Origin of the sequence: Streptomyces sp. NBC_00690, from assembly GCF_036226685.1 — a bacterium.
GTDB lineage: Bacteria > Actinomycetota > Actinomycetes > Streptomycetales > Streptomycetaceae > Streptomyces.
This window is the reverse complement of sequence record NZ_CP109009.1, coordinates 2,877,063-2,992,405: the sequence shown is the minus strand read 5'-3', so window position 1 is coordinate 2,992,405 and position 115,343 is coordinate 2,877,063. Positions and strand designations below refer to the sequence as shown.

At 69.0% G+C, this 115,343-nt stretch carries 88 protein-coding genes, 5 tRNA genes and 1 pseudogene (2 of these 94 cut by a window edge); 61 read left to right on the top strand and 33 right to left on the bottom strand.

What is annotated here, in order from left to right; all coding sequences use genetic code 11:
- Nucleotides 1-937, bottom strand: the 5' portion of a protein-coding gene (locus OID54_RS13215) for a M48 family metallopeptidase (protein WP_329018676.1). It extends 128 nt beyond the left edge of the window; the window shows 937 of its 1,065 coding nt (coding positions 1-937); the start codon lies at nt 935-937; the stop codon falls past the left edge of the window.
- A 275-nt stretch (nt 938-1,212) separates the two neighbouring features.
- On the opposite strand from OID54_RS13215, the gene OID54_RS13210 reads away from it, so the two are divergent.
- The 8 genes from OID54_RS13210 (at nt 1,213) to OID54_RS13175 (ending at nt 6,487) form a co-directional block, all read left to right on the top strand.
- A complete protein-coding gene (locus OID54_RS13210) occupies nt 1,213-1,374 on the top strand; it encodes a hypothetical protein (RefSeq protein WP_329018673.1) in 162 nt (53 codons plus the stop codon).
- Between the two features lie 46 nt (nt 1,375-1,420).
- A complete protein-coding gene (gene nadD / locus OID54_RS13205; RefSeq protein WP_329018669.1) occupies nt 1,421-2,044 on the top strand; it encodes a nicotinate-nucleotide adenylyltransferase in 624 nt (207 codons plus the stop codon).
- A gap of 19 nt (nt 2,045-2,063) precedes the next feature.
- A complete protein-coding gene (locus tag OID54_RS13200) occupies nt 2,064-3,845 on the top strand; it encodes a LytR C-terminal domain-containing protein (protein WP_329018666.1) in 1,782 nt (593 codons plus the stop codon).
- 232 nt (nt 3,846-4,077) lie between these two features.
- On the top strand, nt 4,078-4,533 hold the full coding sequence (gene rsfS / locus OID54_RS13195; RefSeq protein WP_329018663.1) for a ribosome silencing factor: 456 nt from the start codon (nt 4,078-4,080) through the stop codon (nt 4,531-4,533).
- Entirely contained in the window at nt 4,530-5,186 is a 657-nt protein-coding gene (locus OID54_RS13190; RefSeq protein WP_329027476.1) for a histidine phosphatase family protein, read from the top strand. The genes rsfS and OID54_RS13190 overlap by 4 nt, the downstream gene beginning before the upstream one ends.
- Before the next feature lie 404 nt (nt 5,187-5,590).
- Nucleotides 5,591-5,663: transfer RNA gene (locus OID54_RS13185), tRNA-Ala, on the top strand.
- Nucleotides 5,664-5,988: 325 nt separating this feature from the next.
- Entirely contained in the window at nt 5,989-6,222 is a 234-nt protein-coding gene (locus OID54_RS13180; RefSeq protein WP_329018660.1) for a hypothetical protein, read from the top strand.
- 192 nt (nt 6,223-6,414) lie between these two features.
- Nucleotides 6,415-6,487 (top strand) — tRNA-Ala (locus OID54_RS13175).
- Nucleotides 6,488-6,675: 188 nt separating this feature from the next.
- Here the strand turns inward: OID54_RS13175 and OID54_RS13170 are convergent.
- Nucleotides 6,676-8,262 (bottom strand): NADH-ubiquinone oxidoreductase-F iron-sulfur binding region domain-containing protein, encoded by a 1,587-nt coding sequence (locus tag OID54_RS13170; protein ID WP_329018657.1) that lies wholly within the window; start codon nt 8,260-8,262, stop codon nt 6,676-6,678.
- Nucleotides 8,259-9,863 carry a hypothetical protein gene (locus OID54_RS13165; RefSeq protein WP_443055575.1) on the bottom strand — a complete coding sequence of 535 codons (1,605 nt, stop codon included), beginning with the start codon at nt 9,861-9,863 and terminating at the stop codon, nt 8,259-8,261. The genes OID54_RS13170 and OID54_RS13165 overlap by 4 nt, the downstream gene beginning before the upstream one ends.
- 718 nt (nt 9,864-10,581) lie before the next feature.
- Here OID54_RS13165 and leuS point away from each other — a divergent pair.
- The 5 genes and pseudogenes from leuS to OID54_RS13140 form a co-directional block, all read left to right on the top strand.
- Nucleotides 10,582-13,446 carry a leucine--tRNA ligase gene (leuS, locus tag OID54_RS13160; RefSeq protein WP_329018654.1) on the top strand — a complete coding sequence of 955 codons (2,865 nt, stop codon included), beginning with the start codon at nt 10,582-10,584 and terminating at the stop codon, nt 13,444-13,446.
- A gap of 284 nt (nt 13,447-13,730) precedes the next feature.
- Nucleotides 13,731-14,522 carry a hypothetical protein gene (locus OID54_RS13155; protein WP_329018651.1) on the top strand — a complete coding sequence of 264 codons (792 nt, stop codon included), beginning with the start codon at nt 13,731-13,733 and terminating at the stop codon, nt 14,520-14,522.
- Nucleotides 14,523-14,817: 295 nt separating this feature from the next.
- Nucleotides 14,818-15,663 carry a DegV family protein gene (locus OID54_RS13150; protein ID WP_329018648.1) on the top strand — a complete coding sequence of 282 codons (846 nt, stop codon included), beginning with the start codon at nt 14,818-14,820 and terminating at the stop codon, nt 15,661-15,663.
- A gap of 852 nt (nt 15,664-16,515) precedes the next feature.
- Nucleotides 16,516-17,322 carry a ComEA family DNA-binding protein gene (locus OID54_RS13145; RefSeq protein ID WP_329018645.1) on the top strand — a complete coding sequence of 269 codons (807 nt, stop codon included), beginning with the start codon at nt 16,516-16,518 and terminating at the stop codon, nt 17,320-17,322.
- Nucleotides 17,319-19,910, top strand: a pseudogene (locus OID54_RS13140) (ComEC/Rec2 family competence protein); the annotation flags it as partial. The gene OID54_RS13145 and the pseudogene OID54_RS13140, both read left to right, overlap by 4 nt.
- A gap of 457 nt (nt 19,911-20,367) precedes the next feature.
- Here OID54_RS13140 and OID54_RS13135 read toward each other — a convergent pair.
- A complete protein-coding gene (locus OID54_RS13135; RefSeq protein WP_443055574.1) occupies nt 20,368-20,838 on the bottom strand; it encodes a pyridoxamine 5'-phosphate oxidase family protein in 471 nt (156 codons plus the stop codon).
- Nucleotides 20,839-20,903: 65 nt separating this feature from the next.
- On the opposite strand from OID54_RS13135, the gene OID54_RS13130 reads away from it, so the two are divergent.
- Nucleotides 20,904-21,785, top strand: coding sequence for an arylamine N-acetyltransferase family protein (locus OID54_RS13130; protein ID WP_329018642.1), 882 nt, complete (start codon nt 20,904-20,906; stop codon nt 21,783-21,785).
- A gap of 7 nt (nt 21,786-21,792) precedes the next feature.
- Here the strand turns inward: OID54_RS13130 and OID54_RS13125 are convergent, their stop codons facing one another.
- Complete coding sequence (locus OID54_RS13125) at nt 21,793-22,038, bottom strand: hypothetical protein (protein ID WP_329018637.1); 246 nt, start codon at nt 22,036-22,038, stop codon at nt 21,793-21,795.
- A 56-nt stretch (nt 22,039-22,094) separates the two neighbouring features.
- Between OID54_RS13125 and holA the strand changes: the two genes are divergently transcribed.
- Nucleotides 22,095-23,081 (top strand): DNA polymerase III subunit delta, encoded by a 987-nt coding sequence (gene holA / locus OID54_RS13120; protein WP_329027469.1) that lies wholly within the window; start codon nt 22,095-22,097, stop codon nt 23,079-23,081.
- Between the two features lie 347 nt (nt 23,082-23,428).
- Here the strand turns inward: holA and rpsT are convergent, their stop codons facing one another.
- Entirely contained in the window at nt 23,429-23,695 is a 267-nt protein-coding gene (rpsT, locus tag OID54_RS13115) for a 30S ribosomal protein S20 (RefSeq protein WP_329018634.1), read from the bottom strand.
- Between the two features lie 236 nt (nt 23,696-23,931).
- Between rpsT and lepA the strand changes: the two genes are divergently transcribed.
- From lepA to hemW, 3 genes are all read left to right on the top strand, one after another.
- Nucleotides 23,932-25,800, top strand: a complete 1,869-nt coding sequence (gene lepA, locus OID54_RS13110) for a translation elongation factor 4 (RefSeq protein WP_329018631.1) — start codon at nt 23,932-23,934, stop codon at nt 25,798-25,800.
- 411 nt (nt 25,801-26,211) lie between these two features.
- Nucleotides 26,212-28,101, top strand: coding sequence for an AMP-dependent synthetase/ligase (locus tag OID54_RS13105; RefSeq protein WP_329018628.1), 1,890 nt, complete (start codon nt 26,212-26,214; stop codon nt 28,099-28,101).
- Nucleotides 28,102-28,248: 147 nt separating this feature from the next.
- The gene (gene hemW / locus OID54_RS13100) at nt 28,249-29,481 is read left to right on the top strand and encodes a radical SAM family heme chaperone HemW (RefSeq protein ID WP_329018625.1); all 1,233 of its coding nucleotides are present in this window, start codon (nt 28,249-28,251) and stop codon (nt 29,479-29,481) included.
- Between the two features lie 184 nt (nt 29,482-29,665).
- Here the strand turns inward: hemW and OID54_RS13095 are convergent, their stop codons facing one another.
- Together OID54_RS13095 and OID54_RS13090 are read right to left on the bottom strand one after the other, a co-directional pair.
- On the bottom strand, nt 29,666-30,490 hold the full coding sequence (locus OID54_RS13095) for a DUF3097 domain-containing protein (protein ID WP_329018622.1): 825 nt from the start codon (nt 30,488-30,490) through the stop codon (nt 29,666-29,668).
- Nucleotides 30,491-30,500: 10 nt separating this feature from the next.
- Nucleotides 30,501-31,226 (bottom strand): MBL fold metallo-hydrolase, encoded by a 726-nt coding sequence (locus OID54_RS13090; RefSeq protein WP_329018619.1) that lies wholly within the window; start codon nt 31,224-31,226, stop codon nt 30,501-30,503.
- A 176-nt stretch (nt 31,227-31,402) separates the two neighbouring features.
- Between OID54_RS13090 and hrcA the strand changes: the two genes are divergently transcribed.
- From hrcA to era, 17 genes are all read left to right on the top strand, one after another.
- The gene (hrcA, locus tag OID54_RS13085) at nt 31,403-32,428 is read left to right on the top strand and encodes a heat-inducible transcriptional repressor HrcA (RefSeq protein WP_329027467.1); all 1,026 of its coding nucleotides are present in this window, start codon (nt 31,403-31,405) and stop codon (nt 32,426-32,428) included.
- A complete protein-coding gene (dnaJ, locus tag OID54_RS13080) occupies nt 32,429-33,565 on the top strand; it encodes a molecular chaperone DnaJ (protein ID WP_329018616.1) in 1,137 nt (378 codons plus the stop codon).
- A gap of 308 nt (nt 33,566-33,873) precedes the next feature.
- A complete protein-coding gene (locus tag OID54_RS13075) occupies nt 33,874-34,947 on the top strand; it encodes a nitronate monooxygenase (protein WP_329018613.1) in 1,074 nt (357 codons plus the stop codon).
- A complete protein-coding gene (locus tag OID54_RS13070) occupies nt 34,944-35,687 on the top strand; it encodes a 16S rRNA (uracil(1498)-N(3))-methyltransferase (RefSeq protein WP_329018610.1) in 744 nt (247 codons plus the stop codon). The genes OID54_RS13075 and OID54_RS13070 overlap by 4 nt, the downstream gene beginning before the upstream one ends.
- 147 nt (nt 35,688-35,834) lie before the next feature.
- Nucleotides 35,835-36,371: a hypothetical protein gene (locus tag OID54_RS13065; RefSeq protein WP_329018608.1), complete on the top strand. Its 537-nt coding sequence runs from the start codon at nt 35,835-35,837 to the stop codon at nt 36,369-36,371.
- Between the two features lie 298 nt (nt 36,372-36,669).
- A complete protein-coding gene (locus OID54_RS13060; RefSeq protein ID WP_329018605.1) occupies nt 36,670-39,912 on the top strand; it encodes a S41 family peptidase in 3,243 nt (1,080 codons plus the stop codon).
- A 194-nt stretch (nt 39,913-40,106) separates the two neighbouring features.
- Nucleotides 40,107-40,466 (top strand): histidine triad nucleotide-binding protein, encoded by a 360-nt coding sequence (locus OID54_RS13055; protein WP_329018602.1) that lies wholly within the window; start codon nt 40,107-40,109, stop codon nt 40,464-40,466.
- 12 nt (nt 40,467-40,478) lie between these two features.
- Entirely contained in the window at nt 40,479-41,387 is a 909-nt protein-coding gene (locus tag OID54_RS13050; protein WP_329018599.1) for a ribonuclease Z, read from the top strand.
- A 14-nt stretch (nt 41,388-41,401) separates the two neighbouring features.
- The gene (locus OID54_RS13045) at nt 41,402-42,409 is read left to right on the top strand and encodes an adenosine deaminase (protein WP_329018597.1); all 1,008 of its coding nucleotides are present in this window, start codon (nt 41,402-41,404) and stop codon (nt 42,407-42,409) included.
- A gap of 491 nt (nt 42,410-42,900) precedes the next feature.
- Nucleotides 42,901-43,950: a carbohydrate kinase family protein gene (locus tag OID54_RS13040; RefSeq protein ID WP_329027466.1), complete on the top strand. Its 1,050-nt coding sequence runs from the start codon at nt 42,901-42,903 to the stop codon at nt 43,948-43,950.
- Nucleotides 43,951-44,237: 287 nt separating this feature from the next.
- On the top strand, nt 44,238-45,320 hold the full coding sequence (locus OID54_RS13035; RefSeq protein ID WP_329018594.1) for a PhoH family protein: 1,083 nt from the start codon (nt 44,238-44,240) through the stop codon (nt 45,318-45,320).
- Between the two features lie 13 nt (nt 45,321-45,333).
- Nucleotides 45,334-45,831 carry an rRNA maturation RNase YbeY gene (gene ybeY, locus OID54_RS13030; protein ID WP_329018589.1) on the top strand — a complete coding sequence of 166 codons (498 nt, stop codon included), beginning with the start codon at nt 45,334-45,336 and terminating at the stop codon, nt 45,829-45,831.
- Nucleotides 45,828-47,126, top strand: coding sequence for a hemolysin family protein (locus OID54_RS13025; RefSeq protein WP_329018587.1), 1,299 nt, complete (start codon nt 45,828-45,830; stop codon nt 47,124-47,126). The genes ybeY and OID54_RS13025 overlap by 4 nt, the downstream gene beginning before the upstream one ends.
- A 77-nt stretch (nt 47,127-47,203) precedes the next feature.
- Nucleotides 47,204-47,557 (top strand): MmcQ/YjbR family DNA-binding protein, encoded by a 354-nt coding sequence (locus OID54_RS13020; RefSeq protein WP_329018584.1) that lies wholly within the window; start codon nt 47,204-47,206, stop codon nt 47,555-47,557.
- A gap of 104 nt (nt 47,558-47,661) precedes the next feature.
- Nucleotides 47,662-48,348: a hypothetical protein gene (locus OID54_RS13015; RefSeq protein WP_329018581.1), complete on the top strand. Its 687-nt coding sequence runs from the start codon at nt 47,662-47,664 to the stop codon at nt 48,346-48,348.
- A 92-nt stretch (nt 48,349-48,440) separates the two neighbouring features.
- Entirely contained in the window at nt 48,441-48,794 is a 354-nt protein-coding gene (locus OID54_RS13010; protein WP_329018577.1) for a cytidine deaminase, read from the top strand.
- A 221-nt stretch (nt 48,795-49,015) separates the two neighbouring features.
- Nucleotides 49,016-49,969, top strand: coding sequence for a GTPase Era (gene era, locus OID54_RS13005; RefSeq protein ID WP_329018573.1), 954 nt, complete (start codon nt 49,016-49,018; stop codon nt 49,967-49,969).
- Nucleotides 49,970-50,103: 134 nt separating this feature from the next.
- Here the strand turns inward: era and OID54_RS13000 are convergent, their stop codons facing one another.
- The gene (locus OID54_RS13000; RefSeq protein WP_329018570.1) at nt 50,104-50,370 is read right to left on the bottom strand and encodes a protealysin inhibitor emfourin; all 267 of its coding nucleotides are present in this window, start codon (nt 50,368-50,370) and stop codon (nt 50,104-50,106) included.
- Between the two features lie 108 nt (nt 50,371-50,478).
- Nucleotides 50,479-51,555 carry a M4 family metallopeptidase gene (locus tag OID54_RS12995; protein WP_329018567.1) on the bottom strand — a complete coding sequence of 359 codons (1,077 nt, stop codon included), beginning with the start codon at nt 51,553-51,555 and terminating at the stop codon, nt 50,479-50,481.
- A 314-nt stretch (nt 51,556-51,869) separates the two neighbouring features.
- Here OID54_RS12995 and leuA point away from each other — a divergent pair, with 314 nt between their 5' ends.
- From leuA to OID54_RS12955, 8 genes are all read left to right on the top strand, one after another.
- Complete coding sequence (gene leuA, locus OID54_RS12990; RefSeq protein ID WP_329018562.1) at nt 51,870-53,630, top strand: 2-isopropylmalate synthase; 1,761 nt, start codon at nt 51,870-51,872, stop codon at nt 53,628-53,630.
- Nucleotides 53,631-53,834: 204 nt separating this feature from the next.
- Nucleotides 53,835-54,530 carry a tellurite resistance TerB family protein gene (locus OID54_RS12985; protein ID WP_329018559.1) on the top strand — a complete coding sequence of 232 codons (696 nt, stop codon included), beginning with the start codon at nt 53,835-53,837 and terminating at the stop codon, nt 54,528-54,530.
- A 754-nt stretch (nt 54,531-55,284) separates the two neighbouring features.
- Nucleotides 55,285-56,481, top strand: coding sequence for a sensor histidine kinase (locus OID54_RS12980; RefSeq protein ID WP_329018556.1), 1,197 nt, complete (start codon nt 55,285-55,287; stop codon nt 56,479-56,481).
- Nucleotides 56,478-57,182, top strand: a complete 705-nt coding sequence (locus OID54_RS12975; RefSeq protein WP_329018553.1) for a response regulator transcription factor — start codon at nt 56,478-56,480, stop codon at nt 57,180-57,182. The genes OID54_RS12980 and OID54_RS12975 overlap by 4 nt, the downstream gene beginning before the upstream one ends.
- 149 nt (nt 57,183-57,331) lie before the next feature.
- A complete protein-coding gene (locus OID54_RS12970; RefSeq protein ID WP_329018550.1) occupies nt 57,332-57,601 on the top strand; it encodes a DUF1905 domain-containing protein in 270 nt (89 codons plus the stop codon).
- A gap of 206 nt (nt 57,602-57,807) precedes the next feature.
- Complete coding sequence (recO, locus tag OID54_RS12965; protein WP_329018547.1) at nt 57,808-58,572, top strand: DNA repair protein RecO; 765 nt, start codon at nt 57,808-57,810, stop codon at nt 58,570-58,572.
- A gap of 61 nt (nt 58,573-58,633) precedes the next feature.
- Nucleotides 58,634-59,458: an isoprenyl transferase gene (locus OID54_RS12960; protein ID WP_329018544.1), complete on the top strand. Its 825-nt coding sequence runs from the start codon at nt 58,634-58,636 to the stop codon at nt 59,456-59,458.
- On the top strand, nt 59,451-60,041 hold the full coding sequence (locus OID54_RS12955; protein WP_329018541.1) for a YcxB family protein: 591 nt from the start codon (nt 59,451-59,453) through the stop codon (nt 60,039-60,041). Before OID54_RS12960 ends, OID54_RS12955 begins: the two co-directional genes overlap by 8 nt.
- A gap of 27 nt (nt 60,042-60,068) precedes the next feature.
- Here OID54_RS12955 and OID54_RS12950 read toward each other — a convergent pair whose 3' ends face one another.
- Genes OID54_RS12950 through OID54_RS12935 form a run of 4 tightly spaced genes read right to left on the bottom strand, consistent with a single transcriptional unit; the run spans nt 60,069 to nt 63,240 of the window.
- Nucleotides 60,069-60,494, bottom strand: a complete 426-nt coding sequence (locus OID54_RS12950; RefSeq protein ID WP_329018538.1) for a Fur family transcriptional regulator — start codon at nt 60,492-60,494, stop codon at nt 60,069-60,071.
- Between the two features lie 57 nt (nt 60,495-60,551).
- Complete coding sequence (locus OID54_RS12945; RefSeq protein ID WP_329018535.1) at nt 60,552-61,457, bottom strand: metal ABC transporter permease; 906 nt, start codon at nt 61,455-61,457, stop codon at nt 60,552-60,554.
- A 2-nt stretch (nt 61,458-61,459) separates the two neighbouring features.
- Nucleotides 61,460-62,254: a metal ABC transporter ATP-binding protein gene (locus OID54_RS12940; protein WP_329018532.1), complete on the bottom strand. Its 795-nt coding sequence runs from the start codon at nt 62,252-62,254 to the stop codon at nt 61,460-61,462.
- Entirely contained in the window at nt 62,251-63,240 is a 990-nt protein-coding gene (locus OID54_RS12935; protein ID WP_329018528.1) for a metal ABC transporter substrate-binding protein, read from the bottom strand. The genes OID54_RS12940 and OID54_RS12935 overlap by 4 nt, the downstream gene beginning before the upstream one ends.
- Before the next feature lie 143 nt (nt 63,241-63,383).
- Here OID54_RS12935 and OID54_RS12930 point away from each other — a divergent pair, with 143 nt between their 5' ends.
- Nucleotides 63,384-64,766 (top strand): glycine--tRNA ligase, encoded by a 1,383-nt coding sequence (locus OID54_RS12930; RefSeq protein ID WP_329018526.1) that lies wholly within the window; start codon nt 63,384-63,386, stop codon nt 64,764-64,766.
- 293 nt (nt 64,767-65,059) lie between these two features.
- Nucleotides 65,060-65,293, top strand: a complete 234-nt coding sequence (locus OID54_RS12925; protein ID WP_329018523.1) for a DUF6243 family protein — start codon at nt 65,060-65,062, stop codon at nt 65,291-65,293.
- A gap of 111 nt (nt 65,294-65,404) precedes the next feature.
- On the opposite strand, the gene OID54_RS12920 is transcribed toward OID54_RS12925, so the two are convergent.
- Nucleotides 65,405-66,856 carry an MFS transporter gene (locus OID54_RS12920; RefSeq protein WP_329018520.1) on the bottom strand — a complete coding sequence of 484 codons (1,452 nt, stop codon included), beginning with the start codon at nt 66,854-66,856 and terminating at the stop codon, nt 65,405-65,407.
- Between the two features lie 64 nt (nt 66,857-66,920).
- Between OID54_RS12920 and dusB the strand changes: the two genes are divergently transcribed.
- From dusB to OID54_RS12900, 4 genes are all read left to right on the top strand, one after another.
- Entirely contained in the window at nt 66,921-68,120 is a 1,200-nt protein-coding gene (gene dusB / locus OID54_RS12915; RefSeq protein ID WP_329018518.1) for a tRNA dihydrouridine synthase DusB, read from the top strand.
- Between the two features lie 237 nt (nt 68,121-68,357).
- A complete protein-coding gene (locus tag OID54_RS12910) occupies nt 68,358-69,668 on the top strand; it encodes an MFS transporter (protein ID WP_329018516.1) in 1,311 nt (436 codons plus the stop codon).
- Nucleotides 69,669-69,927: 259 nt separating this feature from the next.
- A complete protein-coding gene (gene ppdK, locus OID54_RS12905) occupies nt 69,928-72,747 on the top strand; it encodes a pyruvate, phosphate dikinase (RefSeq protein ID WP_329018513.1) in 2,820 nt (939 codons plus the stop codon).
- Between the two features lie 720 nt (nt 72,748-73,467).
- The gene (locus tag OID54_RS12900; RefSeq protein ID WP_329018509.1) at nt 73,468-74,508 is read left to right on the top strand and encodes an ArsR/SmtB family transcription factor; all 1,041 of its coding nucleotides are present in this window, start codon (nt 73,468-73,470) and stop codon (nt 74,506-74,508) included.
- A 62-nt stretch (nt 74,509-74,570) separates the two neighbouring features.
- Here OID54_RS12900 and OID54_RS12895 read toward each other — a convergent pair whose 3' ends face one another.
- A complete protein-coding gene (locus OID54_RS12895) occupies nt 74,571-76,451 on the bottom strand; it encodes an APC family permease (RefSeq protein WP_329018506.1) in 1,881 nt (626 codons plus the stop codon).
- Between the two features lie 283 nt (nt 76,452-76,734).
- Nucleotides 76,735-77,664, bottom strand: a complete 930-nt coding sequence (locus OID54_RS12890; RefSeq protein ID WP_329018503.1) for an oxidoreductase — start codon at nt 77,662-77,664, stop codon at nt 76,735-76,737.
- 268 nt (nt 77,665-77,932) lie between these two features.
- Between OID54_RS12890 and OID54_RS12885 the strand changes: the two genes are divergently transcribed.
- Together OID54_RS12885 and OID54_RS12880 are read left to right on the top strand one after the other, a co-directional pair.
- Complete coding sequence (locus OID54_RS12885; protein WP_329018501.1) at nt 77,933-78,721, top strand: putative protein N(5)-glutamine methyltransferase; 789 nt, start codon at nt 77,933-77,935, stop codon at nt 78,719-78,721.
- Between the two features lie 71 nt (nt 78,722-78,792).
- Nucleotides 78,793-79,578, top strand: coding sequence for a sulfite exporter TauE/SafE family protein (locus tag OID54_RS12880; RefSeq protein ID WP_329018498.1), 786 nt, complete (start codon nt 78,793-78,795; stop codon nt 79,576-79,578).
- A 9-nt stretch (nt 79,579-79,587) separates the two neighbouring features.
- Here OID54_RS12880 and OID54_RS12875 read toward each other — a convergent pair whose 3' ends face one another.
- Nucleotides 79,588-80,211: a class F sortase gene (locus tag OID54_RS12875; RefSeq protein ID WP_329018495.1), complete on the bottom strand. Its 624-nt coding sequence runs from the start codon at nt 80,209-80,211 to the stop codon at nt 79,588-79,590.
- A 104-nt stretch (nt 80,212-80,315) separates the two neighbouring features.
- Entirely contained in the window at nt 80,316-80,852 is a 537-nt protein-coding gene (locus tag OID54_RS12870; protein WP_329018492.1) for a hypothetical protein, read from the bottom strand.
- A 584-nt stretch (nt 80,853-81,436) separates the two neighbouring features.
- Between OID54_RS12870 and OID54_RS12865 the strand changes: the two genes are divergently transcribed.
- Nucleotides 81,437-82,060, top strand: a complete 624-nt coding sequence (locus tag OID54_RS12865) for an NADPH-dependent FMN reductase (protein WP_329018489.1) — start codon at nt 81,437-81,439, stop codon at nt 82,058-82,060.
- A 419-nt stretch (nt 82,061-82,479) separates the two neighbouring features.
- Here OID54_RS12865 and OID54_RS12860 read toward each other — a convergent pair whose 3' ends face one another.
- The 7 genes from OID54_RS12860 to OID54_RS12830 form a co-directional block, all read right to left on the bottom strand.
- On the bottom strand, nt 82,480-83,061 hold the full coding sequence (locus tag OID54_RS12860; RefSeq protein ID WP_329027464.1) for a TIGR03086 family metal-binding protein: 582 nt from the start codon (nt 83,059-83,061) through the stop codon (nt 82,480-82,482).
- Nucleotides 83,062-83,291: 230 nt separating this feature from the next.
- Nucleotides 83,292-84,038, bottom strand: a complete 747-nt coding sequence (locus tag OID54_RS12855; protein ID WP_329018486.1) for a SanA/YdcF family protein — start codon at nt 84,036-84,038, stop codon at nt 83,292-83,294.
- Nucleotides 84,039-84,070: 32 nt separating this feature from the next.
- A complete protein-coding gene (locus OID54_RS12850; RefSeq protein ID WP_329018483.1) occupies nt 84,071-86,170 on the bottom strand; it encodes a hypothetical protein in 2,100 nt (699 codons plus the stop codon).
- A complete protein-coding gene (locus OID54_RS12845) occupies nt 86,167-89,892 on the bottom strand; it encodes a vWA domain-containing protein (protein WP_443055573.1) in 3,726 nt (1,241 codons plus the stop codon). The genes OID54_RS12850 and OID54_RS12845 overlap by 4 nt, the downstream gene beginning before the upstream one ends.
- Nucleotides 89,879-91,048 carry an ATP-binding protein gene (locus OID54_RS12840; protein ID WP_329018480.1) on the bottom strand — a complete coding sequence of 390 codons (1,170 nt, stop codon included), beginning with the start codon at nt 91,046-91,048 and terminating at the stop codon, nt 89,879-89,881. Before OID54_RS12840 ends, OID54_RS12845 begins: the two co-directional genes overlap by 14 nt.
- Entirely contained in the window at nt 91,045-96,033 is a 4,989-nt protein-coding gene (locus OID54_RS12835; RefSeq protein ID WP_329018477.1) for a hypothetical protein, read from the bottom strand. The genes OID54_RS12840 and OID54_RS12835 overlap by 4 nt, the downstream gene beginning before the upstream one ends.
- 17 nt (nt 96,034-96,050) lie before the next feature.
- A complete protein-coding gene (locus OID54_RS12830) occupies nt 96,051-96,932 on the bottom strand; it encodes a DUF4132 domain-containing protein (RefSeq protein WP_329018474.1) in 882 nt (293 codons plus the stop codon).
- 218 nt (nt 96,933-97,150) lie between these two features.
- Between OID54_RS12830 and OID54_RS12825 the strand changes: the two genes are divergently transcribed.
- The 4 genes from OID54_RS12825 to OID54_RS12810 all read left to right on the top strand — a co-directional run bounded on the left by OID54_RS12825 (nt 97,151) and on the right by OID54_RS12810 (nt 103,867).
- The gene (locus tag OID54_RS12825) at nt 97,151-98,629 is read left to right on the top strand and encodes a deoxyguanosinetriphosphate triphosphohydrolase (RefSeq protein ID WP_329018471.1); all 1,479 of its coding nucleotides are present in this window, start codon (nt 97,151-97,153) and stop codon (nt 98,627-98,629) included.
- Between the two features lie 186 nt (nt 98,630-98,815).
- Nucleotides 98,816-100,078, top strand: a complete 1,263-nt coding sequence (locus tag OID54_RS12820) for an NAD(P)/FAD-dependent oxidoreductase (protein WP_329018468.1) — start codon at nt 98,816-98,818, stop codon at nt 100,076-100,078.
- 189 nt (nt 100,079-100,267) lie between these two features.
- Nucleotides 100,268-102,169, top strand: coding sequence for a DNA primase (gene dnaG / locus OID54_RS12815; protein ID WP_329018466.1), 1,902 nt, complete (start codon nt 100,268-100,270; stop codon nt 102,167-102,169).
- Between the two features lie 258 nt (nt 102,170-102,427).
- Nucleotides 102,428-103,867: an RNA polymerase sigma factor gene (locus tag OID54_RS12810; RefSeq protein ID WP_329018463.1), complete on the top strand. Its 1,440-nt coding sequence runs from the start codon at nt 102,428-102,430 to the stop codon at nt 103,865-103,867.
- A gap of 66 nt (nt 103,868-103,933) precedes the next feature.
- On the opposite strand, the gene OID54_RS12805 is transcribed toward OID54_RS12810, so the two are convergent.
- The 4 genes from OID54_RS12805 to OID54_RS12790 all read right to left on the bottom strand — a co-directional run bounded on the left by OID54_RS12805 (nt 103,934) and on the right by OID54_RS12790 (nt 110,004).
- Nucleotides 103,934-105,862: an ABC transporter ATP-binding protein gene (locus OID54_RS12805; protein WP_329027460.1), complete on the bottom strand. Its 1,929-nt coding sequence runs from the start codon at nt 105,860-105,862 to the stop codon at nt 103,934-103,936.
- Nucleotides 105,863-105,909: 47 nt separating this feature from the next.
- The gene (locus tag OID54_RS12800; protein ID WP_329018460.1) at nt 105,910-107,643 is read right to left on the bottom strand and encodes an ABC transporter ATP-binding protein; all 1,734 of its coding nucleotides are present in this window, start codon (nt 107,641-107,643) and stop codon (nt 105,910-105,912) included.
- Nucleotides 107,644-108,220: 577 nt separating this feature from the next.
- Nucleotides 108,221-109,669, bottom strand: coding sequence for an FGGY family carbohydrate kinase (locus OID54_RS12795; protein WP_329018457.1), 1,449 nt, complete (start codon nt 109,667-109,669; stop codon nt 108,221-108,223).
- A gap of 35 nt (nt 109,670-109,704) precedes the next feature.
- The gene (locus OID54_RS12790) at nt 109,705-110,004 is read right to left on the bottom strand and encodes a YtxH domain-containing protein (protein WP_329018455.1); all 300 of its coding nucleotides are present in this window, start codon (nt 110,002-110,004) and stop codon (nt 109,705-109,707) included.
- Nucleotides 110,005-110,185: 181 nt separating this feature from the next.
- Between OID54_RS12790 and OID54_RS12785 the strand changes: the two genes are divergently transcribed.
- The 4 genes from OID54_RS12785 to OID54_RS12770 all read left to right on the top strand — a co-directional run bounded on the left by OID54_RS12785 (nt 110,186) and on the right by OID54_RS12770 (nt 111,613).
- Nucleotides 110,186-110,258: transfer RNA gene (locus tag OID54_RS12785), tRNA-Asn, on the top strand.
- A 5-nt stretch (nt 110,259-110,263) separates the two neighbouring features.
- A tRNA-Asn gene (locus OID54_RS12780) sits at nt 110,264-110,336 on the top strand.
- A gap of 202 nt (nt 110,337-110,538) precedes the next feature.
- Nucleotides 110,539-110,612, top strand: a tRNA-Ile gene (locus OID54_RS12775).
- Nucleotides 110,613-110,947: 335 nt separating this feature from the next.
- Nucleotides 110,948-111,613 (top strand): poly-gamma-glutamate hydrolase family protein, encoded by a 666-nt coding sequence (locus tag OID54_RS12770; RefSeq protein ID WP_329018452.1) that lies wholly within the window; start codon nt 110,948-110,950, stop codon nt 111,611-111,613.
- Nucleotides 111,614-111,846: 233 nt separating this feature from the next.
- On the opposite strand, the gene OID54_RS12765 is transcribed toward OID54_RS12770, so the two are convergent.
- A complete protein-coding gene (locus OID54_RS12765; RefSeq protein ID WP_329018449.1) occupies nt 111,847-112,368 on the bottom strand; it encodes a hypothetical protein in 522 nt (173 codons plus the stop codon).
- Between the two features lie 407 nt (nt 112,369-112,775).
- Here OID54_RS12765 and OID54_RS12760 point away from each other — a divergent pair, with 407 nt between their 5' ends.
- A complete protein-coding gene (locus OID54_RS12760; protein WP_329018446.1) occupies nt 112,776-113,690 on the top strand; it encodes a peptidoglycan-binding protein in 915 nt (304 codons plus the stop codon).
- A gap of 184 nt (nt 113,691-113,874) precedes the next feature.
- On the opposite strand, the gene OID54_RS12755 is transcribed toward OID54_RS12760, so the two are convergent.
- The gene (locus tag OID54_RS12755) at nt 113,875-114,567 is read right to left on the bottom strand and encodes an RraA family protein (RefSeq protein ID WP_329018443.1); all 693 of its coding nucleotides are present in this window, start codon (nt 114,565-114,567) and stop codon (nt 113,875-113,877) included.
- A protein-coding gene (locus OID54_RS12750) for a class I adenylate-forming enzyme family protein (protein WP_329018440.1) crosses the window boundary here: on the bottom strand, nt 114,564-115,343 show its 3' portion. It continues 753 nt past the right edge of the window; 780 of the gene's 1,533 nt are visible here — the last part of the coding sequence; its start codon lies off the right edge, out of view; the stop codon is at nt 114,564-114,566. Before OID54_RS12750 ends, OID54_RS12755 begins: the two co-directional genes overlap by 4 nt.

Sequence of the window (115,343 nt, the reverse complement as noted above, 5' to 3'; positions counted from 1 at the left end):
CCTTGCTGGTCCGCACGGTGTCCGCATAGTGCGAGGCGGACTCACGTATGGAGTCCGTGACGGAGGTGTCGTTGTCCTCGGTGCGCCGCGGGTAGTGGCCGTCGATGATCCGCTGGTAGTCGCGGCTCTCCGCCCACTTCTTGAGCTCCGCTGCACGCACTGTGGTGAAGGGATGCGAACGCGGCAGCACATTGAGGATCTTCAGTACCGAGTCGCGCAGGTCCCCGCCCGCCTCGTACTCCTCCGCCTGCTTCAAGAACGCGTCGACGTTCATCTCGTGAAGGTGATTGCCGCCGGCTATCTTCATCAGCCCGCGCATCGATGCCTGTAGATCCTGACCCACCAGGAGCCCGGCGCGGTCCGCGGACAGCTCCGACTTGCGGAACCACTCCCGCAGGGCGGTGACGATCGCCATGATCGCAATATTGCCCAGCGGGATCCATGCGATCTTGAGCGCCAAATTGGTGAGGAACAGCAGGATCGTGCGGTAGACCGAGTGCCCCGACAGGGCGTGGCCCACCTCGTGGCCCACGACCGCCCGCATCTCCTCCTCGTCCAGCAACTCCACGAGCCCCGTCGTCACGACGATGATCGGCTCGTCGAGCCCGATGCACATGGCGTTGGGGCGAGGGTCCTGTGCCACGTACATGGCGGGGACCTTCTCCAGGTCCAGGACATAGCAGGCGTCCCGCAGCATGGTGTTCAGATGGGTGAACTGGGCATCGCTCACCCGCACCGAGTCGGAGAGGAAGAGCAGCCGCAGACTCCGCTCGGGCAGGAGCCCGCTCAGCGCCTTGAAGACCGTGTCGAATCCGCTGAGCTTGCGCAGGGCGACCAGCGCGGAGCGATCAGCCGGATGTTCATACGCCCGTGACGAGATGCCGGGGAAACGCTTGCGCTGCCTGCTCGGCACATTCCCGTGACTGCTGTCGGTCATTCAAACCCCCTGGTCGAACCGGTGATCCGTCGTACGAGTGATTGATTCGTCCCCCTGGCGATCCCCAGCGTAGGTGCTGGGGGCACAGTGCGCCCGAGGCTGTGGATAACTCTGGAACACAGGCCCGGTACGCCTGTTTTCCGTCATACGGCACCCTGTCAGCGGGGCCGTGACAACGACAACGACTGAGTCGGCGTGAGCGTGCCCGGGCGGCCCGCATACGATATGGGCGAAGTCCCTCCGCTCCGTTTCCGATCGATAAGGGCCCGCCGAAGATGAGCCTCCCCAGCAACGCCCCCAACCTGGTCACTCTCGCCGAGGGAGGCGAGGGCGCTCTGAACCACCCGAGCCTTCAGCCGATCCTCACCGGCGGCGGTGCGCTCCTCGCCCTGCTCCTGCTGCTGTGGATCACCATGAGCTTCAACCGCGACCGCTGAGCCAGGCGGAGCGAGTCAGGTTCGCGGGCCAGTAGGCTCTGCACGCATGGGAGAGCAGGAAGTGCCTACGGGCCCGGGTTCCGGCCGGCGGCGGCTCGGTGTGATGGGCGGGACGTTCGACCCGATCCACCATGGACACCTCGTTGCCGCCAGTGAGGTGGCCGCCCTGTTCCACCTCGACGAGGTGGTGTTCGTACCGACGGGGGAGCCGTGGCAGAAGAGCCACAAGGCCGTGTCTCCTGCCGAGGACCGCTATCTGATGACGGTCATCGCCACGGCGTCCAACCCGCAGTTCTCGGTCAGTCGCATCGACATCGACCGACCCGGGCCGACGTACACGATCGACACCCTGAGGGATCTGCACGCCCAGAACGAGGATGCGGACCTGTTCTTCATCACCGGTGCCGACGCCCTCTCCCAGATCATCGGTTGGCGGGACGCTTCGGAGCTGTTCTCGCTCAGCCACTTCATCGGGGTGACCCGACCGGGGCATGATCTGACGGACGACGGCCTGCCCGAAGGCAAGGTCTCCCTGGTGGAGGTTCCGGCGCTCGCCATCTCCTCCACCGACTGCCGGGCGAGGGTCGCCAAGGGCGATCCGGTTTGGTACCTCGTGCCCGACGGTGTGGTGCGCTACATCGACAAGCGCCAGTTGTACCGCGGCGAGTGAGCCACGGAGAGGGGCCCCGGTGAACGACCAGCACAGCCCGTTCGACCCGTACTACCAGCAGCCGCAGATCATCGGCTACGACGAGTACGGGCAGCCGGTGTATCAGCAGCCCCAGGAGCAACAGCAGTACGACGCGCAGCAAGGGGTGCAGTACGACTACCCCGACCAACAGCCCGTCGAGCAGACGTACGAGTACAACGACTACGGCGCCTACAACCAGCTCCCCCAGACGGAGGAATCCCTCCCCCAGGGGTACGAGCAACCGGACCACTCCGCGTCGTACGACGCCTACGGCCAGCTGACTGAGCAAGGGCCCGGGGGCGGTGCGGCCGACGGGGACCAGGGCTACACCTATGCGTACGAGCCGTATGAGGTCGATCAGGGCGGCCAGCACGCTGCCCAGCAGACCGCAGGGGTTGAGACGGCCCAGTGGAACATCCCCCAGCAGTCAGCGCCCATCGAAGCACCCGCATCGCCCATGTCCGATTTCTCCGATCTGGCACCCGCGAACGACGACCACAGTCTTGGGCTGGTGCCCGGGCCGCGTCGTTCCGACGACGAACGGGACTACCGCACCGAGCAGTTCGCCTTCGTCCAGGACCCCGAGGACGACTCGGAAGACGTCATCGACTGGTTGAAGTTCACGGAAAGCCGCTCGGAGAGGCGCGAAGAGGCCAAGAGGCGCGGACGCAACCGTGTCATCGCCCTTGGGGTCGTCCTGGGGCTGGTCCTGGTGACAGGCATCGTCTATCTGGTCTTCTCAGGCGATGACCCGAAGCAGGTCGCGGGTCAGACCACCGGCCCGCAGAAGCGGGACGTGATCGTTCTCCATCTGCACAACACCAAGAAGAAGGGCACTTCCACCGCCCTGCTGGTCGACAACGTCACCACCAAGACGGGCACCACCGTCCTCCTGCCCAACTCCCTCTCGGTCGCCGGCGACGACGGTACGGGCACCACCCTGGGCAAGTCCGTCGAGGACGACGGTTCCCAGGGCACCCGGGAGGCGATCGGAAGCCTTCTCGGCGCGAAGATCACCGGCACCTGGCGGCTCGATACCCCGTTCCTGGAGAATCTGGTCGACCTGGTGGGCACCGTCGATGTGACCACAGACGTGGTGGTCCCCGGTGCGAAGAAGGGCGAGCCACCCGTGGTGGCACGCGGTGAGAACCAGACCTTGAACGGTCGGTCGGCGGCTGCCTACGCCACCTATCTGGCACCCGGCGAGGTGGAGGCCAAGCAACTCCAGCGTTTCGGACAGGTCATGCACGCCGTGCTGCGGAAGTTCCCGAGCGAGCAGAAGTCCGCCACCGTGACCGTCGAAACACTGGCCCAGATCCTCGACCCCTCGCTGACGGAGAGTGACCTCGGGGCCTCGCTGGCGAAGCTCGCCGATCATGCCAAGGGCGGCGACTACCAGACGGCTCTGCTGCCGGTCCAGGCGGACGGCACGCTGACCCAGCAGGCAAGTTCGAGTGTCAAGGACGTTCTGGGCGGTTCCATCACCGCGCCGGACAAGAACGCCGCCGTCCGGATCGGCATCCGTAATGGAACGGGCAAGGCACCCGTCTCCGAATCCGCGCGGATCCTGCTGGTCAACGGTGGCTACGCCGTCGTCGACGGCGGAAAGGCCGCAACGACCGGCACCTCCCGGATCACTTACGGTGACGATGCTCAGAAGGCGGAAGCCGTCGAGGTCGCCAAGACGCTGGGGTTGCCCGTGAGCGCCGTCGCCAAGGGTGCGGCTCCGCCCAACGCCGACATCAGCGTTGTCCTCGGACAGGACTTCAAGACGGAGTGACCAATGCTCCTGCTCTCTTCCGCGGCGCGAAGGACAGCTGTGGAGGAGAGCACGGGGTGACAGGTGCGCGCCGCCGGCTCATGGGCGTTCACCGGGTGGGTGACATCAGCGCGCCCACCCGGCTGACCAGCCAGGATGCCCGGGATCTCAGCGCCGGCGCATTCCCCGCGAGTGCTGTCGGTGGTACATGAGATCCTTGGGTTGACACCCGACCGCCGACGAAAGCCAGCTAGTGACCGCTACGGACCGCTCCATCGAGCTCGTCAACGCCGCCGCCCAGGCAGCTGCTGACCGGCTCGCGCACGACATCATCGCGTACGACGTCAGTGATGTGCTGTCGATCACCGACGCCTTCCTGCTCGCCTCCGCTCCCAACGACCGCCAGGTCAAGTCGATCGTCGACGAGATCGAGGAGCGGCTGAACAAGGAGCTGGACGCCAAGCCCGTACGACGTGAGGGCGACCGGGACGCCCGCTGGATCCTCCTCGACTACGTCGACATCGTGGTCCACGTCCAGCACTCCGAGGAGCGGGTTTTCTACGCCCTGGAGCGACTGTGGAAGGACTGCCCCGAGCTGCCCCTGCCCGAGGACGCCCTGAAGACCCGCGGCAAGTCCGCCGAGCGTCAGCAGGGGGAATCTGCGGAGCCAGCTCGAGTCGCCGACACCCCGGACGGTGAGTTGAGCTGAACGAGGACGCCTACAAACGCACGGGGCGCCGTGTCGTCCTGTGGCGGCACGGCCAGACCGCATGGAACGTGGAGCGCCGTTTCCAGGGCACCACGGACATTGAGCTCACCGAGGTGGGTATCGCCCAGGCCCGTAGGGCCGCCAGGCTGCTGGCGTCTCTCAAGCCCGACGCGATCATCTCCTCGGACCTTAAGCGTGCCTCCACCACGGCCGGTGAACTGTCCGGGTTGACCGGTCACACCGTCACCTTCGACCCGCAGCTGCGCGAGACGTACGCCGGTGTGTGGCAGGGCATGACCCACCAGGACATCATCGCCGAGTTCGGCGACCAGTACGCGGCCTGGAAGCGTGGTGAGCCCGTGCGCCGGGGTGGTGGAGAGCTGGAGACGGAGGTCGCTGACCGGGCGGCTCCGGTGGTGCTCCGACACGCCGAGAAGCTTCCGGAGGACGGCACGCTCGTGGTGGTCAGCCACGGCGGCACGATCCGCACCACCATCGGACGGCTGCTCGGCCTTGAGTCCCGACACTGGGAGAGCCTGGGCGGGCTCTCGAACTGTTGCTGGTCGGTCCTCGGCGAGGGTGCGCGCGGCTGGCGGTTGCTTGAGCACAACGCGGGGACCCTTCCTGAGCCGGTCCTCGGCGACGACGACTGATCCAACGTCCCGACTCTCGTGGTCACCGATGACCGTGCCGGCTCGGCGGGCTGCCCCCACTGGCGTCCGGGCTGGTGGGCCAGGGAGGCGCCGGGCGGGTCGGTCGCGGATCCCGGCAGGGGTCCCCGGCCGGCCGCCGTGTTCGTTCGGCGGGGCGGTGGATGCGTTGGTTCGCCGAGGAGGAGCAGTTCGGGGGAGGTGGCGAGGCGCCGTGCCGATTCATGAAGCTGTCGGGTCCGCTGACCAGGAGTTCATGCCACTGATGGACCCCTGATCGGCCGCGGGTGACCAGCCTCGGGGCAGGTCCATGACGAGGCACCCGGCCCGCACCCCCGGATTTCACTTTCCGGTGGGTCGCAGGCTAAAGTTCTACTTGTTCGCAGCGCTGAGCGCGAAGAACACGCGGGGCTATAGCTCAGTTGGTAGAGCGCCTGCATGGCATGCAGGAGGTCAGGAGTTCAATTCTCCTTAGCTCCACAATTCGGATCCCGCCCCTTCTGGGGGGCGGGATCTGGCGTTTCCCGTCACCTTCCCGCCAACGTCACCGCCCCTCTCCCGCGGTCATGGCAGAATCGGACGGCCGGAGTGGGCACCGGTCGGTATGGGGAGGTTGAGCATGACGTCCGCCAGTGGGAGCGAGGAGACCGATGATCTGCTTGCAACAGCGGACACAGCCGCCCTTCTCGGACTTTCAGCCCATGGATCGGTGTGCATCGCCCGGGGTCACGGCCGCCGTGGCGCAGTCTCGTTCGGACGGTTTTCGGCCGGGCGGATGTCCTGTCGTCACCGCTGGAGCTGAGTAATGGGAGCCCATAGGCGTAAGTGCGACTGGTGTGGCAGCGGTACGCCCATCGTTCGGGACATGGACCCGCTCAACCCGGAGTTCCAGTACTGGTGCGAGGAGTGCGCACGGGCGCTGATCATAAAGGGCGACCCCATCGAGACCTATCGAGAACTTGAGGGCGAACCGATCTACGGTCGTCTGCTCGAGGAACACTGCACGCTGAAGCGCTTCTACTCGTTCGCCACCGCCTGACCCTGCCCGGCCGCCCCGCCTCACCCGCTGGCCCCGTCGTCAGAGCCAGCGGACTGCCTCCCTCCGAGCCGTCCGAAGCCCTGTCGGTGGCCTCCCTCGGGCGCTGAGGAATGGATTTGGTGAAGCACCCCGGAGAGCGTTAATGTTGTCGACGTCGCCAGGGGAAACCTTCAACCGGGCGGCATCTCGCAAGGGGCTATAGCTCAGTTGGTAGAGCGCCTGCATGGCATGCAGGAGGTCAGGAGTTCAATTCTCCTTAGCTCCACACAATCACTCTCCAAAGATCCCGTCAGGTCTGATGACCGGGCGGGATCTTTCGCATGGTGGCGAGGATGGGTTCCCCGCTCGACACGGAGGCGCGGTGACTCACCGGTTCCTCGGTGAGTCACCGCGCCTGCTCGTGTTCCCCGTGTGTGCGAGTTCGTCCGACCACTCCCGTGAAGTGGGTGTCGATCAACCGCGTCCGCTGCCCAACTCCCTGCGTCGGGACACGGGCAGTCCGGGACGGGCCAGCGAGGTCGGAACCGCGGTCTGTTCGATCCGCATCGCCAGGGCGGGACATCGGCGCACAGCCCGCTGGGCCCGCCCCTGTAGATGCACCGGCACGACCGCGTCGGCCACGGACGGGTAGCCGTCGGGATTGATCCGTATCAACTCCGGGATGATGTCGGCGCAGAGCCCGTGCCCTTGGCAGAGGGTCCAGTCGATCAGCACCTTCTCGCCGCTCGGGATGGACTCTTCCGATTCCTGGTAGCCGGGCAGCGGCAGCGGCAGTACGCCCGTGGTCTCCCGGCCGCAGCCTCCGTAGAACACATGGGCGGCCAGGTCATCGGTGAACGCGGACAGCGTCGAGGCGAAGAACCGGGCCGAACCGTCAGGATGCTTGCAGGCCCCTCGTCCCTTCACCGCCTGGGTGACCTCCCGCAGGGCCTCAAGTGCCGCCGGACCGCCGCCGTTCATCACATCCGCGAGCCCTCCTGCTGCTGCGGGGAGGCCCAACTTGCAGGGTCCGCACTGCCCTGCGGTCTCGGCGGCGAGCCAGTTCGCCACCCGCAGTGCCTCTCCCAGCGGGCAGGTCTCCGGGCCGATCGGCAAAATGGCGCCGGCGCCCAATGAACCACCGACGGCCGACAGGGACTCTCGGGAGACGACGGCGTCCTGCACAGCGGCCGAATCGATCCAGTTCCCGTGGTAGCCGCCGGTCAGCACCCCCTGTGGCACGGGGGGAGCCCCGGCCATCTGGAGGACGTAGCGCAGCGGAACCCCGGTGGGCACCTCGACCACCATGGGACGCAGCACCGCCCCCGAGATCGTCAGCATCACCGTGCCAGGCTCCTGGCCCGTTCCCGTGTTGCTGTAGCGGCGGGCGCCGATCCGGGCCGCGACGGCGACCTGGGCAAAGGTTTCGGCATTGGACAACAGGGTGGGCGCACCCCCGACACCGCTGTCGGAAGCGCGCACCCGGCGGCCGGGTGGCAGCGCGGGACCCCCGTTGATCGCACGGATGACCGAAGACGCCTCGCCCGAGACCATGCGCTCCGGGGTGCGCACGACGCGTGCCCGCATCCGCTGGCCGCGCCGGTCGGACAGACCCCGCTCCGCCAGCGCCGCGCGCATGGAGATCTCAGTGGAGTTGCGGGTCACCGCAACCACCAGGGTGCGTGCGCCGACCGCCTCAGCCGCCAGGAGCGCACCGTCGAGGATGAGGTGCGGCGCCCGGTTGAGCAGGACGGTGTCCTTGCGGCAAGCCGGTTCGCCCTCGCTGCCGTTGACGACGATCACGGGCCGCACACCGCGGCTGATGGCCGACTTGGCCACGGCGCGCAGCTTCTGTCCAAAGGGAAATCCGGCGCCGCCGCGCCCGCGCAGGGAGATCTCCTCGGTGAGTTGCGCCAGCCGTTCACCGGTCATCGGCTCCAGGGGCCCGTGGACCTTGAGGTGCATCTGCAGGTCGAGTCGCTCGACCAGATCGAAGCCCTGGGTCAGCTGGGGCAGCCCGACCACGCGAACTTCGGGGACGTCGGGGAGAGGGGTGTTCAAGGTCGTTCTCCTGCGGGCGCGTTCCAGGGCTCTCCGGCCGGGGGCGGAAAGAAGGGTCCCGGCATGGCTTCCGCAGTGCCGTACGGATCCGGGTGCTCGGTGCCGAGGTGGCCTGGGTGGGAGCCGTGCACGTCCCAGCCACCGGAACCGGGACGGAAGGTTTCATAGGTGCCGATGACGGGTGCCTCGTAGGGGGGCGGAGGGCCCTGGGGCGGCGTCGGACCCGAGGATGCGGGACGTCGGGAGAAGGCATCGAAGGGGCTGTCGGCGTGGGGTGGCCGAAACCCATCTCCCAAGCCGGGCGACCCGTACCCCGTCACGCCGTATCCGTTGGACCCGTACGTCGTCGCTCCATATCCGTTCGATGCGTAATTCGACGCGTATCCGGTGGTGGGGGCGTACGGCGGTGGGGGTGTGCTGGGCTGGGGAGGCGCGAACGGGGTGGGTGGGAAGGCTGGGGAGGGGGGCGGCGGTGAGGGCGTTGGCCAGCCACCGGCTGCCGGGCCGCTCTCCGTCATGACGGGGAGTTCCTCCGTCATCGGTACCCGCTCTGCGAGCGGAACGGACGGCTCACCGGCACGGGAGACGGCGTGGTAGGCAGCTGCGATGCCCGTTCCCGCGCCCACCGGCCCGCTTCCCGTTGTGAGCCCCGCGCCGGTCGGCTCGGCTTCCGGCCGTGGCGGCACCTCGTACAGCTGGGGGGAGGGCGGGGCTATCCCCGCCTGTCGGCGACGGCGTCCGACGGCGGTTCGATCTGCGGGAATCCCCCCGTAGGGCCGCTGTGTGGGGATGCCGTTCATCCGCTCCAGCCCGATCTCTGTCGCCAGGTCGTCACCGCTGGAGAAGGGCGCTGTGGTCGGGCGGCTCGGTACTGCCGCTTCCTGCGGGGGCGGTTCGTCGCTGCCACGACTGGTCACGGTGAGGATCTTGTCGGAGATCTGACGCAGGACCGGGCGTGGCAGCAGTCGTATCGACAAGGCTCCGGCCACGCTGACCAGCGCCAGGCTGTACATCAGCACCACCCAGGGTGCCGCGGGACGGCCCGAGAAGAGACCGTGGAGCAGTGCGAAGCACCAGGCGGGATAGGCCAACATATGCAGCGTTCGCCAGCCGCCCGCGGCCTTGCTGCTGCCCGCAAGAGCGCTGCGCAGGACGCCGGTCGCCGCGGTGATCACCATGAGCAGCCCGGCCAGCGAGCCGAGGCCGATGAGCCCCGACGTACCGGTGACGCCCAGCCCGAACGGAATCAACGCTCCGACGAGGCTCACATGGCCGAGCGCCACCTTCACGGTGGCGTGCAGCAGGAGGAATCCCAGGGCCCCTGCCGCCGTGGCACGGTGGACGGCCTGAGCTAGCAGTCGATGGCGGGGAGAGAGCAGTAGTCGATCGGTGGCGATCAGCCCCCAGGCGATCGAGGCCGTCAGGGCCACCAGGGCAAGGACCCCGGTGGTGAAGTCGAGCGCTGCGCGAAAACTCTCGCTCCCGCCGATGGCGAGAAGAGGAATGAGCACCAATCCCGCTACGGTCAGGCCGCCTTGCACGGGGCGACCGAGTCCGGAACTCGGGGCGGGCGATGAACGGCTCTTGCGATGAGGCTTCATGGGGCAACTCCGAGGGTGCGGGAAATGCGGTCCCGTTGAGGAATGCTAAGTCGACCCTTGGTGGGCGGAACGACGTTTTGGCGTTTACGGGGGAGACCCGCTTCCGCCGGATGCTGAGGTTGCCCCGGATAAGGTTGATATGCGCGTCCAGCAGGGGGAGTTGGTGCTCCGGGGCTCTGATCGGGGTAGGTGCCCGGTGACCTGCGCGGGACGGACGGCATTCGGCTCCCGGGGCTGTCGGCGATGTCCACGCGTTTCGATACGGGGTTCGTCCCGGATCGTCTCGATGTCGAGAGCGGTCGGTTGAAATTTCCGGTCACTGCCGCTTCTTCGCCGCCCACCATTCCCGTGGGGGTCTTCGCCTCTCGACCGCATCGGTTTTACCGTCAGCCACGACACCATCCGCTTTACCGGCCGTCCGGGAGCCGACATTCCCGGTGCTGACCGCCCCTCGGCCCCCGCTCCCCCGGCGCCCTCTCGCTGCTCACTCCCCGTGCCCGGGGCATACCAGCGCGCGTCCGGATCTGCTGCTGCGGTACTCTGACGCTATGCGTGCCGTACGCCTTCTGCTTAGCGAGCCGCGCTGATCAGTCCCGACGGATGAAAAGGTCCGGTCGGAATCGGCGCGGCTTCCCCTCCTGTGCGAGGGGTCCTTTTGTTTACGGGCTATGCCCATTCCGACCGCTGGGCAGAGACGATCGATGGAGCTTTAAGGATCATGAGCGAGACGAATTCTGCTGCTTCTGCCGCCGAGGTGGCTGCGCCGCACCGCTATACGGCAGCGATGGCCGCCGATATCGAGGCACGCTGGCAGGACTTCTGGGACGCAGAGGGCACGTACGAGGCACCCAACCCGAGCGGCGACCTGGCGGGGGACCCGGCACTGGTCGCTCGACCCAAGAAGTTCATCATGGACATGTTCCCCTATCCGTCCGGTGCCGGACTGCACGTCGGGCATCCGCTGGGGTACATCGCCACCGACGTCTTCGCCCGTCATCAGCGGATGACCGGACACAACGTGCTGCACACCCTGGGCTTCGACGCCTTCGGACTGCCGGCCGAGCAGCACGCGGTCGCCACCGGAACCCACCCGCGGGTGTCGACCGAAGCCGCCATGGACAACATGAAGCGCCAACTGCGCAGGCTGGGGCTCGGTCACGACCAGCGCAGGTCGATCGCGACGATCGATCCGGAGTACTACAGGTGGACCCAGTGGATCTTCCTGCAGATCTTCAACTCCTGGTACGACCAGGAGGCTCAGCAGGCCCGTCCGATCGCGGAACTGGTGGCGCAGTTCGAGTCCGGTGAGCGACAGGTCCCCGACTCCTCGCGCACCTGGGGCGAGTTGAGCGCGGTCGAGCGTTCCGAGGTCCTGGGCGGGTACCGCCTGGCGTACGCCTCGGACGCACCGGTGAACTGGTGCCCCGGCCTGGGCACCGTACTGGCGAACGAAGAGGTCACCGGCGACGGTCGGTCCGAGCGCGGGAACTTCCCCGTCTTCAAGGCCAAGCTGCGCCAGTGGAACATGCGCATCACCGCCTACGCCGACCGTCTGCTGAACGACCTCGACGCACTGGACTGGCCCGAGGCCATCAAGTTGCAGCAGCGCAACTGGATCGGTCGGTCCGAGGGCGCTCGTGTCGACTTCTCGATCGAGGGACGTGACGACGCCCGGATCACGGTCTTCACCACCCGTCCCGACACCCTGTTCGGGGCCACCTACATGGTGCTGGCTCCCGAGCACGCGCTGATCGACTCGATCCTGCCGGCCGAATGGCCGCAGGGCGTGAAGGCCGAGTGGACGGGCGACGCGGCCACACCGGCCGATGCCGTGTCCGCGTACCGCAAGCAGGCCCAGACGAAGAGTGACGTCGAGCGTCAGACCGAGCACAAGGACAAGACCGGCGTCTTCACCGGTGCGTACGCCGTCAATCCGGTCACGGGCACCCGAATTCCGGTCTTCGTCGCCGACTACGTGCTGATGGGCTACGGCACCGGCGCGATCATGGCCGTGCCCGGGCAGGACGAGCGGGACTGGGAGTTCGCCGAGGCTTTCGGCCTGCCGATCATCCGCACCGTCCAGCCGCCCGCAGGATGGGAGGGCGAGGCGTTCACCGGTCAGGGCCCCGCGATCAATTCGTCGAACGAGGAGATCTCGTTGGACGGCCTGGAAGTCGTCGAGGCCAAGGCGCGGATCACCACCTGGCTGACCGAACGCGGGATCGGCGAGGGAACCGTCAACTTCCGGCTGCGCGACTGGCTGTTCAGCCGGCAGCGCTACTGGGGCGAGCCGTTCCCCATCGTCTACGACGAGGACGGTGTGGCCCACTCGCTGCCGGACTCCATGCTGCCGCTGGAGCTGCCGGAGGTCGACGACTACTCACCGCGTACGTTCGACCCCGATGACGCGGACACCAAGCCGGAGACCCCGCTGTCCCGGAACGAGGAATGGGTCAACGTCACCCTGGACCTCGGCGACGGTCCCCGCAGGTACCGCCGAGAAACCAACACCATGCCCAACTGGGCCGGTTCCTGCTGGTATGAGCTGCGCTACCTGGACCCCCACAACAGCGAGCAGTTGGTCGCTCCCGACATCGAGCGCTACTGGATGGGGCCGCGCGACGGGATGCCGCACGGCGGTGTCGACCTCTACGTGGGCGGCGCCGAACACGCCGTGTTGCACCTGCTGTACGCACGGTTCTGGTCCAAGGTCCTGTTCGACCTGGGGCACATCTCCTCGCCCGAGCCGTTCCACAAGCTGTTCAACCAGGGCATGATCCAGGCGTACGTCTACCGTGACAGCCGTGGTTTCCCGGTGCCCGCCGTCGAGATCGAGGAGCGGGACGGCAAGTTCTTCCACGCGGGCGAGCCCGTCAAGCGCGAGCTGGGCAAGATGGGCAAGTCCCTGAAGAACGCGGTCACTCCCGATGAGATCGCTGCGGAGTACGGTGCTGACACGCTGCGGCTGTACGAGATGGCGATGGGGCCACTGGATGTGTCCCGCCCTTGGGACACCCGCGCCGTGGTCGGCCAGTACCGACTGCTGCAGCGGCTGTGGCGCAATGTGGTGGACGAATCCACCGGCGAGGTCACCGTCGAGGACCGTGAGCCGGACGAGGCCACGCTGCGTGCCCTGCACAAGGCGATCGACGGCGCGGGAGCCGATCTGGCGGCGCTGCGGTTCAACACGGCCATCGCCAAGATCACGGAACTGAACAACTACCTGACCAAGTCCGGCGGGCCGCTGTCCAGGAGCGTGGCGGAGCGACTGGTCCTGCTGATCGCCCCGCTCGCCCCGCACATCGCCGAGGAGCTGTGGCGGAAGCTGGGCCACCGCGAATCCGTCGTGCACCAGGACTTCCCGGTCGCCGACCCCGTCTATGTGGTGGACGAGGCCGTGACCTGCGTGGTTCAGATCAAGGGCAAGGTCAAGGCACGCCTGGAGGTCTCGCCGACGATCTCCGACACGGAGTTGGAGGCGTTGGCTCTGGGCGATGCCGCTGTCGTCGACGCCCTGGGAGGCGGCGGCATCCGCAAGGTCATCGTGCGTGCCCCGAAGCTCGTCAACATCGTCCCCGAGTAGTCCTCTTCCCCGAGACGGCCGGTCAGCGGTGGGCCTTCCCCGGACGGCGTGCTGCGCCGCGTCGGCCGTCTCGGAGCCTTCCCGGACGCCCTGAGACCGATTCGCGGCCTGATGTGCGGCGACGCGCCGACTGCGGGTGGCTCAGGGGGCGATCAGGGGCTCCTCAGGGTCTCCACTCAGGGCAGGTTGAGGGTTCCAAGGAACCCTTGGCCTGCCTGCGGCGTTTACGGTGGGAGGAGCACGACTACGGTGGATGTAGGACAACCGAAGCCGAAGGGGCGCCCATGGAAAGCGCGATTCTGATACTGGCGCTGCTCTTTGTCGCTTTTGTGGCGCTCGGGGTCTATGCGACGGTGAAGGCGGTGCGCATTGCCAAGAAGGGCGTGGAGCGTACGGTCAACCAGGCGCGCCGTACGGTCGAGGACACCACCCTGCGGGCCAAGAGCTACGGTCAGATCGGCGTCGCGGGCGAGCTGGCACAACTGCGGTTGAAGCTGCGGACCTCCATGCGGGCGACGCAGGACGCTCTGAACGCCGGCGTGGCCGAGGACGCCTCGCTCTCCGAATCCATCAGCCTGTTCGAGCGCCTCAGTGTTCACGGGCGCGAGTTGGACGACGAGCTGAAGCGCCTTGAGCGCGAGCCTGACCGGGTGACGATCTCCAGCAAACTGCCCGAGCTGCGCGAGCGCATGGAGCGGATCACACGCTCGGCCGAGTCGCTCCGCTGGGCGGCCCGGGATCGGGCGAGTCGCTTCGCCGAAGACGATCTGGACACCTTGGCGGGCCAGATCGACATGGAGGCCGGAGCCCTGCGGCACTGGGCGGACACCGAGTCCCCGGCGGATGCGGGATCCACCACGGGATCCACCACGGGATCGGCCTCCGACTGGCCCGCGGCGGACGATCGCACGGTGGCCCATCAGTCCTGGTCGGACGAGGAGTCCGCGACCGGGGAGGGCGCCAGCAAGTCCGGCACCGGCCCAGCCGACCAGCAGCCGCAGGCCATTACGGCGCGTGATCCCCGGCTGACGAGCTACCCGTGGGAGAAGTCCGCGCGCCCCGAGACCACCAACTGAGGCGGTACGAGTCGGGGCCGGGGGAGTCCCCGAGCCGCCCTGTGGCATGTCCGCTGTCCGCGGCCGGGGGAGTCCCCGAGCCGCCCTGTGGCATGTCCGCTGTCCGCCGGGCCGACTCCCGCCGAGTGCTCCGCATGGTTCTGGGCATCCGAGGGGCCATGAGCCGATGTGACGGGGAGAGCCACCGCAGCAGTCACCACCGCACCGGAGTGGAACGGGCGGGGCGGATGGGACCGAGTGAGGTACCGAGGGGCCGGGCTCCCGTTTGCGAGCGCTGACCGGTAACCTCCCGCTCATGTCCCGCCATGTCGCTATCGTCACCGATTCAACGGCCTACCTGCCGCAGCCGGCGATGGCGCGCCACGGCATGGTGGCGGTGCCCCTGACCGTTGTTCTCGGCGATGAGGCGTTGGAAGAGGGCACCGAGATCTCGGCCCGCTCGCTCGCTCTGGCCCTGCAGAAGAGGCGCTCGGTCACCACCTCGCGCCCCAGCCCCCAAGTCTTCGCCGAGACCTATCGCGCACGCGCCGAGGCGGGGGCGACCGGCATCGTCTCGCTCCATCTGTCCGCTGAGTTCTCGGGCACTTACGACGCCGCGGTGCTGGCCGCGAAGGACGCACCGGTACCGGTGCACGTGGTGGACACCGGCATGGTCGCGATGGCGCTGGGATTCTGTGCGTTGGCTGCCGCCGAAGCGGCTGAAGCCGGTGGCAGCCTCGACGAAGTGGTGGCCGCGGCAGAAAAGCGGGCCGCGAACACGTCCGCCTTCTTCTACGTCGATACCTTGGACTATTTGCGGCGCGGTGGCCGTATCGGAGCGGCGCAGGCCCTGTTCGGCTCGGCACTCGCGGTGAAGCCGTTGCTCCAACTGGTCAACGGACGCATCGAGATGCTGGAGAAGGTGCGGACGGCATCGAAGGCGATCGCCCGGCTGGAGGAGATCGCCGTGGCCGAGGCGGGCAGCGCCACCGTGGATGTCGCAGTCCATCATCTGGCGGCTCCCGAACGTGCCGCGGCCTTGGCGGATCGGCTGCGTGAGCGGGTACCGGGGCTGGTCGACCTCCATGTCAGCGAGGTGGGCGCGGTGATCGGGGCTCATACGGGTCCGGGCCTGCTGGGGGCCGTGATTTCACCGCGCTGACGTCTACGGGTCGGTCGATGCGGCGCCCCGCGCTCCGGCGGGTTCCTCCGTCTCCCCGTCTCCGTACGTGAACGGTGCCCGCGCTGGATTTCTGCGCCCGGCCTCGGCTTCTGTGGAAGGGGCTGGTGGCCTTCGTGGGCCAGGGCCTGATGCGGTGGCTTGGCCGCCTGGGCACGGTTCTGTCCCTGTGAGGGGATGGCTTGCCTTGGTGTGGGATGGCCGGTCTTGGCGAGGGGCGCCACGGCAAGGAACGGTGGCAGGCGGCGTACGCGATGCGGCCATGTGGTCGGGGAGACGTCTGGGACAGTTGGCGCGGTGGTGGGCTCAACAGGGTTCATGTGAGTGGCTGGGTTATCCACAACACGTGAGTTATCCACCGTAATTGAGGCCGCTCAGCGAGATCAGCAGGGGCTGTTTAGCGTCCTGTGCATGGATCTTCGATCACGTTCTGCAACCAGCGGGCCGGGCCGCGCCCCGGCTTCGGACGGTCGTGCCCGTACTGGGCGTGGCGCGGGTCCGACCGCCCGGGCCTCTCGTGTGCGCCCCGCCGTCGGCTTCGGCACCCGACCGGGTGGCCACGGCCGAGGACCAGCATCGGGTGGCCGTGGCTCCCGATCGGGCGTCGGCCGAAGGCGGCTGCACCGCGCATCCCGCCCTTCTCACCCGGGGGTGCAGGTTTCCTCCCATGAGGTGGCCAGGCGGAGAGCGGTCGCCTTGTTCGACCCACCTTCGGGTAGCGGTGCTGGCGCCACAGGGGCAGCTGACGGCCCCGTGCCCCTTGCCGCGGCGTTCCCATCGCACGTTCGAGCGGATGAATCCCAAGGGTCCGCAGAATCAGCACAGTTGGCCTCCGTGTCACCATCCCGCCCACCCGGAGAGGTCGCAGCGGGTGAGGGGAGCGGTCACGGGGCTTGGCGCAGGCTTGCTCTCGCCACCCGGGAGCGGCTGCCCCTCTGGGTGCAGCTGCGATGCGGGCTCGAACCGAAGACGCTGGTGGCGTTGGCAGTCGTCTTCCTGGTGGCGGCGGTCCTCGCGGCCCAGCACTTCTGGACCGGACGACCGGAGACCGTGCGGGCTCCGGAGGTGCTGTCGGAGCCGGTGGCGCAGGCGCGGACACCCCCGCCCGGGCCTGCGGCGATTCCTCGATCGACGCCGTCGACAGTTGGACGCATCGTCGTCGATGTCGCCGGCAAGGTACGGCGTCCTGGTGTGCTGAAGCTGCCGGTGGGCTCCCGCGTCGCCGATGCCCTGGCGGCTGCTGGTGGGGTGAGGGCGGGGGTGGACACATTCGGCCTCAACCGCGCTCGGGTGCTCGTGGACGGTGAGCAGGTGGCAGTGGGTGTGCCGGCAGCCCCTGTTCCGGTCCCGGGAGTGGACGGTGGCGCAGCCGTGGCGGGTTCGGGCGTTCCCGGGGATCCTCGCGCCGGCGGTCAGGGCGGGCACGGGGCGGGCACTGCCCGAACCGCAGGGACGCTGAGTCTGAGCACGGCCACAGCGGAGGAGTTGGACACCCTTCCTGGTGTCGGACCGGTGCTGGTCCAGCACATCATCGACTACCGCACCCAGCACGGCGGATTCCGCTCCGTCGATCAACTGCGTGACGTCGACGGCATCGGGGACCGACGGTTCGCCGAGCTGAAACCAAGGGTGCGGCCGTGACGCGCGGGGAAGCCCACCGCGGGTCCGCCCATTCCTTGGGGAACTCCCACCCACGCCAAGAGGGTCCTGCCGACCTGCGATTGGTGTGCCCTGCCCTCGCGCTCTGGGGTGCGGCTGCCCTGGCCGTCGCCCTGCCGGGGCGGACAACAGCCCTCGGGGTCGTGCTCTGTGTCTGTCTGGCGATCCTCCTACTGGCTTGGACCGTGCTCCAGCGCGGTGGATCTTCATCGCCGGCCCGTACGACTACTCCCGCCTCCGGCGACGGTGCTGCCCGCCGGGACAGTCGCCTGCGGCTGAACGCCACCGCGCTCGCGGCAGTGTTGCTGGCAGCGGCGGCGGGTGCCGTGGCAGGAGGGCTCCACAGCGCTGATCAGCGGCGTGGTCCGCTGCCGGACATGGCAGCAGCGCACTCCCGCGCCACCGTCGAACTGACGATCTCCACCGACCCCCGGTTCGCCCGGCCCCGAGCACCGAGTGAATCCTGGATGGCACGAGCTCTGCTCTTTGACGCCGAGGTCACCCGCGTCACAGCACCTGGGGGAGAGGTGACAGCGACGAGGAACCCCGTGCTGGTGATCGTGCGGCCGGGCCTACCGCAAGCAGCCCTCGCACGCTGGCAACGACTTCTCCCGTCGACCCGACTGCGCCTCCACGGTCAGCTCGCACCACCGCTTGCCGATGATCACCGCTTTGCCGCCGTACTGAAGGTGCCGGGGGGCCGGCCTGAGATCATCCAGGGCCCCTCCTCCCTGCAGAGGAGGGCTGGCGACCTTAGGGCCGGGCTGCGCGAGGCATCGAAGGATCTGAGCCCAGATGCTCGCGCGCTGTTGCCGGGGTTCGTCGTCGGTGACACCACGAGGGTCACCCCCGATCTGCAAAGGGCATTCGAAGCAACCGATCTGACGCACCTCCTGGCAGTGTCAGGAAGCAACCTCAGCATCGTGCTCATTCTGCTGATCGGACCACCCGGCCGCGCCCTACTCGCCGAGAGGGGTGGACTCGCACCCCGCCTCGGCATCACCCTGAGGGGGACGGCTCTCCTCGGAGGCACCCTGACGCTTGCTTTCGTCATCGTGTGCAGACCGGAACCAAGCGTTTTGAGGGCCGCCGCCTGCGGAGCGATCGTCCTGCTCGCGATCGCGACCGGGCGTCGACGATCACTGATTCCAGCCCTTGCCGCCGCCGTCGTGGTGCTCGTCCTCTACGACCCGGGCCTGTCCCGGAGCTACGGCTTTCTGCTGTCGGTCCTGGCCACGGGGTCCCTCCTGACCATCGCGCCGCGCTGGAGCGCCTCGCTCCAGCGTCGGGGCGTACCACCGAGGCCGGCTGAGGCGCTGGCCGCGGCAGCCGCGGCACAGGCCGTCTGTGCCCCTGTGGTCGCGATCTTCGCGGCCCGGGTCAGCCTGGTTGCGGTGCCGTGCAATCTCTTCGCGGAGCTTGCGATTGCTCCGGCGACCGTGCTCGGCTTCCTTGCGCTCGCCACTGCCCCGGTGTTCATGCCCCTGGCGGAATCCTTGGCTCAGATCGCGGGCTGGCCGACGGGCTGGATCGCCTCCGTGGCCCGGGCGGGAGCCTCGCTGCCGGGAGCCCAGCTGGACTGGCAGGACGGTTGGAGGGGAGGGCTCTCACTGGCCGCGATCACCGTGCTGGTCGTTCTCGCTCTCCGCAGACTGCCGCGTCATCCATGGGTGGCACTCGTCTGCGCACTGGTACTCCTGTGTGCCGTGGTGCGTCCCGCACCGCTCACCCGGGTGCTCACGGGATGGCCACCGCCTGGTTGGACGTTCGCCATGTGCGATGTGGGTCAGGGAGATGCCATGGTGCTCTCCGCCGGTGACGGCAGGGCCGTGGTCGTGGACGCGGGGCCGGATCCCGTAGCGGTCGACGCGTGCCTCAGGACGCTGAGCGTCGAGCGGATCTCCCTCGTTCTGCTGACCCACTTCCATGCGGACCACGTTCGAGGGCTGCCCGGGGTTCTGAAAGGACGCAGCGTGGGCGCGGTACAGACCACCACCCTTCAGGAGCCCCCGGAGCAGAGCGCATTTGTCCAGAGGGTCTCCGCCAGAGCCCAAGTGCCCTTGACCCACGTTCGTATGGGTGAGTGGAGGAAGGACGGAAGACTGTCCTGGCAGGTGCTCTGGCCACGGCCTCACGCACACAGGGGAGAACTGCCGCACGTCGAGGCACCCGGAAGGCACGGGGGGCTTGAGATGGCCAGCGGATTCGGCCTGCCGGAAGGGCCCAACGACGCCAGCGTCACCCTATGGGTCGAGATCGCAGAGGGGCCTACCCTGCTGATGCTCGGAGACCTTGAACCGCCCGCCCAACGCGGTCTGTTGATCGAGCACCCCAGGCTCGCGCGGGTGGATGTCCTGAAGGTCGCCCACCACGGTTCGGCCCATCAACATCCGGAACTGTTCACCGCAGCGCGTCCCCGACTCGCCTTGATCTCCGTGGGCCGGGGAAACACCTATGGCCACCCTTCGCCTCGTACGGTGAATGCACTGCGGGACGTGGGCGCACGCGTTCTGCGTACGGACAGGGACGGTCCCATCGCGGTCACCGGAGACGGGCAGAGTCTGAGGGCCCACATCGGTGGGAGCGCAGGTTCCGAAGGAACCCTCGCCTCATTCCGACACCTCCATGGTGCGGACGGTTCGTCCACCGCCCGACAGGGCGGCGCGGCCCAGGGGGGACAGCACCGACTCCCGGGGGATGCCAGCCGTCGCGCCCGACCTCGATGCCCATCGCGCTGTCATCGCGGGCGGGCCGATGGGGGCTCGATCGCCGGTGCTGTCATCCGCGTCAGCCAGGACCGAGTACCGCTGCGTGTGCGCCGACTGCTCGGAGCGGTCATCTCCAGAACCCGTGCCGCGGCCGTCGCCTCCTCGTGTGGACGAGCGACTCCTCGGCTGTGTCTTCGGCGCCGTAGGAGCCGGGCATTCCATGGCTCGGGGTTTCCTTCGGCGACGCAGGACGCAGGCTTCGTACTTCTGGCAGGCCGAGCCGCAGCAGTGCTCCCGACGGATTCGGTTCCGCCGGACATCAGACCAGCCATGCACCATCGCGCATCAGATCGCGATCGGCGAGCTCATTGACCTCCCTCCACGCCTGTACGGTCGTCGGGGTGACCCGAAGGTAGATCCAATGCGGTTGGTCGCGCGGGTCCCAACCCTCCAACTTGTCGGCAAAGGCATCCGCCGACCGGGTCGCCAGGGCTGCGCCCTCCACCACCTCGGCGTCTCCTCTGATCAGCACGACGTCCCGGGTCGTTCCCAAGGTGAGGACGACCGGACCCCGAGGGGTCAGATTGATCGCGGTCGGGTTGGTTCGCCGGGTACACATCAACAGGGTGTCCTGGTCCCACACGAAGGACAGCGGCACCAGACAAGGCCCGCCGTCGGCGGATGCGGTCGCCACCCAGACATCGTGGTCCCGAGTCAGTCGGGCGAGGACGTCGTGTTTGCGCTGCTCCACCGAGCGGGCCGGATCGTAGCCGCGGATCTCTGTCGCCATGTTCGGCACGCTAGCCCGCGCCCTTGCCCTTGCGCCTCGGCCAACGGGCCTAGGACCAGCGACTCATGGAAGTGGAGATCATCTGGGGCACCATGGGTGCCATGGACGACTACCTCCGCAGAATCGGTGCTGATCGACCCGCCCGGGTCGACATCGAAGCCCTACGCGAGCTTCAGTTGCGGCATCTGCGCACGGTGCCCTTCGAGAACCTGTCGGTGCATCTCGGCGAGGAGATCGTGTTGGAGGAAGGGCCCCTGCTCGCCAAGATCGTCCAAGACCGCCGGGGTGGGATCTGCTACGAGGTCAATGCAACGTTCGCCGCACTTCTCCGCGACCTCGGGTACACCGTCCGCCTGCTCGCCGGACGGGTGCACACCGCGGACGGGCGATGGGGGATCCCGTACGACCACATGGCGCTTCTGGTGGAGCCGGCGGATGGGAGTGGGCGGTGGGTGGCCGATGTGGGATTCGGTGAGCACGCGCACCACCCCTTGGCCTTCGACGATCGAGCAGAACAGTCGGATCCCGCAGGTTCGTTCAGGATCGTGGAAGCGTCGGGGGGAGGGGCGTCGGGACACGGAGACCTCGACGTACTCCGGGACGGTGAGCCCCAGTACCGCCTGGAGACCAGGCCCAGGGAACTGGCGGACTTCCGCAGCGGCGCCTGGTGGCACAGCACCTCACCGGTCTCGAACTTCACTCGGTCCCCCGTCTGCACCCGGCTCACGGCCGACGGTCGGATCACGCTCAGTGGTCGGACGTTGGTCACGACCGAACACGGTGAGCGGCACGAAGAGCTGCTGGTCGACGATGGGGAGATCCTGGCCGCCTACCAGGAGAACTTCGGTGTGCGTCTCGACCGGGTGCCGGCCGACCCCCGCGATGATGTGGGGCGCACCGACGACCGACCGGCCCGTGCTCGCCCGGAGCGGCGTCCGCCGGCCTAGCCAGAGCTCAAGGAGATTCCAACCAGCCTTCGTACTCTGCTGCAAAGTCGTCGAGGGCCTGTGGGTCGAGACGGCTCGTCGGATCCTCCACCACGACCAGCCACTGGGCGTCTTCGGCGTCGTCCTCACCTGCGAGGGCGTCGCGTATCAGCTGTGGTTCCTCGTGCACGCTGAAGCGCTCTGTCAACTCCCGCGCCACGTCCTCGGCCGTGTCGCGGTCGGGGAGCACCAGTACATGTCGTTCCTCGCTCACCTGGCCATTGTCCGGTACGCGAAGGAGTGTCGGTGGCGCATGGGATGCTGGACGCGATGGCCACCAGGAAGAACTCCAACGACGATCCGCTCGCACCCGTCACCCTCGCGGTGGGGCAGGAGGATCTGCTCCTCGACCGCGCGGTACAGCAGGTGGTCGCGGCTGCACGGGCCGCCGATGCCGATACGGACGTCCGCGATCTCACCGCTGATCAACTGCAACCGGGCACTCTCGCGGAGTTGACCAGCCCGTCACTCTTCGCCGAGCGCAAAGTCGTCATCGTGCGCAATGCGCAGGATCTCGCTGCCGACACCGTCAAGGACGTCAAGACGTACCTCACCGCTCCTGCCGAGGAAATCACCCTGGTCCTGCTCCACCCCGGTGGAGCCAAGGGCAAGGGGCTGCTCGATGCGGCCCGCAAGGCGGGGGCGCGGGAAGTGGCCTGCCCCAAGACGACGAAGCCCGCCGAGCGGCTCACCTTCGTGAGGGCGGAGTTCCGGGCCATCGGGAGATCGGCCACACAGGAGGCGTGTCAGGCGCTCGTCGATTCGATCGGCAGCGATCTACGGGAGTTGGCCAGCGCCGTTTCCCAACTCGCTGCCGATGTCGAGGGAACCATCGACGAGGAGATCGTCGGTCGCTACTACACCGGTCGGGCCGAGGCATCGAGTTTCAATGTCGCCGACCGGGCGGTGGAAGGCCGAGCCGCAGAGGCACTGGAGGCACTGCGCTGGTCACTGTCGACGGGCGTTGCCCCCGTGCTGATCACCAGCGCACTGGCGCAGGGGGTGCGGGGCATCGGCAAGGTGCTTTCCGCACGTGGTGGTCGGCCGGCGGATCTCGCGCGTGAGCTGGGCATGCCGCCGTGGAAGGTCGATCGGGTCAGGCAGCAGATGCGGGGCTGGACACCTGATGCGGTGGCGGTTGCCCTGCGCGCGGTGGCCGAGGCGGATGCGGGCGTGAAGGGTGGTGGGGACGATCCGGAGTACGCGTTGGAGAAGGCGGTCGTGACCATCGCCAGGGTCGCGCGCTCCCACCGCTAGCGCTTCTCGGCGGTTGCGCTCTGCGGCGCTTGTGGTGGGCAGGATCCACCCACTGCCCGATGGGTACATCCGTGACGCCGTTGCTACGCCCCGGGGAGTCACGACCGGCGTAGGTCGGAGACACAAGCCGGGACCCGCGAGGTCGGAGACACAGGAGAGGAAGGGCAGGCGAAAGCCCCGGGCTCTGTGTCCTGGGGAAGGACGAAGAAGCACCGGGGCCTTCGAAAGGTCCTGCGGTCGGGCTCGCACCCGCGTGGCGAACGCAGGTCCAAGTGCAAGCCCTGAAGTGTCGGTCAGGGGCGGATGAGAGGGCCCGCTCACCCTTCCGACGGTTGGATCAAGAGCACTCAGCCCTGAAGAGCGGCAACCTTGGTGGCCAGCGCCGACTTCTTGTTGGCGGCGGCGTTCTTGTGGATGACGCCCTTCGAGACTGCCTTGTCGAGCTTGCGGGCGGCCTCGCGAGCGGCCACGGTGGCCTTCTCGACGTCGCCTGCGACAGCAGCCTCACGGGCCTTGCGGACCGCGGTCTTGAGCGACGACTTGACGGCCTTGTTGCGCAGGCGCGCCTTCTCGTTCGTCTTGTTCCGCTTGATCTGGGACTTGATGTTCGCCACGAAAGAGCCTTCTCAGGTTCGATTGATCTTTGATGAGGTCCCGCGCGGAGTTCCGAATCGAAAGCCCTGTGCGAGCAGCCCGAGGCGGGCACGAGACACAGCTGTCCACATTACCAGTCGCTCTCCGGGCGGCCCAAACCGGGCGCAGCCCGCTGCGCGTGGGACCATGGAGGCTACGTATCGATCCGCCATCGCCCGAGACGAGACGCCCCGCGTCTCAAGAATCAGGACCTTGCGTGCCCGCGACTCCTCCCAACGTGCCCGCGCCGAGCCGTACCGACCCGGCGCTGATCCGCAACTTCTGCATCATCGCCCACATCGACCACGGCAAGTCCACGCTCGCCGACCGGATGCTCCAGCTGACCGGTGTGGTCGATCAGCGGCAGATGCGTGCCCAGTACCTCGACCGCATGGACATCGAGCGGGAACGCGGCATCACGATCAAGTCCCAGGCGGTCCGACTGCCCTGGGCACCCACCGAGGGACCCGATCAGAGCAGGACTCACATCCTGAACATGATCGACACTCCGGGGCACGTGGACTTCACCTACGAGGTCTCCCGGTCCCTCGCGGCCTGCGAGGGCACCGTCCTCCTGGTGGACGCGGCCCAGGGCATCGAGGCCCAGACGCTCGCCAACCTCTATCTGGCGATGGAGAACGAGCTCACGATCGTTCCGGTCCTCAACAAGATCGACCTTCCGGCCGCCCAGCCCGAGAAGTTCTCCGAGGAATTGGCGAACCTCGTCGGTTGTGACCCGGAGGATGTGCTCAGGGTCTCCGCGAAGACCGGCATCGGCGTGGAGGCGCTGCTCGACCGGGTCGTCCGCGAGGTTCCGCCCCCGGTCGGCGTGGCCGACGCGCCCGCCCGCGCCATGATCTTCGACTCCGTGTACGACTCGTACCGTGGTGTCGTCACCTATGTGCGAGTCATCGACGGCAAGCTGGGCAAGCGCGAGCGGATCCGGATGATGTCGACCGGGGCCACCCACGAGCTGTTGGAGATCGGCACCAACTCGCCCGAGATGCTCGCGGCCGACGGTCTGGGCGTCGGCGAGGTGGGGTACCTCATCACCGGGGTGAAGGACGTTCGCCAGTCGAAGGTCGGCGACACCATCACCCAGCAGCACAAGGGAGCCACCGAGGCGCTCGGGGGGTACAAGGACCCGAAGCCGATGGTCTTCTCCGGTCTGTATCCGCTCGACGGATCGGACTACCCCGAGCTCCGGGAAGCCCTCGACAAGCTCCAGCTCAACGATGCCGCGCTGGTGTACGAGCCGGAGACCTCGGCGGCGCTCGGCTTCGGCTTCCGCGTCGGTTTCCTGGGCCTGCTCCACCTGGACGTGATCCGGGAGCGCCTGGAGCGCGAATTCGGTCTCGACCTGATCGCCACCGCGCCCAACGTGGTCTACCGCGTCCTGATGGAGGACGGCACCGAGCACACGGTCACCAACCCGAGTGAGTTCCCCGAGGGCAAGATCGACGACGTCTACGAACCCGTGGTGCGGGCCACGATTCTGGCGCCCACCGAGTTCATCGGCGCGATCATGGAGCTCTGTCAGACCCGTCGCGGCACCCTGCTCGGCATGGACTACCTCTCCGAGGACCGGGTCGAGATCCGCTACACCCTGCCCCTCGCGGAGATCGTCTTCGACTTCTTCGACCAGCTGAAGTCGAAGACCCGCGGATACGCCTCGCTGGACTACGAGCCCACGGGCGAGCAGGCATCCAGCCTGGTCAAGGTGGACATCCTGCTGCACGGCGACAAGGTCGACGCCTTCTCGGCCGTCACGCACAAGGACGCGGCGTACGCATACGGTGTGCGGCTCGTGGCGAAGCTGCGCGAGTTGATCCCGCGGCAGGCGTTCGAGGTGCCGATCCAGGCCGCGATCGGTTCCCGGGTGATCGCCCGCGAGACGATCCGCGCGATCCGCAAGGATGTTCTCGCCAAGTGCTACGGCGGTGACATCTCCCGGAAGCGGAAGCTGCTGGAGAAGCAGAAGGAAGGCAAGAAGCGCATGAAGATGGTCGGCAGTGTGGAGGTTCCGCAGGAAGCCTTCATCGCCGTCCTCTCCAGCGATGACAGCGGGGGCAAGAACAAGAAGTAGCCATTCGTGGCTCTCGCCCTGCTCATGGCGGCGAGAGCGCAGCGGTGGAGGCCCCACGCCGATCAGCCCCCGAGAGCGTTGTCACTTCAGCCCGGGTCGACCAGGTCGACCCGGGCTGAAGTGCATATCCGTCCTGCTGAAGCACATCTTCGGTCCGTCGGTGGGCGACGATCGGGACGCTTCTCGTGCCGAGTACGTGCCGAGTACGGTCCGGGGTGACCCGGGGCAGGTGTGACGGGCGCGGCCCGTTGGTCGAGGGACCCCGCATTCGCGCCGGGTTCGTTATGAAGCGGCAGCCCACAGAGACTTACGCCTCGGCACAGCGCGTTCTACTCTGATCACGGCTCGATGGTTACTCGCCAGTTAAACACCAGCCAGTCGTGCAGTGCTGCCGCAGGCCCGGAGGATGTCGTGAGCGACACACAGACCCTGATCGAGAACCGACCGCCCTCGGTGGCGAACCTCTTCGCCGAGCGGGTGCTGGCCACGCCGGACGCCGAGGCGTTCCGGTATCCGGTGCCCCCCGCCTCCGGTCAGGGGCCCGAGGAATGGAAGTCGCTCAGTTGGGGCGAGACCGCCGAGCGTGTCTATTGCATCGCGGCCGGTCTGATCGCCATCGGAGTACGCGCCGAGGACCGGGTGGCCCTGTTGTCCGCCACCCGTATCGAATGGATCCTCGCCGACCTTGGTGTCATGTGCACCGGCGGTGCGACCACGACGGTCTACCCCTCCACCAATGCCGAGGAATCGGCGTACATCCTCGCCGATTCCGGGAGCAGGGTGCTGGTCGCCGAGGACGCGACGCAGTTGGCCAAGGTGCGTGAGCGGCGGGGCGAACTGTCTGAACTCAGCCATGTGGTCGTGATCGATCCCACCGGTGTGGAGGCGGACGAGTCGGACCCCGAGGGCTGGGTCCTCTCACTCGCCGATCTGGAGGAGCGCGGAGCCCGCCACCTCCAGGAGCACCCCGAAGCGGTCAAGGAGCGAATCGGCGCGATCGAAGCCGATCAACTGGCGACCCTCATCTATACCTCCGGCACCACCGGCCGCCCCAAGGGTGTTCGGCTGCCGCACGACAACTGGTCGTACATGGCGAAGGCGATCGCCGCGACCGGCCTGGTGACCCAGGACGACGTGCAGTATCTCTGGCTGCCGCTGGCCCACGTCTTCGGCAAGGTGCTGACGTCGGGCCAGATCGAAGTCGGTCATGTCACGGCCGTCGACGGCCGGATCGACAAGATCATTGAGAATCTGTCCGTGGTGCAGCCGACCTACATGGCCGCCGTTCCGCGCATCTTCGAGAAGGTCTACAACGGAGTCGCCACCAAGGCCCGGGCGGGCGGTGCGGCGAAGTACAAGATCTTCCAGTGGGCCGCTGCGGTGGCGCGCGACTACGCCAAGGCGTCCCAGGACAACTTCCGGCGTACGGGCACGGCATCAGCGCCGCTCGCCCTCCGTGCCAAGCACAAGGTGGCCGACGCCCTGGTCTATGCCAAGCTCCGCGAGGCGTTCGGCGGCAGGCTGCGGGCCGCGATCTCCGGGTCCGCCGCCCTCTCACCCGAGATCGGCTTCTTCTTCGCCGGCGCCGGCATCCACATCCTGGAGGGGTACGGACTCACCGAGTCCAGTGCGGCTTCCCTGGTCAACCCCGGTGAGGCATATCGCACCGGGACCGTGGGCAAACCGCTGCCGGGCACCGAGGTCCGCATCGCCGACGATGGCGAGATCCTGCTGCGCGGCCCCGGGATCATGGAGGGCTACCACGGGCTCCCGGAGAAGACCGAAGAGGTGCTGGAGCCCGATGGCTGGCTCCACACTGGGGACATCGGCGAGCTCTCGGCCGACGGTTATCTGCGGATCACGGACCGCAAGAAGGACCTGATCAAGACGTCGAACGGCAAGTACATCGCGCCGACCGAGGTGGAGATCCAGTTCAAGGCCATCTGCCCGTTCGTCTCGAACATCGTCGTCATCGGCGCCGACCGCAACTTCTGCACGGCGCTGATCGCCCTCGACGAGCCGACGCTCCTCAGCTGGGCCGAGGGCCATGACCTGGCGGGGAAGCCCTACGGAGACGTTCTCGTCGCGCCGGCGACCGTCGAGTTGATCCAGGGGTATGTGAACCGGCTGAACGAGGGCCTTCAGCGGTGGCAGATGGTGAAGAAGTTCCGCCTGCTGCCCCGGGACCTCGACGTCGAGCACGGCGATCTCACTCCCAGCCTGAAACTGAAGCGACCGGCCGTCGAGCGTGAGTTCCAGCACTTGATCGAAGAGATGTACTCCGGAACCCGCGAGGCATAGGAGCAGGACATCACCGGTGCGGGCCGGGTGCACCCCGTCCCGCACCAGCCCGTCCGCCGGGGGAGCGGCCCGTACCCCGGCGTCCCGATGCCCTGGCTGCTCACCGCCGACGGATTCCACTCCCGTCGGTGACGGACAATGGGGCGTATGCCTTCCGTACTGCCTGACGGCGAACCCATGCCCGAGGACGGGGCGCTTCCGGCGTCCGCCCTTGAAGGGGCAGCCGACCGGCCGCTCGCCTTCTACCTGCACGTGCCGTACTGCGCCACACGCTGCGGCTACTGCGACTTCAACACCTACACGGCGACCGAGCTGCGCGGCTCGGGCGGCGTGCTGGCCTCCCGTGACAACTACGCGGCCACCCTCACGGACGAGGTTCGCCTCGCCCGCAAGGTCCTCGGAGACGACCCCCGCCCCGTGCGCACCCTGTTCGTGGGAGGCGGTACGCCGACCCTGCTGGCCGCGTCCGACCTGGTGGCCATGTTGAGCGCCGTACGGGAGGAGTTCGGCTTCGCGGAGGGCGCGGAGATCACCACGGAGGCGAATCCGGAGTCCGTGGGGCCCGAGTACCTCGCGGAGCTACGGGCAGGAGGCTTCAACCGCATCTCCTTCGGCATGCAGAGCGCCCGCCAGCACGTCCTGAAGGTCCTGGACCGCACCCACACCCCCGGGCGGCCCGAAGCGTGCGTCGCCGAGGCTCGGGCGGCGGGGTTCGAGCATGTGAACCTCGATCTGATCTACGGCACTCCGGGGGAGAGCGACGACGACTGGCGCGCCTCGCTCGCCGCTGCGGTCGGAGCCGGGCCCGACCACATCTCCGCGTACGCGCTCATCGTCGAGGAAGGGACCCAACTGGCCCGGCGCATTCGCCGCGGCGAGGTGCCCATGACCGACGACGACGTCCACGCCGACCGCTATCTGATCGCGGACTCGGTCCTCTCGGAGGCGGGCTACTCGTGGTACGAGGTGTCCAACTGGGCTACGACCGAAGCGGGCCGATGCGTTCACAACGAGCTCTACTGGCGGGGCGCCGACTGGTGGGGGGCCGGTCCCGGGGCGCACAGCCATGTCGGCGGGGTCCGCTGGTGGAACGTGAAGCATCCCGGCGCCTATGCGGCGGCACTCGCCCAGGGCCGCTCACCGGGAGCCGGCCGTGAGCTGCTGTCGGCCGAGGACCGGCGAGTGGAGAGGATCCTGCTGGAGCTGAGGCTCCGGGAGGGGGTGCCCCTGTCACTGCTGCGTGAGGCGGGGCTGGAGGCCGCTCGGGGAGCCCTTGCGCAGGGACTGCTGGACGAAGCTCCGTACGGTGAGGGGCGCGCGGTTCTGACGCTGCGGGGGCGTCTGCTCGCGGACGGTGTCGTACGGGATCTGGTCGACTGACAACCCGATCCGGAGCCCGCGCGCCCAGAGCCGCGGCGGGGGAGCGACCAGGAGCCACCGCCCGGGACCGAAGTTGACCGGCTGAAACCGACCAACCGACCAACCGGCCGCGACCGGCGTCCACCGGGCCCACTGCTCGCTCCACCAGCCCACCGGCCGTCAGGTCAATGGGGACGTGCGGGCGTCACCCGTCCCCCGCGGGTGCGGTCACGAAGTCGATCAACTCCTCGACCCTCCCCAGCAACTCCGGTTGCAGGTCCCGGTACGAGTGCACCTTCGACAGGATGTGCTGCCACGCGGCGCCCGTGTTCTCCGGCCAGCCCAGGGCCCTGCACACGCCCGTCTTCCAGTCCTGCCCCCGTGGGATCACCGGCCACGCCGCCAGTCCGAGGACCGACGGCTTCACCGCCTCCCACACGTCGATGTAGGGATGGCCGGCGACCAGTACGTGCGCATCCGTCACCGAAGCGGCGATCCTGGACTCCTTGGACCCCGGCACCAGATGGTCCACCAGCACCCCGAGCCGTGCGTCCGGTCCCGGAGCGAACTCGGCGACCACCGCCGGAAGGTCGTCGATGCCCTCCAGGTACTCCACCACCACGCCCTCGATCCGCAGATCGTCGCCCCACACGCGTTCGACGAGCTCGGCGTCGTGGCGGCCCTCCACATAGATCCGGCCGGCCCGGGCCACCCGCGCCCGCGCTCCGGGAACCGCCAGGGAACCGGAAGCGGTCACCACCGGCTTGGACGACCTTCCGGGGCCGGGGCGGACTAGGGTCACGACCTCGCCGTCCAGCAGAAACCCCCGTGGCGCCAGCGGAAAGACCCGGCGCTTGCCGAAGCGGTCCTCCAGCGTCACCGTGCCGGCCTCACAGCCCACCACCGCACCGCAGAAGCCGGTGCCGGCCTCCTCCACCACCAGATCGGGGTCCGACGGATCGGCCGCGACCTCCCTGGCGGGAGCCGACTTCTTCCAAGGGGGCGTCAGATCAGGGCTGTAGCTGCGCATTCGGCCGACGCTACGACACCCCGAACCGCTCCGCCAGCGCATCGCGCTGGGCACGTACGAACGCGGCGTCCACGACCGCGCCGTGCCCCGGCACGTACCGTGCGTCCTCGCCGCCGAGCGCCAGCAGCCGGTCCAGGGCGGCCGGCCACGGGGCTCCGACGGCGTCCGGCCCCGCCTGCGGCTCCCCGGACTCCTCCACCAGATCGCCGCAGAACACCACGGCGGGGCTCCCCGGCACCAGTACCGCCAGATCGTGACCGGTGTGCCCGGGGCCCGCGTCGACGAGCACCACCCGGCGCCCTCCGCCCAGATCGAGCGTCTGCCGTCCGGTGACCGCATGCCCCGGGCTCACCAGCGCCTCGACCGCCTCAGCCGCCTCCAGCGGCTCCACGCCGTGCCGTACGGCATCTGCCCGCAGCGCGTCCGCCTCCCGGCGCAGGAGGGCATCGAGGCCCCGCGTGCCGTACACCTCGGCCCCGGGAAAGGCGGCGGCCCCCAGTACATGGTCGAAGTGCGGGTGGCTCAGTGCGATGTGCGTCACCTCGCGACCGCTCAGCAGCGCCTGTGCCTGGGCCCTCAGCTCGGCACCCTCCCGCAGGGTCGAACCGCTGTCGTACAGCAGCACACCTTCGTTCCCGACGACCAGCCCGCAGGTCGCGTCCCAACCCGGCAACCGTCGTCGCCCCACCCCGTCGGCCAACCGCTCCCAGCCGAAGTCTTCCCAACAGACGTTCATACCGGGACGCTACTGGCAGCGACCAGCGAAGGCGCGCGGTAGCGTGGTCGGTCGCCCTTGCTACGGGCGTACCCCACGGCCGTACACTGGCACGGGGGATTCTTGGCACTCGGACCTGGTGAGTGCCAGACAGTGACCGAAGAACCACCGTGGGACCACAGCTGGAGGTGTGCGCGATGCTCAGTGAACGCAGACTCGAAGTGCTGCGCGCCATCGTCCAGGACTATGTCGGTACCGAGGAGCCCGTCGGCTCCAAGGCGCTCACCGAGCGCCACAGGCTCGGTGTTTCACCGGCCACCGTCCGCAATGACATGGCGGTCCTGGAAGACGAGGGATACATCGCCCAGCCGCACACCAGTGCCGGGCGCATCCCCACCGACAAGGGGTACCGCCTCTTCGTCGACAAGCTCGCCGGGGTGAAACCGCTGTCGTCAGCCGAGCGCCGTGCCATCCAGAGCTTCCTGGACGGCGCTGTGGACCTCGACGACGTCGTCGGCCGTACGGTGAGGCTGCTGGCGCAGCTGACCCGTCAGGTCGCGGTCGTGCAGTACCCCTCGCTCACCCGCTCCACGGTGCGCCACGTGGAGCTGCTGGCGCTCGCACCCGCACGGGTCATGCTCGTGTTGATCACGGACACGGGCAGGGTCGAGCAGCGCATGGTCGACTGTCCGGCTCCCTTCGGTGACACCCCGCTCGCCGATCTGCGGGCCCGGCTCAACAGCAGGGTCGTCGGCCGTCGCTTCGCGGATGTGCCGCAGTTGGTCCAGGACCTCCCCGACTCCTTCGACCCGGAGGACCGGGGTGCGGTCTCCACCGTGCTCTCGACCCTGTTGGAGACACTGGTCGAGGAGACCGAGGAGCGGTTGGTCATCGGCGGCACCGCGAACCTCACGCGCTTCGGCCATGACTTCCCGCTGACGATCAGGCCCGTCCTGGAGGCCCTTGAGGAGCATGTGGTGCTCCTCAAACTCCTCGGTGAGGCCAAGGAGTCCGGCGGCATGGGCATGACGGTGCGCATCGGCCATGAGAACGCCCATGAAGGACTCAACTCAACCTCCGTGGTCGCCGTCGGCTACGGTTCGGGCGACGAGGCAGTCGCCAAACTCGGCGTGGTCGGACCGACCCGCATGGACTACCCCGGAACGATGGGAGCGGTACGCGCAGTGGCACGTTACGTCGGACAGATCCTGGCGGAGTCGTAGGTGGCCACGGACTACTACGCCGTACTCGGCGTGCGCCGCGACGCATCGCAGGACGAGATCAAGAAGGCGTTCCGCCGGCTGGCGCGTGAGCTCCATCCGGACGTGAACCCCGACCCCAAGACCCAGGAGCGGTTCAAGGAGATCAACGCCGCCTACGAGGTGTTGTCGGACCCGCAGAAGAAGCAGGTCTACGACCTCGGCGGTGACCCCCTGTCCCAGGCGGGCGCCGCGGGTGCGGCCGGCTTCGGTGCCGGCGGCTTCGGAAACTTCTCGGACATCATGGACGCCTTCTTCGGTACGGCGTCCCAACGCGGCCCCCGCTCGCGCACCCGGCGCGGCCAGGACGCGATGATCCGGCTGGAGATCGACCTCAACGAGGCCGCCTTCGGTACGACCAAGGACATCCAGGTCGACACGGCCGTCGTCTGTACGACGTGTTCGGGCGAGGGTGCGGCCCCCGGGACCTCGGCCCAGACCTGTGACATGTGTCGTGGGCGCGGTGAGGTCTCCCAGGTCACCCGCTCCTTCCTGGGCCAGGTCATGACCTCGCGCCCCTGCCCGCAGTGCCAGGGCTTCGGCACGGTCGTCCCCACCCCGTGCCCGGAGTGTGCGGGCGACGGTCGGGTCCGTTCCCGTCGCACGCTGACCGTGAAGATCCCGGCCGGCGTCGACAACGGCACCCGCATCCAGTTGGCCGGGGAGGGCGAGGTAGGCCCGGGCGGTGGCCCCGCCGGCGATCTGTATGTCGAGATCCATGAAGTGCCCCATGCGGTGTTCCAGCGACGGGGCGACGATCTGCACTGCACGGTGACGATTCCCATGACGGCGGGCTCGCTCGGTACGAAGGTGCCGTTGGAGACGCTCGACGGGATGGAAGAGATCGACATCCGGCCGGGGACCCAGTCGGGGCAGTCCATCCCGCTGCACGGCCGGGGCGTCACCCACTTGAGGGGTGGCGGTCGGGGCGATCTGATCGTGCACGTCGAGGTGATGACGCCGAGCAAGTTGGACGCGGAACAGGAGAGGCTCCTTCGGGAGTTGGCGAAACTTAGAGGTGAGGAGCGCCCGCTCGGTCAGTTTCAACCGGGACAACAAGGACTCTTCTCCCGACTGAAGGACGCGTTCAACGGGCGTTAGGCGATGCCCCCGCGGTGCCGAGCTTCGGCCGGCGCCGCGGGGTGTGCGCATTGGTCCCGGACCAGAGCAGGGTCGGCCTTCCGGCGCGATCCAGAGCCCCTCTTCCACGGGCCCCTGCGAGCACCCGCCGACCTCCCTGCGAGCACCTCCCCGACCCCTTTCGCGGCACCTTCCCGACCAGGTGATCCGACCCTCGTCGCAGCTGCCCGACCATCTGGTCAGGGAGGGTGCGTAGCACGTCAAGGGGCCTTCCGGGGAGCTGTCGGGCTCGATTCGGCCGGCCGTCAGCGGCATGACACGATGCACACATGTCCTCCGTACTGACCGATCTCTGCCGGTATCCGATCGTGCAGGCACCGATGGCGGGCGGTGCATCCTGCCCGCAGTTGGCCGCTGCTGTGTCCGAGGCCGGCGGCCTCGGGTTCCTGGCTGCCGGGTACAAGACCGCGGACGGCATGTACCAAGAGGTCAAACAGATCCGCGGGCTCACCTCGCGGCCCTTCGGCGTCAATCTCTTCATGCCGCAGCCCAAGACGGTGGACTCGGCGGCCATCGAGGTCTACCGGCAGCAACTCGCCGGTGAGGTGAGTTGGTACGAGACTCCGCTCGGTGACCCCGATTCGAGTCGTGACGACGGCTACGAGGCCAAACTCGCCATTCTCCGTGACGACCCCGTACCGGTGGTGTCCTTCACCTTCGGCTGTCCGAGCGCCGAGGTCCTGGAGTCGTTCGCCAAGGCCGGAACGGTCACCGTCGTCACCGTCACCACACCGGAGGAGGCGCGTATCGCCGAGCGCGCCGGTGCCGATCTGCTCTGCGTCCAGGGAATCGAGGCGGGTGGCCACCAGGGCACCTACCGCGACGATCCCGCCGCCTCGCACGGGGGCATCGGGCTGCTCACGCTCATCGCCCTGATCCGTGAGTGCGTCGACCTCCCGGTGATCGCCACCGGCGGATTGATGCGGGGCAGCCAGATCGGCGCGGCGATCGCCGCCGGGGCGAACGCCGCCCAGTTGGGGACGGCGTTCCTCGTCTGCCCCGAATCCGGTGCGCACCCCCTGCACAAGCAGGCGATGACCAATCCCCTCTTCGCCCGCACGGACCTGACCCGGGCCTTCACCGGGCGGGTCGCACGCGGTCTCGTCAACCGCTTCATGCGTGAGCACGGACCGTACGCCCCCGCCGCCTATCCACAGGTGCACTATCTGACGAGGGACCTGCGCAAGGCGGCTGCCAAGGCGGGGGACGCCCAGGGCATGGCGCTCTGGGCCGGTCAGGGACATCGGCTGGCGCGCGAGATGCCCGCCGGGCAACTCGTCGAAGTCCTCGCCGCCGAACTGGAATCGGCCCACATCGCCCATGACCCCGAGGAGTCCCGTTGACCGCGCCCGTGTTCCTGACGGACTCCCTGGCGGATCTCGTGCCCGGTGCCCGGCTCGTCCTCGACGGTCCGGAGGGCCGTCACGCGGTGTCCGTGCGACGGTTGCAGCCGGGGGAGGACATCGTGCTCACCGACGGTCTGGGCCGGGGCGCCGCCGGGCTCGTCGTCGGGACTGAGGGCAAGGACCGGCTGACCGTGGAGGTGCTGAGTCTGCCCGAGGAACCCGAACCGCGGACGCGCATCACCGTGGTGCAGGCGCTGCCCAAGGGGGACCGTGGCGAGTTGGCCGTGGAGACGATGACCGAGACCGGTGTGGACGCCATCGTTCCGTGGGCCGCGGCGCGTTGCATCACCCAATGGAAGGGCGAGCGCGGCGCCAAGTCCCTCGCCAAATGGCGGGCGACGGCCAGGGAAGCCGGGAAGCAGTCGCGTCGGCTGCGGTTCCCGGAGGTGGCGGAAGCCGCCACCACCAAACAGGTCGCCTCTCTCCTCGCTGATGCCGACTTCGCCGCGGTGCTGCACGAGGAGGGCGCACAGCCGCTCGCCACGGTCGCGTTGCCGGCCGAAGGGTCGATCGTGCTGGTCGTCGGCCCCGAAGGCGGAGTCGCCCCGCAGGAGTTGGCCGCCTTCGCCGATGCCGGTGCGTCCCCCTATCGATTGGGACGCAGTGTGCTGCGGACCTCGACGGCGGGTACGGCGGCGGCGGCGCTGCTCCTGGGCCGCACGGGGCGTTGGTCCTGACGCTCGCGGTCGGTTCGATGGCGCAGTTCGCCTACGCCAGTTGTGGGAGGCGAAAAGGCCGACGATCGGTCATCTTGGCGTCCATCCGGGGGGTTGTGGCCGCAACCAGTCTTTTCCCACCCGCTCCCCGGTGTCACCCTGCCCTCCATGGAAGTCTCACCGCATAGGCGGAGCCGGCGCGTTCTGGTGTCGTGCGCCCTCACGGGAGCGGTCGTCGCCGCCACGACCGCTTTGACCGGGTGCGAGCCCGTGTCCAACGGGCTCAACTCCTCCGCCGTCGCGATCACCACGGACCGTACGGCCACGAACGCCCTGGAACGACTCGGCTTCCAGGTCGGGTGGTTCAGTTGTACGGCGGAACTGGGCGAGAAGGGCCGGTCTGCCGCACCGACGGGGTCGGGGTTCGCCTCCGTCGACTGCGAGGGGGAAACCGACTCCGACCAGCGGATCACCCTCAAGGGGCGGGTGACGGAGGAGCGTTCGGGCACCTGTATCCGGGGCGATCTCACGACGCGGATCAGCGGGAAGGTCGTCTTCACGGCGACGTTCCTCGGGGACTGCGAGTCCCAGCCCACGCGGACGACCCGTCCCGTCGAGCCGCCGGACCGTTCAAACGGGGGACCCCGGGCGACCGTCACGGTCACGGAGACGGTCACCGTCACCGCCGAACCGACCCGTGAGTGACCGGGCCCGTGCGTATGGGTGAGGATGCTCCCCGCGTACGCGTACGCGCCCGTACGCAGACCAGCGCCCGTACGCACCCATGCACCCGCACCCGCGCCCGCCGTGCTCGCGCCGCCCGGCCGAGTGCGAACCACCGGCGCCACCCGCTCGCACACTGCTGTCGGCCGGCTGAAGGATGCCGTCCGCCACCGGGTTGCACCGCTTCCCGCTGCGTGAGCGTGAAGGCGGTGCCGACCCATGTGCCGATGTTGGCCGCAAAGCCGTGACCTCGACGTCCCCACCTGCCTAGGGTGATCCTGTGACGCAGCCTGCCTACCTCCGGTATCCGCACATTCACGGCGAGTTGATCGCCTTCACCGCCGAGGACGACGTCTGGGTCGCCCCGCTCGACGGCGGTCGAGCCTGGCGCGTCAGCGCCGACGACATACCGGTCGACCACCCGCGCTTCTCACCCGACGGCGCGCACATCGCCTGGACCTCCCGACGCGACGGCGCCCCCGAAGTCCACGTGGCCCCGGTCGACGGCGGATCGACGACCCGGTTGACGTACTGGGGGGACCACAAGACGTCCGTCCGCGGCTGGACCCCCGACGGCGAGGTCCTTGCCATCAGCGCGCGTGGACAGGCGTCCTCCCGTCGCACCTGGGCCAGAGCCCTTCCGCTGGACGGCGGACCGGCGACCGTGCTGCCGTACGGCCTGGTGGGCGATGCTGCCCACGGCGAGCCCGGAGTGCTGCTGCTCTCCGCCACCATGGGGCGAGAGGCCGCCGCCTGGAAGCGCTACCGGGGCGGCACGGCAGGGAAGTTGTGGATCGACCGGGCCGGAGACGGAACGTTCGTCCGGCTGCTCGAAGAGTTGGCCGGCAACATCGAGTACCCGCTGTGGATCAAGGGGGACGGTTCCCGGGACACCGAGGGCAGAGTCGCCTTCCTCTCCGACCACGAAGGCACCGGAGCCGTCTACTCCGCCCAGCCGGACGGTGCGGACCTGCGACGGCACACACCACTCGGCGGCTTCTACGCCCGGCACGCCGCCACCGACGGGACCCGTATCGTCTACAGCTCCGCAGGCGAACTCTGGCTCATCGACGATGTGTTCGCCGAGAGCTCGCAACCCCGTCGGCTGACCATCAAGCTCGGCGGTCAACGCACCGATCTGCGCCCCCGGCTCATCGACGCCGAACACCACGTGGGCTCCGCACGGCCCGACCACACCGGCCGCGGGAGCGCCGTGGAGGTACGGGGCGGCATCCACTGGGTGACGCATCGGGAAGGGCCGGCGAGGGCCCTGTCCGTCACCCCGGGGGTGCGCGCCAGACTGCCCCGCAACTTCCGGGTCGACGGCGTCGAGCACGTCGTCTGGGTCACGGATGCCGAGGGAGAGGACGCCCTGGAGTTCGCGCCGGCGACCGGTGCCCAACCGGGGGTCGCACCGCGCAGGCTCGCGGCGGGGCAACTCGGCAGGGTGCTGGGCCTGGCCATGGCCCCCGACGGCAGCCGAGCCGCGGTCGCCACCCACGACGGCCGGGTCCTGCTGGTCGAGCGGGAGTCGGGGGAGGTGCGCGAGGTCGACCGCAGCGCCGACGGCGAGGCCACCGGTCTCACCTTCTCGCCCGACTCCGGTTGGCTCGCCTGGTCCCATGCCGGACCTGCGCCCCTACGCCAACTCAAGCTGGCCGGCACCGCCGAACTCACCGTCGCCGAGGCCACCCCGTTGCGCTTCAGGGACTTCCAGCCGGCGTTCACGCTCGACGGCAAACACCTGGTGTTCCTCTCCGAGCGCGCCTTCGACCCCGTCTACGACTCGCACGTCTTCGACCTCGCGTTCGTCGGCGGCTGTCGTCCGCACCTGATCACCCTGGCGGCCACGACCCCCTCGCCCTTCGGGCCGCAGCGCCACGGCCGCCCCTTTGAAGCGGACAAGCCCGATAGGCCGGACAAGGGCGATGAAGGGGACGGTCGACAGAGCGGTGCCATCACCAGGATCGATCTGGAGGGGATCGCCGATCGGATCGTGCCGTTCCCCGTGGAGGCGGCCCGGTACTCGACCCTGCGGGCCGCCAAGGACGGAGTGCTCTGGTTGCGCCACCCGCTGAGCGGCGTGCTCGGCACCGCCCGGGCCAAACCGGGCGACCCGGGGCCCACCACCTCGCTGGAGCGGTACGACCTGGTCCAGCCCGGCATGGAGGAACTCGCCTCGGACGTGGCGAGCTACTCGGTCAGCGGTGACGGGAAGCGGGTGCTCCTGTTCACGGGCGGCAGCGTGAAGGTGGTCCCGAGCGACCAACGCGCCTCCCATGACGAGGACAGTGACACCAACATCACCGTCGACCTCTCGCGGGTTCGTCAGCCGCTCGACCCGGCTGCCGAATGGCGGCAGATGTACGAGGAGGCGGGCCGGTTGATGCGCCAGAACTTCTGGCGTGCCGATCTCGGCGGCGTCGACTGGGACGACGTACTGGACCGCTACCGGCCCGTGCTCGACCGGATCGCCACCCATGACGACCTGGTGGACCTTCTGTGGGAGGTACAGGGGGAACTGGGCACCTCACACGCCTATGTCACCCCCCGTGGCTGGTTCGGCGGTCGGTCCGAGCGCCAGGGCCTCCTGGGCGCCGACCTCTCGCGGGCCGAGGACGGCATCTGGCGGGTGGACCGGGTGCTTCCGTCCGAGACGTCCGACCCGCAGGCGCACTCCCCGCTGGCCGCGCCCGGCGTCGCGGTCCGCGCGGGCGATGCGATCACCGCCGTCGACGGCCGGCCGGTCGACCCGGTCGCCGGCCCCGGGCCGCTGCTGGTCGGTTCGGCGGGTAAGCCGGTGGAGTTGACGATCGCTCCGGCAGGCGGTGGCGACCCCCGGTACGCGGTGGTGGTGCCGATCGCGGACGAGGAGCCGCTGCGCTACCACGCCTGGGTCGCCGATCGGCGCGCCTACGTCCATGAGCAGTCGCAGGGCCGGCTCGGCTATCTCCACGTACCGGACATGCAGGCTCCCGGCTGGGCCCAGATCCACCGTGATCTACGGATCGAGGTGGCGCGGGAAGGGCTTGTCGTCGACGTCCGGGAGAACCGCGGGGGCCACACCTCCCAACTGGTGGTCGAGAAGCTGGCCCGACGGATCGTGGGCTGGGACCTGCCGCGCGACATGCGGCCCTTCAGCTATCCGCAGGACGCCCCGAGGGGGCCCGTGGTCGTGGTGGCCAACGAGTTCTCCGGATCCGACGGGGACATCGTCAACGCGGCGATCAAGGCCCTGGGGATCGGTCCGGTGGTGGGGACGCGGACCTGGGGCGGTGTGGTGGGCATCGACAGCAGATACACGCTGGTCGACGGCACTGCGGTGACCCAGCCCAAGTACGCCTTCTGGCTGGAGGGTTACGGCTGGGGAGTGGAGAACCATGGAGTGGATCCCGATGTGGAGGTCGTCATGACTCCGCAGGACCACGTGGCCGGCCGGGACCCGCAGTTGGACGAGGCCGCGCGGATGGCGCTGGCGGCGCTGGTGGAGAACCCGGCTAAGTCGCCGCCCACAGTCGAGTGATGTACCCGCCCGGCTTCCCCGGTGGGAGCCGGGCGGAAGCCGGCCGTCGACGGCCGGCCCGGCCGCCCCCGCTGCGGTCCTGGCGCGAGCACGGGAGCCGGATCGCACGCCGCGTTGTCCACAGGGCGGACGGGCCGGACACCCGGGCTCGATACGATGCACGGGTACTGGACGAAACGCGAGGAGGACCCGGCATGGCGGGAGAACCGCAGGCTGACTGCCTGTTCTGCAAGATCGTCGCGGGTGATGTGCCCGCCACCTTGGTCCGGGAGACCGAGACCGCGGTCGCCTTCCGCGACATCAACCCCCAGGCGCCCACCCATGTGTTGGTGATCCCGCGGGCCCACTACCCCGACGCGGCCTCCCTCGCCGTGGCCGAGCCCGTCCTCGCGGCGGACGTGCTGCGTCTGGCCGGTGAGGTCGCCGAGCAGGAGAAGACGATCGACTCCGGATACCGCATCGTCTTCAACACCGGTTCGGGTGCGGGCCAGACCGTCTTCCACGCCCATGCGCACGTCCTCGGCGGACGCGGGCTCGCCTGGCCCCCTGGATAGCGGCGACCGATCTTGTCCGTACGAGAATTGGTGGTGCTGGGCACCGCCAGCCAGGTCCCCACCCGCCACCGCAACCACAACGGCTACCTCCTGCGCTGGGGTGCCGAAGGCATTCTCTTCGACCCCGGCGAAGGCACCCAGCGCCAGATGCTGCGGGCCGGGGTCGCCGCCCACGACATCAACCGCATCTGCATCACCCACTTCCACGGCGACCACTCGCTGGGGCTGGCCGGGGTCATCCAGCGCATCAACCTCGATCGCGTTCCGCACGAGGTCGTCGCCCACTACCCCGCCAGCGGTCAGCGCTACTTCGACCGCCTGCGCTATGCGACGGCCTACCGGGAGACGGTGCAGCTGACCGAGGCCCCCGTCGCCGCCGACGGGCCGCTCGCCACCACCGGGGCGTACCAACTCCTCGCCCACCGGCTCTCCCACCCGGTCGAGTCATTCGGCTATCGACTCGTCGAGCCGGACGGCCGACGGATGCTCCCCGAGAAGCTGGCCGCCCACGGCATCCGCGGCCCCGACGTGGGCCGCATCCAGCGCGAGGGCGCACTGCGCGAAGTCACCCTGGACCAGGTCAGTGAGGAACGCCGTGGCCAGCGATTCGCGTTCGTCATGGACACCCGACTCTGTGACGGCGTGTACGCCCTCGCCGAGGATTGCGATCTGCTCGTCATCGAATCCACCTTCCTGGACGAGGACGAACAGCTCGCCAAGGACCACGGCCATCTCACGGCCGGCCAGGCTGCCCGGGTCGCCCGTGAGGCGGGTGTGCGGCATCTCGTCCTCACCCACTTCTCCCAGCGCTACGCGGACCCGGACGCCTTCGAGCGACAGGCGCGGGCCGCCGGATTCGACGGCGAGTTGACCATCGCGGCCGACCTCCTGCGCGTCCCCCTCCCCACCCGACGACCATGAACGAAGCTGGACCCGTGCCCCTCCCCAAAGCCGAACTCCACCTCCACATCGAAGGCACCCTGGAACCGGAACTCGCCTTCGCCCTCGCCGCGCGCAACGGCGTCCAGCTGCCCTACCCGGACACCGAGGCGCTGCGCAGCGCCTATCTCTTCGACGACCTCCAGTCCTTCCTCGACCTCTACTACGCCCTGATGGCGGTGTTGCGGACCGAGGACGACTTCACCGATCTGACGGACGCCTATCTGACCCGGGCCGCCGCGCAGGGGGTGCGGCACGCCGAGATCTTCTTCGACCCCCAAGCCCACACCGCCCGGGGTGTGCCGATCGGCACCGTCATCGACGGCATCGCCCGGGCGCTCGACCGGAGCGAGGACCGCCACGGCATCTCCACCCGTCTGATCATGTGCTTCCTGCGGGACCTGTCCGCCGCATCCGCGCTGGAAACCCTCGATGCGGCGAGGCCCCACCTCCATCGGATCACGGCCGTCGGCCTCGACTCCGCTGAGGCGGGGCATCCGCCGTCGAAGTTCCGTGAGGTGTACGAGGCGGCCGGAGCCCTGGGGCTGCGCAAGGTGGCCCATGCGGGGGAGGAGGGCCCGCCGGAGTACATCCGCGAGGCACTGGACGTCCTCGGAGTCGAGCGCATCGACCATGGCCTGCGCTGCATCGAGGACAGCGAGTTGGTGGCCCGGCTCGCCCGCGAAAGGGTGCCGCTGACCTTGTGCCCCCTGTCGAACGTCCGGCTCAAGGTCATCGACGTACTGGAAGACCATCCGCTGCGGCAGCTGATGGATGCCGGGCTGCTCTGCACGGTGAACTCGGACGACCCGGCGTACTTCGGCGGATACGTGGGGGACACCTTCCACGCCGTCCGGGAGGCGCTGGACCTGGATCATGAGCGGCTGCGTGAGCTCGCTCGCAACTCGTTCGTCGCGGCCTTCCTCCAGGACGACGAGGAGCGGCGCACCCGTTTGCTCGCCGAGGTGGACGCATACGACTTCGCCGGCGAGTCGGGTTTCTAGCGCGGCTCGCTGGATCGCCCGGGCCCGGCGGTCTGCTGACCTTCCGGGTTCGGGTCGATCCTCGTCGACCGGATCGCACCAGCCAGCCCCGTGGGCCAGCGGGCCAGCCGGACCAGCCGCACTAGAGCTGAACCGGTCGAATCGGCCGAACCAACCGGAATCGTCCACAACAGTCGGGTGGGCCCGTACTCCCCTTCGGTGGGGGCCTCTGCTGCTCGTTGGGGCCGCACGCTGGGCGAAATGGGTCGATTGTCGTGCTCGCTGTGACTTGCACGGAAAGAGCAGTCCCGACCGAAGAAACTTCTTCCTTCCTCTCACAACAGGCCCCGCCCCAGCAGGCTCCATCAGGCACACTTGCCCTCATCTGCACCACGCACAGGAGCGGCGGCACGGTGAGCACGCGACACGGAAAACACGGGCAACAGCACGGACCCCGGGAGGCCCAGCAGGCCCCGGTCCCCAAACCCCCCTGCCTCGATCCCCTCTCCGCCCTGCGCACCCCCGCCGATCCCGCCTGCGATGTCTACCTCACCGGGACCGTCTTCCTCGACATCATCTTCACCGGGCTCGGCTCCGCACCCGTGCGCGGCACCGAGTCCTGGGCGCACGGCATGGGCTCCAGCCCCGGTGGCGTCGCCAACATGGCCACCGCCCTGGCCCGGCTGGGCCTGCGGACCTCCCTCGCTGCCGCCTTCGGTGACGATCACTACGGCGATTACTGCTGGGACGCCCTGGAGCAGGGCGAGGGAATCGATCTCGCCCTGTCGCGCACGGTTCCCGGCTGGCACTCCCCGGTCACCGTCTCGATGGCGTACGAGGGCGAGCGGACGATGGTCTCCCACGGCCATGAGGCACCACCGCCCGAGTCCGCCCCTGAGTGCCCGCCGCCCGCGAGAGCCGCCATCGCCTCGCTCACACCCGGCCGCCGGGACGAGTGGATCGCACAGGCGGCCCGGCAGGGCACCCGGGTCTTCGCCGACGTCGGCTGGGACGAGACGGGCCGCTGGGACCCGGACGACCTAGCCGATCTGGAGCACTGCGAAGCATTCCTCCCCAATGCCGAGGAGGCCATGCGCTACACCCGCACCGACTGCCCACGGGCTGCGGCGCACGCCCTCACCGAGCGGGTGCCGGTGGCCGTGGTCACGCTCGGCGCGGAGGGCGCGTACGCGGTGGACGGTCGCACCGGTGAGTGCGCCGAGGTCCCCGCCATCGTGGTGGAGGCCCTCGACCCGACGGGCGCAGGCGATGTGTTCGTCGCCGGTTTCGTCACCGGCACCCTCGCGCAGTGGCCGCTGGCCGACCGGCTCGCTTTCGCGGGGTTGACCGCGGCGCTGTCGGTGCAGGAGTTCGGAGGATCGCTCTCGGCGCCCGGGTGGCTGGAGATCGCGACCTGGTGGCAGCAGGTCCAAGGGATGGCCGACCAGGACCCGGCGGCCCTGCGCAGGTACACGTTCCTCGATGGGCTCCTGCCGGCCCCGGCCAGGCCGTGGCCCCTGCCCAGGGCCGTCCCCACGATCGGCTTCCGCAACTCAGCCTGACTTCCGCCGCTCGCCGGGCCGAGACGGTTCGTCGCACCCGACCGCGCCTTCCGGCCCGGTCGGGTTCCCGGTGCCCCGTGCCGGACAGTGCCACCCCGTCGGAGCCTGTCGGTCTCCTCGGATCTCGTCGGATCTCGTTGGTCTCGTGGTTCTCATGGGCCTGTCGGAGCTCAGGGTGAAAAAGCCCTCGGTCCTTGTCAGCACGGCGTCGTACGCTGGAGTTCCAGAGGTTGTCGAGCAGCGACAACCCTGCGACGGGAGGTATGTGCAGGCCACAGAGCCGGCCCATGACTCACACACCCACAGCCCAGACCAGTTCCCGCCACCCGGCCAGCCCCGAAGGCGCGCGGAACACACCAGAGCCGGGACAGGCACGAGCCGCGTTCACCGTTCCCGCCAAACACCCGATGGTGACCCTCCTCGGCTCCGGCGACGCGCTGCTGCGCGTGATCGAGAAGGCGTTCCCGGCAGCCGACATCCATGTCCGGGGCAATCAGGTCAGCGCCGTGGGCGACCCGGTGGACGTCGCGCTCATCCAGCGCCTGTTCGACGAGATGATGCTGGTGCTCCGCACCGGACAGCCGATGACGGAGGACGCAGTGGAACGCTCGATCGCCATGCTCAGGGCGAGTGGGAACGGCACCGGGGGCGATTCCTCCGAAACCCCCGCCGAAGTGCTCACTCAGAACATCCTCTCCAGCCGTGGTCGGACCATCCGCCCCAAGACGCTCAACCAGAAGCGGTACGTCGACGCGATCGACAAGCACACGATCGTCTTCGGCATCGGCCCCGCGGGCACCGGCAAGACCTATCTCGCCATGGCCAAGGCGGTCCAGGCCCTCCAGTCCAAGCAGGTCACCCGGATCATCCTGACCAGGCCCGCGGTCGAAGCGGGTGAGCGGCTCGGCTTCCTGCCCGGCACGCTGTACGAGAAGATCGATCCCTATCTGCGTCCGCTCTACGACGCGCTGCACGACATGCTCGACCCCGATTCCATCCCCCGGCTGATGGCCGCGGGCACGATCGAGGTCGCGCCGCTGGCCTATATGCGCGGACGGACACTCAACGATGCGTTCATCATCCTCGACGAGGCGCAGAACACCAGCGCCGAACAGATGAAGATGTTCCTCACCAGGCTCGGGTTCGACTCGAAGATCGTCATCACCGGAGACGTCACCCAGGTCGACCTTCCGAGCGGCACCAAGAGCGGTCTCCGACAGGTCCAGGACATCCTGGACGGCGTCGAGGACGTCCATTTCTCCCGCCTCACGTCCAACGATGTCGTTCGGCACAAGCTCGTCGGCCGTATCGTCGATGCGTACGAGAAGTACGACGGCCTCAACGACGGCCGCGGCGCGAACGGGAAGTAGCTCGAACCACACCATGTCGATCGACGTCAACAACGAGTCCGGAACCGAGGTCGACGAGCACGCGATCCTCGACGTCGCCCGCTACGCGCTCGCGAGAATGAGGATCCACCCGCTCTCCGAACTCTCGGTGATCGTCGTGGACGAGGCGGCGATGGAACAGCTCCACATCCAATGGATGGATCTGCCGGGCCCCACCGATGTCATGTCCTTCCCGATGGACGAACTGCGCCCACCGGTGAAGGACGCCGAGGAGCCTCCCCAGGGGCTCCTCGGTGACATCGTGCTCTGTCCTGAAGTTGCCAAGACGCAGGGTGAGCAGTCCCCGACCCAGCACTCCATGGACGAGGAGTTGCAACTGCTCACCGTCCACGGCGTCCTCCACCTCCTCGGCTATGACCACGAGGAGCCGGACGAGAAGGCCGAGATGTTCGGTCTCCAGGCGGCGATCGTCGACGGCTGGCGGGCGGAGAAGGGCCTGACCGGACCGTCCCCCGCGCCGACCGTCTCATGAGCGGGCCACTGGTCTTCGGGGCGGTTCTGCTGGTCGTCGTCGCCTGGCTTGCGGCGTGCGCCGAGGCCGGCATCGCACGCGTCTCCAGCTTCCGTGCCGCGGAAGCCACTCGCTCGGGGCGACGGGGCGCTGCCAAGCTGGCACAGGTCGCCGGCGACCCCACCCGCTATCTCAATGTGGCCCTCCTGGTGCGCGTCGCCTGTGAGATGGCCGCGGGCGTCCTGGTCACCTACGCCTGCCTCCAGGAGTTCCCCGAGACCTGGGAGGCGCTCGCCGTCGCGATCGGCGTGATGGTCCTGGTCTCCTATGTGGCGGTGGGTGTTTCCCCGCGGACGATCGGCCGTCAGCACCCGCTGAACACGGCAACCGCCGCCGCGTACGTCCTGCTGCCGCTCGCGCGGATCATGGGTCCGATTCCACAACTGCTGATCCTGCTCGGCAATGCGCTCACTCCCGGGAAGGGTTTCCGCAAGGGCCCCTTCGCCAGTGAGGCGGAACTGCGCGCGATGGTCGATCTGGCCGAGCAGGAATCACTGATCGAGGACGACGAGCGCCGTATGGTGCACTCCGTCTTCGAACTCGGTGACACATTGGTCCGCGAAGTCATGGTTCCGCGCACGGACTTGATTTCCATCGAGCGGTACAAGACCGTTCGGCAGGCCATGACCCTGGCCCTGCGTTCCGGCTTCTCCCGCATTCCTGTCAGCGGTGAGAATGAGGACGATGTCGTCGGCATCGTCTATCTCAAGGACCTTGCGCGAAAGACGCACATCAATCGGGAGTCCGAGGCCGATCTGGTTTCCACTGCCATGCGAGCGGCGGTCTTCGTTCCCGACACCAAGAATGCCGGGGACCTGCTGCGCGAGATGCAGCAGAAGCGCAACCACGTCGCCGTCGTCATCGACGAGTACGGCGGTACGGCCGGGATCGTCACGATCGAAGACATCCTGGAGGAGATCGTCGGCGAGATCACGGATGAGTACGACCGTGAACTTCCGCCGATCGAGGATCTGGGCGAGGGAAGCTTCAGGGTCACCGCGCGCTTGGACATCGGTGACATGGGCGAGCTCTATGGTCTGGACGAGTTGGACGACGAGGATGTGGAAACCGTCGGCGGACTGCTGGCGAAGGCCCTGGGACGGGTACCGATCGCGGGTGCGGGCGCCGTGGTCGACCTGCCGGACGGACGGGCGCTTCGGCTGACGGCCGAGTCCCCCGCAGGGCGTCGGAACAAGATCGTCACCGTTCTGGTGGAGCCGGTTCCAGGGCGTGCGGAGAACGGGCACGGAGCATAGGGCTCAGCCGGGACCGTACGGGGCTCGCCGCTCTCGTGGCGCCGGGCCCCGACCCCAAAACGCTGGAGGGCTGTCGCATGGACGCAGATGAACTCAAGGCATTCTGTCTGGAGTTCAATGACGCTACCGAGGAATTCCCGTTCGGTGAGGATGTGTCGGTCTTCAAGGTGGCGGGGAAGATGTTCGCCCTGAGCTCGCTGGACGCAAAGCCACTCAAGGCCAACCTCAAATGTGATCCGGACCTGGCCGTACAGCTTCGCACCGACCACTCCGCGATCGCTCCCGGCTGGCACATGAACAAACGCCATTGGAACACCGTCACGGTCGAGGAACTTCCCACCGAGATGGTGCGGGAACTCATCGAGGATTCCTACGATTTGGTGGTCGCACGACTCCCCAAAGCAGTTCGACTGCGCCTTGATCGTCCCTGATCCGTCCTGCGTGATGGGGATTGGTCTGCTGTGCATGGGTATTCTGAGGCGCAGCGGGGAGGGGGGCTCCCCATTGTCTCTCGTTGATCCAGGGGAGTAACTCCGTGAAGTCCATTCGTATGCGCCGTGGCGCTGCCTTGCTCGCTGCCGTCTCTGCGCTGTGTCTCACCGCAGCCGCCTGCGGCGGTTCCGATGAACAGAAGTCGGAGAAGGCGCCGAAGTCGGACGCCAAGCCGTTGACCCTGACTCAGATGAAGGCGGGTCTTGTTGCCCCGGTCGATCTGCCCGCCGGTTTCAAGGCCATGGAAGAAGGCGAAGCGGCAGGCAAACACAAGGCCGACAAGAAGGAATGTCAGCCGATCGCCGCGTTCATGAACCAGAAGGTCTCCGATGCCACCGTCGGCGGGGACATCGACCTCCAGAGCAATGACGCCATGATCAGCCAGCAGGTCATCACCTTCCCGGGGAACGGTGCGCAGGAATTCCTCAAGGAGGCCGCCACGGCACTCAAGGAATGCAAGGCGTTCTCGGTGAAGCAGGACGGCGAGCACGTCGACGTGAAGGTGGAGAAGATCTCCGGGCCGAAGGCTGGCGAGGAATCCCACGCCTTCCGGCTGAAGTTGAAGCTGGAGACCCTCTCCGTCGAGATGGAGACCAATCTGTTGGTGGCCAGGCAGGGCACCGGCGTGACCCGCATCGCCCATGTCCCGAACAACGCCACCGGGCACAAGGATTTCGACGAGCTGGCCGGTCGCGCGGCCAACAAGTTCGCCCGCGCCGCCCAGGACTGAGCCGGCGACAGACGCCGCACTGTCCAAGAAGTGGGGGCTCCGAGTTGGTCGGGCCCCACGGCCGTTCCCCCTTCCCGATCTATGCTCGACCCATGACGCAGAGCACCGCCCCAGGTCCGGAGGACCGCAAGATCATTACGCTGGCTCGCAGCGCCCGGGCCCGGAACGGAGTGCCCGAGGGCGCCGCCGTCCGCGATGAGACGGGTCGTACGTACGTCGCCGGGACCGTGGCGCTCGCCTCGCTCAACCTCAGTGCGCTCCAGACCGCGGTGGCGATGGCCGTGGCCAGCGGTGCCAAGTCCTTGGAGGCGGCGGCGGTGGTGTCGGATGCGGACACCGCGTCGGAAGCGGACCTGGCGGCCGTCAGGGATCTGGGCGGAGCGCAGACCCCCGTACTGCTGGCGGCGCCCGACGGGACCCTGAAGGCCACCATTACCGCGGGATAGGGGCGCATCCTCCAGGTGAGCGATTTCGGAGTGAGTGCCTGGGATCGGGGAGCACGGACCACGTTCGACCGGCAGTCGTGCGGGGTCGTCGATCGCTCCCGCGCGGGAGCAACGAGGTCCGGGCCATCGGGCCCGGGAGCGGGGTCGTCACCGGCCCTGCCACGGCGGACCGTGGCCGCGCCGGACACCGGAGGCACGGAGGACCGCCGGCATCAGCGACAATGGGCGGCATGAGTGTTCGTAGCCAGTCCTCCGAGCCCGCCCCGCACCGGGCGGGCTTCGCCTGTTTCGTCGGCCGTCCCAATGCGGGCAAGTCCACCCTCACGAACGCTCTTGTCGGTCAGAAGGTGGCGATCACCTCCAGCCGGCCGCAGACGACCCGGCACACCGTGCGCGGCATCGTCCACCGTCCCGAGGCCCAGTTGATCCTGGTGGACACCCCCGGACTGCACAAGCCGCGGACCCTGCTCGGGGAACGGCTCAACGATGTCGTCCGGACCACCTGGGCGGAGGTCGACGTCATCGGCTTCTGTCTGCCCGCAGACCAGAAGCTCGGCCCCGGGGACCGGTTCATCGCCAAGGAACTGGCGGGGATCAAGAAGACCCCCAAGGTCGCCATCGTCACCAAGACCGACCTGGTCGACTCCAAGACCCTGGCGGAGCAATTGCTCGCGGTGCATCTGCTCGCCGAAGAGCTGGGCTTCGAGTGGGCGGAGATCGTCCCCGTGTCCGTCGTCGCTGACCAGCAGGTCCAGCTGGTGGCCGACCTGCTGGTCCCGCTGATGCCTGAGGGGCCGGCGCTCTACCCGGAGGGTGACCTCACGGACGAGCCGGAGCAGGTCATGGTCGCCGAGCTGATCCGCGAGGCGGCGCTTGAGGGCGTGCGCGACGAGTTGCCGCACTCGATCGCGGTCGTCGTCGAGGAGATGCTGCCGCGCGAGGACCGCCCGGCGGACCGGCCGCTGCTGGACATCCACGCCAATCTCTACATCGAGCGTCCCAGCCAGAAGGGGATCATCATCGGCCCCAAGGGCAAGCGGCTCAAGGACGTGGGGACCAAGTCCCGCCAGCAGATCGAGGCCCTGCTCGGCACTCCGGTCTTCCTCGATCTCCACGTCAAGGTGGCGAAGGACTGGCAGCGCGACCCGAAGCAGCTGCGCAAGCTCGGTTTCTGAGCGGCCTACGGGCCACTTCTGGGCCGGGCAGGGGCCGTGGCCCATCGGAGCCCGGGCCCGCTGGCCCGGTCTGTATGGGCTGCGGGTGCACTCCGCCGTGCCGAACGCGATGGTGAGGCGTCGACGAAGCCTGGTCAGGCGCCTTCCCTCAGCACCCGGGAGACCAGCTCGCGCTGGGCGTCGGTCAGCCGGGGTTCACTGGCGTGGACGGTCGTCCCGTCGACGGAGATCTCGTAGCTGAAGCCGTCCGGCACCCCTCTGGACGGTTCGCTCCGGCCGTTCGTGAGCGCGTGCACCGCCAGCTCTCGCCAGCCGTCCGCGTCCGCCCGCCCCGAGACGTCGATCTCGGCGAACCGCTCGATCCCCGCGAACCCGCCCGTACGCCTTACCTGGATACGCATGGTTCCCGTTCTATTACGGATCGGCCCGTTGCGCCACGAGGTCCGGGACGGAGACCCACCCCGGACCCGACGTGCCCCGGCCGGTTCATCCGGCGGGGTCGAGCCGACTCACAGCTTGGCCTGTGTGGTGGGGACGCCCACCTGCGACCATGCCTTGATCACGGCCTCCAGCTCCGCGCCGTCGCCGTAGCGAGCCCGCGCCGAATCCACCGTCAGCCGGGCGAACTCGGAGAACTGCGCCTCGGACGACAGCTCGCCCCCGGTGAGGGTGTCGAACCAGATCTGCCCGGCCCGCTCCCACGCCTTGCCGCCGAGCTGGGTCGCCAGCAGGTAGAAGGCGTGATTGGGAATCCCGGAGTTGATGTGCACGCCGCCGTTGTCCCGGCCGGTGCGGACGTAGTCCTCCATCGTCGCGGGCTGCGGGTCCTTGCCGAGGACGTCGTCGTCGTACGCCGTGCCCGGGGCCTTCAGGCTGCGCAGGGCGACCCCGCTCACCCGGGGGGCGAGCAGGCCCTCGCCGATCAGCCAGTCGGCCTGGTCGGCGGTCTGGTCGAGCGTGTACTGCTTCACCAGCGAGCCGATCACGTCCGAGAACGACTCGTTGAGGGCGCCGGACTGGCTGAAGTACTCCAGGTTGGCCGTGTGCTGGGTGAGTCCGTGCGCCAGTTCGTGCGCGATGATGTCGACGGAGACGGAGAAGTCGAGGAAGATCTCCCCGTCCCCGTCGCCGAACACCATCTGCTGGCCGTCCCAGAAGGCGTTCCCATACTTCTCGTCGTAGTGGACGCTCGCGTTGAGCGGTAGTCCCGCATCGTCGAGAGAGTTGCGGCCGTACGAGTTCAGCAGGAGCTCGAAGGTGGCACCGAGGCCCGCGTAGACCCGGTTGACGGTGGCGTCCTGCCCTGGTTCGTCGCCCTCTCCACGGACCTTCTTGCCAGGCAGCCGCAGGGTGTTCTCGCAGTCGTAGATCGTGCGCCGGGGCTTGTCCGTCGTGGCGCCCTGCGTCGAGGGGACGGCCGCCGCCAGTCCGCGGATGGTGGTCACACGACGCCGGGTCCGCTGGGCGGCGTCCACTTCCAGGGTTCGCTGGGCGGCCTCGGCGAGTGCGCTGTCCTCACCGCGGGCGATCTTGTCGAGCACATGCGGCGGCACGATGGTGCAGAACGTGGGATGGGAATCTGTCATGACCGGCAATGTGGCACTGGGTCATCCCACTGTCACTAGTTGCCACCGGGATTGACGAGATGGAGTGACGAATACCGTATGGCTGACGGATATCCCGCATACTGATACAGGACCGCCGTTCCAGCGCGGCTCGGCTATGCTCGCCCGCATCATGCGTTTCGGGCTGCTTCTTCTTAGCTGCCGCGGTGAGGGCCTGTAGTCGTAGGCCGACCCCCTCCCCGCGGGATCTGGTGCTGCAGCGTTTCGTCGGCCTCCCCCATAGCCCCTGAGGGCATGGGAGGTAACCAAGCCGGACCCCCGAGGAGCCCCGCGCAATGTCTGAGACTTCTGTTGGCCGCCCCACGCCCATCACCAATGCGACCCACACGCAGAAGCCGTCCGGAATGCCGATCCACAAGTACGGCCCCTACGAGGCCGTGGACATCTCCGACCGCACCTGGCCGAACCAGCGGATCACCAAGGCCCCCCGGTGGCTGTCCACCGATCTGCGGGACGGCAACCAGGCCCTGATCGACCCCATGTCTCCCGCTCGCAAGCGTGAGATGTTCGATCTGCTGGTGCGGATGGGCTACAAGGAGATCGAGGTCGGCTTCCCGTCCTCCGGTGAGACCGACTTCGCCTTCGTCCGGTCGATCATCGAGGAGGGGGCGATCCCCGAGGACGTGACGATCTCCGTACTGACCCAGGCGCGCGAGGAGCTGATCGAGCGCACGGTGGAGTCCCTGAAGGGCGCGCACCGGGCCACGGTCCATCTGTACAACGCCACCGCGCCGACTTTCCGCCGGGTTGTCTTCCGCGGTTCGAAGGACCAGGTCAAGCAGATCGCCGTCGACGGCACCCGGCTGGTGATGGAGTACGCGGAGAAGGTCCTGGGCCCGGAGACGATCTTCGGCTACCAGTACAGCCCGGAGATCTTCACCGATACGGAGCTGGACTTCGCCCTGGAGGTCTGTGAGGCCGTGATGGACGTCTGGCAGCCGGAGGCCGGTCGCGAGATCATCCTGAATCTGCCGGCGACCGTGGAGCGCTCGACGCCCTCCACGCACGCGGACCGTTTCGAGTGGATGAGCCGGAACCTGTCCCGCCGCGAGTACGTCTGTCTGTCCGTGCACCCGCACAACGACCGGGGCACCGCCGTCGCCGCGGCCGAGTTGGCGATCATGGCGGGCGCCGACCGGATCGAGGGCTGTCTGTTCGGTCAGGGCGAGCGCACCGGCAATGTCGACCTGGTGACCCTGGGGATGAATCTGTTCTCGCAGGGCATCGACCCGCAGATCGACTTCTCGCAGATCGATGAGATCCGTCGGACCAGCGAGTACTGCAACCAGATGGAGATCCACCCGCGCCATCCGTATGCGGGTGACCTGGTCTACACGTCCTTCTCCGGCTCCCACCAGGACGCCATCAAGAAGGGCTTCGACGCGCTGGAGGCGGATGCCGCCGCGGTCGGCAAGTCCGTCGACGACATCGAGTGGAACGTGCCGTACCTGCCGATCGACCCCAAGGACGTGGGCCGTTCGTACGAGGCGGTCATCCGCGTCAACTCGCAGTCGGGCAAAGGCGGCATCGCCTACGTCCTGAAGAACGACCACAAGCTGGATCTGCCGCGGCGGATGCAGATCGAGTTCTCCCGGATCATCCAGGCGAAGACCGACAGCGAGGGTGGAGAGATCACCCCGGCCGCCATCTGGGCCACCTTCCAGGACGAGTACCTGCCCAATCCGGAGAACTCGTGGGGCCGCATCCAACTGCGCTCCGGGCAGTCCACCACGGACACCGACGGCACTGACACCCTGACCGTCGAGGCCGTTGTGGACGGCACCGAGACGGTGTTGGCTGGATCTGGCAACGGTCCGATCTCTGCGTTCTTCGCCGCTCTGAACGCCGTCGGGGTGGATGTACGACTGCTGGACTACACCGAGCACACCCTCAGCGAGGGTGCATCCGCGCAGGCCGCGTCGTACATCGAGTGCGCCATCGACGGCAAGGTGATGTGGGGCATCGGCATCGATGCCAACACCACGAGGGCCTCGCTGAAGGCTGTTGTCTCGGCGGTCAATCGCGCCACGCGCTGATTCTGCAAATTGACCGATCACGCCCCCTGGACCCCGCCTGAACGGGAGATTCCGGGGGGCGTGCCCTGTTTACGGCTGCGAATCCGGGGGCGAGGAATCGGCCATGTGCTGGCGTACAGCCGCTGGAGTGCTGACGTAGCAACCCTGCTGTGGCTAACATCACGTCAACGCGGGAATGTTGCCGGAGCGTTACGGAGGTGCGCAGTGCGCGCAGGCCGGGGAGTATTTGGCCGAAAGTTGTTGGTCTGCGGCATTCACACTTCGTGGAACACCGTAGGGGACGGGGAGTTCTTCTGTCCTGCCTGCGGAGGCGACAGGAACTATCGCCGCCGCACCGGCCGCCGTCGTTTCACCCTGCTCGGAATTCCCCTCCTGCCGCGAGGGTCGGCGGGTCCCGTCGTCGAATGCGCCGCCTGTCACGGGCACTTCGGCATGGACACCCTCGACCATCCGACGACCGCACGCTTCTCCGCGATGCTCCGGGACGCAGTCCACACGGTGGCCCTGGCCGTTCTCGCCTCCGGTGGCACCTCGTCCAGTTCCGTGCGCGAGACCGCGGTCACCACGGTCCGTGCGGCGGGTCTGCACGACTGCACGGAGGACCAACTCACCGGGCTGATCGAGGCGCTCGCCGCGGACACCGGTCGCTTCGTCACCGACACCGGACCGTACGGCGCTGCCCTCGCGATCGAATTGCACGAAGCGCTGGAGCCGCTGTCGCCGCACCTCGCGCCGGCGGGCAGGGAGTCGATCCTGCTCCAAGGAGCCCGGATCGCGCTCGCGGACGGGCCCTACACACCGGCCGAACGAGAAGTGCTGACCACCGTGGGCACGGCGCTCCAACTGCCGCCGACGGACACCACCCGACTGTTGTCGATGGCCCGCACGCTCTCCCCGTAGCCCGTCTGTCGGTTGTGCCCGGGGCTCACGGTCCGGCGGGGGGACTGTGGGCTCCTGAGCAGAGAGCAGGCGTGGCCGGGGGCGTACCGCTGTCGTCAGGGGCTTCCAGGGGTGCACACGCGCCCCCGAACCTTGCCTGGCACCCCGGGGGCGCTTCCGCCCGCCGTAGGCCCGTAGAAGGCCGCTGGGGCCGCGAGGCGTGGCCGTTGAGGGGTACTCGGGTTTTTCGGTTGCACAGCCGTTCGACCCTCGCGCGGGCGGCAGGCCCGGTCGGGCCGCGGCTTCACTTCGCGCTCGTTGGCTGCCGACCGGCGATGGGTGCCGGCGTGCGCCCGGCTGAGGGCGACCCCGTGCCGGGCCCCCGCCCCGCCCGTGCCGAAGTGCCGTACGCCGCACGGGAACTGCACTGGCGGAACGGTGGATTACTCCCCGGGGAGTAGTGCGCCCCCGGTGGCCACCTCCGGCAGTAGGACCCATCTCGCTCCCACGTCCGACGCACTCCTGCGCCGGTGTCGAAAGCCTGGTGTGCGACCCCGCGACCCCCGCTACACCGCGAGACGGCCATGGGATCTGAACCGAAAGTCCCGAGGCCGAGCGCTCGAAGGCACGCCGTGCCCTGTTCGCTGCTGCTCCGCTGCGGTGTTCATCGGAGGGACATCGGAACCCGGGCCAACGATCAGTGTGACCCACGTGTGTGACCCATTCGTGGTGCAGAATTCGCTCCCGCCGACGGCCCGCCCCTGAGGATGACCCCATGCCCGAACCCGCCCCGCGTCTCGGCGAGCGCGTCCTGACCGCCGTGAGCGGCGATCCCCTCACCGTCCCCAACCGCACGCGTAACGACGCGCTCATCGCGGTGGGAACGGGGCTGCTCTCCACCGCCATCGCCCTCTGCGCCGAGGACGGGAACGTCCCGGACCCGGTCGGCTGGCTCCTGTTGGCCGGCTCCGTGGCCGCGCTGGTCTGGCGCAGGTCATGTCCCGGCCTGGTACTGCTGGCCGTGCTGGTGTGCTCGGTGCCGTACCACGCCTTCGACAATCCGCACGCCGCCGCCATACCCGCGCTGGTCATCGCCCAGTACACGGTGGCCGCCACCGCCCGGCTCCTGTACACCTCCCTCATCGGGGCCGGGGCCATCACCGTGTCGGTCGCGGTGATGTTCGTCGTGGGCACCTCCGAGGGGCTGGACGCGCTCCGCAGTTCCGGTTGGCTGCTGACCGTCCTCGTCTTCGGCACGGACGTGCGCATCTACCGCCGCTACATCGCCTCCGTCGTGGGCCGCGCGGAGCACGCGGAGCGGACGCGCGAGGAGGAGGCGGCTCGTCGCGTCGCCGAGGAGCGGCTGCGCATAGCCCGTGACCTGCACGACCTCATCGCCCACTCCATCACCCTCATCGGCGTCCGCACCTCGGTCGCCTCCCATGTGATGCTCACCGACCCCGAACGTCTCGACCGGGCCGCGATAGCCCAGGCCCTCGACGACATCGCCGAGACCTGCCGCACCGCACGCGGGGAGTTGCGCACCACCCTGGCCGTCCTGCGCACCGACGCCCCCGACCGTGACGGTCCGCTGCCCGATCTCGCCGCGCTGCCCGATCTGGTGCGGCCCGCGGCGGCCGAGTTGACCCTGGACCTCAAAGCCGCACCCGTGCCACCCGCGGTGGGCGCCGCCGCCTACCGCATCGTCCAGGAGTCGCTGACCAACGCGGTGCGCCACGCAGGGCCGGCCGCCCACATCGAGGTCGCGGTGGTGCGGGAGGGGCCCGCGCTCATGGTCACGGTCTCCGACGACGGCCTGGGGCCGGTCCAACAGGGCAACGGCTACGGCATCATCGGCATGCGGGAGCGCGCCCGGAGCGTCGGCGGGACCCTCACCACCGGGGCACGCGTCCCCCACGGGTTCCAGGTGACCGCGCTGCTCCCCATCCAGCAATCGGAGGCCATCGCATGAGCGGTACGAAACGACCGATCAGGGTGCTACTCGTCGACGATCAACTGCTGGTGTTGGCGTCCTTCGCGATGCTCGTGGAGTCCGCGGCCGACATGGCGGTCGTCGGTCAGGCCACCGGGGGCGCGCAGGCGGTGGAGATGGCCCGCTCCAGCCTGCCGGACGTGGTCGTCATGGACGTCCGGATGCCCGGGCTGGACGGCATCGAGGCGACCCGGCTGATCGCGGCGGACGAAAGCCTCCACTCCGTGAAGGTGCTGGTCCTGACCACATACGACACCGACGATTACGTCGTGGACGCGCTGCGGGCCGGTGCCTCGGGCTTCCTGGTCAAGGACACCCGCCCGGCCGATCTGCTGTCGGCGATACGTACCGTGGCGGCCGGGGACGCGCTGCTGTCCCCGGGGCCCACGGCCCGTTTGATCGCACGGGTGCTGAGCGGCCCTTCGCTCGCTCCGACCGCCCGGATACCGACGAAGGGCACGGAGAAGCTCACCGAACGCGAGCGGCAGGTGCTGGCCCTGGTGGCACGCGGTCTGAACAACACCGACGCGGCGGCGGCGCTGGGGCTTTCCCCGCTCACCACCAAGACCCATGTGAGCCGGATCATGGGCAAGTTGGGCGCTCGGGACCGGGCCCAGTTGGTGATCATCGCTTATGAGTCGGGGCTGGTGGTGCCGGGGACCGCCCAAGCCCGGCCGTGACGGCGTCCGATGCGGGCCGTGGAGCACGGTGATCCCGGCAGTGGACGGCCGTGCGGGCGCGGCGATGAGTTTCCCTCCCGATGACGGTCCACCCTGATGAGAGCGCGCGCTCCAGCGCGTATCGACCAGCGATCAGGAGGGCAGCAGCCGTGGACGAACAGTTCACCGCCACTTTGCGCAAGAGCCCCGAGGCCGGCGGGTGGACCTATGTCGTATGGCCCGGATCGGTGGAGTTCTTCGGTACGCGGGGATTGGTCAAGGTCCGCGGCACCATTGACGGACACCCCTTCCGCAGTTCCTTCATGGCCCTGGGCGACGGCACCCACAAACTGCCGGTCAAGGCCGAGATCCGCAGGGCGATCGGCAAGGAGGCCGGGGACCCGGTCACGGTCCATCTGTACGAGCGGCTCCAGGGATGAGCCGGCCGGCCCCGCCCGCTTCGACCCCGCCCGCTTCGACCAGGGCGGCGCCGCGCGTCCACGCCGACCAGGCCGCGGGCGTACCCCGACCGCCCCGAGTGCCCCCGCAGCCCCATCGCTGACCTCCCGCACCACCGGAGCGCACGCCCGGGGTGCATCCCGACGTACAGGACCGTGGGCGGCCGACGGTACGGGACAATGGCCGCATGAGCCTGTTCCGTGACGATGGGATCGTCCTGCGCACCCAGAAGCTCGGCGAGGCCGACCGCATCATCACCCTGCTCACCCGCGGCCACGGCCGTGTGCGGGCGGTCGCCCGGGGCGTGCGCCGCACCAAGTCGAAGTTCGGTGCCCGGCTGGAGCCCTTCTCCCACGTCGACGTGCAGTTCTTCGCCCGTGGCAGCGAACTGATCGGCCGCGGCCTCCCCCTGTGCACCCAGAGCGAGACGATCGCCCCCTACGGCGGCGGGATCGTCACGGACTACGCCCGCTACACGGCGGGCACCGCCATGCTGGAGACCGCCGAGCGGTTCACCGACCACGAGGGCGAACCCGCGGTCCAGCAGTACCTCCTCCTCGTCGGGGCGCTGCGCTCCCTCGCCCGCGGCGAGCACGCACCCCACCTGATCCTCGACGCCTTCCTGTTGCGCTCCCTCGCCGTGAACGGTTACGCCCCCAGCTTCGACGACTGTGCGAAGTGCGGCCTCCACGGTCCCAATCGCTTCTTCTCCGTCGCCGCCGGCGGGGTCGTGTGCGGCGACTGCCGGGTGCCCGGCTGCGTCGTACCCTCGGCGCAGGCCCTCGGCCTGCTCAGCGCACTGCTGACCGGTGACTGGCCCACGGCCGATGCCTGTGAGGCGCGCCACGTCCGGGAGGGCACCGGGCTGGTGTCCGCCTATCTGCACTGGCACCTGGAGCGCGGCCTGCGCTCGCTCCGCTATGTCGAGTACGGCGAGAAACAGCCCCGGTGACCGGCGTGGTCCACCGGGATGTCCAAGAAGCACCAGCAGAGCGACAGGAGATGTGAATCGCATGGCACGACGCGGAATCCTGGGCAGGGCCCGCCGCGACTACAAGGTTCCCGAGCCGCACCCTTCCGGCGCCCGGCCGCCGAAGATCCCCGGTGAGCTGGTGCCCAACCATGTGGCCTGTGTCATGGACGGCAACGGCCGTTGGGCCAAGGAACGGGGACTGCCGCGCACGGAGGGCCACAAGGTGGGCGAGGGCGTCGTCCTCGACGTGCTGAAGGGCTGTCTGGAGATGGGCGTCAAGAACCTCTCCCTGTACGCCTTCTCCACCGAGAACTGGAAGCGTTCGCCCGACGAGGTCCGCTTCCTGATGAACTTCAACCGTGATGTCATCCGTCGCCGCCGCGATGAGATGAACGAGCTGGGCATCCGCATCCGCTGGGTCGGCCGGATGCCCAAGATGTGGAAGTCGGTCGTCCAGGAACTCCAGGTCGCCCAGGAGCAGACCAAGGACAACGACGCCATGACCTTGTACTTTTGCGTCAACTACGGCGGCCGGGCGGAGGTCGCCGACGCCGCACAGCGCATCGCCCTCGATGTGGCCGCGGGCAAGTTGGACCCGTCCAAGGTCAGTGAGAAGACGGTGCAGAAGTACCTGTACTACCCGGATATGCCGGACGTCGATCTCTTCCTGCGCCCCAGCGGCGAGCAGCGCAGCTCCAACTATCTGATCTGGCAGAGCGCGTACGCGGAGTTCGTCTTCCAGGACGTGCTGTGGCCGGACTTCGACCGTCGCGACCTGTGGCGGGCCTGTCTGGAGTACGCCCAGCGCGACCGTCGTTTCGGCGGTGCGATCCCCAACGAGGTCCCGGGGCAGGCACGTGGCTGAGAACGCCCACCACGCTCACCAGACCGATCACACCGATCACGCCGCCGGGGCCGTACCGGAGTCCGTGGAGCTGGCCTATTGGCCCGTTTACGCGGACATCCTCATCGGGGTGCTCGTCCAGCGGAGGAAGACCCGGTCGGGCCGTGCCCAACTGGTGGGATGGCCCATCGGGGCGCTCGCCGCCTTCGCGGCGGCCTGGATCCGTTTCGACGCCACTGGTCGGGTGACCGACCCCGCTGCGGCGATGCTGGTGACCGCGGGGATCTTCCTGGTGGTACTGACGCTGTTCCTGCCCCGGCTCATGGCACGGCAGTACCACCGGCTGACCAAGGAGCACGGTGAGTACCGGGCCGTGCTCGACGAGCAGGGGGTGCACTTCACCGCCGAACGGTTCTCGCACTCCTCCGACTGGACGCTCCTCAACCGGTACGTGGAGACGGCGGAGCACTTCGTCCTGCTCAGTGCGGACAAGGGCGCGGTCGGTCTGGTCGTGCTCCCCAAGCGGGGCGTGCAGCAGCCCGCAGCACCCGCAGGCATAGACGGTCTGCGGGCGCTGCTCGACGGGCGGCTACGGCGGGTCTGACCCCATTCGGGAGTTCGACCGGCTGCCTCAGGCGTTCGCGCAGTCGGCGCAGGTGCCGAAGATCTCCACGGTGTGCGCCACGTTCACGAAGCCGTGCTGGGCGGCCACCGTCTCCGCCCACTGCTCCACCGCCGGACCTTCGACCTCCACCGCCTTGCCGCAGCCGCGGCACACCAGATGGTGGTGGTGGTCGTCGGTCGAGCAGCGTCGGTAGACGGACTCGCCGTCGCTGGTGCGCAGGACATCGACCTCGCCGGCGTCGGCCAGGGATTGCAGGGTGCGGTAGACCGTCGTCAGACCCACGGAGTCGCCGCGATGTCTGAGCATGTCGTGGAGTTCCTGTGCGCTGCGGAACTCATCCACCTCGTCGAGCGCCGCCGCGACGGCGGCACGCTGTCGTGTGGACCGCCCTCGCACTGAGGCGGTGTTACCGCCGCTGGGCGCAGTCGCCACAGGTGCCTCCTTGCTTCGACCACCATGCTAATGGGGGCCAATTCTGCCAGGTCGGGATCAGGCCCTGACGCCGTCACCCGGCTGACGCATACCCGGCAGCTCCGAATCGCACTCGGCGCGGCCCGGCGCCGCTGGTGGGACGTGGTGTCGGGCCCGTCGCTTCGCCAGCGGAGCGGCGACGGCGGTCAACAGGATGAACACGGCGATCGCGAGCAGCACGATCGTCGCCCCGGGCGGTACGTCCTGGTAGTACGAGGTGGTGGTGCCTGCCAGGGACACGATCACGCCGATCGCCACGGCCAGCGCGAACGTCGCCTTGAACGAGCGGGAGATCTGCTGCGCCGCCGCCACGGGAACCACCATCAGCGCGCTCACCAGCAGGAGTCCCACCACGCGCATGGCGACCGAGACGGTGACGGCGGCCGTCACGGCGATCAGCAGGTTCAGGGCGCGCACCGGCAGTCCGGTGACCCGCGCGAACTCCTCGTCCTGGCTGACCGCGAATAGTTGCCGCCGCAGTCCCACCGACACCAGCATCACGAAGGCGGCCAGTACGGCGATCGCGGTGAGGTCGGCGTCGGAGACCGTGGAGAGCGAGCCGAACAGGAACGAACCGAGGTTCGCCGTGGACCCGGTGTCCGACAGATTGATCAGCAGGACACCGCCCGCCATGCCGCCGTAGAACAGCATCGCCAGTGCGATGTCCCCGCGCGTCTTGCCGTAGGCCCTGATCAGCTCCATCGCGACGGCACCGATCACCGAGACGACGGTGGCCATCCAGATGGGGTTGGTGGAGAGCAGGAAGCCGAGGCCGACACCGGTCATGGCGACATGGCCGATGCCGTCGCCCATCAGTGCCTGCCGTCGCTGCACCAGATAGATGCCGACGGCCGGCGCGGTGATTCCGACGAGGAGCGCCGCGAGGAGCGCCCGCTGCATGAAGGCCGTTTCCAGGATTTCCATGATCAGCTCAGCAGTCCCGTGCGGAGCGGCTCGTGGGCCGCGTGCGGATGTACGTGGTCGTGGCCGGGCAGGGCGTGCTGACCGGTGGCCTTGGGGGGCGGTCCGTCGTGGACCACACAGCCGTCGCGCAGCACCACGGCCCGGTCGATCAGGGGCTCGATGGCGCCCAGCTCGTGCAGGACGAGGAGGACGGTCGTACCGGCCGCGACCTGGTCGCGCAGGGTGTCGGCGAGGATCTCCTGGCTGGCGAGGTCGACGCCTGCCATGGGCTCGTCCATGATCAGCAGTTCGGGTTCAGAGGCGAGAGCGCGGGCGATCAGCACACGCTGGTGCTGGCCGCCGGAGAGTGCGCTCACCGAGTCCTCGGCCCTGTCGCTCAGCCCCACGAGTTCGATGGCGCGGTCCACGGCCGCCCGGTCGGCCCGGGAGAGCCGGCCCAGCCGGGCCCGGGAGAGCCGGCCGGAGGAGACGACCTCGCGAATCGTCGCGGGCACTCCGCTGGCGGCGGTGGTGCGCTGCGGCACGTAGCCGATGCGCGACCACTGGCGAAAGTGCCGCAGCTCGGTGCCGAAGAGCGCGATCTCACCCTCGGTGAGGGGCACCTGCCCGATGAGCGAGCGTACGGCGGTGGACTTGCCGGAGCCGTTGGCGCCGAGCAGGGCGACCACCTCGCCGCGCGTGACGGTCAGATCGACGCCGCGCAGCACGGGCCGGGAGCCGAGCGTGGCCCGGGCTCCGCAGAGGGATATGACGGGTTCGCTCCCCGATGGCACAGCTGCCTCCCACGGTGGTTTCATTTCGCGCCCAGGGCCTTCTTGAGGGCGGTGAGGTTCGACTCCATCACGGCGACGTAGTCGTCGCCCTTGGACTTGTCGGTGATGCCTTCGAGCGGGTCGAGGACGTCCGTCTTCAGCCCGGTGTCGTCGGCCAGTGTCTTGGCCGTGCGGTCGCTGGCGAGCGTCTCGAAGAAGACCGTGGTCACCTTCTCCTTGGCCGCCAGGGCCTGGAGCTCCTTGATCCTGGCCGGGCTGGGCTCGGATTCCGGGTTGACGCCGGAGATGCCCTCCTGGTCCAGCCCGTACCGCTCGGCGAGGTAGCCGAAGGAGGTGTGGGTGGTGATGAAGGTCTTGGTGGTGGTGCTCTTGAGGCCCTGGCGGTAGGCGGCGTCCAGCGTGTTCAGCTCGCCCACCAGGGCGTCGGTGTTCTTCTGGTAGGCCGCGGAGTTGTCCGGGTCCGCCTTGGCGAGGGCGCTGTTCACGCCCTTGGCGACCTCGGCGTACTTCACCGGGTCGAGCCAGATGTGTGGATCGCCGCCGGCCTCGCTCGCGTGGTCGTGATCTTCCTCGGAGTGGCCTTCCGTGCCGTGCTCCTCCGTGCCATGGTCATGGCCGTGGTCGGTGCCCTGGTGGGTCTCCAACTTGGTGAGGGTGGCGGCGTCGATCTTGTGCTTGGCCTCGGACTGGCCGATGGCCTTGTCCACGGCGGGCTGGATGCCCTTGAGGTAGAGGATCAGACCTGCCTCGCCCAGTTCGGCGGTCTGGCGCGGCTTGAGCTCCAGGTCGTGCGGCTCGACACCCGGCTTGGTCAGGGTGGAGACGGAGACATGGTCGCCTCCTATGCGCTCGGCCAGGTACTCCATGGGGTAGAAGGACGCCACGACCTTCAGCTTGCCGTTCTCCTTGCCGTCGGCGGCATCGGAGGAGGCGCAGGCGGACACGGCGACCAGGCCGAGCGCCACTGCACCGGTGGCGGCTGTTGTGCGTATAAGGCGTCCTATGTTCATGACACTCATTTTCAACAAAAATGGAAACGATTGTCAACAAAGCCCGGTCCGAGGCGGGGGCCGCAACCGATTTGATCCCAGGGGTGCGCCCGCCGGTAATCTGAACCATTCGCCGTTAGCCGTCGTCCTATGAAGAGAGCACCGTGGCCGCCGACAAGATCGATACGATCGTCAACCTGAGCAAGCGCCGTGGCTTCGTCTACCCCTGCAGCGAGATCTACGGCGGTCAGAAGGCCGCCTGGGACTACGGGCCGCTGGGCGTGGAACTGAAGGAGAACCTCAAGCGTCAGTGGTGGCGCTACATGGTCACCTCGCGTGAGGACGTCGTCGGCATCGACTCGTCGGTGATCTTGGCCAGTGAGGTCTGGGAGGCTTCCGGCCATGTCGCAACCTTCAGCGACCCGCTCACCGAGTGCACCTCCTGCCACAAGCGCTACCGTGCCGACCACCTGATCGAGGCGTACGAGGCCAAGCACGGCAGGACCCCCGAGAACGGCCTGGCGGACATCAACTGCCCGCACTGCGGCACCAAGGGCGCCTTCACCGACCCCAAGCAGTTCTCGGGTCTGCTCGCCACCCACCTCGGCCCCACCCAGGACTCCGGCTCCGTCGCCTATCTGCGTCCCGAGACGGCCCAGGGCATCTTCACCAACTTTGCCCAGGTGCAGCAGACCTCGCGCAAGAAGCCGCCGTTCGGCATCGCCCAGATGGGCAAGTCGTTCCGGAACGAGATCACGCCCGGCAACTTCATCTTCCGCACCCGTGAGTTCGAGCAGATGGAGATGGAGTTCTTCGTCAAGCCCGGCGAGGACGAGCACTGGCAGCAGTACTGGATGGACCAGCGCTGGAACTGGTACACGGGCCTCGGCATGCGCGAAGAGAACATGCGCTGGTACGACCACCCCAAGGACAAGCTCTCCCACTACTCGAAGCGCACCGCCGACATCGAGTACCGCTTCCAGTTCGGCGGCAACGAGTGGGGCGAGCTGGAGGGTGTCGCCAACCGCACCGACTTCGACCTCACCGCCCACTCCAAGGCGTCCGGTCACGACCTCTCGTACTTCGACCAGGAAGCCGGCGAGCGCTGGACCCCGTACGTCATCGAGCCCGCCGCCGGTGTCGGCCGCGCGATGCTGGCCTTCCTCCTCGACGCGTACAACGAGGACGAGGCGCCCAACGCCAAGGGCGTCCTGGAGAAGCGCGCCGTGATGCGTCTCGACCCGCGCCTGGCCCCGGTGAAGGTCGCGGTGCTGCCGCTCTCGCGCAACCCGCAGCTCTCCCCAAAGGCCAAGGGCCTGGCGGCCGACCTGCGGCAGAACTGGAACATCGAGTTCGATGACGCGGGCGCGATCGGCCGCCGCTACCGTCGTCAGGACGAGATCGGTACTCCGTTCTGCGTCACCGTCGACTTCGACACTCTCGACGACAACGCGGTGACCGTGCGTGAGCGCGACACCATGACGCAGGAGCGCGTCTCCCTGGACCAGATCCAGTCCTACCTCGGCAGCCGTCTCCTCGGCTGCTGACACCCGAGCTCTGCGGGGGCCGTCCGGGCGCTACTGTCCGGCGGCCCCTTCGCACGGTACGGAGCCGATGGCGGGCAGTTGGCAGGCCGCGCGGCCTCCCGCCATCGGTAGCGAGTGCACCTGCACGTCCACCGCAGCATCCGACGGAAAATCGGATGCCGCCCCTTCTCCAGGACAGGTACCGTCAGCCTCATGTCTTCGTTCTTCCAGATCTACGAGTGAGAGAGCGGCGGTCACCCGCCCTCATCTGACGACCCCCCAAGTCACTTCTCACCACCCAATGGGAGAGCACCATGGCCAAGAGCCGCAACAACCTTCTCGGTGTGGGGGGACAGCGCAAGAAGCTGTCCCGTGCCGACCAGCAGGGCAACGGCCCGGCGCGCAACGCCGATCGCCAGGTCGCCGCAGACCATAAGGCGGAGTTGCTGCGCAAGATGCGCGAGCGGGCCCAGGACACCGACGGCGAGCAGCGCGACGCGTCCGATGAGCCCGAGCAGGTCCAGGAGTCCTCGGCGAACGAGTCCTGACACCCAGCGACGATCGACGGCCCCGCACCACGTACGGCATGTACGGGTGCGGGGCCCTCGCGCGTCCGTGTCCCTGTGGCGGCGTCCGGGGGACGGCACGCGGTCGGCGGTTCAGCCGCGGGCGCCCGGCGCCGCGTCCGCGGCCCTCGTGACGGGCTCCCGTCCCTCCAGCACCTCCGCACAGCGACCGGCCGTGCTCCGCGCCCAAGGGCCGCTCGTCACGGCGCCCACCACCAGGACGCACAGACCGCAGCCGGCGATGATCCACCAGGCGACCCTGGCGGTATCGACGAAGTCCTGCGCATAGGTGGGGGAACTCGTTCCCACCGCGACCCCCGAGGCCAGTACGGTTCCGATCACCGCGACGCCCAGCGTCTGCCCGATCTGCCGGCTGGTGGAGGCGACCGCGGAGGCGACACCGGCCTGGGCGCGGGGCATGCCGGAGACCGCCGTATTGGTGATGGGCGCGTTCACCATGCCGAAACCCACCCCGAACAGTACGTATCCGGTGAACAGCAGCGCCGTCGAGGTCTCGGCCTCGAACACGGCGAACAGCACACCGCTTGCCGCCATCGTCGTCCCCGCGACCAGCAGCGGTAGGCGCGGTCCCCGACTGCCCACCAGGCGTCCCGACAGGGGTGCGCAGACCAGGGTCAGCCCGGCCATCGGGAGCATGTACAGCCCCGCGTGCAGGGCCGAGTAGCCGCGGACGTCCTGGAGGTAGAGCGTGTTGAGGAAGAGGAAGCCGCCCAGTGCGGCGAAGGCGGACACGGCGATGACCGTGGCCCCGGTGAAGGGTGCGCTGCGGAAGAACCGCAGATCGATCAGCGGCTCGGTGCGCCGCGGTTCGTAGATGAGCACTCCGAGCAGGGCGACGGCCGCGATCAGCCCGAAGACCAGGCTCTTCTCGATGATCGCGTACGTCAGCGAGCCGAGGAGAACCATGATCAGCAGTTGGCCCACGGGGTCCACCCGCCGTGGCTTGGGCGCCCGGGACTCGGGGACGTAGCGCCAGGTCAGAAAGAGGGCGAGCACGCCGACGGGCAGGTTCACCCAGAAGATCGACCGCCAGCCCACGGTGTCCACGAGCAGCCCGCCGATCAGTGGGCCGGCGGCCATGGAGATCCCCACGACCCCGCCCCACACACCGATCGCCCGGGCCCGCTCGGCGGGGTCGGTGAAGGTGTTGGTGATGATCGACATGGCGACCGGATTGAGCATGGAACCGCCCACGGCCTGCACCATCCGGAAGGCGACCAGCGATTCGAGCGTGGGGGCCAGCGAACAGAGCAGCGAGCCGAGCGTGAAGAGCACCAGACCGGCCATGAACACCTTGCGGCGGCCGATCCTGTCCCCGGTGGAGCCCGCCAGCATCAGCAGCGAGGCGAGGACGAGGGTGTAGGCGTCGATCGTCCACTGCAGGCCGGAGACGGAGGCGCCCAACTCCTCGCCCATGGAAGGTAGGGCGACATTCAGGATGGTGTTGTCGAGGCTGACGATCAGCAGGCTCATGCAACAGATGCCCAGGACGAGCAGCCGTCGCCGAGGAGTGAGCTCGGACATGCGCCGATAGTACGTCTAACTAACGAATGCACTCGCACGCAATGCCGTACGCGACAATGGACGGATGACCACGTCTGCCCCCTCCTACCCGAAGCTCGCCATCGGTCCGCACGCGGTGACGCCCCCGGTGGTGCTCGCGCCGATGGCCGGGATCACCAATGCCCCCTTTCGGACACTGTGCCGGGAGTTCGCCGAAGGCGTCCGCACCTTCGGCGGTCGGACGGCAACGCCGGCGGAACCGGGCAGCAAGGGGCTCTTCGTCAGCGAGATGATCACCACTCGGGCGCTGGTCGAGCGCAACGAGAAGACCATGCATCTGATCCACTTCGATGAGAACGAAACCCCGCGTTCCATCCAGCTGTACGGAGTGGACCCGGTGACCGTCGGCAAGGCCGTCCGCATGATCGTGGACGAGGACCTCGCCGATCACATCGACCTCAACTTCGGCTGCCCCGTCCCCAAGGTGACCCGCAAGGGCGGCGGATCGGCCCTCCCGTACAAGAGGCCGCTGCTGCGCGCGATCCTGCACGAGGCCGTGGGGAACGCAGGCGCCCTTCCGGTCACGATGAAGATGCGCAAGGGCATCGACGACGACCACATCACCTATCTGGACGCCGGACGGATCGCGGTGGACGAGGGGGTCACGGCCATCGCCCTGCACGGTCGCACCGCCGCCCAGCACTACGGCGGCACTGCCGACTGGGACGCCATCGCGCGACTCAAGGAGCACGTCCCGGAGATTCCGGTGCTCGGCAACGGGGACATCTGGTCGGCGGACGACGCCCTGCGGATGGTGCGCGAGACCGGCTGCGACGGTGTGGTCGTGGGGCGCGGCTGTCTGGGGCGCCCCTGGCTCTTCGCCGATCTGGTCGCCGCTTTCGAGGGCGGCGGGGGTCCCGCCGCGACACCCACGCTCCGCGAGGTCGCAGCCGTGATGCGCCGCCACGCCGAACTGCTGGGGGAGTGGATCGGCGATGAATCCCGTGGCGTGATCGACTTCCGCAAGCACGTGGCCTGGTACCTCAAGGGGTTCGCGGTCGGCTCCGAGATGCGCAAGCGACTCGCGATCACCTCGTCGCTGGCCGAACTCGACGACCAGTTGGGGCTGTTGGAGCTGGACCAGCCCTGGCCGTTGGGGGCGGACGGACCGCGGGGGCGCACCTCCGGCAACAACCGGGTGGTGCTGCCGGACGGCTGGCTGAAGGACCCCTACGACTGTGCGGCACTCGGCGCGGACGCCGAGTTGGACACCTCGGGCGGCTGAGCCTCCCGCCGCCCTGCCGCCTGCCCCGGCCCCGGTTCCCCGGCGTCGTGGCACTCCGGGCCACACTCGGCTAACGGACCGCTGGTCGACCCCCAGACGCACACGACCACCGGTTAGCGGCTCGCCCCTTCCGTGTCGGTTGTCCGGACCGAGCCCCTCCGGCTGCCGCTGTGGGGTTTGATGCCTGCGGTCAGGTGAGCGTGTGGGTGTGTGTCCCGGGCGGGGGTCGAGCGAGGCATGGCGGTGAAGCGGGGGCTGGGGCGCCGATTTCGACGGCTGTGGGGCGCGTACGCCATCAGCGCGTACGGCACCTCGCTCGGGTTCGGCGCGTTCCCGCTGCTGGCGATCGTCGTGCTGGACGCGGGGCCGGCCCAGGTGGCGGCACTGGCCGCGGCGGGGCGGGCTGTTGGGGCGCTGGTCGCGTTACCGCTCGGCCCGTGGGTCGAGTTCCGCCGCAAACGGCCCGTCATGGTGGCGATGGACCTGACCCGGTTCGCGGCGCTCATGAGCATCCCCGTCGCGTTCGCGCTCGGATGGCTCGGCTTCGCCCAACTCCTCATCGTCTCCGTCGTCGTCGCCGCGGCCGACATCGCCTTCAGGGCGGCCAGCGGCGCCTATCTGCGGGCGCTGCTGCCCCCGGGGGACCTCCTCGTCGCGCACGGCCGGTTCGAGTCCACGACCTGGAGCGCGACCATGCTCGGACCACCGCTCGGAGGGGTGGCGGTCGGGATGTTCGGCCCGGTGACGACCGTGGCCGCCGACGCGGCCAGCTATCTGCTCTCGGCGCTGGGCATCCGCAGCATCGGCGGGACGGAACCGAGCCCCGAACGGGCCGGTGCCCAGCGATTGCACCCGCGCGAACTGTTCGAAGGATGGCGCCACATCCTCACGCACCCGGTGCTGCGCCCGCTGTTCCTCAATGCGATCGCGGTCAACGGCCTGATCATGGCCTCCGAACCGCTGCTCGCCCTCCTTCTGCTGCGCGGCCTCGGATACGCCCCCTGGCAGTACGGTCTCGTGTTCGCAGCCCCGTGCATCGGCGGTCTGGTCGCCTCGCGCCTCGCCCACCTGCTCGTGAAGCGGTTCGGACAGTACGAGGTGCTGCTTGCCGCCGGAACACTGCGTGCGTGGTGGCCGCTGGGTCTGGCGTTCGTCCAGCCCGGCGTCTTCGGAATCGTCCTGGTGATCGTCGTCCAGTTCGGCCTGGTGACCTGCTGCGGTCTGTTCAATCCGGTGCTGGCCACCTATCGGCTCCACCACGCAGACCCGGACCGGGTCGCCCGCACGTTGGCCGCCTGGTCGGTCAGCACCAGCCTCTCGATCGCGGCCCTGACCGCCGGATGGGGGCTTCTTGCCGCCTTCACCGGCCCGCGCGCCGCGATCGCCGCCGCGGGAGTCCTCCTCCTGGCCACTCCGCTGCTACTGCCGCGGAGCAGGAGCGTGCTCCTGAGCGCCGAGGGATCGGGCCGGGGAGCGGACGGTTTCGATGGCGCGGGGGTGGTGGCTCCTGGTCCGGATGGTGGACCGACCTCCTCCGATAAGGCGTGATTAACACCACCCTTGATAAGGGTTGCGCTCAATTGAGCGCACATATGATTCCCTCACCTCTCATAAGGGCGGCACTCAGTGCCACCCTCTCTGGCTTCATTCGCTGAAGTCGAATACCACCCAGCGTCGCCGAACGGGGTGAACTGCTCGCGCCGTGTGCCCGTGCGTTCAAGTTGTGAACACATGCCGAGCGGGCTGCTGTGTGCCCTTCACTTGGCGGTCACTTTCGATCTGGTGGCGGACGAGTGGTTACAGCCGTATGACGGCCAAGTGGGCGTGCCCAAAAGCCTTTGATATGGGTATGTTCCTCGCCGTCAGGGCAGCCACCGAGCTTCGGGGAGAGTCGAGAGCCGTGCCGGAAAACCAGGATCGTCAGGACCTTCGCGGGCAGAAGTTCGTTTACGACTTCACCGAAGGCAACAGGGATCTGAAAGACCTCCTCGGGGGCAAGGGTGCCAACCTCGCCGAGATGACCAACCTCGGGTTGCCGGTCCCTCCGGGCTTCACCATCACCACCGAGGCGTGCAAGGTCTACCTCGACAGCGGAACGGAGCCCGCGGCGCTGCGGGACGAGGTGAGCGCACACCTCGACGCACTCGAACAGCGCATGGGCAAGAAGCTGGGGCAGGCGAACGACCCGCTCCTGGTATCCGTACGCTCCGGTGCGAAGTTCTCCATGCCCGGCATGATGGACACCGTCCTGAACATCGGTCTGTCCGACGAGTCCGTGGTCGGACTCGCCCAGCAGGCCGGTGACGAGCGCTTCGCCTGGGACTCCTACCGCCGACTGATCCAGATGTTCGGCAAGACCGTCCTCGACGTCGACGGCGACCTCTTCGAAGAGGCGCTGGAGGACGCCAAGTCGGCGAAGAACGTCACCGTCGACACCGATCTCGACGCGGCCGACCTCAAGAAGCTCGTCAAGCAGTACAAGAAGATCGTGAAGTCCGAGGCGGGCCGGGACTTCCCGCAGGACCCGCGGGAACAGATGGACCTCGCCATCAAGGCGGTCTTCGAGTCCTGGAACGGCGACCGCGCACGGCTCTACCGCCGTCAGGAACGCATCCCCAACAACCTCGGCACGGCCGTCAACATCTGCTCGATGGTGTTCGGCAACCTGGGCCCCGACTCGGGCACCGGCGTCGCCTTCACCCGCGACCCCGCCTCCGGCCAGCAGGGCGTCTACGGCGACTACCTCCAAAACGCCCAGGGTGAGGACGTTGTCGCGGGCATCCGCAACACCGTTCCGCTCGCCGAGTTGGAGTCGATCGACAAGGCGTCGTACGACCGGTTGATGCAGATCATGGAGACGCTGGAGAACCACTACCTCGATCTGTGCGACATCGAGTTCACGGTGGAGCGCGGTCAGCTGTGGATGCTCCAGACCCGTGTCGGCAAGCGCACCGCGGGCGCCGCTTTCCGGATCGCCACCCAACTCGTCGACCAGGGGCTGATCGACGAGGCTGAGGCGCTCCAGCGCGTCAACGGCGCCCAACTCGCCCAGTTGATGTTCCCGCGCTTCGACGAGGACGCCAAGGTCGAACTGCTCGGCCGGGGCATCGCGGCCTCGCCCGGTGCGGCCGTCGGCAAGGCGGTCTTCGACTCGTACACCGCGGTCAAGTGGTCCCGCTCGGGTGAGCAGGTCATCCTCATCCGCCGGGAGACCAACCCCGACGACCTGGACGGGATGATCGCGGCCCAGGGCATCCTCACCTCCCGGGGCGGCAAGACCTCCCACGCCGCCGTCGTCGCCCGCGGCATGGGCAAGACCTGTGTGTGCGGCGCTGAGGACCTGGAGGTCGACACCAAGCGGCGCCGGATGACCGTGAACGGCACGGTCATCGAAGAGGGCGACGTCGTCTCCATCGACGGTTCCACCGGCAAGGTGTACCTGGGCGAGGTGCCGGTCGTCCCGTCCCCGGTCGTCGAGTACTTCGAGGGCCGGATGCACGCGGGTGCGGACGACGCCAACGAACTGGTCGCCGCCGTGCACCGGATCATGGCGTACGCGGACCGGGTGCGCAGGCTGCGCGTGCGCGCCAACGCCGACAACGCCGAGGACGCCCTGCGGGCACGGCGGTTCGGAGCTCAGGGCATCGGCCTGTGCCGCACCGAGCACATGTTCCTCGGCGAACGCCGCGGGATGGTCGAGCGCTTGATCCTCGCGGACACCGACGAGGAGCGCTCCACCGCCCTGGAACAGCTGCTGCCGCTCCAGAAGGCCGACTTCATCGAGCTGTTCGAGGCGATGGACGGTCTGCCGGTGACGGTACGGCTGCTCGACCCGCCGCTGCACGAATTCCTGCCGGACATCACCGAACTGTCCGTGCGCGTGGCACTCGCAGAGTCGCGCAAGGACCACAACGAGAACGATCTGCGGCTCCTCCAGGCCGTCCACCGGCTGCACGAGCAGAACCCGATGCTCGGACTGCGAGGGGTGCGGCTCGGGCTGGTCATCCCGGGGCTGTTCGCCATGCAGGTGCGGGCCATCGCCGAGGCCGTCGCCGACCGTCTGAACGCCAAGGGCGACCCGCGCGCCGAGATCATGATTCCGCTGGTCGGGACCGTGCAGGAGCTGGAGATCGTCCGGGACGAGGCCGAGAAGGTCATCGCCGAGGTACGGGCCGCCCGGGGCGTCGAGCTGAAGTTGGCGCTGGGCACGATGATCGAGCTGCCGCGGGCCGCGCTGACCGCCGGACAGATCGCCGAGGCCGCAGAGTTCTTCAGCTTCGGCACCAACGACCTCACACAGACCGTCTGGGGCTTCTCCCGCGACGATGTGGAGGCGTCGTTCTTCACCGCCTACTTGGAGAAGGGCATCTTCGGGGTGTCGCCCTTCGAGACGATCGACAGGGACGGGGTGGGGGCCCTGGTGCGCAGCGCGGTGGAGGCCGGCCGTGCGACCCGCCCCGATCTCAAGCTCGGTGTCTGCGGTGAGCACGGCGGAGACCCGGAGTCGGTGCACTTCTTCCACGAGGTCGGACTCGACTACGTCTCCTGCTCGCCGTTCCGCATCCCGGTGGCACGGCTGGAGGCGGGCCGAGCGGCTGCCCAGTCGAAGGGCAGCGACTCCCGCTGATCATCCGGCCGCGCCGGCCCGTCAGCGGGCCGGCGCGGTGACACTGTCAGCGGGCGCGCCCGACTCAACGAGTCCGTGAATCCGTAAAGGCGCGTTGCGCGGCACGAACGACTGTGGTCCGCCCGCCCCCGTGCAGTGGCCACGGACCCCCGGCCGCGGGCAGCCCGCGCGCTGGGACGTTGAGATGCGTTGAGTGCCGTTGGATAAAGTTGACTCACGCCGCCCGGGGGTGGTGCCCCATGGGGCCGCCGCACCGCTCAACTTCACTTCTGTGCGCGCTTCTTTAACACACAGAGAGGGTGGACACGCCGTAGTGCGTGTCCACCCCTGGTGTTTCTTTCGACACATTCGCCAAGGCCAGTTGCTCGCGTGAATATGAAGATTTTGGCTGATCTTGACGGAACCTTATTTCTGTCGTTCGTTCAGCAAAGAACAGGAGGGGCGCGGCACGCGGATCCCCATCCACGTACCGCGCCCCATTACCCAAGCCGGACAGGGAGCCGCACCCTCTGTCACCCGCCGCCGGATGTGCGAAGCCCCCCACGGTCCTCGTCACGTCCATCGGAGACAGAAGGAACCTGCCCGACGCCGTACAGCCTTTCGTTTCGCACCCAACCCCGGCGAGACATTTCAACTCTGGCTGAAACTCCGTGGTAACCGGTTGTGATGGCGTGCATACTCAGTGATCGGGGCGATTGCGGGTGCAACAGTGGGGGTTCAGTGCTACGTATCCATTTCACTGGGGACGACCTCGCCAGAGTGCGAATGGCCGTCAGACCGGATGCGTTGTGGGAAACGATTCTGAGCTTTCATCGATTGAGAGAGCGGCGTCGTGCTCAGGTGTTCGGAGAATGGCGGTCGGAAACACGGTCGCGGTTGAATGGTGAAACGAGTCTGCTGGCCGCGCTGGTGCCGACGCGCGGCTATTTCCCCGACTTTCTGACTCCTCCGGAAGGCAGGGGCGGCCTGGAGCCGGGACTTGAAGCGATACGCGCGACCGCGCCCGACAGACTCCAATGCGAACTGAACCGGGTGTCAGCAGCGCGGGCCGCCGACAGCGATCGGACGGCCGAGCGCGCGGCGGAGCGACCTGCTGAGCGTTCCGGTCGGCTCGCCGCCCTCGCCCAGGGCGCTCCGGAGCAGCTCGCCAAGCTCATCTCCGTGCTCCGCAGCTACCACAGCGCCGCCATCGTGCCGTACTGGTCACAGATCCAGGCCCGCGTCGAGGCGGACCGGGCCGTACGGGGGCGGGCGCTGCTCGACGGCGGCGCGGCCGAACTGCTCGGCTCGCTGCCCCCCGTGCTCCGCTGGCGCGCCCCCGTGCTGGAGTCCGACTACCCCGTCGACCGCGAAGTCCATCTGAACGGTCGGGGGTTGCTGCTCCAGCCGTCCTTCTTCTGCCGTGGCACCCCGGTGGTCTACCGCGATCCGAAGCTCCCCCCGGTGCTGGTCTATCCGGTCGCCCACACCCCCGATCCCGCGTTCGGGGAGACGAGCGGCTCCACGCTCACCCCGTCGCTCGGCAAGCTCGTCGGACACACGCGCTCGGCCGTTCTCCAGGCGATCCGCTATGGATGTACGACCAGTGAACTCGCCCGAAGGGCAGGTGTATCGCTCGCCTCCGCCAGCCAGCACGCCGCCGTACTGCGCGAGGCGGGCTTGGTCCTGACCCTGCGCCACGGCAATGCCGTGCTGCACACGCTCACCCCCCTGGGCGCCGCCCTGCTGAGGGGAGGGGCGCCGGCGGAGGTGGCGGGCTGAAGGCCCCCCGTTCGGTCACTCCGTGCCCTCACACGGAGATCGACACGGGGCGCGCTGCCGTGTCAGGGTGCCTTCGCCGCCCGCCCCGGTGCAGCCAGCCGAAAGCGCAGCCGACAGATGACGGCGGCCGTGTCCCGGCGCACCGCACGGGCCAGCACCGCACCCCGTTGGTTCTGGAGCAGCCGCTGCCACAGCCGGTCCGGCTCCACCTCTGCGATCAACACCGTCACCCGGGTGCCCGGGTGGTAGCGGTAGATCTTGCGCACATACTCTGACACCGGCCGTCCGATCGTGCGGCGCCGGGTGGTCAACTCCACCAGTTCCACACCCGGGTTCCACCGCTCCCAGTCGCGCCGCAAGGTCCGTGCCGCGGCCCGGTCGTCCTCGTCCTGGTGGACCACCGTGACCGCGCGTACCTCGTCCCCCAGTGACACCGCCGCGTTCACCGCCTCCCGCGTCAGCCGCGACAGATGCGATACGGGAACGATCACCAGCGAGCGGGAGCGGTGCGGTGCCGCCGGCACCCGCCCGAACTCCATCCGCTCGTCGAGGTTCCCGTACGCCCCGTGGACGCATTCGAAGAGCACCACCAGCATGGGCAGGGCGATCAGGACCGACCATGCACCCTCGGTGAACTTCGTGGCGCTCACCACCACGGCGCTGACGCCGGTGAGCACGGCGCCCAGACCGTTCAGCAGCACTTTGAGCCGCCAGCCCGCCGAGCGGTCGATGCGCCAGTGGATGACCATGCCCGTCTGACAGATGGTGAAGCCCACGAAGACACCGATCGCGAAGAGCGGCACCAAGGTGTTGGTGTCCCCGCCGGAGAAGAACAACAGCACCCCCGCCACGGCGGCGAGCGCCACCACGCCGTGGCGGTGCACCTCGCGGTCCGCCTTCAACTGGAACAGGTGCGGCAGGTAGTTGTCCCGCGCCAGCAGCGACATCAGCACCGGTAGCCCACCGAAGGAGGTGTTCGCGGCCAGTGCGAGCAGCACCACCGTGGCGAACTGCACCAGGTAGAAGCCCCAGCCGTGGCCGAGTGAAGCGTCCGCGAGTTGGGCGAGGACGGTCACCCCCTCGACCGGCTGGAGGTGGAAGCGGCCGATCAGCACTGAGAGCCCGATCAGCATCACGCCCAGCAGCGCACCGAGGGCCACTTCGGTCCGCTGGGCGCGGCGGGCGGCCGGGGTGCGGAAGGACGGTACGGCGTTGGCGACCGCTTCCACCCCGGTGAGTGCCGAACAGCCGGAGGCGAACGCCTTCACCAGCAGAAGCGCTCCCACGGTGGTCGCACTGTCACCGACGATGGACGCATGGCCGGCCGCAGCCTCGGTGGACGCAGGTGCACTGCGGAACAGGCCCACCACGATCAAGGTGAGGATCGAGCCGACGAAGACGGCCGTGGGCACGATGAACACCCGGGCCGAGTCGACGATCCCCCGCAGGTTCACTCCGGTGACCAGCAGGAGCACGGCCAGACAGAGCAGGAGCCGGTCGTCGTAGAGCGCGGGGAAGGCCGACGTCAGGGCCGCCACGCCGGCGGTGACCGAGACGGCGACGTTGAGCACGTAGTCCAGCACCAGCGAGGCGGCGGCGACCAGTGAGGTGCGGCGGCCCAGATGGGCTCGCGCGACCGCGTAGGCGCCGCCACCGTCGGGGAACGCGGCGATGACCTGACGGTAGGAGGCCACCAGTACGGCGAGCAGTGCGGCGATGGCCAGGGTGACGGGCAGGGTGTAGCCGAGCCCCACGCCGCCCGCCGTGGCCAGGACCAGGACGATGGCCTCGGGACCGTAGGCGACCGATGCCATCGCATCGAGGGACAGCGCGGCGAGACCCTGCACGGCGGTGAGCCGGTGCCGTTCGCCGGGGACGGGCCGTGGCGGTTCGGGCGGCCCTGCCGTGTCTGCTGAGTCGGCCGGCATGGACAGGGCGGTCATGGGCTGCGTACCTCCTGGGGTGGTGCCCTGAGATGGGGAGGGCAGCCCCAGCGTGGTGGCGTGTTCGGCAGCAGCCGCGCCTCTTTGTCGCGGTCTTGGCGCTCAGGGCCCGCGACTTCACACGACCTTGACGCGGCGCACGCCTCTCGTGGCACGGGGCGCAGACACGCAGCGAACGCAGGGAGCGCACAGAATGCGGTGACCACAGAGTTGGCAGGCCACACAGATAGGGCAGGCAACACAGGCCACGCAGGGAACGCGCAGAGAACGCGCAGACCGGAGATCAGGGCGAGGGGAGCCCCTCGTACACCACCCCCGTCAGCGTGGCGGACGCCGTCCACAACCGCTCGGCCGTTTCATCGTCCCTGGCCCAGGCCGCGCGCCCCGCCGATGCCGGGGCACCTCGCCAGCCGGCGATGCGCGGGCCGGTGAAGGAGTCGGGTCGCACGCCGGGTGCGGTGGCTGCGTACAGGGTGGGCAGCGCTCCCGCCGCGGCCGGTTGGGCGAACAAGCGGTTGCCCAGGGACATCACGCCTTCCGTCACCCTGGCCCCCGCCATCCGTGGACCCGCGCCTTGCAGATTGGTGTCGGAGTATCCGGGGTGCGCCGCCGCTGCGACCACGTCGGAACCCACCGCCGCCAGCCGTCGCGCCAACGCGTGCACGAAGAGCAGATTCGCCGTCTTGGACCGCGCGTACGCGATCCACCTGCGGTACGGGTGCTCGCTCTGGAGGTCGTCCAGGTCCAGCCCGGCCAACCGGTGCATGAAGCTCGACACGCTCACCACCCGCGCGCCCGATGTCGTCAGCAGCCTGGGCAGGAGAAGTCCGGTCAGGGCGAAATGGCCCAGGTGGTTCACCCCGAACTGCCGCTCGAACCCGTCGACGGTCCGCCCGAACGGAAGCGCCATCACCCCCGCGTTGTTGATCAGCAGATCGAGACGGTCGTACGGGTACCAGGCCGCGAACTCCCTCACGGACGCCAAGTCCGCCAGGTCCAGTCGGCGCACCCGGACATCTGCCCCGGGCACCCGCTCACGCACCCAGGTCGCCGCCCGGGCACCCCGCTCCTCGCTCCGGCAGGCGAGAACCACCGCCGCGCCCCCACCGGCCAGCGCTTCGGCGGTGCAGAGCCCGATGCCGCTGTTGGCACCCGTGACCACTGCCGTGCGCCCCTGCTGATCCGGAATGTCGGCAGTGCTCCAACCGGCCATCGCGCCCCTCGCTTCCCAAGATCCTCAACCACTGGCGAACACCGGGACGAACCCCGACGACCAGCGTGTGGCCGGCCCGCCGACCAGCCTGCCGTACGACGGACGTTCGGGTAGTGTGACCCTCCCGTGCCATGAACGGACTGAGGAGGTGAGACGCATTACCGCTGTCGCCAGTCGGGTGCTCTCCTCCCCGTGTCCCTGCCTCCTCGTCCCTCGACGTGGAATGCGCTGACGGACGGAGCGCCCTTCGGTTTCCCGAAAGGCTTTCATGTCCCTTCCGTCGTTCCCGCCCCTCGACGACATAGTCCGCACGCTGCGGACTGCCGGCTGCGTCTTCGCCGAGGACGAGGCGGACCTCCTCCTCGCCGCGGCCTCCGGGCCCGAAGCCCTCGCCACGATGGTGGACCGCCGCGCCTTGGGCCACCCCCTGGAGCACATCGTCGGCTGGGCGGCCTTCGCCGGCCTGCGGATACGGGTGGACCCCGGGGTTTTCGTCCCCCGACGCCGTACCGAATTCCTCGTTGAGCAGGCCGTTTCGCTCACCCGGCCGCACTCCGTCGTCGTCGACCTGTGCTGCGGTTCCGGGGCCCTGGGCGCCGCGCTCGCCCACTCCGTACGGCCGATCGAACTCCATGCCTGCGACATCGACCCGCGGGCCGTGCACTGCGCTCGGGGCAATGTCCGGTCGGCCGGCGGGCGAGTGTACGAAGGGGACCTGTACGCGCCCCTGCCCGCGCGGCTCGGCGGGCGGGTCGGGGTCCTCCTGGCCAATGTGCCCTATGTGCCGACCGGTGAGATCGAACTGCTCCCCGCCGAAGCCCGGGTGCACGAGGCACGCATCGCCCTCGACGGGGGTACGGACGGGCTCGACGTACTGCGTCGGGTCACGACCGAGGCGGCGAGCTGGCTCGCACCCGGCGGCTCCATGCTCTTCGAGACCAGCGAGGAACAGCTGCCGACGGCTCTGGAGATCGTGGCCCGAGGCGGCCTTGAGCCCCGGGTGGCCGTGGATGACGACCGTTGGGCGACGGTCGTCATCGGTACGCGACAGGGGTGATCGCCGCGGCAGGAGGGCCGGATGGCGAGATGGATGGACGATGCAGCGGCCCGCTCCGTAGGGTCGCGACCGTGCCCGACATATCGCTGACCACGCTCGTACTGCTCTGCCTTGCCGCCGCGGCGGCCGGATGGATCGATGCGGTGGTGGGCGGTGGCGGGTTGTTGCTGCTGCCCGCCCTTCTGCTCGGCCTGCCGCAGACCTCGGCCGCCCATGTGCTCGGCACCAACAAGGCCGTGGCGATCGTGGGCACGACCGGTGCCGCGATCACCTATGCGCGCAAGGCGCGGGTGCCGGTGCGGACGGCGGTACGGATCGGTTTGGCCGCGCTCGCGGGATCGATGGGCGGCGCGTTCTTCGCCGCAGGCATCAGCAGCGATGTGCTGCGGCCCGTGATCATGGTGGTGCTGCTGGCCGTCGCCGCGTTCGTCCTGCTTCGACCCTCCTTCGGGACGGCGGCGGACGGGGTGGGGCGGTCCGTGACCAGGGCGCGCACCATTACCGCGATCGTCCTCGTCGGCGGTGGCATCGGCTTCTACGACGGACTCTTCGGGCCCGGTACGGGCACCTTCCTGGTACTGGCGCTGACGGCCGTGCTCCATCTCGACCTGCTGACGGCATCGGCCACCGCCAAGATCGTCAATGTGTGCACCAACGGCGGGGCGCTGGCCATGTTCGCCTACCAGGGCACGGTGCTGTGGCAGTTGGCGGCACTGCTCGCGGTCTTCAACCTGGTGGGCGGGATGTTCGGGGCACGGATGGCGCTGCGCAAGGGCAGCGAGTTCGTGCGCGGGGTGCTCCTCGCGGTCGTCCTGACACTGGTCGCGAAGCTCGCCTTCGACCAGTGGTCCGCCTGAGGCCCGTGCTCAGGCCGGACGGACACCGATGAGATGGGCGAAGGCGACCACGTTGCCCCGGTAGCCGGTCTTCTCGCTGAAACCGCCGCCACAGGTGATCACCCTGAGTTCGGCGCGCTTCGTGGATCCGTACACCTTTCGGTCGGGGAAGGCATCGGCCTCGTAGACCTCGATCGCATCGATGGTGAACACGGCGGTGCGGCCGTCCCGGCGCGAGACCTCGATGCGGTGGCCCTTCTTGAGGGCGCCGAGAGCGTAGAAGACGGCCGGTCCCCGTGCATTGTCCACATGGCCGGCGACGACCGCGGCGCCCTTCGCGCCTGGCGTCGTGCCCCCGCCGTACCAGCCGGCGAGGTTGCGGTCCGCCTCCGGCGGCACCTCAAGACCGCCCCCGCGGTCGAGGCCCAGCCGCATCAGGGGGGTGTCGACGTCGATGTCGGGGATGCGCAGGCGCAGCGGCGGTGACGGCGGCAAGGGGTCGGCGGCTGCGTCGGTGTGCGCCCGGGGACCGGCGGCGAACGCCTGAGCCGCGGAAGGCACCGGCGGCGTCAGATCCCGGGAGCCGTTCTGCACCAGATAGACACCGGTGCAGACGGCGGCGGCCAGCACCCAGCCCTTCGCCTTGGTACTCATCGATCCTCCCGTGGAGCCCGGTCGTGGGTACGCCCCGTTCCCGGCAGGCTCAGGGCCTGCCGGGAACGGGAAGCGGGGTGCGGCAGCGGCCGGGGCCGCAGCCGTCAACCGCCCTGGACGCCGCTCGCCCGGCGTCGCAGGAACAGTGCCCCGCTGACGGCGGCAGCGGTGAGTACGGCCGCTCCCGCCGCGATCTGTACGGTGTCGGGGCCCACGCTGCCTCCCACACCGGTCCTGACATGGCCGGTCGGCTGCTCCTGGTGCTGCCCGCTGGACTGTTCGTCCCTGCGGTGCTGCACGGTGACATCTCCGCTGGCCCGCTTGCCGTTCTTGCAGCGCACGCTGATGCCATACGTGCCGGCCTCGGTCCGCTCCGGGATGCGGAACTGGCCCTCCACGGTGTCCTTGTGCGTTCCGGGCGAAAGATGGAACTCACCCGCGCCGAGCGAACGGGCATCGCCCACCCCATGGCCGTTGCGACCGCAGGCGGTGGTGTTCACGGTGACGGTGGCGCCCGGTTCGGCGGTGGCCGGGAAGACCTCCAGGGACTCGTGGTCCCCGGCGTACGCGACGGGGCCACCGACGCATATGACGGCGGCTGCCAGTGAGGCACTGGTCAGCAGACGGGCGGTCGTGCGCATGGTGTTCCTCCGAGAAAACGCATGGGTGGGGTCGTCTCCTTCGAGGAAAGTCGCCCCCGGCGCCCCACGCCTGCTGATGGCCCATCAGATTGGCTGCACCGGGCGGGCGTGTTCCCCCTTGGCGAGAGAAAAGTGCAGGTCAAAGCCATCATCGTGGTCGTTGCCGAGGGTCGCGCTGAATGGGTGATACGGGACGGTCAGGGGCTGCGTAGAGATCCGGCGGCGGAGTGGGGCGCCGGCTCGGTCTCCGGATGGGGCGAGGTCTCCGGGTGGGGCGGGTGCTTGCTGGGGGCCGGGGGCGTTTGGGGCTTCGGGCTGGGTGGGGGCTCGGATGCCGAGGCGCTCGGGGGGCTGGGTGACGCTCGGAAGTGCTCGGGGTGCGCACTATCGCAGTGTGAAGTCGATGGCCGTCCCTGCCTTCTACCCCGCCGTGCAGACCCTGAGGTGGCGGCTCTGATCAGGGCCTTTGATCTGACCCTCTCGGGGTACGTCGGTTCGGGTGATGGGGTGAGCGGTCGTCATCGCCATGTTCGAGGGAGTGGGAGCTTGACCTCAACCGAGCTTGAGGTACCACCCTCTCAGTCATGGATCTCATCACCCGTGAAGCCTCCCGGACGTCCACCGCGGTCAAGACGCCCCTCAAACTCGTCGTCATCCTCGCCAGCAATCGGGAGGGACGGTTCGGCCCGGTCATCTCCGACTGGTTCCTGGAACAGACGTCAGGACGTGGGGACTTCTCCGTCGAACTGGTCGATCTGGGCGCGACCGACATCGGCACGTACCTCGGCGCCAATCCCGCCCCACAGGTGGGCGAGGCACTCGCGGCGATCACACCGAGACTCGCCGAGGCCGACTCCTTCATCGTCATCACTCCCGAGTACAACCACTCCTTCCCCGCCTCCGTGAAGAGCCTCATCGACTGGCACTACAGCGAATGGCGGGCCAAGCCCGTGGGGTTCGTCTCCTACGGAGGTATGTCCGGCGGGCTGCGCGCGGTGGAACAACTGCGGCTGGTCTTCGCCGAGATGCACGCCGTCACGATGCGCAACACCGTCTCCTTCCATCAGGCGAGCGCCCACTTCACCGACGACGGACGGCACAAGAACCCGTCGGAGTGCGAGGCCGCTGCGAAAGCCTTGCTCGATCAACTGGCCTGGTGGGCCGAGACCTTGCGGGAGGCCAAGGCAGAGCGCCCGTACGCCGGGTAGTCACACCGTCAGTAGCGCGCAGGGATAGGGCCGTACCTGGGCCTGTGCCTGCACCCGTACCTGCGCCTGTGCCCGTACCTGCACTCGTGCCCGAGTTGAGTCGATCGCCGGAATCGCCCGGGGTGTCGGTGGGTCGAGGCATCGGACGGTCGGTGAGTCGGTGAGTCGGTGGGGCGGTGGGGCGCCCTAGGAAGTGGCTGCAAAGGCCGCTCCGGGGCGCCCCCTGACTGCCGTACCAGACGAGGCTCCGTACGGTCTGACCTGCGTGCCCTTCCTGGCTTCCCGGCAGGAGGGCTACGGAGGTCCGCCTGCGATCTGACCCGATCTGACCCGATCCGACTCGATCCGACAGGACGGGGGCGGTCGGAAGCTGCGACGCGCGGCGGATGCCGCGGGCATGGCCATGGCCTGTCGGTCCCTCAGGCGCGACGGCCGAGGAGCGCGAGCAACCGGGTCTGGGCGCTGTCGCCCGGCGGCGGCTCGATGGGCGGGGCGAACAGCCCCGTCTGGGAGAGCGCCGACGCATACGGCATGACCTCGTCCAGTGCGAAGTGCACCAGCGCTGCGGGCAGCCGCTCCGGTGCGCCGATCGCCCGGGACAGATCCCAACTGTGCACCACCGCGTCGGTGATCATCTGCGCGCAGTAGGCGACGGCAGGGGTCTCCCCGTAGGACAGACCGACCGTGCGTTCCAGCGCACCCGGCTCGGAGAACGCCTTCCGCGAGGCGCGGGCTGCGGCGTCCCAGACGGCGCGCGGACGGGTGCCGAGCACATCGCCGTCGTACACATCGCCCACCTCCGCGATGGTGGCTCCCTCAGTCACCAGTTCGGGCACCCAGAGCTGTTCCGCGGTCAGATGGTTGACGAGATCACGGACTGACCACTCGGAGCAGGGCGTCGGCTCGCCCCATTGGTCGGCCTTCACCGCGTGCACCCGTTCGGAGAAGAGCGCGAGGGCCTCGGAGTGGCGCGTGAGGAGCGTTGTCACATCGATGTCCATGCGCTCACTGTTGCGGTCCACGAAGAGTGATGCGAGCGTGCCGGCGCGTGTCCCGACAGCTGTGACACGGCTGCCGAGCAGCTCGGTCAACCGTGGGCAACAGAGCCGGGCGACCACCTCCAGCAGAAGGCCCCGATGGGTGCTGGAGGTGTGGGACGGCGGCGAGCGCAGGGCCGGGGGTGCGCGGCGGATGGTCACCGGAGGTCGGGGCCGAACGACGGTGACCGGGGTCATTCGCCGCTTGCGACCAGCGCTTCCTGGATGCCCTTCTCCTTGGCACCCAGATAGCGGGGGTCCGGCTCGAACGCCGCGTCCAGCGCCGCCTTGCCGGCTGCGAGCACCTCCCGCACCCCGCCGTAGTACCAGGTGGAGTCCTGCGGTTCGGTCACACCGATGCCGTACGACTCGACCCCCGCCGATCGGCAGAGCGTCACCGCCCGATGGATGTGGAAGTCCTGTGTCACCAGTACGGCTCGATCGACACCGAAGATCTTCTTCGCCCTGACGCAGGAGTCCCAGGTGTCGAAGCCCGCGTAGTCGCTGACTATGCGGGCATCGGGCACTCCGCGCTCGGTCAGGTAGGTCCGCATGGCGTCGGGCTCGTCGTACTCGACCCGGCCGTTGTCCCCTGTCACCAGCACCACCCTGACCTTGCCCCCGCGATAGAGCTCCGCCGCCGTATCCAGCCGGTGCGCCAGATACTTCGTCGGTTTGCCCTTCCACAGCCCTGCCCCGAACACCACCGCCACATCCTGTCGGGGTACTTCGGCGACGGTGGTGACCCGGCTGTCGGCGACCAGATGCATCCAGGTGGCGGGGGCAAGCCCGATGACGGACGCGATCATGGCCGCCTGCACCAACCGACGTTGTGCCCGACGAGACCTCAAGAGCCCCGGCCGTGACAGCCCCCGCAGGGCTGACGGCTTGGCCCAATCGCGGAGGCCGGACGGGTTCCACCGGAGTCGTCGTTGCTTCATACCTGGTCAGACGACTCCTGACGGTCAATGGTTCACCGTCCCACCGGGGAAGGAGGGGGTGCCATCGTGTCACTGCTGGGCGACCAGGCCGCGGGTAGCAGCGACCGTACGGCCGCCGACGCATAGACCGCCGTGGCGAGCCAAGCCGCGGCGAACCCATCAGGATCGGCGGGCAGCAGCCGCCCGAGTGCATCGTGTTGTCGATCCGCCGCCGTGTCCAGCAGCGCCCGCACGCACTCCGCACCCGTGGCGAGTCCCACCGATTCCAGCCGACGCGGGAGCTCACCATCCGCGCTGGCCGCGGTGATGGACCGACCGCCCGCGACAGCACGATCCACCGTACGACGCAACAGGTCCAACTCGATCGGCAACTCGGGCGAGCCCGCGGGAGGAGAAGGCTGCACCTTGCCGGCGCCCACGCCAAACCGCTCGGGAGTAACGGAGTCCGGAGTCGGCGCGGGAGACGCTGCGATGACCCCTTCCCCGTCCACGTGGTCGGCCGGCACACCGGTGACGTCGATCGATGGCACGGATGCGGCGCCAGTGTCGGTGGTGCCCGCACCTGCGGGCACAGCAGGTGGTGACCCGGCCGGGATGTGCGAGCGATTGAGCCGACGCAGCCCCAGATCGGCGCGGAACTGCTCACCGTCGTGACCTGTCCAAGCCGCGGCCAGAGCTTGTACGGCCCCCGGTCGATCGGGCACCACGCGCACGATCATCCGCAGGTCCAGCCCCGGCCGGGACCTCAGCAGCCGGAGGTTATCGGCGTAGGCCAGTGCGGACCGCTCGTCGGGGGCCAGCAGACCCACCTGGGGGCCGTCGGTGATCCGCAGGCCCCGGCCCTCGATGGTGCCGGACACGAAGAGCAGATCGCCACCTGCCGGGCGGACGTCAGCTGGTTGCTCCAGCCAGTCGAGCGCGGCGGCCAACTGCTCAGCAGGAGGACGCTGCCAGAGCGCGTCCAACGGCTGCTGATGCCAGCGGGCGCCCGAAGCCCGCACCGATCGGACGCGGGACCCGCCACCGACCCTCCCGTCCGCTGAGACGGTGGGCCCGGTGAGGATCACCGAGCCGCCGTCGCCCCACTCCCGCAACGGGAGCGCACACCCCCCGGGCACCGGGGTCTGAGCTGCCTGCGCTGCACGCTGGGGATCTCCCGGCGCCACATCGGAGACGGTCAGCAGGGTGCCGTCCGGTGCCAGCCCGTAGGTGACCGCCCCGGCGTACCCGGATGCCGTGACGATCGGTTCGGTGAACAGCCCGTAGAGTCTGAGCGGACCGGACGGCTGGTAGGAGCGCCGGGCCGGGGTGATCGCCTCGGCGGGGCGACGCAGTAGACCGAGGAGCCCGGCCAACTCGGCGGACAGCTCCGGCAGTCGGAACGACGGGTCCTCCGAGCGGGCCTCGTCGAGCCGCCGTGCGATCCGCACCGCAGCGGCGGCCGGCAGATGCAGCCCGGCCAGGCGTCCCGAGTGCGCCGCGTGCAGCAAACCGGCACGCTGGACCGCGCCGGCGCCACTGACCCCGCTGACGAGAAAGGCGGTTGCCGCGTTCCGCAACGCGGCCATGGCCCGCGTCTGCGCAGGGGTCAACTCGCACGGGACCGTGTCGTGCGCTGCTCCGTCGAGCGAGGAACCGTCCGTCTTGTCGAGCTCCTCTGGTTCCTCGGGCGCCTCGGGCCGCGGCGCCCCCTCCGCGACGGCGGTACGACGCCCCGGTGAATGCACCCCATGAGCTGTGGCAATGGCTGTCGGCCCCGCGTCCGGCCCGGTCCCCGTCGTGCTGTCGGCCCGTTCACCGGCCGGTCCGTCCCCATCGGCTTCCGGCATCGGCTCCAGGGCCAGCGGGGCGCTGGAGAGGAGCGTGGCGCGATGGAGACAGGCCGGGGCCAGCAGACAGGTGCACACGGCGTCGTCCGCGTGCGCCACGACTCCACCCGTGGTCCGCAACGTCACCGAGGTGTCCTCGTCCACGATGACGCGGACCCCGTCGGACGTCGTCTCCACCGGCCAGCCGGCCACCTTTCCCATGGCCCGGTCCACGCGTCCCCGCAACCGAGGGGGCAGCAGGTCCAGCGCCTGTGCGGCCACCGCCGCAGAGACGGGGGGCAAGGGTGGGGATGCGGTCGTCATCGGTGTGTACCTCCCACACGTTCGCCGACCCAGCGGGCCAGCTCCAGAGGGCTCAGGGCGGCGACGGGCATTCCTGCCGCCACCAATCGGCCCGCGGTGCCGGTCGAGTACCTAGGTCTGCCCTCGTCGTCGAGCGAGGCACAGCCGAGGACGTGGCAACCCGCGTCGACCAGCGACCGAACCTCGGAGAGCAGCGGACCGATCGGGCCGCCCTCTTCGAAGTCACTGACCAGAACGACCAGCGTCCGGGACGGCACGGTCACCAACTCACGTGCGTGACGAAGTCCGCGGGCGATGTTGGTGCCCCCGCCGACGCTGACCTCCAACAACAGGCTCAGCGGATCGTCCACGTGGTCGGTCAGGTCCAGCACTTCGGTGGAGAAGGCGACGAAGTGCGTACTGAGGGCCGGGACGCCGGCCAGCACCGAGGCGGTCAGCGCCGACCAGATCGTGGATGCCTCCATCGACCCTGACACGTCCACCACCAGCACCAGACGCCAGTCGGTGGAGCGACGGGCGCGCGTACGGAAGACGGGGCGCTCGGGAACGACCGTCACCACACCGGTGTCCGCGTCCCGCCGGGCCGTGGTGAGATTCGCCCGCAGGGTACGGGGCAGATCCAACGGGCCGCCCGGTCGGCTGGTGGGGCGAGGGTGGGTTAGCCCGGTGAGCGCGGGACGCAGCCGGTTGGCGAGCGCCGCCGTCAACTCGGCCACCAAACGGGCCACCAGCGGACGCAGCCGGGCCAACTGCTGCTCGGGAAGCCCGCCCGCGTAGGACAGCACCGTACGCAGCAACTCGACCGACGGCCGTGCCGCTGCCGGGTCCATGGCGAGCGCTGCATCGAGACGGCCCGCATCCGCTGCCGCGGCGAGCACTTCCTCACGCACCCCCGGTCCGAACAGGACGGCCAACTCGTCCGACCACGTGCGCACATTCGGGTACGAGGCATCCGTACCACCACCGCCGCTGCCGTCCCCGCTGCGGGACCCCTCGCCGCGTCCGCGTCCGTACAACTCGTCGAGCGCGGTCGCATACCGCTGGGCCTGGCCGGTCAACTCCGTGCCACGGCCCAACAGCAGGCGCCATCGCTCGCTCGCGCCGAGGGCTCCTCCCTCCACGGGTGGGGCGGGCTGCCGTGCCTCCCTCCCGTCCGCTGTCGCACCGATGCCACGGCCCTTGTCCCGGTGACCGTCATCGCCGGCACCGAGGATGGCCACCGGGGCTCCGGCTGGCGCGCGGAAGCCCTTCGGCGCGCCTGATGCACCGCTGTGCGCAGGCGGAACCTCCGGAACCTCGCCCGGCGCACTCCCCGTGCCGGGTGCGGTATGCCGCTTCGGCGGCACACCCGCGACCAGCAGGCCCGAGGCCGTCAGGGCCTCCCTGCCGGCCAGGTCGGCGAGTGCGAGTCGAGCGGACATCGCGGGATCCACCCCCCGCAGGGTGCCGACCTGCGCGCCCGTACGGTCCTCGACGACCGAGAGCAGCCGGGAACGGGCTGCGGGGGAAAGGACGTCGAATCCGGCTCTGAGTGCCGGCAAACGGTCCAGGAAGGCCCGGTCGGCAAACTGCTCCACCCGTTCCAGCAGTGGATCCAGCGCTCTACCGGTCTCCAACAGAGGACCGGCGGCAAGAAGGGCCCCGCGCAGGCACTCGGCCAACTGTCCGCGGAGTTCCGGGGTGCTCGCGCCGTCCGCACGGGAGGCGAGACCCGTCCCGAACGCGTGCGGATCCCACTGCCCCAGCAGTACCCGGGCCGCACCCGCGGCGCCGCGCATCAACGGCGTGCCCCCGGCCTCCAGCCGGACGAGGGCGTCCGCCAGCCGCAGCCCGCCCCCCACGGCGGACGCCTGTCCGGCCAGGGCGACCAAAGCCCGTGCATCGTCGGGATCCGTCGAGCCCGCGAGCCCGTCCAACGCCCGGACCCCGGCCGCCGCCAGCTCCTCATGGGCGGCGGTCACGGCCTGCTGCTCCCAACCGATGTCCAGCCCCGGCACATGGCCCGAGCGGATGCGGTCCAGCAGGGTCATTCCGGCCAACAGTTCGGGCAGGGTGCCGGTCGCCGGGAGCTGCTCGGCCGCCTCCGCCAACCGTTCCACGGCCAGGGCGGGCAGCACACAGCGCGTGGCCTCCGCCAAACCGTCCAGTGCCTCAGCTGCCGAGGGGCCGCCCTGTCGCCGCTCCTCAGCCCGCCGCTGCCGCAATACCCCCGCCGCAGCTTGTTCCAGGGTCACCCCGTGCATTCCTGCCACATCGAGCATGGCGGCCGTCGCAGGCGACCAGTCCACCACCCAGCGGCTGGTCAGCGCTGCGGCATCGCCGACTCCGGCGACCGCGGACTCCTCGCCGTAGGGGACGCGACAGACCGCGAGCCGACGCAGGGCGACCTCCCGCCGACGGTCCAACTCCCCACGGAGGACGTCAAGGCGCAACTCCCGACGATCCGGTTCCTCGGGGCGGGGCAGTTTCAACTCGCCCAGCAGGCGTTCCACCGCGGGTCCCAGACCCGAGCGCGGGGTGCCCGGAGCCAACCGCCCCCGACGCTTTCCGACGAGCACCTTCTCCATGGCGGCGGCCACCACGCGACCGCGCCCCAACAACCTTCCCTGGGTGAGCACGGTCTGCGCCGCCTCCGCCAACTCGCCGCGCCCGGCGGCCGGCAGCCCCCGCAGCGCTGCCAGGTCCCGGGCCACCCGCACGACCTCCCGGGCATCGGCAGGTCCGCTCGGGTGCCCGGCGCCCCTGATCTCCACACAGATCCGCACCGCCATGGCGGTGAGGAGATCATCGAGAAGCCGTGGATCTCCTGCCGCGGCGAAGACGCCGTGCTGCCACTCGGGGTCGCGGATTCCGGCCGGGTAGCCGGATCGCTCGTCGAGCAGCGGATAGGAGTAGGGCACCAGCGAGGTGCTCACCTCCATGGCCTTCGCGGGCCCGGCATCGGTCGACGGCGGAGACGACTCCCAGCCCACCAGTGCGGGTGAGTGGAAGGACCCCACCACCGCCGCCGTCCTACGGCCCCGGAACTCGGCCAGTCGGCTTCGCATATGGGCCTCGCGCCGCAGATCGTGCCGGTCGACCGGACCCGCGTCCGAGCGCAGGGCCCAGCCCACGAGCAGGGCGGCCCGCCGCAGTGCCTCCGGGGTGCTGCCGGGAGCGGCCGACTCCACCAGCCGGTCCCACAGGTCGTCGCCGGGGCGGCCGGAGGCCCGGGCGTGCAGGGCGGCGCTGAGTGCACCCGCCGAAGAGCCCTCCGGCGTGCTTCGCCCGTTCACCCCGGGCAGCTCTCGTCCGCTGCGGTCCCGGTCTTCGCGAGCCCCGAGCGGCAGGTCGAACGGGATCACCGGTACGTCGGCCTGCCGCGCCCAGCGGATGGCCGCCAACTCGGGCGAGAACTCGGCGAACGGCAGGAAGACCAGCCCCTCGCCACTGCCGGCAAGCGCGACCGGGGGCACGGTGGCGGGGTCGGCGAGATGATCGATCCAGGGCGCGAACTCCACCGGCAACTCGATCAACAACACCTCCGGATCAGCCGCGTCCAGCAACGCCGGCACGGCCGCTGCCAGTGCGGGGGAGTGGTGTCGCACACCGATGAGGTAGGGGTCGCGACACCCGGCGAGCGCCGCCAACGCCCCCTCGGGCGCGGCGATCCGCCCCTCCTTCCCGACCGCCTCGCCGTCCGCCCTGGGCGAGGCGGGCATACAGAGGTCACCCCAGGTCATCGCGGAGCTCCCACAGCGTCCGCCACAGCGGTGAGCCTGCCTCGGCCCGTCGGCGCACCGGACCGTCCCAGTAGCCCAGCAGCCGGGCGTGGTCGGCGGGATCGTCCTTGCGTACGGTCCCCAGCAGATGCCCCGGGAGGGTGCGCACCACATCGCGGCCATTGCTCAGATAGGCGGCACCCAGCCCCATGGAGGCCGCCACGTGCACCGCTTCCGCCGTGGACATCACCGTCGACGGGCGCTCCACCTCCCACCCCTCGGCGCTCCGCCCGGAGCGCAGGTCCCTGAAGGCGGTCACCAGCGCCTCCAACACCGTGTCGTCGACGCCGAAGGCCGCCCCGGAGCGGGCCAGGGCCGCGGTCGCCTGGCTGCGGACAAGAGCCGTCTCCGCGTCGAGATCGGCGATCGGGCCGACTTCCTCGAAGTTGAAGCGGCGCTTCAACGCCGCCGACATCTCCGAGACGCCGCGGTCACGGAGGTTGGCGGTGGCGATCAGGGTGAATCCGGGCACCGCGTGCACGGTCCCCTCGCCGCCTTCCCCCGCCAGCTCGGGCACGGACATGCGCCGCTCGGAGAGCAGCGAGACCAGGGCGTCCTGCACTTCGGGCAGACAGCGCGTGACCTCCTCGATGCGGGCGACCGCCCCGGTGGTCATGGCCGTCAGCACGGGGGAGGGGACCAGCGCTTCCCTGCTGGGTCCCTTCGCCAACAACAGGGCGTAGTTCCACCCGTATCGCAGCTGGTCCTCGGTGGTGCCCGCGGTGCCCTGAACGGTCAGGGTGCTGGCACCGCACACCGCAGCGGCGAGCAACTCGGACAGCATCGACTTCGCGGTGCCCGGCTCGCCGACGAGCAGGAGGCCCCGCTCTCCCGCGAGGGTCACCACGCACCGCTCGACCAGAGCGCGGTCACCCACGAACTTCCGTGAGACGACCAACTGTGAACCGTCCGCGGCCCGCAGTGGCTCGTCGCCCGAGCCGCAGATGAACAGCACCACCGACCGGGGGGTCATCCGCCAGCCGGGAGGTCTGGCCCCCTGGTCGTATCCGGCGAGGAAATTCAGTTCCTGTCGGTAGCGGTCCTCCGGCAGCTCCACCTGCCGTGGAGCGCCTGCCGTCCCCGCTCCATCTGTCGTGTCGCGTTCGATCGCACTCATCGTCCACCCCTCTTGGCCTTGCGCCCCGTGAACTCCTCGAAACCTGGCACATCGCCGTCCAGGACCCGTCGCCACGCCGCCCGGAACAGCTCTCCCACCGTGTGGTCCGGGGCGAGGAAGCCGCTCGTCGCCCGGGAGAGCAGCGCCTCCTTCCAGCCCTCCACGGGGAGCCTCGGCGCCTTCTCCTCCAGCCAGGCACCGGGGAGGAAGAGCGATCGTCCGGCCCTCGCCCGCTTGCCGTCCACGACCAGGTCGGTCGCGGCCAGTTCCTCCCGCGCCTTCTTCAGACGGGCCGGCTTCCACCCCGTCCACTCCGCCTGGCTCCTGTCCGTCGGATCGGGGAGCGCCAGCAGCATCAGATACAGCACGGACCCGTCCTCGCTGAGCGAGAACCGCTCGGCGACCGCCGGCACCAACTCCGGTGCGCTGCGCAGTGGATCCTGCGCCGGGCCCGTCGGCCCGTCGTCGCTCAGCAGTGCCATGAAGTCGGCGCTGAGCAGTGTCCGCAGGGCCTGCAGCGTGCTCTTCTCGCCGGCCGCGGCCGTCAGGAGTTGGAGGTCGGGATGGTCGGGGCCGGCGGCCTCGCCGGTCACCAGCGGGGCCGACCTCACCCACACCCCGTCCCAGTCGGGGTAGTAGTGCAACGGTGCGAGCACCAGGGCCTCCGACACCTCGAACAGGCGCTCACTGCCGGTCCGGCTGCGCGGAGGGTGGTTGTACGCCTCGCGCAACTGCATCGAGGTCGCGTTGCCCTTGGCGTCCCAGTTGACTCCCAGGTCGAGCAGGAGCCCCGGATCCGCCAGCCGCGTTCGCAACAGGCGCAGCGTGGTCGGCAGGACCTCCCGCAGTGGATCACCGAAGGGGAGCCGGTAGGCGAGCCAGCGCAGCGTTCGCACGTACGACAGCAGTGTCTGGCCGGTGAGCAGCTTCTCGGGGGCGAGTGGCGTCAGCGAGCCCTCCTTCCACTGCTGTTCGGTGCTGCCGGTCAGCTCGGGCTGCGCCTCCGGGTTGAGCGCGCAATCGAGCGCGCGGCCCGGTCCGATCTCCTTGACGGCGCGGGCGACCAGCCAGGAGGGTGCCACCCGTCGCTTGCCCCAGGCGGCCAGCCAAGCATCGACGAGCGGACCCGTCTCGAAGCCATCCGTCCACAGCGCGGCCACGCGCAGAGGGTCGACCGGCAACTGCAAGGCGGTGAACCGGGTCCGGTCCCTCGGCGAGAGGTGCTCCAGCACCGCGCGACCCACCTTGGCGTCCGCGCTCTTGAGCCCCAGCGGTGCCAGATACTCCGTGGGCAGGAGTCCCTCACGACCGTGGTTGCCCAGACCCGGGAGCCCCAACTGGAGTAGGGCGCCGGTGACGGGATTCACCCCGACCTGTTCGGCGAAGTCCGTTGCCTGGTCCGGGTGGTAGGGCAGGGGGCCGCGCTCCCGCACGGTGTCGATCAGCTGCCGCACCACGTCGGCCCGGGCCGGATCGCCGGGCGAGCCCAGTACGTCCGATTCGAGCTCGGTGTAGCCGTCCCACGCGCCGAACGCCCCGGCGGGGTCGTACTCCACGCAGATCCACTCCGCGTACTGATCGTTGGTCGCCGTGTTGGAGAGCACCAGCAGACGGCGCGCACCCGAGCGGAGCACCGTCCCGATGAAGTCGTCGGTGTCCTGCTGGGCCGTTCCGTTCCACCAGGAGCGGAGCTTGGCGACCCGTATCCGCCCCTTCGGGTCGATCAGGACCGCGTCCCCGTCCGCCCGAACCGCCAGGGCGGCTTCGAGGAACTCCAGGAGCGCCTCCCGGTGCGCCGGCGGCGTCGCGGGCGAAGCCGCCCGCACGGCCATTGCTCCCAGCCCCTGACCGGGCAGATCGAGCCAGCCCACCTCGGTCTCCTCGACCGGTATCCGGGCGTCGTCGGCTTCCGGTGCGAGCAGTTGCCCGACGGCCACCACCTGCCCCAACGCGGTGCTCTCGTGCTCCCCCCAGGAACGCCACCTGCCGTAGTAGCGACGGGTGCTCAGCAGCCCGCCGAGCGCCTCCTGGAGCGGGCCGTCCTGGGCGTGCCTCGCCGTAGGACGGGTGAGCGGCTCGCCCTGGGCGACGCGCTCCGCGAGAGCGGTGATCTGCGCGGCCTGGCGTGCTGCCACGCCCAACAGGCTCGCCACACCGGCCCGCAGCCCCGGATGGGTGATCTCCGGCAGCAGCTTGGCGACGGCCTCTTCCGCCTTGTGGCCGGTGGCCATCGCCGCGAGCAGTTCCCCCGCACGCTTCTCGGTGAGGGTGCGCAGCGCGAGCGATCCGCGCTTGTCACGGGGGCGCAGCGCGTGCCAGTAGCCGACGGGGGCGATGAGCTTCGTACCGCCCGCGTACTCCTGCTCGTTGGCACCCTCGATCACGAAGGCGAGGCACAACCCGTCGGCGTCAAAGAATTCGATCTTGGTGTGGTAGCCGCGGGATTCGCGCGGATACAGCGCGGCGCCTCCGGGCAGTCGTAGCGGCGGCATTGGTATGTCGTTGCTCAGACGCTCGACGTCGGCCGACGGGCGCACCGGAACGGGCTTGCTGCGGGTGCCGTCCACCGAGCAGGCGGTGAGCGTACGAGCCGCGGGATCGAACCGCACCCACCAGCCGACCACGCCCCCGGCGCTGCCGAAGGGCGACGACTCCAGCCCCGGCCGCACCGGCAGCAGCCGGCAGGAGCGCTCCACCAGCACGCAACCGCTGCCGTCGCTCAGAGCCGAGTCGAAGAAGGCGGGCACGGTGATCCGGCCCCGACGGGCCGACGCCGGGTCGTAGTCCCACCACTGCCCCTCGTGCAGCACCCACAGCGAGGTGCCGTCCGATGCGACCGGGCGCCACATGTCCGCGAACGAGGTGTCGCCGGCGTGCACTGGACGGGCGCCGAAGGTTCGGCTTCCGTCCGCGAGCTCAAGCGACGGGTGCTGGTGGGAGGGATGGCTCTCCGGCAGCATTCCGTCCGGTTCGAAGGTCTCCGGACCGCCCCCGGACCAGCGGGCCCTGCGCTCGGCATGGTGCCCGGTGACGGTGAGCCACTGGCCTCCCACGTAGCGGACGAGCGGCGGGCCAAGCGGCTGGCCGTTCCGACGAGTGGACAGGGAGAGGGTGTGGAGGTCCAGCACCTTCTCCGGCCCCACCGCCGCGGCCTGTACGCCGCGCCGGACCACCAGCGTCGGCCAGGCGTCCGCCAGCTGGAACCGCTCCGCGTCCCGCTGCCGTGCACTCGGCGTTTCCACTGGACCCAGCGCCGTCAGGGCCTCGTCGAGGGCGGGCCATCCCAACTCGTCAACGATGCCCGAGCGCAGGGTGTGGGCCAGCGCCGCGGCGGGGGAGAAGGCCGTGATCCGGCTGACCGCGTCCGGCGCCGCGGACAGGGCGGACCAGGACGAGAACCCCGAAAGCCGCTTCACCAACTGGTCCAGCCCCGGCAGACCCAGGGGCTGGGACAGGTCGTCGGCCCGCTCGGTGAGCCAATCCGCGATGATCGACCGCAACGCCTCGTGTTCGGTGACGAGTTGCAAGCGCGCCGTCGAGTCACCGGTGCCGATGAGCCGCTCCAACCCGGTGCGCAGTATCCCCGCGAACCGGGCGTCGGCGACGAGCGCCATCAGATCGCGGCGGCCTTCCGCCGAGTCGGTGAGCCAACCCTCCAGCTCAAGGCCGCCCATGTCCTCGTCCGGCGGGGTGACCGGGATGCCCCGCGCGAGACAGAGATCGAGCACATCCAGATCGGCCGATGTCCGCCATCCGTCGCGCAGCACCTGCACCGGGGTGTCATCGGCGATCAGCTGATCCGCCAGGCGCTCCACCAGCGCCAGTTCGGCGGGCAGCCGCTGCGCGTTCCGCCAGCCGCGATCCCGGTGCCGCAGCCACTTGGACAACCATGGTGCAACGGGCACGGCGCCGGTCAGGAGCAGATCGAACGCCCCGCACCGGTCCAGCAGCGAAAGCCAGGCACCGTCGAACTCCGTGGGCTGGTCGCCGCCGGTCTTCGGGAAGATCGTCAGCAGCCTCTCCCGTGTCACCGCGTCCTGCTCGGCGATGACGGCGAGCGCAGGCAGGGCGGACTTCCAGAAACTCTCCGCGGCGCGGTCCATCGCCCCCATGTGGAGGATCTCGCGCAGGAGCGAGCGCTCTTCCTCGCCCACGTCCAGGCCGGCGCTCTTCGCGAGCCGCCGCAGGTCCTCCAACATGCCCGCGTAGGGGGCGAGTCCGGACGAGCACCGCTGGGAGGAGATCAGCCGGAACTCCGCGTACGCCTGCGGGTGCGGCAGCCGCTCGCTCAGCCCCCTGACGTACTCCCGAAGGGCCTTGCCGCTGAGTGCTCCCGCCCCGGCGAACTCAAGGAACACCTCCCGCAGTCGATCTTCGTCGATGGGCAGTGCATGACGTTGTTCGGCGGCCCGGGCCTTGCCGAAGAAGACGGACGCCTGCTGCTCGGCCTCCGCGGCCAGGAACAACCTGCCCACCTGCTCGTAGAAGGTGGGCAGGAACTGCGGAACCGAGCGGTCCAGCCGCTCCCCGATCTCATCGAAACCCTCTTTGGCCAGGCCGGGCTTGGTGCCCACCAGTCGAGTCAGCCGCTCCATCTCCTGCACCACTGCCAGGGCGTGGTGCCCGTTGGCCGGGTCGTTCACCAGGGCCCAGGCGGGGAAGCCCAGCGACTGCGGCTTCACCCGACCCACCGGAGCCGAGTTGGCACCGGCGAACCCCAGATACTCCAGCGCCAGGTCCTCGGCGGAGCCGAGGGCCTCCGGGACCAGACGCACCACCGTGCGACCGTCGAGCGTCGGGTGCTCGTACGCCCGGGCGGTCAGTGTCACGCCACCCTCGGCGCCCGCTCCAGGCGTTCCGCCCCCCACTGCTGCATCGAGGGGGAGCACCGCCCCCGCCTCCAACAGCGCCTCCCCAGCGCCGAAGCCTTCTGCGCCCTGTGCCTCGTGCCCGCTCACCGAACCCCCACCATGCCCTTCGCTCACTTGCTCCCCCACCTTGTTCATCGCAGTGCGTCCGCCGCGTTCTCATCGGCCACGACCTTGCCCGCGTACACCAGGGCAGCCATCCGCTCGCCCTCGGACCAGGCCACCGGCCCCACCTCGCAGAGCCCGAGCCTGCGGCCGTCCTTGTCCCGCCACTCCAGGGCCCCGGTGACCGCCTCGGCGTCCGGATAGTCGGCCCCCAACCAGTACCGCGCCTCCAGCACCCGGCCGCCTTCCACCAGCGGACACAGCGCCTGACCGCCCCGAACGCGGTACCCCAACGACAGTGCGCGCGAGATCGCATGGCGCAGCTGTTTGAACTTGGCGTCGGCGTACTTCGGCCAAGAGTGGCCGCTCGCCTCCTCGGGGCGTCGCCACACCTCGCGGAACAATTGCTGGACCTTCTGCTCCACCCCCAGTTCGACCGCGAACTCCCTGAGGTCGTCGAGGTCGTCCAGCAGCACCGGATGGGGAATCAGCACGCTTTCGCAGGCCAGCCACACCGAATCGCCGTCCAGGTCGACCATGCCGATGCCCCGCTCGGGGTCGGCGCCCCGCAACAGACCGGCGCGCTCCATGTCGGCGCCGCCGTCCGCGCCGACCGGTGCGACCACCAGGTCCCGCAGCGCCGACTGCCAGGCGGGGTCCGGCCACACCTGGGCGAGCACCGCCACCGGTATCGGCAGCGAACGCACCAGCCAGGTGTCCACCTGCTCGACGCACTCGCGCTCATGGCGCTCCAACCACTCGGCCAACTGCCGAAGCCGCACCACCTCGGCGTCGTCGCGCAGCTTGGACGGAACCTGTTTCAACTCGCGGCCCGCCGCATTGCGACAACGCACTTCACTACCGTCAAGCGTCACGGCATAGCCGCCGCTCGCTGTCTCGATCCAGCCCATGGCAAGACCGCCTCCCCGACGTACCGGTTTCGATGTCGCTGACACTAGGTGAGGGGTCTGACACCGCGCTTCCCAGCGGGCGGGCCTGTGGATAACTCCGTGCGAACGCTGTTCCTCGCTGCTCTCCAGCCCCTTTGCCGGGCACGTCCGACCGTGCGGGCCATTTCTCCGCACCTCCGCCGTCCCCACCTGCCCTCGACTCCGGTTACCTTCGGTGCATGGCAGGCACCACCAGCACCACCCCATCCGGGCCCGGCACTCCGGGCCCCTCCAGCGACGCCACACCGAGGGACACCGGCAGCGGTCGGCACAGCAACCCCAATAGCGCTGCAAGCCCCGGCAACACGGGCAACACCGGCAACACCGGGAATACCGAGAACACTGGGAACCCCGGGAACACCGACAACACCGCCAGCTTCCCCGGCTCCCCCGACTACAACGAAGCCGCCACCGCACGCTGGGCCCCGGAGCCGGACAAACGCCCGGGCCGCACGGCGTTCCAACGGGACCGGGCGCGCGTACTGCACTCCTCCGCACTGCGCCGGCTGGCCGGAAAGACCCAGGTCGTCACTCCGGGCACCCGCAACCAAGCCTGGGACGCCAGCCCGCGCACCCGGCTCACCCACTCACTGGAGTGCGCACAGGTCGGCCGCGAGCTCGGTGCCGCCCTCGGCTGCGACCCCGACCTGGTGGAGGCCGCCTGTCTCGCGCACGACATGGGCCACCCGCCCTTCGGACACAACGGAGAGGCCGCACTCAACGACTTCGCCAAGGAGTACGGCGGCTTCGAGGGCAATGCCCAGTCCCTGCGCCTCCTCACCCGCATCGAACCCAAGAGGTTCGTGCACGACGACGATGGCGACCTGGTCAGCGTGGGCCTCAACCTCACCCGGGCCACGCTCGACGCCGCCACCAAGTACCCGTGGCCCCGCGGTGGCCACCCCACCAACCCGGACTCGGTGAAGTTCGGCGTGTACGAGGACGACGTGCCCGTCTTCGCCTGGATCCGCGAGGGCGCACCCGAGCACCGCATCTGCTTCGAGGCCCAGGTCATGGACTGGTCCGACGACGTCGCCTACTCCGTCCACGACATCGAGGACGGACTGCACGCCGGTCACATCGACCCCAATCTGCTGCTCGCCGAGCCCGAGCGCGCCGAGCTGTGGCGAATCGCGATCGGCCGCTACGTCCCCGCCGACACTGAGCCCCAGGAGCTGTCCGACGCCCTGGACCGGCTGATCGGCCAGGAGTGGTGGCCGCACCACTACGATGGCTCGGCCGTCGCGCAGGCCCGTCTCAAGGACGCCACCAGCCAGCTCATCGGCCGGTTCTGCCTCGCGGCCGAGGGCGCCACCCGGCAGGCGTACGGCACGGGCAGACTCACCCGATATGCGGCGGAACTCGTTGTTCCGCGAGAGGCGCGGATGGAGTGCGCGGTACTGAAGGCCGTGGCCGACTGCTATGTGATGCAGCGCGCCGAACAGGAGGCACTCCGAGCGGACCAGCGCATCGTGCTCGCCGAGCTCGCGGAGGCTCTCACCGCCCGGGCGCCCGACACCCTCGACCCCCAGTTCCGCGCGCTCTTCCACGCGGCGAAGGACGACCGGGCGCGCGGTCGGGTGATTGTGGATCAGCTGGCATCGCTCACGGACGCCTCAGCCCGCACCCTGCACGCCCAGCTCACGGCCCGGCGCTGAGCCCGACGAAGGCCGGTCCGAAGACGACCGCGCAGGACACGCCAGGACCACTCCCTCTTCCGCCAAACCGGTCCGTGCGGGACGCTCCCTAGGGCTGCGCAGCACAAGAGCACTGCGTCGACCCGTCGAATCGTCCTGCACCAGACGCAGCACCGAAGCAGCACAGGCGCACACAGGAGGCATCAAGTGGTCGACGGACATCGCACATTCGTCATCATCGGCGGCGGGCTCGCCGGGGCCAAGGCCGCTGAGACGCTCCGTGCCGAGGGGTTCACCGGACGAGTGATCCTCATCGGCGACGAGAACGACCATCCCTATGAGCGCCCACCACTCTCCAAGGGCTACCTCACCGGGAAGGAGAAGCGCGACAGCGTCTTCGTCCACGAACCGGCCTGGTACGCCGCGGCGGACGTCGAACTGCACCTCGGCCAGACCGTCGTCTCCATCGACCGCACCGACAAGGCGGTCCACCTCGGGGAAGGCACGGTCCTCCACTACGACAAACTGCTGCTCGCCACCGGTGCCGAACCGCGCCGCCTCGACGTTCCGGGCACCGAGCTCGCCGGTGTGCACCATCTGCGCCGGCTCGCCCACGCCGACCGGCTCAGCCGGGTCCTCGGCTCCCTCGGCCGGGACAACGGCACCCTGGTGATCGCCGGCGCCGGTTGGATCGGCCTTGAGGTCGCGGCAGCCGCCCGCGGATACGGTGCCGAGGTCACCATCATCGAACCGGAAGCCACCCCGCTCCACCAGGTCATCGGCCCCGAACTCGGCCAGGTCTTCGCCGAACTGCATCGCGACCACGGCGTCCGTTTCCACTTCGGGGCCAAGGTCACCGAGATCACCGGCCAGGACGGTGCAGTCCTCGCGGTCCGCACCGACGACGGCGAGGAGCACCCGGCCCACGACGTACTCGCGGCCATCGGCGCCGCTCCCCGGACCGCGCTCGCCGAAGCGGCCGGCCTCGACCTCGCCGACCGGGCGCACGGTGGCGGGATCGCCGTCGACGCGGCCCTGCGCACGTCCGACCCCGATGTCTACGCAGCCGGTGATGTCGCCTCCTCCCTCCACCCCCTCCTCGGCACCCGGCTGCGCGTGGAGCACTGGGCGAACGCCCTCAACGGCGGCCCGGCCGCGGCGCGCTCCATGCTCGGCCTGGACGTCAGCTACGACCGCGTCCCCTACTTCTTCTCCGACCAGTACGACCTGGGGTTGGAGTACTCGGGGTGGGCGCCGGCCGGCTCCTACGACCAGGTCGTCCTGCGGGGTGACGTCGGCAAGCGCGAGTTCATCGCCTTCTGGCTCAAGGACGGACGGGTCCTCGCGGGGATGAACGTCAATGTGTGGGATGTCACTGCCCCGATCCAGGACCTGATCCGATCGGGCGCGCGGGTCGGCTCCGACGCCTTGGGCGACCCCTCCGTACCGCTGGCGTCCCTCGTTCCGTGACCGCTGATCCCGGTGGCTCCTGACCGCCGTGCCGAGCATTCGACGGGATCGGGACCGACCGGGCGCCGCCGCCGTGCGCGGCGGGGCCGCCCCCTCGACGGGACTCCGGACCCCCGAGGGGGGGCCTGCCGCGCCGGCAGTTGTCCACAGCCAGCGTTAGGTGTCGGCGCGCGGCCGTAGAATTCACGCGTGGCAGGCAGGATCAACGATGACGACGTCAAGGCGGTTCGGGACGCGGTCCCGATCGACGCCGTCGTTTCCGACTACCTCCAGCTGCGCGGCGCGGGCGGCGGAAACCTCAAGGGCCTCTGCCCCTTCCACGATGAATCGACGCCATCCTTCCAGGTCAGCCCCAGCAAGGGCCTCTTCCACTGCTTCGGCTGCCAGGAAGGCGGGGACACGATCGCCTTCGTGATGAAGATCGATCACCTCACCTTCTCCGAGACCGTCGAGCGGTTGGCCGCCACCGCCGGAATCACCCTTCGCTACGAGGAGGGCGGGTACAACCCCAGCCATCAGCGGGGCGAGCGGATCCGTCTGGTCGAGGCGCACAAGGTCGCCGCCCAGTTCTACATCGACCAGTTGGAGACCAGCCCGGAGGCTGAGACCGGCCGTGCCTTCCTCGCCGACCGTGGCTTCGACCAGGGCGCAGCCCAGCACTTCAGCGTCGGATACAGCCCCCAGGGTTGGGACCACCTCACCCGCTTCCTGCGGGGCAAGGGCTTCAGCGACAAGGAACTGCTCCTGTCCGGGCTCACCCAGGAGGGTCGACGGGGCCCGATCGACCGCTTCCGGGGCCGGTTGATGTGGCCGATTCGCGATATCTCCGGCGATGTCGTCGGATTCGGAGCCCGCAAGCTGTACGAGAGCGACAACGGCCCCAAGTACCTCAACACCCCCGAGACGGGCATCTACAAGAAGTCGCAGGTGCTGTACGGCATCGACCTGGCCAAGAAGGAGATCGCCAAGTCCCGGACGGCCGTGGTCGTCGAGGGGTACACGGACGTCATGGCCTGCCACCTCGCCGGCATCACCACCGCCATCGCCACCTGTGGCACGGCCTTCGGCGGCGACCACATCAAGATCCTCCGCCGGTTGTTGATGGACAACGCCACCGCCGAGGTGATCTTCACCTTCGACGGGGACGCCGCGGGTCAGAAGGCCGCGCTGCGCGCCTTCGAAGACGACCAGAAGTTCGCCGCCGAGACGTCCATCGCGATCACCCCGGGCGGCATGGACCCCTGTGAGCTGAGACTCGCCGAGGGAGACCACGCGGTCCAGAAGCTGGTCGAGACCCGCACCCCCCTCTTCGAGTTCGCGATCCGGCAGATCGTGCTGCGCCACAACCTGGAGACACCCGCCGGCCGGGCCGCCGCGCTGGACGAGGCCGCCCCCATCGTCGCCGGCATCAAGAACGGTGCGATCCAGCACGAGTCCGCCGTGCAACTGGCCGGCATCGTCGGCATCCTCGACACCCAGTTCGTGGTGAAGCGGGTCGGCCAGCTCGCCCGCTGGGCGCGTGATCGCGGCGGAAAGGGACCTGCACCCTCGCGCACCGGCGGACGGCGCGAGCAGATCCAGGCCCCCGCCGTGGCTTCCGGGCCCGCCCTCAACCTGCGCAGCCCCGCCCACCGCACCGAGCGCGAGCTGCTGAAACTCGCACTCCAGAACCCCGATCTGGTGTCACCGGCCTTCGACGCCTACGGAGTGGACGAGTTCACCGCTCCGCCCTATGCGGCGGTGCGCCAGACCATCGCCGAAGCCGGTGGTGCCGAGCAGGGCCTGATGGACGCATCGGGCTATCTCGCCCGGGTCCGGGAGACCGCGGCGGACGACACGGTTCGTGCGCTGGTGACCGAGTTGGCGGTCGAAGCCATCCACGCCAGAACCGTGGACGAGACGTATGCCGGCATGCAGTTGGTGCAGGTCCGGCTTCGAGCGGTCGATCGGCGCATCGCCGAGGTGCAGGGCACCCTGACCCGCCTCGGCAGCCATGCGGACCCCGAGCACCTCACCGCCGTACAGAATGAACTGTGGGTGCTCCAGCAGTACGGGCAGTCCCTGCGCAACCACGGGGCCGCTGCCCTCTAGTCGTGTCCGAGGCTTCCGGGCGCGTCGGACCGAGCAGGAACCAGAAGAAGGCCCCCGGCGAAGGCTCCGGCGTTCCGTCGGTGTCCCGCCCTGGGCATCCCCATGATCCTCCCGGCTCCCTTGTCGCAACACCGTTCACTTGGGGCACCTCCCACCTGCCGTGATGCCGTTTCGGTAACCGGACGGTGACGCACGGGACCCAGAAAGTCGACGCACGCCCCTCGTGGTGACTGTGTGTCGTACGCCACACTGGGGGCGGTGCCTGAGTCTTCGGAGCGCGGCCGACCCATCGATCGTGGGTCACGAAACACCGCGAATCCGCTCATCGTGTACGGGACGGATAGTGGCCCGGCTGCTTCCGTCCCCCTGCCGCACGCCCTTGACCCGGCAGCGATCACCCTGGAGGTCGCCCCCGTGCAGACCCAGACCCTCTCCGAGAGCCTGCCCGAACCACTGACCGGTTCCTCTCCACCTCCGACGGCCGAACTCCTGCCGGAGGCGGAGCCCCTCCCCGAGGTCCCCCCTCAGGGCCCGGCCGCACACCATCCCGAGACGGTGCCCGAAGCGCACCGGGACGCGGCTCCGGACGCACCATCCGACCGCGCGGCCATCGCAGCCATCGCCGGAGCAGCCCTCGCCGATGTCGACGCGCCGTCCACCGACGCCGCTGCACCAACGGCCTCCAACGCCGCGAGCACACGATCGGCAGTCGACTTCGACCCGATCGATGAACAGGCCGATGAGCGATCCGAGCGCACCCCCACCCCCCGCGCCGACAAGAGCGGCCCCTCCTCCGACCTCTTCCGTCAGTACCTGCGGGAGATCGGCAGGATCCCCCTGCTCAGCGCGGCTGAAGAAGTGGAGTTGGCACGCCGGGTCGAGGCTGGCCTCTTCGCGGAAGAGAAGCTCGGCAGCACCCCGGACATCAACAACTCCCAACTCGCCGTCGACCTCGATCGACTCGTGGTGATGGGCCGCATGGCCAAACGCCGGCTGATCGAGGCGAACCTCAGGCTCGTGGTCTCCGTCGCCAAACGCTACGTCGGCCGTGGACTGACCATGCTGGACCTCGTCCAGGAGGGAAACCTCGGTCTGATCCGGGCCGTCGAGAAGTTCGACTACGCCCGTGGCTACAAGTTCTCCACCTATGCCACCTGGTGGATCCGCCAGGCCATGTCCCGCGCACTCGCCGACCAGGCGCGCACCATCCGCGTCCCCGTCCATGTCGTCGAACTGATCAACCGCGTCGTCCGTGTGCAGCGCAGGATGCTCCAGGAGCGCGGCTATGAACCCACCCCGGTCGAGGTGGCGGGTCAACTGGACCTCGCGCCGGAGCGGGTCAGCGAAGTCCTGCGGCTGGCGCAGGAGCCGGTCTCCCTCCATGCGCCCGTCGGCGAGGAGGACGATGTGGCGCTCGGCGACCTCATCGAGGACGGAGACGCAGCCTCCCCCGTCGAGTCCGCCGCCTTCCTCCTGCTGCGCGAACACCTGGAAGCGGTCCTCTCCACCCTCGGGGAGCGGGAGCGCAAGGTGGTCCAGTTGCGGTACGGCCTGATGGACGGCCGGCCGCGGACGCTCGAAGAGATCGGCCGCATCTTCGGGGTGACGCGCGAGCGCATCCGTCAGATCGAATCCAAGACCCTCAACAAGCTCCGCGACCACGCCTTCGCCGACCAACTCCGCGGCTATCTGGACTGATCCGCCACACCCGCCCAGTCCGCCACACCCGCCCAGTCTGGCGCGCGAACCTCGGTACCAGGACGCTCAGTCCACCTCCGCGACCGCCTCCGCGAACTGCGCCGAGTACAACCGTGCGTACGCACCACCCGCCGCGAGGAGTTCGTCGTGGGTGCCCTGCTCGACGATCGCGCCGTTCTCCATCACCAGGATCACATCGGCGTCCCGGATGGTGGAGAGCCGGTGCGCGATGACGAAGCTGGTGCGACCGTGCGCCAGTCGGGCCATCGCCTTCTGGATCAGAACCTCGGTCCGGGTGTCCACCGAACTCGTCGCCTCGTCCAACACCAGGATGACCGGATCGGAGAGGAAGGCCCGGGCGATGGTGATCAACTGCTTCTCGCCCGCGCTGACCCCCGCCCCGTCGGCTCCGTCGTCCGAGAGGACCGTGTCGTAGCCGTCCGGCAACGTACGGATGAAACGGTCGGCGTGCGCGGCGCGGGCCGCGGCTTCGATCTCCTCGCGCGTCACATCGCGGGAGGACCCGTAGGCGATGTTGTCCGCGATCGTGCCGCCGAACAGCCAGGTGTCCTGGAGGACCATGCCGATCACCGACCGCAGGTCCTGGCGGGAAATCTTTGCCACGTCGATCCCGTCCAGACTGATCCGGCCGCCGGTGACCTCGTAGAACCGCATCAGCAGATTGACCAGCGTGGTCTTGCCGGCACCGGTCGGACCGACGATCGCGACGGTCTGTCCCGGCTCGACGCTCAGTGAGAGGTCCTCGATCAGCGGCTTCTGCGGCTCGTACCGGAAGGAGACGTTCTCCAATGAGACCTGTCCCGCCGGACGGGTCAACTGCTCCACCGACGGGCCGTCCGGCTCCTGTTCCTGGGCGTCGAGCAGCTCGAACACCCGCTCGGCCGAGGCGACTCCGGACTGCACCAGGTTCGCCATCGACGCGACCTGGGTCAGCGGCATCGAGAACTGCCGCGAGTACTGGATGAACGCCTGAACATCGCCGATCGACAGCGCCCCGGAGGCCACCCGCAGCCCGCCGACCACGGCCACCAGCACATAGTTGAGGTTGGAGATGAAGAACATCAGCGGCTGCATGATGCCGCTGTTGAACTGCGCCTTGAAGCCGGCTTCGTACAGTGCCTCGTTCTGTTCGGCGAAGTCCTTGGCCGACTCGTCCTGCCGTCCGAAGACCTTCACCAGCGCATGACCGGTGTACATCTCCTCGACATGGGCGTTGAGCTGCCCGGTCGACTTCCACTGCTCGACGAAGTGCGGCTGGGAGCGTTTGCCCACCTTGGTCGCCACGAAGATCGACAGCGGCACCGTCACCAGCGCCACCAGCGCCAGCAGGGGCGAGACCCACAACATCATCGCCAGGACGCCCACGATCGACAGCAGCGAGTTGATCAGCTGCCCCATCGTCTGCTGGAGGGTCTGCGAGATGTTGTCGATGTCGTTCGTGACCCGGCTGAGGACCTCGCCGCGCTTGGCACGGTCGAAGTAGGACAGTGGCAGCCGCTCCAGCTTGGCCTGGACGTCCGCACGCATCCGGTACACGGTCCGGTTGATCACCCGGATCGACAGCCGGGAGGAGACCAGGGCGAGCAGCCCCGAGATCAGGAAGAGCCCCAACGCCACCAGGAGCACCTGGCCGACCGCGGTGAAGTCGATGCCCTGCCCGGGAGTGAACCCCACCGTGGAGAGCATGTCCGCGAGCCCGTGCTCACCCTTGGCCCGCAGTGCCGCGATGGCCTGTTCCTTGGTGCCGCCCCCCTCCATGTCCCGGCCCACGACACCGGCGAAGACCAGGTCGGTCGCCCGCCCCAGCACCAGCGGTCCCACCACGGAGAACGCCACGCTCAGCACGCCCGCCGTCAGCATCGCCCACAGCAGCGCTCGGTCCGGCGCCAACTGCTTCAGCAGCCGTTTGCTCGATCCCTTGAAGTCCATCGAGCGTTCCCCGCCGGCCATCATCCGCCCGGCCGGACCGCCCATCGGCGCCCCACCGGGACGCAGCCGCTCGCCTCGTCCGCTTTCCCCGCTCATGCGGCCTCAGCCTCCGTCAGCTGCGAGAGGACGATCTCCCGGTAGGTCTCGTTGCCCGCCATCAGCTCCCGATGGGTGCCGGTACCCACGACCCGACCCTCGTCGAGGACGACGATCCGGTCCGCGTCGCGGATGGTGGACACGCGCTGGGCGACGATCACCACGGTCGCCCCCGCCGTCTCGTTCGTCAGTGCGGCCCGCAGTGCGGCGTCCGTGGCGTAGTCGAGTGCGGAGAAGGAGTCGTCGAAGAGATAGATCTCCGGTTGCTGAACCACGGTCCTCGCGATGGCGAGCCGTTGCCGCTGACCACCGGAGACATTCGTGCCGCCCTGCGCGATCGGCGCGTCGAGCCCGTCTTCCAGTTCCCGTACGAAGTCGGCTGCCTGCGCCACCTCCAGGGCCCGCCACAACTCTTCGTCGAGGGCATCGGGGCGGCCGTAGCGCAGATTGCTGGCGATCGTTCCGGAGAAGAGGTACGGCTTCTGCGGGACGAGACCCACGGTCTGTGCCATCAGCGTCGGATCGATCTCACGCACATTGACGCCGTTGACCAGCACTTCACCGCCCGTGGCGTCGAACAGCCGGGGCACCAGCCCCAGGAGGGTCGACTTTCCGCTGCCGGTCGAACCGATGATCGCGGTCGTCTCGCCCGGATTGGCCACCAGCACCACCTCGCGGAGCACCGGCTCCTCCGCACCTGGGTAGCGGAACTCCACGTCCCGGATCTCCAGATGCCCGTGCCGAGGCAGTTCCATCACGGGATTCACCGGTGGCACCACACTGGAGTCAGTGCCCAACAGTTCCTCGATCCGCTCGGCGCACACCTCGGCCCGCGGCACCATCATGAACATGAAGGTGGCCATCATGACGGCGATCACGATCTGCATCAGATAGGCGAGGAACGCGGTCAGCGCACCGATCTGTATGGCCCCGCTGTCCACCCGGTGCGCGCCGAACCAGACGACGGCGACCGAGGACACATTGACGACCGTGAGCACGATCGGGAACATCAGCGCCATCAGCCGCCCGGTCGACAGGGAAACCCCGGTCAGCTCGGCGTTGGCCTCGCGGAACCGTTCCCGCTCGTAGGCATCGCGCACGAAGGCACGGATGACCCGGTTGCCGGTGATCTGCTCCCGCAGGACCCGGTTCACCGTGTCCAGCCGATCCTGCATGGTCCGAAACAGCGGGCGCATCCGCACGATGAGCACGGTCACCGAGATGCCGAGGACCGGTACGACGGCCAGGAGCACCGCCGAAAGCGTCACGTCCTGGCCCAGCGCCATGATGATGCCGCCGATGCACATGATCGGAGCGGTCACCATCATCGTGAACGCCATCAGCACCAGCATCTGCACCTGCTGGACGTCGTTCGTGGTGCGCGTGATCAGCGACGGGGCGCCGAAGTGGCCGACCTCACGGGCGGAGAAGCTCTGCACCCGGTCGAAGACGGCGGCGCGGACATCGCGACCCAGCGCGGCGGACGTTCGCGCACTGAAGTAGACGGCGCCCATGTTGCACAGGACCTGGATCACGCTGATCGCGAGCATCAGCACGCCGAGCCGGAGGATGTAGCCGGTGTCCCCCTTGACCACGCCGTTGTCGATGATGGCGGCGTTCAGGGTGGGCAGATAGAGGGTGGCACTGGTCTGGAGCAGTTGGAGCAGCACCAGCAGGGCGATCGGTTTTTTGTACGGACGCAAGTGCTTCCGTAGCAGTCGTATCAGCACGCGCGGTCTCTCGGGCTCGGCAGCGTCGGCACAGGGGTGCGACGTCTTTTCGGGGGGTGGTGAATTCCATCTTCCGTCACACGGCTGTCGAACCCGGGGTGATTTCTTCAAGCCCGGGTCAAGAGATACCCACGTGGGCGGTCACAGCGGGACGGGACCAACCGGCGCCCGGTCGGATTCGGTGGGTACGGCGCTCGGTCGGCACGGGCGCAGGGGGCGCGTAGGAGGGGTGGGTTGCCGGCCATGCACAGCACATCGAAGGGCCACGAAGTCGATCAGCCCGTCGCGCCCCTGACAGCCCGGACCGTGACCATCCAGACTTCAACGGTACGAGTACGCAACCGTCCACGACCCCCGACGGGCCAAGAGCGCGAACGCTCAAGGCCGCCGTTGCCTCAGGCTGTGCCCCTGCATTCATGCCGCGGAGTGAACGGCCGATCCACCATCCGGCCCTCGTGCATCCGCCCATCGGGGATGGGTGCACCAGCCGATGGGCGGTGCGGCACAGCGACCTCACCGACCTCAGCAAGGGGACCGCCCTCCCGGCATCAGCTTGCTGAACCGGGGAGCAATCCGCTCAGCCGGTGGGAGCGGAGAACGCGCCCGGATGCAATTGGTCCCGCGTGGCGCCGTACTGCTGGCGCACCGCCTGTCCGACGGCGAGCTCATCGCCGGGATCGAGCAACTGCACCACCGCGTCCTGCCACACCGGCGGCGCCGCCGGTGACAGCGTGCCCTGCGACACCCCGAGGGCCCATGCCGCCTGGCGGGCCGCGCCGAGCGCCGCGTAGTCCGCGGGCTGGGGAACGACCACCTGCGCCCCGAAGATCGCGGGAGCCGCCGACTGTACGGCGGCCAGCCCGGCGCTCGCGCCCAGCAGGAACACCCGGCGCACCTCCACACCACGCCCGCGCAGCACGTCGAGCGCGTCGGCCAGTGAACAGAGCATGCCCTCGAAGGCCGCCCGGGCCAGATGCTCGGGCTTCATGGATTCGCGGCGCAGACCACTGAGCGTGCCCGCGGTGTGCGGCAGCCGAGGTGTCCTCTCGCCCTCCAGGTACGGGAGCAGGACGAGACCGCAGGAGCCGGGGGTGGACTTCATCGCCAGGTCGGACAGGGCGTCGAGATCATCGAGACCCAGCATCTCGGCGGTGCCCCGCAGCGCCCGCACGGCATTGTTGGTGTGCACCACCGGCAGATGCATTCCAGTGGCGTCCGCGTAGGAGGTGATCATTCCGGTGGGGTCGGCGAGCGCCTCGTGGTGGACGGCCATCACCGAACCGGAGGCCCCCAGCGAGACCACCACGTCCCCCACGGCGACGCCGAGGCCGAAGGCGGCGGCCATGGTCTCGCCGGTTCCCGCGGAGATCAACAGACCCTCGGGGGTGGTACCGGCGGAGTCGGCGGGACCGAGCACCTCGGGCAGCGCACAGTGGTGTCCGAGCGCCAGTTCCACCAGGTCCGGGCGGTAGGCGCCGGAGCCCGCGGACCAGTACCCGGTGCCCGAGGCGCTGCCCCGGTCGGTGGTCCGCCGTGCGGGGCGGCCCAACAGCTGCCACACCAGCCAGTCATGCGGCTGGAGCACGCTCGCCACCCGCCGCGCGGCCTCGGGCTCCGCACGGGCGAGCCAGCGCAGCTTCGCCACGGGATGGCTCGCCTGCGGTACGGAACCGACGGCCTCGGCCCATGCCTGTCGTCCGCCCAGCGCGTCGATGAGATCGGCCGCGGAGACCTGCGCCCGCTTGTCGTTGCCCAGCAGGGCAGGACGTACGAGGTTGCCCTGATGATCAAGCGGTACGAGGCCGTGCTGCTGGGCGGAGACCCCGATGGCCTGCACCCCTTCGAGCAACCCGCCGCCCGCCGCCTCGCCGAGCGAGAGCAGCCAGGACTGCGGATCTATCTCCGTGGCCTTCGGATCGACCGGATGCGGGGCATAGCCCTGCCGCAACACGGCACCCGTATCCGTGTCACAGACGACGATCTGTGTGAGCGCAGACGAACTGTCCAAGCCGGCGACTATCCCCATGGGGGAGATTCTGCCCCACCGGCCGGCCGGCGTGGTCAGGTGTTGCTGGTTCCCCAGTCGTCCTCACCGCTCCCGCCGCGTTCCCGCAGGGACCGGACCCGCTCGGCGACCGACTCGGGCAGCCGGTCTCCGACCTTCTCGCTGACGGCGTGGAACGCCTTGCCCGCTGCCTGACGCCCGTTTTGCGCGGCTGACTCGGCGGCGTTTCGAACGGCAGGGTTCTGTGAGAACTCCCGCACGCTCTTGCGCAACTGCTCGTAGCGCTCGCGGCCGGCCCGCGTGCCGATCACATAGCCGACGGCGAGCCCGACGACGAACGTGAGCTTGTACCGCATGGGCTGCCACCCTTTCCTCTGCTTACGTTGGGTGCTTGCCCGTCTACCCGGTCCGGCCCGTGATCACCCTGGGCCATACCGATTGGCGGAGCACCCCCCTGCTTGCGCTAATGTATGTGTCGCAGCGAGCACACGCCCTCCGGGACGCCCCGGCCAGGTACGTTCGGTGCAGATGCAGCAATCCCCTGTAGCTCAATTGGCAGAGCAGCCGGCTGTTAACCGGCAGGTTACTGGTTCGAGTCCAGTCGGGGGAGCGCGATCCCCTGTAGCTCAATTGGCAGAGCATTCGGCTGTTAACCGGAGGGTTGCTGGTTCGAGTCCAGCCGGGGGAGCAAGAGAGCGAATCGGGGCCCTGAGGGGTCCTTTTTCGTGTGCGTTTCCTGCGTCTTTTTTACGTTCTGGGCGGCAAGTGGAACCGCGCGGAGGGCAGCGGTGTCTCCATGGTCGAGCGATGCCGACCATCCGAGGCAGGAGATCGTATGAGCGGCTATGCTGCGGCAGACGGCGCGCACATTTGTGCGCGACGCGCCGTTAGGGGCGGTAGCTCAGCCGGTTAGAGCAGCGGACTCATAATCCGTCGGCCGTGGGTTCGAGTCCCACCCGCCCCACCGTAAGCCGTAGGTGGAGAATCGTTCTCGCCTGCGGCTTTGGTGTTTGGCCGGGTGCTCGCCCGATCCAGCCGTGTCGCTGGACACTGCCGGCGAGACTGGTAGACGATCATGAATGGGGCCGGCCCCGACTTCTCCGTGGTGTGGTGCTCCGGGCGCGGTGGGACGTTCGCGTACCCGGGCAGGAGCGGCCTACTTCAGGTGCCGAGGGCGCGCGTTGGTGCCGGTTCGGTCGCTGTCAGGGTTCCGGTGGATCAGGGTCAGTCCCCCGAATCAGACAGAACAGATGGACCAGACAGGCCAGACACAGCCAGCAGGAGGGGAGGGGCGGACGGATGCCCGATCGGTACTCCTCGTACGCCGCGCTGGCCGCGGCGCGGGTCGAGGGCGTCGACTACTCCCGGACGGCCGTTTTCCCGCTCGGTGCCACCTGGGCGAGCATTGCGATCCACGGCGGCAGTATCGAAGCGGGCTCCGGCGAGGTGGCGCGGGACGTTGCGGGCGCCGGACTGCGCTTCTACGAGTTCGCGGGGCTCCTGGACTCGGGCAATCGCGAACTGCACCTCACCAGCTCCCGGTTCGACGAGCCCATGGCCCTCGACGTCGTGGGCGGGGCCACGGGAACGCTGTCCTTCCATGGGTACACCGGTACTGCTGGTGTGGCGGAGACCGCGATCGGCGGCCTCGACCGTGCCACGGTCGAGCAGGTGGCGACAGCCCTGCGGCGGGCCGGGTTCCATGTGGTCGACGCACTCGGCAGGATCGCGGGCGGTCACCCGGCCAATGTCTGCAATCGGAACTCCCGTTCGGCCGGGGTGCAGTTGGAGATGTCCCGGGCGCTGCGCGCCGGTTTCTTCCCCCGCGGTGATCTGTCGCAGCGGATGAGGGACTCCGGCCGCCGCACGGACTCGTTCTGGGCCTATGTCACGGCCGTGCGGTCCGTCGTGGCGGATTGCGGGGCCCTCCTTCCGCGCTCATCAGTCCACTCGTCCCGCTGGTAGGAGCGCCGTCGGGCGGTTCTGACGGTGTCGTGGTGCCGGCCGCCGTGGACGGAATTCCTTTCGGGTGCATTGGAACGATGTAGCTGGAGTGCACACATGAGATGGATCTCTGATCCGCCGCCCAGGAGCGGTCTCTTTTTGAGCTAGCGGGATTCTTCGGCCGGGGCGGGAGGCGGGCGTCCGTATTTCGGTGCTGGGGACAAGGCATGGTCCTCCATTCGTATCGAATGGAGTTACCCCGCATGCGTGGGCGGGTGGGGGCGCGCGATGCCCAGGGGTGTCGGCTCGGTGGATTCGCCACTTCCTCTCATCGGTGACGCACCGGATATCCGACACTCCAGCACCGAATCCGCGGGCACTTCGCCGAATCCGTACATGGCCAGGGAGACCTTCAGACCGGGCGAGATGGGTTCGGACTGGGCCAGGGAGACGGTTTGGCGCTCCCCTGACCCGTCGAGGAAGTCGACGCCCACGCTGAACCTCCTCACCAGGTCTGTCGGGTTTCTCACTTCGACCTCGGCCACCGGGCGGCCTGTGGCTTCGTCCCGGGTGCAATCGATGAGGAGCGCGACCTCCTCGGTCACCTTCGTCTCCCGCTCCTCCGCCCGATCCGATGCCCCCGCGAGGAAGACGATGGCGCCGGCGGCTGCCAGTGCCAGTACGACCACCGCCACCGATGACACCCCTCTCTTGGGGGCCGACGGCCCGTACGAGGGGACCTGCTGTGGGGATCGCGGTGGGTAGTGGTGCGACACGGTGAGTCCTCGGTGGTGTGTCGGCCCGGTGAGGACCGTGGGTGCTGGGTGCTGGGTGCTGGGTGCTGGGACTGGGTGCTGGGACTGGGCTGGGGTTGCGGTCGGGGCCGGTGCGCAGGCGGAATGGGCGCGACCGCGGGCGGGTGACCAGGCGGGCAGTGTTGCGGCACGGAGCCGTACGCCTCGATCACGGCCAGTCCTGCCCTGATGCCTGGAGCAGGGTTGAGCACCGCAGATAGATTGGCTTAAAGAGTGCTTATCACATAAAGAGTCGCTGATAAGTGCCAGTTGAGGAGCTTGTGATGCTGTGACGAACCAGTTGGGGTCTCCCAGTATTGGCGGGATCAATTCGGTGGAAGGATCCCCGAAGCCGGCTTCATGATCCGTCTGCACAAAGGAGGCCGCTGATGGCCCAACCCATGTCCGCCGCTGCGTTCTTGCAAGCGCTGCGCGATGAAGGGCTGAAGGTCGTTCAGGTGGGCGACTGGCGAACCCACAACCGGAACGCGAAGGGGCCGTGGGGTCCGGTGCATGGGGTGATGATTCATCACACCGTCACCAAGGGCACCGCCAACTCCGTTGCCCTGTGCCGGGATGGGCACAGCACCCTGCCCGGCCCGCTGTGTCACGGGGTCATCGACAAGGAGGGTGTGGTGCACCTGGTCGGCTACGGCCGCACCAACCACGCCGGTCTCGGGGATGACGAGGTACTGCGCGCGGTCATCGCGGAGAAGCCGTTGCCCGCCGACAACGAGGCGACCACGGACGGCAATCGACATTTCTACGGCTTCGAGTGCATCAACCTCGGCGATGGCAAAGACCCCTGGACCGCAGCGCAATTGGAAGCGATAGAGCAGGCGTCCGCCGCGATCTGTCGGGTGCACGGCTGGTCGGCGCGATCGGTGATCGGGCATCTGGAGTGGCAGCCGGGGAAGATCGACCCCCGTGGCTTCACCATGGCCTCGATGCGCCAGCGCGTCGAAGCGCGGCTCAAGGTGGGCAAGCCGTCCGTGCCGCCCAAGAAGCCGCCCGTCACCAAGCCACCGGTGAAGAAGCCCCCGGTCAAGCCCGTCTACGAGCCGTTCCCCGGCTCCGCCTGGTTCGTCATGGGCCGTAAGTCCCCGATCGTCGCCGCCATGCGCAGACGGCTGATCGCGGTCGGCTGCAACCGCTACCAGTCATCGACCAACCCCGATGTGCTCGGCTCGGGCGACAAGGCGTCGTACGAGGCATGGCAGCGCAAGTGCGGCTATACCGGGGACGCGGCCAAGTGGCCGCCCGGCAAGACCACCTGGGACCTGCTCAAGGTTCCGAACAGCTGACCTGGGACGGTTGATTCGAGAGGTGTGCCACTCGTTGCGCCATGGCCCGCGCTGTGGTCTTCGTCGGTGCGACGAGTGGTGCGCCGCTCATGGGTGGTCCGGTCGGAGGGCTCGGTGGGGCCCGCAGTGGCCGGACGGTTCTGGGGATGCGGGATTCTCGTACCGCCACCCCCCGGTGCGAACCTCACACCCCCCGGCCGCGCAGGCGCGTCACCACCTGGGCCTTCGGGGCGTAGGCCCGCGGGAGGATGAGGCCGGAGGCCAGGGCCTCCAATACGCGTTCTTCTGCCTGGTGGTAGTCGGCCGCGTCCGCGAGGAGGCTTGATGCGGAGGTCGTGGGCAAGGCGATGACCCCGCCGTCGTCCAGGAGGACCGGGTCTCCGTCCGACACCGTCACCCCGCCGATCTCCACTGCGCCGCCGACCTCGGCCACATGGACCCCGCTGCCGGGGCCGGCCGTCGCCTCGGCCGTTGCCCAGATGCGCAGGGCCAGCCGTTCCAGCGCCGATACGTCCCGCACGTTTCCTTCCACGAGTGCGCCGACCGCGCCCCGGGCGAGGGCTGCCGTCGTCAGGATCTCGCCCCACACCGCCCCTGGCGCACAGTCGGCGCCCGCGATCACCAGTACCCGCCCCGCCAGATTCTCGCCGAGCACCGCCCGGAGCGGGCCGAGCCCGTGGCTGCCCGGGCCGGGCGCCATTCGGACCGTGCGCGCGGCTCCCAGCACCGCCGTGCCCGGACCCCGTTGAAAGGGGCGCAGCGCGGGCGTCAACCAGCCTTCTCGGCCGTGGAGTTGCAGTACGTCGGCGAGGGCCGCTGTGGCCGGCAGCCGTTCCGGTACGGGGAAGGAGAAGAGCTGGGTGGGTGAGGTGGTCATGTCGCACTCCGCTCGGAGAGTTTGAACTTGCGGATCTTTCCGACCGATGTGCGCGGCAGTTCGGCGACCTGCTCGAAGCGGACGGGCCGTTTGGACTTCGCCAGCCGGGCCGTGCACCACGCCGGGAGGTCGTCCAGGGCCTCGGGTGCACTTCCTGGCGCGCGGACGACATAGGCGACGGGCACCTCGTCGCGTACCGGATCGGCCTCGCCGACCACGGCCGCCTCCAGCACCGCCGGGTGCTCCGCGATCACCGATTCGATCTCGACGAGCGAGACGTTCTCGCCGGCGACCTTGAGGACGTCGCCGCGTCGGCCGGCGAAGAAGAACCTGCCCTGTTCGTCGACGGTGGCCCGGTCCCCGGTGGCGAACCAGCCGTCGGCGAAGGGGTAGGAGGCCGCGGTTGCGTGGGGCGCGTCGAGGTAGCCGGCGAAGAGGCTGCTGCCCGGCCGGCCGCCGACGAAGACTTCACCCTCCTCGCCCGGTGCGAGCGCGGCCCCCGTCTTCGGGTCGCGGACCTGTACGCGGCAGCCGAGCGTCACCAGTCCCATCGATGCGGGTTCCGGTGCGACGGCCCGGTTGGTGAGCACCGCGGGCACGGTCTCCGTCATGCCGTAGAGCTGCCGGGGGCGGCAGCCGATCAGCTCGGCGAAGCGCTCGTACTGCTCGTCGGTGATGTTCTGGGCGTACCAGCAGTGGACGATTCGCAGCCCTGGGACCGGGGTTGCGCCGCGGGCCAGCACCATGCGGATCGGGGCGGCGAACAGGCTCAGATG

What these genes read in the sequence shown, in the direction of transcription:
- OID54_RS12845 (WP_443055573.1), bottom strand. Translation starts at nt 89,892, where the DNA reads ATGACCTGGGGTGACCTCTGTATGCCCGCCTCGCCCAGGGCGGACGGC.
- OID54_RS13065 (WP_329018608.1), top strand. Translation starts at nt 35,835, where the DNA reads ATGGAAGTCTCACCGCATAGGCGGAGCCGGCGCGTTCTGGTGTCGTGC.
- OID54_RS12790 (WP_329018455.1), bottom strand. Translation starts at nt 110,004, where the DNA reads ATGCGGTACAAGCTCACGTTCGTCGTCGGGCTCGCCGTCGGCTATGTG.
- OID54_RS12890 (WP_329018503.1), bottom strand. Translation starts at nt 77,664, where the DNA reads ATGGCCGGTTGGAGCACTGCCGACATTCCGGATCAGCAGGGGCGCACG.
- OID54_RS12935 (WP_329018528.1), bottom strand. Translation starts at nt 63,240, where the DNA reads ATGAACATAGGACGCCTTATACGCACAACAGCCGCCACCGGTGCAGTG.
- OID54_RS12870 (WP_329018492.1), bottom strand. Translation starts at nt 80,852, where the DNA reads ATGCGCACGACCGCCCGTCTGCTGACCAGTGCCTCACTGGCAGCCGCC.
- OID54_RS12850 (WP_329018483.1), bottom strand. Translation starts at nt 86,170, where the DNA reads ATGACGACCGCATCCCCACCCTTGCCCCCCGTCTCTGCGGCGGTGGCC.
- era (WP_329018573.1), top strand. Translation starts at nt 49,016, where the DNA reads ATGGGCGGCATGAGTGTTCGTAGCCAGTCCTCCGAGCCCGCCCCGCAC.
- OID54_RS12895 (WP_329018506.1), bottom strand. Translation starts at nt 76,451, where the DNA reads ATGACCGCCCTGTCCATGCCGGCCGACTCAGCAGACACGGCAGGGCCG.
- hrcA (WP_329027467.1), top strand. Translation starts at nt 31,403, where the DNA reads ATGCTCAGTGAACGCAGACTCGAAGTGCTGCGCGCCATCGTCCAGGAC.
- OID54_RS13155 (WP_329018651.1), top strand. Translation starts at nt 13,731, where the DNA reads ATGGAAAGCGCGATTCTGATACTGGCGCTGCTCTTTGTCGCTTTTGTG.
- recO (WP_329018547.1), top strand. Translation starts at nt 57,808, where the DNA reads ATGAGCCTGTTCCGTGACGATGGGATCGTCCTGCGCACCCAGAAGCTC.
- OID54_RS12925 (WP_329018523.1), top strand. Translation starts at nt 65,060, where the DNA reads ATGGCCAAGAGCCGCAACAACCTTCTCGGTGTGGGGGGACAGCGCAAG.
- OID54_RS13010 (WP_329018577.1), top strand. Translation starts at nt 48,441, where the DNA reads ATGACGCAGAGCACCGCCCCAGGTCCGGAGGACCGCAAGATCATTACG.
- OID54_RS12875 (WP_329018495.1), bottom strand. Translation starts at nt 80,211, where the DNA reads ATGAGTACCAAGGCGAAGGGCTGGGTGCTGGCCGCCGCCGTCTGCACC.
- hemW (WP_329018625.1), top strand. Translation starts at nt 28,249, where the DNA reads ATGCCTTCCGTACTGCCTGACGGCGAACCCATGCCCGAGGACGGGGCG.
- OID54_RS12840 (WP_329018480.1), bottom strand. Translation starts at nt 91,048, where the DNA reads ATGAGTGCGATCGAACGCGACACGACAGATGGAGCGGGGACGGCAGGC.
- OID54_RS13095 (WP_329018622.1), bottom strand. Translation starts at nt 30,490, where the DNA reads ATGCGCAGCTACAGCCCTGATCTGACGCCCCCTTGGAAGAAGTCGGCT.
- OID54_RS12755 (WP_329018443.1), bottom strand. Translation starts at nt 114,567, where the DNA reads ATGACCACCTCACCCACCCAGCTCTTCTCCTTCCCCGTACCGGAACGG.
- OID54_RS12830 (WP_329018474.1), bottom strand. Translation starts at nt 96,932, where the DNA reads ATGGGCTGGATCGAGACAGCGAGCGGCGGCTATGCCGTGACGCTTGAC.
- OID54_RS12860 (WP_329027464.1), bottom strand. Translation starts at nt 83,061, where the DNA reads ATGGACATCGATGTGACAACGCTCCTCACGCGCCACTCCGAGGCCCTC.
- OID54_RS12865 (WP_329018489.1), top strand. Translation starts at nt 81,437, where the DNA reads ATGGATCTCATCACCCGTGAAGCCTCCCGGACGTCCACCGCGGTCAAG.
- OID54_RS12920 (WP_329018520.1), bottom strand. Translation starts at nt 66,856, where the DNA reads ATGTCCGAGCTCACTCCTCGGCGACGGCTGCTCGTCCTGGGCATCTGT.
- holA (WP_329027469.1), top strand. Translation starts at nt 22,095, where the DNA reads ATGGCCACCAGGAAGAACTCCAACGACGATCCGCTCGCACCCGTCACC.
- OID54_RS12855 (WP_329018486.1), bottom strand. Translation starts at nt 84,038, where the DNA reads ATGAAGCAACGACGACTCCGGTGGAACCCGTCCGGCCTCCGCGATTGG.
- OID54_RS12795 (WP_329018457.1), bottom strand. Translation starts at nt 109,669, where the DNA reads ATGGGGATAGTCGCCGGCTTGGACAGTTCGTCTGCGCTCACACAGATC.
- OID54_RS13090 (WP_329018619.1), bottom strand. Translation starts at nt 31,226, where the DNA reads ATGAACGTCTGTTGGGAAGACTTCGGCTGGGAGCGGTTGGCCGACGGG.
- OID54_RS13035 (WP_329018594.1), top strand. Translation starts at nt 44,238, where the DNA reads ATGACTCACACACCCACAGCCCAGACCAGTTCCCGCCACCCGGCCAGC.
- OID54_RS12760 (WP_329018446.1), top strand. Translation starts at nt 112,776, where the DNA reads ATGGCCCAACCCATGTCCGCCGCTGCGTTCTTGCAAGCGCTGCGCGAT.
- OID54_RS12945 (WP_329018535.1), bottom strand. Translation starts at nt 61,457, where the DNA reads ATGGAAATCCTGGAAACGGCCTTCATGCAGCGGGCGCTCCTCGCGGCG.
- OID54_RS12940 (WP_329018532.1), bottom strand. Translation starts at nt 62,254, where the DNA reads ATGAAACCACCGTGGGAGGCAGCTGTGCCATCGGGGAGCGAACCCGTC.
- OID54_RS13180 (WP_329018660.1), top strand. Translation starts at nt 5,989, where the DNA reads ATGGGAGCCCATAGGCGTAAGTGCGACTGGTGTGGCAGCGGTACGCCC.
- ybeY (WP_329018589.1), top strand. Translation starts at nt 45,334, where the DNA reads ATGTCGATCGACGTCAACAACGAGTCCGGAACCGAGGTCGACGAGCAC.
- OID54_RS13000 (WP_329018570.1), bottom strand. Translation starts at nt 50,370, where the DNA reads ATGCGTATCCAGGTAAGGCGTACGGGCGGGTTCGCGGGGATCGAGCGG.
- OID54_RS12975 (WP_329018553.1), top strand. Translation starts at nt 56,478, where the DNA reads ATGAGCGGTACGAAACGACCGATCAGGGTGCTACTCGTCGACGATCAA.
- OID54_RS12885 (WP_329018501.1), top strand. Translation starts at nt 77,933, where the DNA reads ATGTCCCTTCCGTCGTTCCCGCCCCTCGACGACATAGTCCGCACGCTG.
- OID54_RS13150 (WP_329018648.1), top strand. Translation starts at nt 14,818, where the DNA reads ATGTCCCGCCATGTCGCTATCGTCACCGATTCAACGGCCTACCTGCCG.
- OID54_RS13075 (WP_329018613.1), top strand. Translation starts at nt 33,874, where the DNA reads ATGTCCTCCGTACTGACCGATCTCTGCCGGTATCCGATCGTGCAGGCA.
- OID54_RS12995 (WP_329018567.1), bottom strand. Translation starts at nt 51,555, where the DNA reads ATGACAGATTCCCATCCCACGTTCTGCACCATCGTGCCGCCGCATGTG.
- OID54_RS12805 (WP_329027460.1), bottom strand. Translation starts at nt 105,862, where the DNA reads ATGGGCGGTCCGGCCGGGCGGATGATGGCCGGCGGGGAACGCTCGATG.
- OID54_RS12960 (WP_329018544.1), top strand. Translation starts at nt 58,634, where the DNA reads ATGGCACGACGCGGAATCCTGGGCAGGGCCCGCCGCGACTACAAGGTT.
- OID54_RS13165 (WP_443055575.1), bottom strand. Translation starts at nt 9,863, where the DNA reads ATGAAGCCTCATCGCAAGAGCCGTTCATCGCCCGCCCCGAGTTCCGGA.
- leuA (WP_329018562.1), top strand. Translation starts at nt 51,870, where the DNA reads ATGTCTGAGACTTCTGTTGGCCGCCCCACGCCCATCACCAATGCGACC.
- OID54_RS12825 (WP_329018471.1), top strand. Translation starts at nt 97,151, where the DNA reads ATGGCAGGCACCACCAGCACCACCCCATCCGGGCCCGGCACTCCGGGC.
- OID54_RS13025 (WP_329018587.1), top strand. Translation starts at nt 45,828, where the DNA reads ATGAGCGGGCCACTGGTCTTCGGGGCGGTTCTGCTGGTCGTCGTCGCC.
- OID54_RS12770 (WP_329018452.1), top strand. Translation starts at nt 110,948, where the DNA reads ATGCCCGATCGGTACTCCTCGTACGCCGCGCTGGCCGCGGCGCGGGTC.
- OID54_RS13020 (WP_329018584.1), top strand. Translation starts at nt 47,204, where the DNA reads ATGGACGCAGATGAACTCAAGGCATTCTGTCTGGAGTTCAATGACGCT.
- dusB (WP_329018518.1), top strand. Translation starts at nt 66,921, where the DNA reads ATGACCACGTCTGCCCCCTCCTACCCGAAGCTCGCCATCGGTCCGCAC.
- OID54_RS12980 (WP_329018556.1), top strand. Translation starts at nt 55,285, where the DNA reads ATGCCCGAACCCGCCCCGCGTCTCGGCGAGCGCGTCCTGACCGCCGTG.
- nadD (WP_329018669.1), top strand. Translation starts at nt 1,421, where the DNA reads ATGGGAGAGCAGGAAGTGCCTACGGGCCCGGGTTCCGGCCGGCGGCGG.
- OID54_RS13210 (WP_329018673.1), top strand. Translation starts at nt 1,213, where the DNA reads ATGAGCCTCCCCAGCAACGCCCCCAACCTGGTCACTCTCGCCGAGGGA.
- OID54_RS12910 (WP_329018516.1), top strand. Translation starts at nt 68,358, where the DNA reads ATGGCGGTGAAGCGGGGGCTGGGGCGCCGATTTCGACGGCTGTGGGGC.
- leuS (WP_329018654.1), top strand. Translation starts at nt 10,582, where the DNA reads ATGAGCGAGACGAATTCTGCTGCTTCTGCCGCCGAGGTGGCTGCGCCG.
- OID54_RS13130 (WP_329018642.1), top strand. Translation starts at nt 20,904, where the DNA reads ATGGAAGTGGAGATCATCTGGGGCACCATGGGTGCCATGGACGACTAC.
- ppdK (WP_329018513.1), top strand. Translation starts at nt 69,928, where the DNA reads ATGACGGCCAAGTGGGCGTGCCCAAAAGCCTTTGATATGGGTATGTTC.
- OID54_RS13135 (WP_443055574.1), bottom strand. Translation starts at nt 20,838, where the DNA reads ATGGCGACAGAGATCCGCGGCTACGATCCGGCCCGCTCGGTGGAGCAG.
- OID54_RS13055 (WP_329018602.1), top strand. Translation starts at nt 40,107, where the DNA reads ATGGCGGGAGAACCGCAGGCTGACTGCCTGTTCTGCAAGATCGTCGCG.